Annotated in this window: 82 protein-coding genes, 1 tRNA gene, 1 pseudogene and 1 riboswitch; of the genes and pseudogenes, 47 read left to right on the top strand and 37 right to left on the bottom strand. The window is 38.9% G+C overall.

What is annotated here, in order from left to right; translation table 11 throughout:
* From AC1M9J_RS10925 to AC1M9J_RS10910, 4 genes are all read left to right on the top strand, one after another.
* Window positions 1-524: DUF2345 domain-containing protein (locus AC1M9J_RS10925; protein ID WP_481952308.1), on the top strand; the 524-nt coding region annotated here is incomplete at its 5' end.
* On the top strand, window positions 496-1,146 hold the full coding sequence (locus AC1M9J_RS10920) for a hypothetical protein (protein ID WP_481609042.1): 651 nt from the start codon (window positions 496-498) through the stop codon (window positions 1,144-1,146). The genes AC1M9J_RS10925 and AC1M9J_RS10920, both read left to right, overlap by 29 nt.
* Window positions 1,139-3,616, top strand: a complete 2,478-nt coding sequence (locus AC1M9J_RS10915; RefSeq protein ID WP_481614146.1) for a T6SS effector BTH_I2691 family protein — start codon at window positions 1,139-1,141, stop codon at window positions 3,614-3,616. The genes AC1M9J_RS10920 and AC1M9J_RS10915 overlap by 8 nt, the downstream gene beginning before the upstream one ends.
* A 7-nt stretch (window positions 3,617-3,623) precedes the next feature.
* Window positions 3,624-4,712: a hypothetical protein gene (locus tag AC1M9J_RS10910; RefSeq protein ID WP_481952307.1), complete on the top strand. Its 1,089-nt coding sequence runs from the start codon at window positions 3,624-3,626 to the stop codon at window positions 4,710-4,712.
* Window positions 4,713-4,737: 25 nt separating this feature from the next.
* Here the strand turns inward: AC1M9J_RS10910 and AC1M9J_RS10905 are convergent.
* The 9 genes and pseudogenes from AC1M9J_RS10905 to AC1M9J_RS10865 form a co-directional block, all read right to left on the bottom strand.
* A pseudogene (locus tag AC1M9J_RS10905) lies at window positions 4,738-4,833 on the bottom strand (hypothetical protein); the annotation flags it as partial.
* 135 nt (window positions 4,834-4,968) lie between these two features.
* Window positions 4,969-5,949, bottom strand: a complete 981-nt coding sequence (locus tag AC1M9J_RS10900; RefSeq protein ID WP_481952309.1) for a formylglycine-generating enzyme family protein — start codon at window positions 5,947-5,949, stop codon at window positions 4,969-4,971.
* A gap of 180 nt (window positions 5,950-6,129) precedes the next feature.
* Window positions 6,130-7,545 (bottom strand): efflux transporter outer membrane subunit, encoded by a 1,416-nt coding sequence (locus AC1M9J_RS10895; RefSeq protein WP_481952306.1) that lies wholly within the window; start codon window positions 7,543-7,545, stop codon window positions 6,130-6,132.
* A 12-nt stretch (window positions 7,546-7,557) separates the two neighbouring features.
* Window positions 7,558-9,534 carry a MacB family efflux pump subunit gene (locus tag AC1M9J_RS10890; protein WP_481591671.1) on the bottom strand — a complete coding sequence of 659 codons (1,977 nt, stop codon included), beginning with the start codon at window positions 9,532-9,534 and terminating at the stop codon, window positions 7,558-7,560.
* 2 nt (window positions 9,535-9,536) lie between these two features.
* Entirely contained in the window at window positions 9,537-10,889 is a 1,353-nt protein-coding gene (locus AC1M9J_RS10885) for a MacA family efflux pump subunit (protein WP_481596009.1), read from the bottom strand.
* Window positions 10,890-11,012: 123 nt separating this feature from the next.
* The gene (gene holA, locus AC1M9J_RS10880; protein WP_481952305.1) at window positions 11,013-11,999 is read right to left on the bottom strand and encodes a DNA polymerase III subunit delta; all 987 of its coding nucleotides are present in this window, start codon (window positions 11,997-11,999) and stop codon (window positions 11,013-11,015) included.
* Between the two features lie 6 nt (window positions 12,000-12,005).
* A complete protein-coding gene (locus AC1M9J_RS10875; protein ID WP_035270158.1) occupies window positions 12,006-12,569 on the bottom strand; it encodes an LPS-assembly lipoprotein LptE in 564 nt (187 codons plus the stop codon).
* A gap of 259 nt (window positions 12,570-12,828) precedes the next feature.
* Window positions 12,829-15,450: a leucine--tRNA ligase gene (gene leuS, locus AC1M9J_RS10870; protein ID WP_481596011.1), complete on the bottom strand. Its 2,622-nt coding sequence runs from the start codon at window positions 15,448-15,450 to the stop codon at window positions 12,829-12,831.
* A 122-nt stretch (window positions 15,451-15,572) separates the two neighbouring features.
* A complete protein-coding gene (locus AC1M9J_RS10865) occupies window positions 15,573-15,932 on the bottom strand; it encodes a DUF4124 domain-containing protein (RefSeq protein ID WP_481587145.1) in 360 nt (119 codons plus the stop codon).
* 554 nt (window positions 15,933-16,486) lie between these two features.
* On the opposite strand from AC1M9J_RS10865, the gene AC1M9J_RS10860 reads away from it, so the two are divergent.
* From AC1M9J_RS10860 to AC1M9J_RS10770, 19 genes are all read left to right on the top strand, one after another.
* Entirely contained in the window at window positions 16,487-18,214 is a 1,728-nt protein-coding gene (locus AC1M9J_RS10860; RefSeq protein WP_035265632.1) for an acetolactate synthase 3 large subunit, read from the top strand.
* Window positions 18,211-18,702 (top strand): acetolactate synthase small subunit, encoded by a 492-nt coding sequence (gene ilvN / locus AC1M9J_RS10855; protein ID WP_035265631.1) that lies wholly within the window; start codon window positions 18,211-18,213, stop codon window positions 18,700-18,702. Before AC1M9J_RS10860 ends, ilvN begins: the two co-directional genes overlap by 4 nt.
* Window positions 18,703-18,806: 104 nt before the next feature.
* A complete protein-coding gene (gene ilvC, locus AC1M9J_RS10850; RefSeq protein WP_035265630.1) occupies window positions 18,807-19,823 on the top strand; it encodes a ketol-acid reductoisomerase in 1,017 nt (338 codons plus the stop codon).
* 423 nt (window positions 19,824-20,246) lie between these two features.
* The gene (locus tag AC1M9J_RS10845) at window positions 20,247-20,456 is read left to right on the top strand and encodes a hypothetical protein (RefSeq protein ID WP_481596012.1); all 210 of its coding nucleotides are present in this window, start codon (window positions 20,247-20,249) and stop codon (window positions 20,454-20,456) included.
* A gap of 40 nt (window positions 20,457-20,496) precedes the next feature.
* A complete protein-coding gene (locus tag AC1M9J_RS10840; protein WP_481596013.1) occupies window positions 20,497-21,174 on the top strand; it encodes a hypothetical protein in 678 nt (225 codons plus the stop codon).
* Window positions 21,175-21,283: 109 nt separating this feature from the next.
* Window positions 21,284-22,561 (top strand): glycosyltransferase family 4 protein, encoded by a 1,278-nt coding sequence (locus AC1M9J_RS10835; RefSeq protein WP_481952304.1) that lies wholly within the window; start codon window positions 21,284-21,286, stop codon window positions 22,559-22,561.
* A 155-nt stretch (window positions 22,562-22,716) separates the two neighbouring features.
* Entirely contained in the window at window positions 22,717-23,988 is a 1,272-nt protein-coding gene (locus AC1M9J_RS10830; RefSeq protein ID WP_481610165.1) for a glycosyltransferase family 4 protein, read from the top strand.
* A 19-nt stretch (window positions 23,989-24,007) separates the two neighbouring features.
* Window positions 24,008-24,559: a phosphatase PAP2 family protein gene (locus AC1M9J_RS10825; RefSeq protein ID WP_035265627.1), complete on the top strand. Its 552-nt coding sequence runs from the start codon at window positions 24,008-24,010 to the stop codon at window positions 24,557-24,559.
* A 111-nt stretch (window positions 24,560-24,670) separates the two neighbouring features.
* Window positions 24,671-24,871, top strand: coding sequence for a Fe-S cluster assembly protein IscX (iscX, locus tag AC1M9J_RS10820; protein ID WP_035265625.1), 201 nt, complete (start codon window positions 24,671-24,673; stop codon window positions 24,869-24,871).
* Between the two features lie 109 nt (window positions 24,872-24,980).
* On the top strand, window positions 24,981-25,412 hold the full coding sequence (gene ndk / locus AC1M9J_RS10815) for a nucleoside-diphosphate kinase (RefSeq protein ID WP_035265623.1): 432 nt from the start codon (window positions 24,981-24,983) through the stop codon (window positions 25,410-25,412).
* Between the two features lie 122 nt (window positions 25,413-25,534).
* Window positions 25,535-26,770 (top strand): dual-specificity RNA methyltransferase RlmN, encoded by a 1,236-nt coding sequence (gene rlmN / locus AC1M9J_RS10810; RefSeq protein WP_035265621.1) that lies wholly within the window; start codon window positions 25,535-25,537, stop codon window positions 26,768-26,770.
* Between the two features lie 56 nt (window positions 26,771-26,826).
* Window positions 26,827-27,627 carry a type IV pilus biogenesis/stability protein PilW gene (gene pilW / locus AC1M9J_RS10805; protein WP_481952303.1) on the top strand — a complete coding sequence of 267 codons (801 nt, stop codon included), beginning with the start codon at window positions 26,827-26,829 and terminating at the stop codon, window positions 27,625-27,627.
* A complete protein-coding gene (locus tag AC1M9J_RS10800) occupies window positions 27,618-28,418 on the top strand; it encodes a RodZ domain-containing protein (RefSeq protein ID WP_481591682.1) in 801 nt (266 codons plus the stop codon). The genes pilW and AC1M9J_RS10800 overlap by 10 nt, the downstream gene beginning before the upstream one ends.
* A gap of 18 nt (window positions 28,419-28,436) precedes the next feature.
* Window positions 28,437-29,558: a flavodoxin-dependent (E)-4-hydroxy-3-methylbut-2-enyl-diphosphate synthase gene (gene ispG / locus AC1M9J_RS10795; protein WP_481591683.1), complete on the top strand. Its 1,122-nt coding sequence runs from the start codon at window positions 28,437-28,439 to the stop codon at window positions 29,556-29,558.
* Window positions 29,559-29,561: 3 nt separating this feature from the next.
* Window positions 29,562-30,857 (top strand): histidine--tRNA ligase, encoded by a 1,296-nt coding sequence (gene hisS, locus AC1M9J_RS10790; RefSeq protein WP_481952302.1) that lies wholly within the window; start codon window positions 29,562-29,564, stop codon window positions 30,855-30,857.
* A 29-nt stretch (window positions 30,858-30,886) separates the two neighbouring features.
* Window positions 30,887-31,588 carry a YfgM family protein gene (locus AC1M9J_RS10785; RefSeq protein WP_481952301.1) on the top strand — a complete coding sequence of 234 codons (702 nt, stop codon included), beginning with the start codon at window positions 30,887-30,889 and terminating at the stop codon, window positions 31,586-31,588.
* Entirely contained in the window at window positions 31,588-32,736 is a 1,149-nt protein-coding gene (gene bamB, locus AC1M9J_RS10780) for an outer membrane protein assembly factor BamB (protein WP_481952300.1), read from the top strand. The genes AC1M9J_RS10785 and bamB overlap by 1 nt, the downstream gene beginning before the upstream one ends.
* A 170-nt stretch (window positions 32,737-32,906) precedes the next feature.
* Window positions 32,907-34,319, top strand: a complete 1,413-nt coding sequence (der, locus tag AC1M9J_RS10775; RefSeq protein WP_035265604.1) for a ribosome biogenesis GTPase Der — start codon at window positions 32,907-32,909, stop codon at window positions 34,317-34,319.
* Between the two features lie 98 nt (window positions 34,320-34,417).
* Window positions 34,418-35,062 (top strand): 4'-phosphopantetheinyl transferase family protein, encoded by a 645-nt coding sequence (locus AC1M9J_RS10770; RefSeq protein WP_481596018.1) that lies wholly within the window; start codon window positions 34,418-34,420, stop codon window positions 35,060-35,062.
* Window positions 35,063-35,100: 38 nt separating this feature from the next.
* On the opposite strand, the gene secF is transcribed toward AC1M9J_RS10770, so the two are convergent.
* From secF to queA, 7 genes are all read right to left on the bottom strand, one after another.
* Window positions 35,101-36,078, bottom strand: a complete 978-nt coding sequence (secF, locus tag AC1M9J_RS10765) for a protein translocase subunit SecF (protein WP_481596076.1) — start codon at window positions 36,076-36,078, stop codon at window positions 35,101-35,103.
* 7 nt (window positions 36,079-36,085) lie between these two features.
* Window positions 36,086-37,987, bottom strand: a complete 1,902-nt coding sequence (secD, locus tag AC1M9J_RS10760) for a protein translocase subunit SecD (protein ID WP_035265600.1) — start codon at window positions 37,985-37,987, stop codon at window positions 36,086-36,088.
* Window positions 37,988-38,040: 53 nt separating this feature from the next.
* The gene (yajC, locus tag AC1M9J_RS10755; protein WP_035265599.1) at window positions 38,041-38,370 is read right to left on the bottom strand and encodes a preprotein translocase subunit YajC; all 330 of its coding nucleotides are present in this window, start codon (window positions 38,368-38,370) and stop codon (window positions 38,041-38,043) included.
* Window positions 38,371-38,467: 97 nt separating this feature from the next.
* The gene (gene tgt / locus AC1M9J_RS10750) at window positions 38,468-39,598 is read right to left on the bottom strand and encodes a tRNA guanosine(34) transglycosylase Tgt (RefSeq protein ID WP_035265598.1); all 1,131 of its coding nucleotides are present in this window, start codon (window positions 39,596-39,598) and stop codon (window positions 38,468-38,470) included.
* A 285-nt stretch (window positions 39,599-39,883) separates the two neighbouring features.
* The gene (locus AC1M9J_RS10745) at window positions 39,884-40,459 is read right to left on the bottom strand and encodes a LemA family protein (RefSeq protein WP_481591688.1); all 576 of its coding nucleotides are present in this window, start codon (window positions 40,457-40,459) and stop codon (window positions 39,884-39,886) included.
* An 18-nt stretch (window positions 40,460-40,477) separates the two neighbouring features.
* Complete coding sequence (locus tag AC1M9J_RS10740) at window positions 40,478-41,512, bottom strand: hypothetical protein (RefSeq protein WP_481596020.1); 1,035 nt, start codon at window positions 41,510-41,512, stop codon at window positions 40,478-40,480.
* A gap of 10 nt (window positions 41,513-41,522) precedes the next feature.
* Entirely contained in the window at window positions 41,523-42,560 is a 1,038-nt protein-coding gene (gene queA / locus AC1M9J_RS10735) for a tRNA preQ1(34) S-adenosylmethionine ribosyltransferase-isomerase QueA (protein ID WP_180028870.1), read from the bottom strand.
* A gap of 182 nt (window positions 42,561-42,742) precedes the next feature.
* Between queA and AC1M9J_RS10730 the strand changes: the two genes are divergently transcribed.
* From AC1M9J_RS10730 to AC1M9J_RS10715, 4 genes are all read left to right on the top strand, one after another.
* A tRNA-Leu gene (locus AC1M9J_RS10730) sits at window positions 42,743-42,829 on the top strand.
* Window positions 42,830-43,187: 358 nt separating this feature from the next.
* Window positions 43,188-44,468, top strand: a complete 1,281-nt coding sequence (locus tag AC1M9J_RS10725) for a sensor histidine kinase (RefSeq protein ID WP_180028869.1) — start codon at window positions 43,188-43,190, stop codon at window positions 44,466-44,468.
* Between the two features lie 65 nt (window positions 44,469-44,533).
* Complete coding sequence (gene glnE / locus AC1M9J_RS10720; RefSeq protein ID WP_180028868.1) at window positions 44,534-47,275, top strand: bifunctional [glutamate--ammonia ligase]-adenylyl-L-tyrosine phosphorylase/[glutamate--ammonia-ligase] adenylyltransferase; 2,742 nt, start codon at window positions 44,534-44,536, stop codon at window positions 47,273-47,275.
* A 34-nt stretch (window positions 47,276-47,309) separates the two neighbouring features.
* Entirely contained in the window at window positions 47,310-48,236 is a 927-nt protein-coding gene (locus AC1M9J_RS10715) for a branched-chain amino acid transaminase (protein WP_035265589.1), read from the top strand.
* A gap of 37 nt (window positions 48,237-48,273) precedes the next feature.
* Here the strand turns inward: AC1M9J_RS10715 and AC1M9J_RS10710 are convergent, their stop codons facing one another.
* The gene (locus tag AC1M9J_RS10710; protein ID WP_481952299.1) at window positions 48,274-49,443 is read right to left on the bottom strand and encodes a nucleotide sugar dehydrogenase; all 1,170 of its coding nucleotides are present in this window, start codon (window positions 49,441-49,443) and stop codon (window positions 48,274-48,276) included.
* 168 nt (window positions 49,444-49,611) lie between these two features.
* Here AC1M9J_RS10710 and AC1M9J_RS10705 point away from each other — a divergent pair, with 168 nt between their 5' ends.
* The 6 genes from AC1M9J_RS10705 (at window position 49,612) to AC1M9J_RS10680 (ending at window position 55,696) form a co-directional block, all read left to right on the top strand.
* Entirely contained in the window at window positions 49,612-50,382 is a 771-nt protein-coding gene (locus AC1M9J_RS10705) for a glycosyltransferase (RefSeq protein ID WP_092767589.1), read from the top strand.
* A gap of 11 nt (window positions 50,383-50,393) precedes the next feature.
* Entirely contained in the window at window positions 50,394-52,004 is a 1,611-nt protein-coding gene (locus AC1M9J_RS10700) for a glycosyltransferase family 2 protein (RefSeq protein ID WP_481613386.1), read from the top strand.
* Window positions 52,001-52,975 (top strand): glycosyltransferase, encoded by a 975-nt coding sequence (locus AC1M9J_RS10695; RefSeq protein ID WP_481587165.1) that lies wholly within the window; start codon window positions 52,001-52,003, stop codon window positions 52,973-52,975. Before AC1M9J_RS10700 ends, AC1M9J_RS10695 begins: the two co-directional genes overlap by 4 nt.
* A 234-nt stretch (window positions 52,976-53,209) precedes the next feature.
* Window positions 53,210-53,974, top strand: a complete 765-nt coding sequence (locus AC1M9J_RS10690; RefSeq protein WP_481613351.1) for a glycosyltransferase family 25 protein — start codon at window positions 53,210-53,212, stop codon at window positions 53,972-53,974.
* 7 nt (window positions 53,975-53,981) lie between these two features.
* Window positions 53,982-54,773: a glycosyltransferase family 25 protein gene (locus AC1M9J_RS10685; RefSeq protein WP_180028271.1), complete on the top strand. Its 792-nt coding sequence runs from the start codon at window positions 53,982-53,984 to the stop codon at window positions 54,771-54,773.
* Between the two features lie 11 nt (window positions 54,774-54,784).
* Window positions 54,785-55,696, top strand: a complete 912-nt coding sequence (locus AC1M9J_RS10680; protein WP_481952298.1) for a hypothetical protein — start codon at window positions 54,785-54,787, stop codon at window positions 55,694-55,696.
* 114 nt (window positions 55,697-55,810) lie between these two features.
* Here AC1M9J_RS10680 and AC1M9J_RS10675 read toward each other — a convergent pair whose 3' ends face one another.
* The 3 genes from AC1M9J_RS10675 to AC1M9J_RS10665 form a co-directional block, all read right to left on the bottom strand.
* The gene (locus AC1M9J_RS10675; protein WP_035265580.1) at window positions 55,811-56,026 is read right to left on the bottom strand and encodes a hypothetical protein; all 216 of its coding nucleotides are present in this window, start codon (window positions 56,024-56,026) and stop codon (window positions 55,811-55,813) included.
* 107 nt (window positions 56,027-56,133) lie between these two features.
* Window positions 56,134-57,918 (bottom strand): aspartate--tRNA ligase, encoded by a 1,785-nt coding sequence (gene aspS, locus AC1M9J_RS10670; protein WP_481612106.1) that lies wholly within the window; start codon window positions 57,916-57,918, stop codon window positions 56,134-56,136.
* A 147-nt stretch (window positions 57,919-58,065) separates the two neighbouring features.
* Window positions 58,066-58,836, bottom strand: a complete 771-nt coding sequence (locus AC1M9J_RS10665) for a DUF4184 family protein (protein ID WP_481952297.1) — start codon at window positions 58,834-58,836, stop codon at window positions 58,066-58,068.
* Window positions 58,837-59,016: 180 nt separating this feature from the next.
* Here AC1M9J_RS10665 and znuD point away from each other — a divergent pair, with 180 nt between their 5' ends.
* Window positions 59,017-61,164 (top strand): zinc piracy TonB-dependent receptor ZnuD, encoded by a 2,148-nt coding sequence (znuD, locus tag AC1M9J_RS10660; protein ID WP_481952296.1) that lies wholly within the window; start codon window positions 59,017-59,019, stop codon window positions 61,162-61,164.
* An 87-nt stretch (window positions 61,165-61,251) separates the two neighbouring features.
* A complete protein-coding gene (locus tag AC1M9J_RS10655) occupies window positions 61,252-62,715 on the top strand; it encodes a phospholipase D family protein (protein WP_481589246.1) in 1,464 nt (487 codons plus the stop codon).
* Between the two features lie 30 nt (window positions 62,716-62,745).
* Here the strand turns inward: AC1M9J_RS10655 and AC1M9J_RS10650 are convergent, their stop codons facing one another.
* Window positions 62,746-63,192: a hypothetical protein gene (locus AC1M9J_RS10650; protein ID WP_092767573.1), complete on the bottom strand. Its 447-nt coding sequence runs from the start codon at window positions 63,190-63,192 to the stop codon at window positions 62,746-62,748.
* A 199-nt stretch (window positions 63,193-63,391) separates the two neighbouring features.
* On the opposite strand from AC1M9J_RS10650, the gene AC1M9J_RS10645 reads away from it, so the two are divergent.
* Window positions 63,392-63,859, top strand: coding sequence for an RcnB family protein (locus AC1M9J_RS10645; protein ID WP_481589245.1), 468 nt, complete (start codon window positions 63,392-63,394; stop codon window positions 63,857-63,859).
* Window positions 63,860-63,892: 33 nt separating this feature from the next.
* On the opposite strand, the gene AC1M9J_RS10640 is transcribed toward AC1M9J_RS10645, so the two are convergent.
* The 4 genes from AC1M9J_RS10640 to AC1M9J_RS10625 all read right to left on the bottom strand — a co-directional run bounded on the left by AC1M9J_RS10640 (window position 63,893) and on the right by AC1M9J_RS10625 (window position 69,241).
* Window positions 63,893-64,390, bottom strand: a complete 498-nt coding sequence (locus AC1M9J_RS10640; protein WP_481952295.1) for a phosphate-starvation-inducible protein PsiE — start codon at window positions 64,388-64,390, stop codon at window positions 63,893-63,895.
* Between the two features lie 160 nt (window positions 64,391-64,550).
* Window positions 64,551-66,332 carry an acyl-CoA dehydrogenase C-terminal domain-containing protein gene (locus AC1M9J_RS10635; protein ID WP_092767569.1) on the bottom strand — a complete coding sequence of 594 codons (1,782 nt, stop codon included), beginning with the start codon at window positions 66,330-66,332 and terminating at the stop codon, window positions 64,551-64,553.
* A gap of 169 nt (window positions 66,333-66,501) precedes the next feature.
* A complete protein-coding gene (locus AC1M9J_RS10630) occupies window positions 66,502-68,304 on the bottom strand; it encodes an acyl-CoA dehydrogenase C-terminal domain-containing protein (RefSeq protein WP_481589243.1) in 1,803 nt (600 codons plus the stop codon).
* Between the two features lie 310 nt (window positions 68,305-68,614).
* Window positions 68,615-69,241 carry a hypothetical protein gene (locus AC1M9J_RS10625; RefSeq protein ID WP_481952294.1) on the bottom strand — a complete coding sequence of 209 codons (627 nt, stop codon included), beginning with the start codon at window positions 69,239-69,241 and terminating at the stop codon, window positions 68,615-68,617.
* Between the two features lie 133 nt (window positions 69,242-69,374).
* On the opposite strand from AC1M9J_RS10625, the gene baeS reads away from it, so the two are divergent.
* Both baeS and AC1M9J_RS10615 read left to right on the top strand, forming a co-directional pair.
* Window positions 69,375-71,036 carry a sensor histidine kinase efflux regulator BaeS gene (gene baeS, locus AC1M9J_RS10620; protein ID WP_481952293.1) on the top strand — a complete coding sequence of 554 codons (1,662 nt, stop codon included), beginning with the start codon at window positions 69,375-69,377 and terminating at the stop codon, window positions 71,034-71,036.
* An 18-nt stretch (window positions 71,037-71,054) separates the two neighbouring features.
* Window positions 71,055-71,741 carry a response regulator gene (locus AC1M9J_RS10615; RefSeq protein WP_092767563.1) on the top strand — a complete coding sequence of 229 codons (687 nt, stop codon included), beginning with the start codon at window positions 71,055-71,057 and terminating at the stop codon, window positions 71,739-71,741.
* 148 nt (window positions 71,742-71,889) lie between these two features.
* On the opposite strand, the gene AC1M9J_RS10610 is transcribed toward AC1M9J_RS10615, so the two are convergent.
* From AC1M9J_RS10610 to AC1M9J_RS10580, 7 genes are all read right to left on the bottom strand, one after another.
* Window positions 71,890-72,564 (bottom strand): DUF6988 family protein, encoded by a 675-nt coding sequence (locus tag AC1M9J_RS10610; protein ID WP_481952292.1) that lies wholly within the window; start codon window positions 72,562-72,564, stop codon window positions 71,890-71,892.
* Window positions 72,565-72,686: 122 nt separating this feature from the next.
* A complete protein-coding gene (locus AC1M9J_RS10605; protein ID WP_481591707.1) occupies window positions 72,687-73,055 on the bottom strand; it encodes an MmcQ/YjbR family DNA-binding protein in 369 nt (122 codons plus the stop codon).
* 69 nt (window positions 73,056-73,124) lie between these two features.
* Entirely contained in the window at window positions 73,125-74,570 is a 1,446-nt protein-coding gene (locus tag AC1M9J_RS10600; RefSeq protein ID WP_481591708.1) for a protein adenylyltransferase SelO, read from the bottom strand.
* A 148-nt stretch (window positions 74,571-74,718) separates the two neighbouring features.
* Window positions 74,719-75,885 carry an acyl-CoA desaturase gene (locus AC1M9J_RS10595; protein WP_035265557.1) on the bottom strand — a complete coding sequence of 389 codons (1,167 nt, stop codon included), beginning with the start codon at window positions 75,883-75,885 and terminating at the stop codon, window positions 74,719-74,721.
* Between the two features lie 231 nt (window positions 75,886-76,116).
* Window positions 76,117-76,830, bottom strand: coding sequence for a glycerophosphodiester phosphodiesterase (locus AC1M9J_RS10590; RefSeq protein WP_481596044.1), 714 nt, complete (start codon window positions 76,828-76,830; stop codon window positions 76,117-76,119).
* Window positions 76,831-76,969: 139 nt separating this feature from the next.
* Window positions 76,970-77,554: a cob(I)yrinic acid a,c-diamide adenosyltransferase gene (locus AC1M9J_RS10585; RefSeq protein ID WP_481952291.1), complete on the bottom strand. Its 585-nt coding sequence runs from the start codon at window positions 77,552-77,554 to the stop codon at window positions 76,970-76,972.
* 96 nt (window positions 77,555-77,650) lie between these two features.
* On the bottom strand, window positions 77,651-79,498 hold the full coding sequence (locus AC1M9J_RS10580; RefSeq protein WP_481952290.1) for a TonB-dependent receptor plug domain-containing protein: 1,848 nt from the start codon (window positions 79,496-79,498) through the stop codon (window positions 77,651-77,653).
* A 37-nt stretch (window positions 79,499-79,535) separates the two neighbouring features.
* Window positions 79,536-79,751: riboswitch (cobalamin riboswitch) on the bottom strand.
* A 142-nt stretch (window positions 79,752-79,893) separates the two neighbouring features.
* Between AC1M9J_RS10580 and AC1M9J_RS10575 the strand changes: the two genes are divergently transcribed.
* The 6 genes from AC1M9J_RS10575 to AC1M9J_RS10550 all read left to right on the top strand — a co-directional run bounded on the left by AC1M9J_RS10575 (window position 79,894) and on the right by AC1M9J_RS10550 (window position 86,569).
* Window positions 79,894-80,538: a phosphoribosylanthranilate isomerase gene (locus AC1M9J_RS10575; RefSeq protein ID WP_035265546.1), complete on the top strand. Its 645-nt coding sequence runs from the start codon at window positions 79,894-79,896 to the stop codon at window positions 80,536-80,538.
* Entirely contained in the window at window positions 80,519-81,763 is a 1,245-nt protein-coding gene (trpB, locus tag AC1M9J_RS10570) for a tryptophan synthase subunit beta (RefSeq protein ID WP_481952289.1), read from the top strand. Before AC1M9J_RS10575 ends, trpB begins: the two co-directional genes overlap by 20 nt.
* Window positions 81,764-82,316: 553 nt before the next feature.
* Window positions 82,317-82,829 (top strand): DUF1543 domain-containing protein, encoded by a 513-nt coding sequence (locus tag AC1M9J_RS10565; protein ID WP_481952288.1) that lies wholly within the window; start codon window positions 82,317-82,319, stop codon window positions 82,827-82,829.
* A 230-nt stretch (window positions 82,830-83,059) separates the two neighbouring features.
* Window positions 83,060-84,703 (top strand): nitrite/sulfite reductase, encoded by a 1,644-nt coding sequence (locus tag AC1M9J_RS10560; RefSeq protein ID WP_481613337.1) that lies wholly within the window; start codon window positions 83,060-83,062, stop codon window positions 84,701-84,703.
* Window positions 84,696-85,181 (top strand): DUF934 domain-containing protein, encoded by a 486-nt coding sequence (locus tag AC1M9J_RS10555; protein WP_179998966.1) that lies wholly within the window; start codon window positions 84,696-84,698, stop codon window positions 85,179-85,181. Before AC1M9J_RS10560 ends, AC1M9J_RS10555 begins: the two co-directional genes overlap by 8 nt.
* 401 nt (window positions 85,182-85,582) lie before the next feature.
* The gene (locus AC1M9J_RS10550; RefSeq protein ID WP_481952287.1) at window positions 85,583-86,569 is read left to right on the top strand and encodes a diaminopimelate dehydrogenase; all 987 of its coding nucleotides are present in this window, start codon (window positions 85,583-85,585) and stop codon (window positions 86,567-86,569) included.
* Window positions 86,570-86,733: 164 nt separating this feature from the next.
* On the opposite strand, the gene AC1M9J_RS10545 is transcribed toward AC1M9J_RS10550, so the two are convergent.
* Window positions 86,734-87,909 carry a thiolase family protein gene (locus tag AC1M9J_RS10545; protein ID WP_481952286.1) on the bottom strand — a complete coding sequence of 392 codons (1,176 nt, stop codon included), beginning with the start codon at window positions 87,907-87,909 and terminating at the stop codon, window positions 86,734-86,736.
* A gap of 101 nt (window positions 87,910-88,010) precedes the next feature.
* The gene (locus tag AC1M9J_RS10540; protein ID WP_481596049.1) at window positions 88,011-88,541 is read right to left on the bottom strand and encodes a GspH/FimT family pseudopilin; all 531 of its coding nucleotides are present in this window, start codon (window positions 88,539-88,541) and stop codon (window positions 88,011-88,013) included.
* 372 nt (window positions 88,542-88,913) lie between these two features.
* Between AC1M9J_RS10540 and omp38 the strand changes: the two genes are divergently transcribed.
* Both omp38 and AC1M9J_RS10530 read left to right on the top strand, forming a co-directional pair.
* Complete coding sequence (gene omp38 / locus AC1M9J_RS10535; RefSeq protein ID WP_481596050.1) at window positions 88,914-89,963, top strand: outer membrane protein Omp38; 1,050 nt, start codon at window positions 88,914-88,916, stop codon at window positions 89,961-89,963.
* A 109-nt stretch (window positions 89,964-90,072) separates the two neighbouring features.
* Complete coding sequence (locus AC1M9J_RS10530) at window positions 90,073-90,531, top strand: OmpA family protein (protein WP_481593554.1); 459 nt, start codon at window positions 90,073-90,075, stop codon at window positions 90,529-90,531.
* 54 nt (window positions 90,532-90,585) lie between these two features.
* Here the strand turns inward: AC1M9J_RS10530 and AC1M9J_RS10525 are convergent, their stop codons facing one another.
* The 3 genes from AC1M9J_RS10525 to AC1M9J_RS10515 form a co-directional block, all read right to left on the bottom strand.
* Window positions 90,586-92,040 (bottom strand): amino acid permease, encoded by a 1,455-nt coding sequence (locus AC1M9J_RS10525; RefSeq protein WP_481596051.1) that lies wholly within the window; start codon window positions 92,038-92,040, stop codon window positions 90,586-90,588.
* A gap of 10 nt (window positions 92,041-92,050) precedes the next feature.
* Complete coding sequence (locus AC1M9J_RS10520) at window positions 92,051-93,076, bottom strand: methyltransferase (RefSeq protein ID WP_481952285.1); 1,026 nt, start codon at window positions 93,074-93,076, stop codon at window positions 92,051-92,053.
* A gap of 61 nt (window positions 93,077-93,137) precedes the next feature.
* A complete protein-coding gene (locus AC1M9J_RS10515; protein ID WP_035270592.1) occupies window positions 93,138-94,502 on the bottom strand; it encodes a uracil-xanthine permease family protein in 1,365 nt (454 codons plus the stop codon).
* A gap of 178 nt (window positions 94,503-94,680) precedes the next feature.
* Here AC1M9J_RS10515 and typA point away from each other — a divergent pair, with 178 nt between their 5' ends.
* Entirely contained in the window at window positions 94,681-96,513 is a 1,833-nt protein-coding gene (gene typA / locus AC1M9J_RS10510; RefSeq protein WP_035270590.1) for a translational GTPase TypA, read from the top strand.
* Window positions 96,514-96,571 lie beyond the last annotated feature (58 nt).

Here is a 96,571-nt window from a genome sequence, read left to right as displayed (position 1 = left end):
AACAAGCGATCATGCTCTTGGCTTCACCAAGTTCAATTGCCGTAGAAAGTAACGAAGACATCCACCTCAGTGCAGATGGGCAGATCAACCAGATTGCACAAGGAAGCATTAACACCAGCACGCAAGACAGCATCATCGGACATGCCAGCAAAAAGATCAGCTTATTTGCCGCGCAAGAAGGAGCACGACTGTATGCAGGCAAAGGCAAGATTGAGATTCAAGCTCAAGGGGATGGTGCTGATCTGATTGCAAGAAAGGGTGTGCAGATTATTTCGACGGAGGATACGATTTATATCACTAGTCCGAATGAAATTAATCTAACCGCAGGCGGCTCACAAGTGAAACTAAATAGTTCTGGGATATTACCAACGACTGGCGGGAAGTTTGAGGCGAAAGCGGGGCAACATAAGTTCGTAGGACCTGTGGTAAGTAATAATATAAATTTAAGTTTACCAAGTCTTATGTGTGAGTATAAAGCATTAGATGCATCAGACAGTGGAAGTGCCGCAATTGAACTCGATTGATACAATAAGCCAAATTACTTTAGATTTTAATCAATTTACTGAGGCTAATTATGCAATCTTAGAGTCTGGTTTTTGGCCAGAACTGCATAAACTTTTTGATGAATTTGGTTTAACATATTATTTTGTGGGCTTAAATGTTTTTAAAAATAAAAATATTTGCCCTATATTAATTGATTTGAACAAAATTTCTTTTGATAAGAAAAAAATGATATGGGATGATTTAATTTCAATTACTACGCATTCCTATTTTTCTGAATTTGATAAAATTTATTTGTTGCAAAATTTAATAGAAACTAAATTGAATTTTGATGAGTTTTCTTTATTTCTTGATTCTATTATATCCTTTAATAAAAAAAATGTTTTTAGGGTTTACGATCCGAGAGTTGCTCTTCATTTAGCTGCTGTATTTCCGAATTTTTTGAATCTATCAAATAAAATTGAACGTTGGAGTATATCTATAAATGGTGGTTGGTACAGGTTAAATCTTTCGAAAAAAAATAATTTTAAAATAAATTTAAGTGATGTTGAAATAATCAATGAGAAACTTAGATATGAAGTAGATAATTCAGTATTAGATGTAAATTTAATATTGAGTAAAATATATGGTGAATATGATGTCTAAACTTCCAGACAATTCAAATTGTAAAACATGTAATAAAAAGGGATTGCCAATATATTTAACTAGAATTGGATATCACTCATCTACAAATAGAAAGTTAATTATAAATAAGCCTAATAATTATCCAGATCTTTCTGGCAAAGGTTCGTATGAATTAAAAAGTCTGAGAAATTTAGGGTATATATATGTTTATGATGAGTTAAAACCTAAAGAGATAACCTGTTATAGCAGACATGGTTTAACAAATACATTAAAAGTTAGTCAATTATCATCAACTAATAACACAATATGTAAAATTTGCTCCACTGATGGCAGTCGAGTACTAAATGGAATGTTAATTACCGTTCCTCAAGCTAACACTAAACGCAATGTCTGGATATGTTTTAGTGCACATAAATGGACAAAAAAAACTATCGATAATCATATCAAAGATTCAAAGTTTCGTAGTCATATGACTAAGATATCAATAGGGTCTACTACAGGTTTAGAATATGTTCCAATTAATAAAATAATGGAAATACATGATGAGGTAATAAGTAGATTCAAAAAAAACTTATTTAATACAGCAGAAAGATTGAATAAAGGAAAAGGATTATTGGTTGCATTACATGATCCAGTCATGTTAATGGCAGAAATTGAAACCGCTGTTGAGAAAAAATATGTAGCAGCTAATTCTATTAAAGGATACGAAAAGCAATCATTTACTCATCAAACTTTATTAGCTCTTGAAGAGGGTGTAAGAGAAGGGCTTGTATTAAATTATAAGTTTGGTGAGGTTAGAGATAAAGAGACTCAAAGATCTCGAGCTGCAGATTTAGTTTTAAAATCTGGTGATGTATGGAAAAAAAGTGACTATGATTTTGAAATTAGCAAACATCAGGATTTGAGAAAAAAGATCGAAGAAGAATGGAGAAAATATCATAGTAAAATTGATCATTCAGAAAGAAAGGATTGGCTGAAAAAATTTTCTGATGAAAAGAAGAGGCTACATGAAAATAATGTTTTACCCTTGTCGAAAATTTATGAAAAATGGTTGGATTGTAATAGAGTAGTAGCATACTTTTCTAATCAGTTTGATTCATCTGATATGAATAGTGGCATAGCTTACGGTAAAGAAATTATTTTGATGTTAGGTAGTATGGGGGTGCTTGATAATATTCAAAATAAATTGTTAAAGATGATGAGCTACAATGAATTCTCTTCAAAAAATTATATGCTAAATGTTTTTGTATTGAATCAAGATGTTTTAAAGGCGAAGGTGACAGATTCATTTAAAAAACTAAAACCAGATGTTGAAAATAAGTTTAGAGATATACCCTGGGATGGGCTTTGGGGAAGTTTCGCAGGTGCATTTCAAAATACTGTTGAGGGTCATGTTGATAAATTAGGTAGTGGTTTTGCAGTCGTTTTTGGTTCCTTATATATACTGTTAGCTCAAGGTATATTAAATGGATTAAATACAGGTTTAGCCGCAATCAGTTATGCTGGATTGTACAGAGTGAAATTCGAACCATTTATTACAAATAACATCAGAACAAGTAAATTGGCTTCAGTGTTAAGAAAAGAGATGATTCTAGCAGCAGCCAGAGAAAATCCTGCTTTAGCGCAGAGTATTAAAACAGATCCAAGAAATTTAAAATTCATGATTGATCAACATATTTTGGATTTAGCAACAAAAACGAATTTGAAAAAACATGTGGTGAAAAGAAACCTTGTAATTGTAAAAGGGGTTTTTAAGAATGTTGATAGTTTTGAACAAGCTTTAAAAGCGGTGACAGTAGATAATATAGATCTTAAAAATGCGGTTTCAAGTGATTTTGATCTGCAATGGCGTGATAGAGTAAAAACGTCAGTTCAAGAAACTCTAAATAGATCTGCCCCCAATGTAACTAAGATGTTTTTAGCTGGTAGTTCTTTAATTATTGGTGCATTCCAAACTTGGGTTTTTGTAAAGTTATGGGATGATGCCTATGGTGATGAAGTGATGGCGCATGATGCCCGGAATAATAGTTATAGAGCTTATGCAGGTGCGATGGCAGCAATTGCTTCGTTTGCACAGTTTGGTGATGTTCTTACAAAACAAGCTGGATTTATGAAAACTTCACTTAACCTAAGTGCTAGATTGCTAGGTGGGGGAGCTGCTCTTGCTGTTGGAGTCATGGATTTATTAGACGCTACCGATTCTCGTGTAGAAGGTAATTACAAATTAATGACTTTACAATTTATAAATGGAATTCTTGGCTTAGGTTTCAGTTATGCATTATTCAAAGGATTAAGCATTTTGGGAGTTTATGGATTAATTATCGCAGGTGTGATGATAGGATTGTCAATTATGATAGCTAAATATAAAGATAATGCACTACAAGATTGGGTCGAAAGGAGCTCGTTCGGGACTCTAAAAAATGATAGATACAAAACTTTAGATCAATTGAAATCCCAATTTGACATTTCACTAAAAGCAATCGCTCAATAGGAATATTATGCTCTATCATAAGCTATATGGTGTTACTACCAAATATCCGAAAGCTCAGAATATAGATCACTTACAGTCGTATTTAATTGAAGACTTACCTAAGGTAGAGCCTGTTGATTATGGTTATATTCGAGAATTAACCAATGATTGTATTGAATTTTATGATAAAAGTTTTTATGGAAGAGGCGGAATTGTAGGATTAGGCTTAATCGGCCTATTTTTTATTTTAATGCCACTAACTTATTTAATACCTGCTTTATTCACTAAATTTTTACAAGATCAGTATATTTTTATAGTATTATCAGTGTTTATACTTATTGGAGGATTTATATTCATAATATGGTTGATTGGAGTGAAAAATTTTATTTCATTTCGTCAATTTCCCATTAGATTCAATCGAACTTTAAAAAAAGTATATTTCCCTAAAATTGATGATAAAGAGTTTGTTGTTGATTGGGATGATTTAAATGTGACTGTAGAGAAAATAAATATAAAGTCAGATATCGAATATCATGAAATTAAATTTAAGTTTAAGGAAGATATTGAGCAACCTTTTTATTTGGTTAGAAAAGTCAGTGATGAAAAAGATCTATTGAAGTTTTCATCTTGTTGGCAATTTGTAGTGAATTACATGGAAGGTGAGGAATATAAACATATTAAGAAAAAAAATTATTATTCAAAAGTGTTTGGTATATTTAAAAAATCTTGGTATACATTCTTTGACAATGATTATGTTTTTAAAGAAAATAATATTAATTCGAAATATGAATATTTGGTTGATGAGGCTGGAAGTTTAAAACGAAACAAAATTATTAACTATGCTCGATCTTTCTTTTTCTTTTATTATCTTATTTCATTATTAGGTAATCTATTTATTCATGTGTTTAATAGAAATTATTCTTTTGAAGATGAAAATGATACTGGTAAGGTTGAAGGTGTTAGCTTGAATTCAACTAAATTTGGACTCACTCACTATTTAATATGTATTCTATGCGCTTATATAGGGTTATTGTGCTTTTCTTCGTTTATTGAATTTATTATGCAAACACGAGGTCGTGGGTTTGATAATTATTTGAAATTTTGGAATTTTCTATAATAAAAAGCCCTTACGGGCTTTTTATTTAAGGCAATTGCTGAATCGGACTACCACCCAAAGCTTGTAACAAGGTCACATAAGCATTGTACTGAGTCTGTTTGGTTTGAACCAAAATTAAATGAGTAAGACGCCTAATTAGTTGTCTACTAATTAAATTTCTATGTTTTACTGTGGTTTCAAAAGCCATAAAACTTGATGGATTCGAACCCATTTGAGGATCAAGAGTATAACGTTTAAGTTATACTCTTTTTCAAATTTATAAATTTGCAGCACAACGTACAGAGTTATTTTTATTTAAATCAATTGAGTCTTTGTATTTAGAGTTTTTATAGTATTCGAGATCTTTTGGATCTGCTGTGGGATATAAAGCATGACGACTAATTGTAAGCCCTCCTGACATTTTAATGTTTTGTCCATCATCTGGGTAAGTGCTTCGGACTACTTTTTTAGTGCCTGTTTGGGGACCTTGCGGATTATGTTCAGGAGATTTACTGTAATATTGAGGATCATACCAATCAAGCATCCACTCATAATTATCGGTAATCATGTCATAAAATCCCATTTTTGTTGGTGGGAATTGTTTTAGGAGAGGTACAACTTCTATAGTCTTATATTTGGATTTAATTTCACTTCTTTGGTCAAAGCTCCAAATATTTTTACCATTTTCTAATTTTCCATTGTTGGTTGGATACATAATCATTTGACCACGATTACGAGCTGCATATTCCCATTGCGCCTCTGTTGGTAAATCCATTTTTAAATTGAGTTGTTTTCCTAACCATTGGCAATAATCACGTGCCTGATACCAATTTACGCCAGCAGCAACTTTAGGAATTCGATCTACTTTTGAAAATTCATCAAAAATTCCAATAGGTTTTTGGTTGGTTGCAGCAGTATATATATCAAAATCAGCATAAGTCGCTTTGGTTGCACTCAACTTATAATCTGATAAGGTCACTTTGTGTAATGGTGTTGCATCTCCATCTCCTTCGTAGGGAAGCCCATCTTGACTATGTTGAGGACCAAAGTCGCCCATCATAAAACTTCCACCTTTTACTAAAATAAGTTCTCGTTTAGTTTTTTCTAAAAGCTCATTGATTTTCTTTTGTAAATTAGGATCTTGAGAAGTAGGTTGACTTGGTTTATTTAATGGTTCTTTACTAGGTTCAGTGGTTGTTTTTGCACAAGCAGTAAGTGCAAGAGTAGAACATAAAAGAGCAACTAAATTTTGTTTCATCATTTTATTATTCAGCAAATTACAGAGGTTATGAGTATTATCATATTAAAAGTATAGATATGGATAAGTTTGGTTTTGTAATATTATGATGATCAAATTTATAGTATTTATATTGTTAGAGTTTGAAATACAACTTGAAAATAGATGAGTTTAAAAAAAGCCCTGACGGGCTTTTTTTATTTAAGGCAATTGCTGAATCGGACTACCGCCCAAAGCCTGCAATAACGTCACATAAGCATTGTACTGCGTCTGTTTAGCCTGAACCAAACTCAAATGTGCTTCACGTGTCGTGCGCTGGGCATCGATCAAATTCTTAAGTGCAATTGCACCATTTTTATAACGGACTTGGGTCAGTTGTTCTGTTTTCTCAGCCAGTTGCACATTACGTTCTTGTAGTGCCACTTGTTTGTCTATTTCATTACGTGCGGATAACGCATTTTCAACATCGGCAAATGCTTTATATAGCGTCTGACGGTATTGAATAATAGACTTTTCATATTCAAGTTCATTGACACGCAAATCACGCTTCATGTCATTCCATTGCAGGAAAGGGAGCGTAAGACCCGCACCCAATATCGCAGCAGGATTCGACAGCACGTTGCTGAGTGACGTGCTTGCGCCTCCTGTGCTAATGCTGCCAGTTAAATTAATCGAAGGATAATAGCTGGCCTTATTGGCATCTTTGTTCGCCAATGCTTTACGTAAACGTAACTCAGCTGCCTGCAAGTCAGGACGACGGGATAAAAGTTCAGCAGGTAAGCCCGATTGAATTTGAGGTAGGGCAGAACGTGGTAAGCGCTGTGGCTCCGCAATATTCAACTGTTGAACAGGTTGATTCAGTAAAACTGCAAGAGCAGTCCGTGTTTCAACTTTTTGCTGTTCGATCTGGCTTAACGTAGCTTTTTGACTTTGAACTGCTTGTTCGGCTGAAGTCAAATCAAGTCCAGAGACAGCCCCAGCACGATATTGGGTACGCACCAATTCATAAGTTTTTTGGGTGCTTGCTAAATTTTGCTGAGCCACAGACAGACGTTCATTGAGATATCCCAATTGCCAATACAATTGTGCAGTTGTCGCAATCAGGCTTTGTGCAGTGGCTTGTAAATCTTGCTCAGTCGCAAGTGCTTCCCATCGAGATGCTTCAGTTTGATTGGCCAATTTACCGAACAAGTCTAGCTCATAGCTTAAGCCGGGATAGTTCAGTGAAATACCATTTGAAGAATCGCCATCACCATCTAAACTAAAGCGATGACCGACCGATGCACCTGCATTGCCAATACGCACACCTTGCTGACTTTCAGACTGCTTGGCTTGAATGCGTGCTTGTTGCAAATTAATCCCAGCAACAGCTAAATCAGTATTACGGGCAATCACTTGTTCAACCAATTGGTTGAGCTGTGCATCACCAAATAATGTCCACCATTGATCATGAAAAGCCTGTTGGTGGATATTTTGGCTGAGTTGTTGGCTGTTTTGAAAGCCCTGTGGAATATCGACTGCAGGAGCTTGATAAGGCGTTTTCACTACAGCCGCACAACCGACTAAAGAGCCTGTTAATGCTAAGGTCATGAACAGTTTATGAAGTTGATTACGCATAGTTGTACCCTATTATTCTCTTGACAGTGCATCGACAGGATTTAAGCGAGCAGCATTTCGTGCTGGGATAAAACCGAATACGATCCCGATTAAACTTGAACAAACGAATGCGGCTATTATTGATGTGGTTGAATACGCCATTTGGAACGTGCCACCAGCAAAGTGTGTAATCAGCTGACCAATACCTAGTGATAACAACACCCCAAGGATACCGCCTAAAATACAGACCAATACGGCTTCAATCAGGAATTGTTGCAAAATATCGCTTTGTCGAGCACCCACGGCCATTCGCACACCAATTTCTTGCGTTCGTTCAGTGACAGACACCAACATAATGTTCATGACACCGATACCACCAACGACTAAAGAAATCACAGCAATCGCAGAAATAAGTAAAGTCATTGTAGCGGTAGTTTGCTGGATGGTTTCACGAATACTGTCCGCATTTTGTGTGAAGACATCTTGAGCCCCATGACGTTGAACGAGTAAATTCAAGATTGCATTTTCAGCAGCTGTGCTTGAATATTCATCTTTTACACGAACGATGATGCTTCTCACATTCGACTGTCCAAGCATTCGACTCATGACAGTTGAGTAAGGGAGATAGACATTGAGACTATCTGAATTACCCATTGCACCTTGTTGAGCATCTACGATACCAATAATACGACTAGGTACACTGCCCAATAGAATTACTTGACCAATAGGATCCGTACCATCGCTAAAGAATGTCTTTTGGGTATTGGTATCAATCACAACATCTTGGGCTTGTTCAGTAACACTATGTTTGTCAAATGGTTGACCTGATTTAAACGTTAAACCACGCACATAGAAAAAGTCTTCGCTGACACCATTGACCGTTGTGGATGCCTCTACATCTTTATATCTTCCTGTGACAGAACTATTGACTGAAGGACTGACTCCATCGACATAAGGCTGTTCCGCTAATGCATCAGCATCAGCAGGGATTAAGGTCTTGGCCTGAGAAGATCGGGAGTTATCACCAAAACCACGTCCTTGGTAGACCGTAATGGTATTGGTCCCCAAACTACTAATATTTTCTAAAATTTGTTTTTGTGATCCATTACCAAGTGCGACAACCGAAACGACAGATGCGATCCCGATAATGATTCCGAGCATAGTCAAAAAAGTACGCATTCGATGAGCATTCATGGCCAGAAGCGCCATGCGGAAAGCTTCACCTAAACGGTCTAAAGCTGAACGCCAAGACGATGTTTTCTTTTGCTCAGCACGAATCAATTCTTCACGTTCAAAGCCATCATCAATCTCAGGAACATTGGGTTCATCTGAAATAATATTACCGTCTGAAATCTCAATAATACGAGTCGCATTTTTGGCAACATTGTGATCATGAGTAACGAGAATGATGGTATGACCTTTGGCATTCAGCTCGCGTAAAATACGCATCACTTCAATACCGCTGTTTTTATCTAATGCCCCAGTAGGCTCATCGGCGAGAATAACATCACCGCCATTCATCAACGCGCGAGCAATCGAAACACGCTGTTGCTGACCACCTGAAAGTTGACTTGGGCGGTTTTGGGTTTTTTCACCTAAACCTAAATCAGACAAAAGTTGAACCGCACGATCATGGCGTTCAGAAGCATCAGCGCCGGCATAGATCGCAGGGACTTCGACATTACCAGCTGCATTTAAGTCACCAAGTAAATGGTAGCGCTGGAAGATAAATCCGAAATATTCACGGCGTAATTGAGCAAGTTCGTCTGGTTCTAGCTCACGTGTTTCGCGTCCCTTAACCTTGTAGCTACCATTGGTCGGTTTATCTAAACATCCTAAGATGTTCATCAGTGTTGATTTTCCTGAGCCTGATTGACCTACAATGGCAACCAATTCTCCAGGATAAATCTCAAGATTTACCCCTTTTAGAATTTGCACAGTAGATTCACCAGCAGGGAATTCACGGGTCAGGTTTTTGACCTCGAGTAGAGGCATTCTCGTCTGACTCATAATTACATTCTCATTGGGCCAGCGCCACCACGTGCGCCACGTTTAGCTGAGTCATTTGATGAATCAGAGCCATCAGCAATTACAACTTTATCGCCTAATTTTAAACCGCGTAAAACTTGTGCTGTTGCACGGTTATTTAGACCGATAAGAACAGGGGTCGGTTTGACTGTGCCATCTGCTTGAAGTACGCGTACCATAGCCATGGAAGCTTTACCTTGATCGACTAATGTCTTTTCCTCAGCGGTTAATTCTAAACGCTTAGGACGATCAGCTGATGAACGTTCGGCACGCCCTTCACCACGAGCTTTTTCATTAGGTTCTTGTGCATTTGAACCCGCATTTGCACCACGCTGGCGAGCAGGACGATTTGAGCTTTGAACAGCAGAAGATGGAATAGTCAGTGCATTCTTTACTTCATCTAACACGATATAAACTTGTGCAGTCATATCAATACGCAATTTTCCATCTTCATTAGGAACATCGAATAGAGCGTTGTAATACACAGCTGTACTTGATGAAGATGAATTTGAGTTGTTGGTTTCTGTATTGATTGAGTTAGGTGCAGGTTCAACTTGACGCAGTGTTGCGTAATGCTTTTTCTCGCTATTACCTAAAGTAGTGAAATAAACAGTTTGACCTTCCTCAACACGCATAACATCTGCTTCAGAAATTTCAGCCTTAACCGTCATGGTGTCAAGTTTTGCTAATTTCACGATGGTTGGCGCGCTTTGATTCGCGTTCACTGTTTGACCTTCTTCAGTCACAATTGCCACAATTGTGCCATCCATCGGAGCAACGATACGGGTATAGCCTAAATCTTCTTTAGTCGTAGCCAGTGATAAACGAGATTGCTCGATTTGAGCATTCATCGCGACGATATCGGCTTGAGCAGTTTTATAACTTGCTAATGCGGACTCATATTCGGCACGAGAAGTTGCATCTTGGGCATACATGGCTTTTTGGCGATTATATTCCGCCTCAACTTTAGTCAGATTTGCTTGTTTGACTGCCAATTGAGCCAACTGATTTTTAATGCTGGCTTCAGCTGTTTTTAGATCATTTTCCTGACGAACGGAATCGATTTGAGCAATCAGTTGACCTTGTTTGACTTGATCACCCAGTTGTACATACATTTTTTTTACCTGACCTGAAACCTGTGCACCAACGCTAACCATTTTGGTCGCTTCTAATACACCTGTTGCAAGGACAGAGTTTTCAATATCACCACGTGTCACTTCAGCGGTAATAAACTGAGGTTGCTCATCTTTAGGTTTAAAGAAATACCAAGCTAAAGCGATAGCTGCAATCGTAATGATCGCGATGATAATCAATTTCGTTGGTTTTATTTTTTGCATGGCGATATTGAAAAATGACGGAAATTGAGAGAATTATAATGATGAAATAAGGATAAAAAGTGTATTTTTCTTAAATAAAATCAATAATCATTTTTATAGTTATAAATAGACCTTGCTCGTTAACTAAGCAAACAAGGTTTTTCCACATAATTCAGCAATGGCTTGTTGTATGAGGTGTTCTGGATTTTCATTATTTTTGCCTTTGATGGCAGCATCGATTCTTAATAGCAATTGTGGCCATGTGAGAAATTGCTTGGGATTAAGACGTCTCAAGGCTTGTTGATAAAGACTGACTTTGGTTTTCCAGATGCCGAGTTGTAATGCATTTTGTGGTTGCTCAAAAAGTTGCATCAGTAAGCGCATTTCTTTGCTTACCGTCCATAAGACCACACTATGTGGTTCGCCAGCTTCGACTAAATATTGGTATATTTTGATCGCTTGGCTTAGGTTGCCTGAAATTAATGCATCGCTTAAGTCAAAAGTGGTATAGCGTGATTGATCTTGTAAGCATTCGAGCAAATGTTGCATTTCAAGATGCTGTACATCGGGGAACGTGTCTGCCAGACGCATTAAGCTGTTTTTAGCAGCCAATAAATTATGTTCGTGGTGGACTTCGAGCCATTGCCATGCATCTTGGCTCAGTTGAATCCCAATTTTATCAGCTTCTATGCTGAGTATACGCTGACGATCTTGCGCATAAGTTGCTGTAAGAGGAACCAAGACGCCATTGGCTTCAATCGTTTGAAAAAACGCCGACTTTAAGCTACTGCTATCTTGCTTAGGCATAATGATCAACAACAAGTTGTGTTCATTATGCTGGATATAATGCTTGAGTAACTTTAACGCATTGGCATCTGGCTTAATGTTGCCATGGACCTCTACTGCGAGATTTTGTGAAAAAAGAGAAAGGCTGTTGAGTGCATTAAATACATTTTTCCAATCAGCAACGCTTTGGATGTCATAGCGTTCTCTTTCCACGTGATTGATGATCCAACTTTGACGGAAAGCATCTAAAAGATTTTGCTCAAGTAAAGGTTCTTGACCATGTAATACCCATGCACCACGTGCTTCGTTTGCACGTTTTAATGCTTGTAGATAATCTAACTTCATTCTGAGTTACGGATTTTCAGAGGCAGTAGGTTCAAAAGTTTGTTGCACAGGTAACAGTACATTTGCTTCTGCTTTTGGCAGACGGTTTGCAGCAATTTGACGAGAGATCTGTTGAGCGACATCGTCAATTAAGATTTCACTGAGATATTTATTTTGTTGATCATCTGTGTTCACGGTTGCAACATTATATTGATATGTACGTGTCGCAGTTAAAGTTCGAGGTTTTGTCACCAAGTTACCTTGACGATCTTCGATTTGGAAAGTCACAGAAAGTCTGAGTAGAACTTCAATGAGTTTGCCGTTGAGCTCATGGCGAATTGGCTTATAGTCGATGATACGTAATACATATGCATCGTTGGAATTACTCAGTTGCACACCTGCAGCAGTGAGATAAACACTGAGTTTACGCTCTAAATCAGAAGTATTGGCAGGGAGTGCTAATTCAAGCTTTGTATAAGCCAGTGGCGTTGAAGTTGGATTGGTCCCTTTTAGATGAAATCCACAGCCGACCATAGTTGCGCTTAAGCCTAAAGTTAGAACAGCAATAGCTAAACGTTTGCTCAAATGCATTGTAGATCCTCTGTGTATTTCCTGAGACTCAGGATAAATTTTGAATATTCTGATTGTATGTGCAAAGCCCGTTGACTGGCAACGGGCTTTGTTTGGGAATTGTGAAATCCTTATATTCCCCTCTTATTTAAAAGAGGTGAGAAGCAATGCTTCGCAAGGGAAATTAAATCCCTCCTGAGTAGCATCGCTACGCAAGTCCTTTTCTTGCGCTTTGATCTAAAGCTGTGCTTTATATCTTACTCAGGGAGGCTTAAAGGCCTTAAACCACCAAGTTTACTAATTTATTTGGTACCACAATTTCTTTCTTAGTTGGGCCAGTTAAGAACTGTTGAACTTCAGGTAATGCTTTTGCCATTGCCAAGATATCATCTTTAGATGCATCTACAGACACTTCTAACTTACCACGAAGTTTACCATTCACCTGAACCACGATTGTTTGCGAATTACGTGTTAATGCAGATTCATCCACGATTGGGAATAATGTTGCATTTAACTCGATACCAAACTGCGCCAATAATGTTTCACTTAAATGCGGTGCAAATGGTGCAAGCAAAGTTAAAAGCGTTGTAATAGATTCACGTGCAACAGCAACATCGTTGTCATCTTTCGCTTCAAACTTATTGTTTGCATTCAGAAGTTCCATCATCGCTGCAATCGCAGTGTTAAATGCATGACGACGTTCGATGTCATCACCCACTTTTTGGATGGTTTCGTGAGTCTTACGACGTAAGTCTTGAGCCGCAGTTGAAAGCGCAGCTTTATCAATCGCTGATGCAGTATTACCTTGTTCAAGGAAACCAGTTGCCAAGCGCCATACACGTTTTAAGAAGCGGTTTGCACCTTCCACACCTGCATCTGACCATTCAAGTGATTGATCAGGTGGTGCAGCGAACATCATAAATACACGTGCCGTATCTGCGCCGTATTGGTCAATAATAGATTGTGGGTCGATACCGTTATTTTTCGATTTCGACATTTTTTCTTGACCACCAACGATAACGTCTTGACCATCACCTTTGTATTTTGCAGATGTGATACGACCTTTTTCATCACGCTCAAGTTCGATGTCAGCAGGGTTGAACCACGTTTTTTTACCTGATTCAGATTCGCGGTAATAGGTATCAGCAAGTACCATACCTTGCGTTAACAAGTTGGTGAATGGTTCGTTACCTTGTACTACACCTTCATCACGCATCAATTTGTGGAAGAAACGTGCATATAACAAATGCAGAATCGCGTGTTCAACACCACCGATGTATTGGTTTACAGGAAGCCAAGTTTGTCCCGCTTCAGGTTTAACCATACCACCAGTAAAGTCTGGAGATGCATAACGTGCATAGTACCAAGATGATTCTACAAATGTATCCAGCGTATCTGTTTCACGACGTGCATCACCGTTACAGCTTGGACATTTCGTTTCATAGAACTCAGGCATCTTGTTGAGAGGGTTACCTGAACCATCAGGTACAACGTCAGTTGGAAGTACAACAGGAAGTTGATCTTCAGGAACTGGCACTTGACCACAGGTTGGGCAGTTAATCATTGGAATCGGACAACCCCAATAACGCTGACGAGATACACCCCAGTCACGTAAACGGAATTGAACTTTTACATTCGCGAGACCTTGTGGTTCTAATTTTGCAAGGAAAGCATCAAATGCACCTTGGAAGTCTAAACCGTCAAATTCGCCTGAATTGACCAATTTACCTTCTTTTGAACCGTACCATTCTTGCCACTCTTTCGCATCAAAATCATTATCATCAGCGCCTTTCGCATCAATGACTTGCTTGATTTTTAAGCTATATTTATTGGCAAATTCGAAGTCACGTTCATCGTGTGAAGGCACTGCCATCACCGCACCTGAACCGTAAGACATCAATACATAGTTTGCGATCCAAACAGGAACTTCTTCACCTGTGACAGGGTGCTTCACAGAAAGACCTGTCGCCATGCCTTTCTTCTCAGCAGTGGCAAGATCTGCTTCTGCCACAGAACCCATACGGCATTCTTCAATAAATGCAGCCAATTCAGGGTTAGTTTCAGCAGCTTTAAGCGCCATAGGGTGTTCTGCTGCAACAGCAACATACGTCACGCCCATTAAGGTATCGGCACGCGTGGTAAAGACTGTTAAGCCATCTGCATAAATTTCAGGATTTGCTGAAGGGAAGGTAATTTCCATACCCTGTGAGCGACCAATCCAGTTACGTTGCATCGTAAGGACTTGTTGTGGCCAACCGTCTTTGAGTGTGTCTAAATCGTCAAGTAATTCTTGCGCATAGTCAGTGATGCGGAAGTAGTACATTGGAATATCACGTTTTTCAACCAAGGCACCTGAACGCCAACCACGACCATTTTCTACTTGTTCATTTGCAAGTACAGTTTGGTCTACAGGGTCCCAATTTACCGTTGAAAGCTTACGGTAGATTAAGCCTTTTTTATAAAGCTGAACGAATAACCATTGTTCCCAGCGATAATATTCTGGTGTACACGTTGCAAATTCACGATCCCAATCAACCGCAAGACCTAATTTTTTAAGCTGATTACGCATGTAATCGATATTTTCAAAGGTCCATTTTGCAGGTGCAACTTGGTGTGCAATCGCAGCATTTTCAGCAGGTAAACCAAACGCATCCCAACCCATAGGTTGTAATACAGTTTCACCTTTTAAACGGTGGAAGCGGCTGATCACATCACCAATCGTGTAGTTACGTACATGACCCATATGCAGTTTGCCACTTGGGTAAGGGAACATCGAGAGGATATATCGACGTGGACCTTCTACAGTGTCGGCAACTTTAAAGGCTTTGCGAGATTCCCAGTCCTGTTGAACTTGGGGCTCAATCGCACTGGCTTGGTATTCAGAGTCAATGTGAGTAGTCATATACGTAATACAAGAGAACGGTTAAAAAATTTAGCGCACAGCATAGCGCAAAACGCACCTAAAAGTGAATTTTACAGACTGAAAATGGATGCAAAACTTAAATTAAGATCAAAAAGACAATTTCACTCATTTGAAACTTGAGTTTCGCTTAATGGAGCAGCATTTGTGTTTTGTGACTCAGTATTTGAAGCACCGTTTGTTTGCTGTTGCGTTGGTATCGTTTGAGTCTGTGAGGTTTGAGGAGCTTCGCTCGGGTTCGTATTGGTATTGACTGAGGTTGTTGGTGCTTTCCAACCATATGTTTCAACTTTACCTTTCTTTTTTGCTGATTTTGGTGGCGGGGTAGTGGTGTAGTGGGTTGAACCATTTTGATCGACCCATTTGTAATATTCTTTTGCCTGCACCATAGATGAATAAATAGAAACGAAAACAACCGTTGATGCTAAACAAGAAAGTTTTAAAGATGATGCTAGTGAATTCATGACTTCACCTATAAAGAAATATGAGGGGAGTGAGTTCTTTTACACGTTTATATCGCAGCATTTTGCAGGATACTGATGAAGATTAATTGGTTTTATTTTAATCAAAAAAATCATTTTGCGTATAAATTGTTTTATATAAATATTAAAAATAAGTGTTTGAAATTTTTTTTATAAATCATCCAACCAAAAGTTATCGTTTGAAAAATAATCGGTTGGTAAATAAACAATAAAAAGGTTTCGGCAAACCTTGACTTTGGTCGTGAAAAAACTAAAAATGCTGCTCTAGTTTTATATGTTTTGTTCGATCACCCTTCGAATAAATATCATAGCTTGCAATAACGTTGTCTCTAAGCCGAGACAATGAAATAGCAGAAATATGTTTATCCCAACATGTTGAATATGCAGTCGCAACTCAAACGGTTGTGATCGAAAAATTTTATTATTGCAGCAAAAACGATGAAATATGTGTGCTATAACAGTGCATACAAACGAATGAATGAAACACGACTTATGTCTCCCATAACCGTCGTGGAAATAAGATTAGGGTGAATACGTTGGAACTTTTATCTGGTGGTGAAATGCTTGTTCGCGCATTGGCGGACGAAGGCGTTGAACATGTTTTTGGATATCCAGGCGGCGCAGTTTTACACATTTACGACGCGCTATTCAAACAAGACAAAATTAATCATTACCTCGTGCGTCATGAGCAAGCTGCTGGTCATATGGCAGATGCATACTCGCGCGTAACAGGTAAGACAGGTGTTGTACTGGTGACTTCGGGTCCAGGTGCGACTAACACTGTGACACCAATTGCGACAGCTTACATGGACTCAATCCCAATGGTGATTTTGTCTGGTCAGGTTGCAAGCCATTTGATTGGTGAAGATGCATTCCAAGAAACGGATATGGTTGGTATTTCTCGTCCAATCGTGAAACACAGTTTCCAAGTGCGTCATGCGAGTGAAATTCCAGCGGTTATTAAAAAAGCTTTCTATATCGCGTCATCAGGTCGTCCAGGTCCTGTGGTTGTTGATATTCCAAAAGATGCAACAAACCCTGCTGAAAAATTTGCATACGAATACCCTGAAAAAGTAAAAATGCGCTCTTACCAGCCGCCACATCGTGGTCATACTGGTCAGATCCGCAAAGCTATTGATGAATTGATCAATGCTAAACGTCCTATTATTTATACGGGCGGTGGTGTTGTTCAAGGCAATGCATCACATTTATTGACTGAATTAGCACATCTATTGGGTTATCCAGTAACCAATACATTGATGGGGCTAGGTGCATTCCCTGGTAATGATCCTCAATTTATTGGTATGTTGGGTATGCATGGGACATATGAAGCGAACATGACCATGGGTCACGCTGATGTGATTCTATGTGTTGGCGCACGTTTCGATGACCGTGTAACCAATAATCCTGCAAAATTCTGTCCAAATGCGAAAGTGATTCACATTGATATCGATCCTGCTACGATTTCAAAAACAATCATGGCGCATATCCCAATCGTGGGTGCGGTAGAGCCAGTTCTTCAAGAAATGTTAGCGCAATTAAAACAGCTGAATATTTCTAAGCCGAACCCTGAAGCTATTGCGGATTGGTGGAAACAAATCAATGAGTGGCGTCAGGTTCATGGTTTGAAATATGAAAAACCAACTGACGGTACGATGAAACCTCAACAAGTTGTTCAAGCTTTAGATAAAGTAACGAACAGCCAAGCAATCATCACTTCTGACGTTGGTCAACATCAGATGTTTGGTGCGTTGTATTACAAATACACACGTCCACGTCAATGGATTAACTCAGGTGGCTTAGGCACGATGGGTGTTGGTCTTCCATATGCGATGGCGGCTAAGCTTGCATTCCCTGACCAACAAGTTGTTTGTATTACAGGTGAAGCATCCATTCAGATGTGTATCCAAGAGCTCTCAACATGTAAGCAATATGGCCTAAATGTTAAAATCTTGTGCTTAAACAACCGTGCTTTAGGTATGGTGAAGCAATGGCAAGATATGAATTATGAAGGTCGTCACTCAAGTTCATATGTTGAGTCATTGCCTGACTTTGCGAAGTTGATGGAAGCTTACGGACATGTAGGTATTCAAATTGATCATGCGGATGAGCTTGAATCGAAGCTTGCAGAAGCAATGGCGATTAATGATAAATGTGTATTCATCAACGTGATGGTTGACCGTACTGAGCATGTTTATCCGATGTTAATCGCGGGTCAATCTATGACAGATATGTGGTTATCTAAAGGGGAGCGCACAGCATGAGACATATCATCTCTGTTCTCATTGAGAACGAATCTGGCGCGCTTTCACGTTTAGTGGGTTTGTTCTCACAACGTGGTTATAACATTGAAACTTTGAACGTTGCGCCAACAGAAGACCCAACAATGTCTCGTTTGACATTGACGACTTATGGTGATGATCACAAGATTGAGCAAATCACAAAACAACTCAACAAACTTGTTGAAGTGGTTAAAGTGGTTGACCTTTCTGAAGGTTCACACATTGAACGTGAATTGATGTTAATCAAAGTAAAAGCTTTGGGTTCTGCGCGTGCTGAAATTAAACGCACAGCAGATATCTTCCGCGGACAAATCGTGGATGTAACACCAACGACTTACACGATTCAAATCGCGGGTACAACTGAGAAAATTGATGGTTTTATTGATGCTTTGGCAGAGAATACCATTCTTGAAGTTGTACGTTCAGGTGTGTCTGGTATCGCACGTGGCGAAAAAGTTTTAACAATCTAATTTTTTATTAACAAATTCTTCCCTCCTCCGAGAGGAGGGGGTTGGCGAACCACATTAACATTCGCTAATCAAACGGAAGCCAAAGCATTTTAGCGGAGACAGCAATGCAAATTTTTTATGATAAAGACTGCGACTTATCTATCATCCAATCTAAGAAAGTAGCAATCATTGGTTACGGTTCACAAGGTCACGCTCACGCGCTTAACCTTAAAGATTCTGGCGTTGACGTAACTGTTGGTTTACGTGCTGGTTCTGCTTCTTGGAAAAAAGCTGAAAATTCTGGTCTTAAAGTTGCTGAAGTTCCTGCTGCTGTAGCTCAAGCTGACGTAGTAATGATCTTGACTCCAGATGAATTCCAAGCTCAACTTTACCGTGATGTAATTGAGCCAAACATCAAGCAAGGTGCTACTCTTGCATTTGCTCATGGTTTCTCTGTTCTTTATAACCAAGTTGTTCCACGTGCTGACTTAGACGTAATCATGGTTGCTCCAAAAGCACCTGGTCACACTGTACGTTCTGAATATCAACGTGGTTCAGGTGTTCCTGATCTTATCGCGATTCACCAAGATGCTTCTGGTAATGCACGTAATCTTGCGCTTTCTTACGCTTCAGGTGTTGGTGGCGGTCGTACAGGTATTATCGAAACTTCATTCCGTGAAGAAACTGAAACTGACCTTTTCGGTGAGCAAGCAGTTCTTTGTGGTGGTGCTGTTGAATTGGTTAAAATGGGCTTCGAAACTCTTGTTGAAGCGGGTTACGCACCAGAAATGGCTTACTTCGAATGTCTACACGAACTTAAATTGATCGTTGACTTAATGTTCGAAGGCGGTATCGCGGACATGAACTACTCTGTATCTAACAATGCTGAGTACGGTGAATACGTTACTGGTGTTGAAGTAATCAACGAACAGTCTCGTGAAGCGATGCGCAATGCGCTTAAACGTATTCAATCTGGTGAATATGCGAAGATGTTCATCCAAGAAGGTGCGTTAAACTACCCATCTATGACTGCTCGTCGTCGTCAAAATGCTGCTCACGGTATCGAAGTAACTGGTGCTAAATTGCGTGCGATGATGCCTTGGATTCAAGCAAACAAAATCGTTGATAAAGAAAAGAACTAAGTTCTCGAATCATCTGATTTGAATGCGAAAGCCCACTCAAAATGAGTGGGCTTTTTTTGTCTTAAAAAATGGATCAGATTATTAATTAAAATTGTGTGCCTCAAGGTAAGGCAGTGTTTTTCATTTCTTGTATTTTATTCAAAGTATGGCACTGCTTCCTTGCACTTCGTAAAAAAAACAGTGTTTTGTACTCGTTCATACCTTGGATTATTGATAATAGGTTACCACTATTTTAGAAACTTTGAATTCTGAGACTTGCCTTTTCGTAATGCATTGAAAAAAAAGACGACAGGCATGATAAAAATAGTCATTAAAAAGTAACTCAATGACAGGTAGATTAAGTTGCAGTCGACAGAGGCTTAGCTAAACAGAATAATCAGTATCTAACAAGAACACTTAATAACTCAAGGATTGAGGTTGGGAATGAAATTAACGTTTGTATGTTACTTATTGGCGATCTTGCCAATCTGTGGATGGGCGCAACAAACAACTGATATTGAGCAAAAAACGCCAAATAGTGATGCTGAGCTTGTCTTAGATAATGTTCGCATATCAATGCAACGCTTACTTCCCTCAAAGACAACGTCACTATCCAATTTAAAGGGGAGCAAAAAGGCGATCAAGTTTTTTTAAAGCAGAACAACCGAGTGATGATTCAAATGCAATTCAAGAGTTGAAAGGACAGCTTAACTATAAAACGAATGTATTTAAATCTACATTGGTCAATCATGCAGGTGTGATTCGAACAAAGAAATTCGAGCCTGCTTTTAAAGTAAAAAATACGTCTGATGTGAGTTTTAATTTCTATGGCATATCTAAAGCTGACCATCCTTTCAAACGATTAATGACACGTATCGAGGTGTTTGACAAAGTCAATCAAAAAAGATTGCAAATACTTGAAGGCTTTCAAGCGTTTCCCAATAGTATTGGTTATATGGGTGTGAATTTTGATGGTTACTATGATGTAGTGCTCTCTGATCTGTCAGAGGATAAAACGCTTCAAGATCGTCGTTTTATTTACTGGATTTATGATTCTGTTCAACAAAAATTTAACCGTGCAGAGCATTATGAGCAAATCGTTGGATTTCCACTATTACATGGTGATAAACAGCACATCGATTTTTCTAATGGACAGGTTTATACAATTGTTGAAGTCATTTTGAAACCAGTTTCAGTAAATGCTGAACAAGAAACTAAACAATTAGCAGATCGGACATCATTAGAATCCTCTGTAGCACTTCAAGGAGAAAACTTGGAAAAACGGATTGAAGAACCACCAGTTAACTTTGGTCAAGAGCAAGAGAATGAGCTAGGCAGCGATGTAGATCGTGTGCAAGAGCAAGAGCCTTAAAAATGTGAAAATCTGAATGAGCCTTATGACAAGGCTGTCATGAAACCATCATCATATTGAAATTATGTTCTTTTAAATTTTAGGGATAACATTAATAAAAGGTGTGATGATGGCACTCCTAAACATGCAAGTCATAAAACAAAAAAAACTCTTTGAATTATTGGATATCAAAAAAAATACGTCATTTGAGGATTTTATTCTTCTTCCTGATGCTGATCAGCATAAACGACATCCTCAATTAAAAATTGCCATTGTGACTGAGACATGGTCACCAGAGATTAATGGTGTTGCAAACTCACTGATGAATTTATGTCTGGGTTTGCAGAAGCGAGGTCATCAAATTTTGTTGATACGTCCCCAACCCAAAGTGAAATCTAAACGGTTTAAACCTGATGCAGAGTGTTGGGTGCATGCTCAAGCGATTCCGAAATATCCCACCTTACAGTTCGGTTGGCCACAGTTTTCTAAAATCTCAAAAGCGGTTGAGGTATTTAAGCCAGATGTTGTGCATATTGTGACAGAGGGACCATTGGGATTTGCGAGTCTAATGGTAGCTAAATCTCAGAATATTCCTGTTTCAAGTGGTTTTCACTCTGCCTTTCAAGAGTTTAGTCGATACTTTGAGTTTCCTTTTCTCGTTAAACCTATCTCAAAATATTTAACATGGTTTCACAATAAGACAGACGTGACTTGTGTGCCAAGTTTAGATACACAGCATGCTTTAAAACAAATGGGAGTAAGCGGTGAGTTAAGGGTGGTGGGGAGAGGTGTTGATACCCAATTATTTAATCCGAATAAAAGATCGGAGTTGCTCAGAGAGCAATGGAATGCAAATGAGCATACACGAGTTCTGATTTCCGTTGGTCGGTTGTCACCTGAAAAAGAAGTAGACCAGATTATTCGGACTTTTTTGAAAAAGAAAGGTGAAGTTGATCATTATACTAAATTGGTAATTATCGGAGATGGGCCAGATCGAGTAAGGCTTGAAGACCTTGCGAATCATCACCCTGATATTATTTTTATGGGAAGTTTGACTGGTGATGATTTGGCATGTGCATATGCCAGTGCAGATGTGTTTATTTTTCCAAGTCAAGTTGAAACCTTTGGAAATGTCGCGCTTGAAGCATTGGCAAGTGGCTTGCCTGTGGTGGCTTATGATTATGCATGTGCCAAACTGCATGTTGTGCACAATGAAACGGGATGGCTGATCCCTCTCGGTGATCTAGATATGTTCGAACGAGCAATGACAGCAACATTGAATCAACCCGATTTAAAAATAATGGGTGAGAAAGCGCATCTTGCAGTTGCTGCAACAGGATGGTTGAAACCTGTTATTGATTTTGAGCAAGCGTTATTTTTTGCTGTGCATCGTACTTTATTTCACTAAGTTATCTTGAATTTGTAGATTCTTGTCGCGTGTTTGAGGGTGGTCGGTGAATCAGTCATCTATTCTAATTATGACAAGTATTTAATGAAATCATCATCATAATGAAATGATCCATCTCTAAAGTAAAAGTATGAAAAAAATACAAAAGAGGTGTGATGATGGGAATCATGGACACTGTATTGCCTAGATCGACAACGCAATATGATCACCAGAGGCTAAAATTTAAAAATCAAAACTCCGATCGTGATGTATCGGTGCTTGAGCAATTGGGGCGATCTAGATTAAAAATAGCTGTCGTTACGGAGACATGGCCGCCAGAACTGAATGGTGTTTCATTGTCTTTACTACAGATTTGCAAAGGTCTACAGAAACTTGGTCACAAAATTCTATTGGTGCGACCTTCACAAAAACAAATATGTTCGGAATTTTCACCGAATCGTGAGTGTTTGGTGAATGGTCAAACCATTCCGAAGTATGCCCATATGCAATTTGGCTGGCCACAGTATGGCAAAGTGGCTAAAGCTTTTGATGAATTTCAACCAGATTTGGTGCATATCGTGACGGAAGGACCATTAGGTTTAGCGGTACTTCAGCTCTCAAAAAACAAAAAGATTCCTGTGAGTAGTGGTTTTCATTCTGCTTTTCATGACTTTAGTCGTTTTTATGATCTTGCATTTATGGTCAAGCCGATTCAGCACTATCTCAAATGGTTTCATAACAATACGCAATTGACCTGTGTACCAAGTCAGGACTCGGCTGATGCGATACGTAACTTTGGTGTTACATGTCAAGTTGAAGTGATTAAGACTGGGGTGGATGTTGAAAAGTTTTCACCTACTTTTCGAAGTGTGCAACTCAGACGACAATGGGATGCTTGTGAGAATACAACTGTCCTGCTTTATGTTGGTCGTGTTTCACCTGAAAAAGAAATTCAGGTGTTAATTGATGCCTATTTAAAACTTAAAACACAAACAACGCGCAGATTTAAGTTGGTCATCGTGGGGGATGGGCCCGATTATTCGCGTTTGGTTCGTCAAAGCAAACATACCGATATCATCTTTACTGGAAGCTTAAGTGGTACAAATCTTGCTGAATCATTTGCAAGCGCAGATGTATTTGTTTTTGCCAGTCAAGTAGAGACTTTTGGCAATGTCGTGCTTGAAGCGATGGCGAGTGCATTGCCTGTCGTTGCTTATGATTATGCTTGTGCTAAGCAGTATTTAGATGCGGAAACAGCATGGTTAGCACCTTTGGGTGAGCCTGCAACCTTGGTTCAATATATTATTAATCTGCCCCAGAACAAACGCTTGCATGCAATGGGGATGCAAGCAATGAAAAAAGTACAACAAGTCGGATGGCAACATCCAGTTCAACAACTCGAACATGCATTTTATCGTGTCGTGCAGCAGAAAACGCTCATGGCTTGAACGATAGGAGTAGAGTGAAATGAATTTTAAAAATACCAAAATAAAAATACTCGATCTTGATCTAAGAGGATGTCTCTATTTCAATAATCTATCGCATACACAAAGTATTGCACTCATATTTAAAATTATTAGTCGGCTCGGAGATGGAGTTTTTTGGTACATGATGGTGGCGTTGGTGTGGCTACTGCAAGGACCGCAATACACTATTCAAATTTTATATATTGTTGTTGCTGCTTCGTTAGGTACGCTGATTTATAAAATTTTAAAAACAAAAACAGTACGTCCACGACCATACCAAGTTCACCAAGTTATTCATATTGGCGAAAGACCACTAGATCATTTTAGTTTTCCTTCTGGTCATACATTGCATGCAGTAATGGCAACAATCGTATTGGGTTATGTAGAGCCTGTCTTGCTGGTGATGATGATGCCATTTACCATTTTGGTTGCGTTGTCGCGCATGGTATTGGGATTGCATTACCCAACTGATGTTTTAGTTGGAGCCTTAATTGGGGCGACGGTTGCGAGTGGTATTATCTTAGCTGCTCCAGCATTGAATATCATATTGTGAGGGTAAGTTGATTGCATGATAAGGCGTACAAAAGCAATATAATTGTACGTCTTGATTTGCTTTTTGCTAAAATTAAGCCATGAATTCACCAAAGATGATTTAGGAATAAGTATGGGTTTACGTTGGACAGACACCCTTGATATCGCAATTGAACTGTATGAAGCCCATCCAGATGTAGATCCACAATGGATCCGTTTTACTGATCTTCATGCATGGGTTTGTGCGCTTCCAGAGTTCGAAGATGATCCAAACAAATCAACAGAAGGATTGTTAGAAGCAATTCAAATGGCTTGGATTGACGAAGCTCGATAATTCATCGATCGAAAAAAACCATTTTTTTACACGCGAAAAGCAGATAATCGCGCATTATTCGGTATAATGCGCCAAAATTTTCATGTCAATTTGACTAAAGGAGCCAATCATGGCTATTGAACGTACTTTATCTATCGTTAAACCAGATGCAGTTGCTAAAAACCACATCGGTGACATTTTTGCTCGTTTCGAAAAAGCTGGTCTTAAAATCGTTGCGACTAAAATGAAACATTTAACTCAAGCTGAAGCTGAAGGCTTCTATGCTGAGCACAAAGAACGTGGTTTCTTTGCTGACCTCGTTGCGTTCATGACTTCTGGTCCAGTTGTTGTATCAGTTCTTGAAGGTGAAAACGCAGTTCTTGCTCACCGTGACATCCTTGGCGCTACTAACCCTAAAGAAGCTGCTCCAGGTACAATCCGCGCTGACTTCGCTGTAAGCATCGACGAAAATGCTGCTCACGGTTCTGACTCTGTAGCATCTGCTGATCGTGAAGTTAACTACTTCTTCGCTCAAACTGAGATCGCTCCACGTACTCGTTAATTCGCAGTATTCAAACCAGATAAGTGCTATACTGCTTATCTGGTTTTTTTATTTCTGAAAGATTTTATTGCTTGAAAATTGAGCATGTTCTTTTATCCCACATTATGGTTTAGGTAATACTCATGAATTCTGAAGTTGTCGCTTCATCCGTCAATTTAGATGAACAACAGCCCACTACTGTTCAAGTACAGCAGGCTGATACTGTACAGAAAGTGAATTTACTTGGCCTGTCACGTCCGCAAATGGAAAAATTCTTTGAGGATATGGGGGAGAAAAAGTTCCGTGCGGGTCAGGTGATGAAATGGATTCATCAGTTCTTCGTTACTGATTTTGCTGAAATGACTAATATTTCAGGGAAATTACGTGAAAAACTTGAAAAGATTTGTGAAATTAAAGCACCAGAAGTCGTGCATAAAAACTATTCTAAAGATGGAACACGTAAGTGGGTATTCCGTGTAGGTGATGGTGCGGGTTCTTTGGTTGAAACAGTACTGATTCCTGCTGAGGATAAAACGGGTTCGCGTAAAACGTTATGTATTTCATCACAAGTCGGTTGTGCTTTGGACTGTTCGTTCTGTTCAACAGGAAAACAAGGTTTCCAACGCGATTTAACACAGGCTGAAATTATTGGTCAGTTGTGGATGGCGAACTATTCCTATATGGAAGATGTGCCAGTTGCTGAGCGTGAGCGCTCTGTGACCAACGTGGTAATGATGGGTATGGGCGAACCATTATTGAACTATGACGCTGTGCTTAATTCAATGCGTATCATGCTTGATGATTTCGCCTATGGAATGTCTAAACGCCGTGTCACATTGTCAACGTCAGGGGTTGTGCCGAAGATAGATCAATTGGCTCAAGACATCGATGTTGCGCTTGCAATTTCATTGCATGCAACCAATGATGAGTTACGTAACGAATTAGTACCAATTAATAAAAAATATCCCTTAGAGCAACTCATTGCAGCGTGTCAGCGTTACATCACTAAAGATGGTAATGAAAGTGCACGTAAGCATGTCACAATTGAATATGTCATGTTAGACGGGGTCAACGATCATCCTGAACATGCACAGCAGATGATTAAGTTGTTAAAAAATTTACCAAGTAAAATTAACTTGATTCCATTTAATCCATTCCCACATGCACCATACGGGCGTTCGAGCCGAAATCGCATCATTTCTTTCCAAAAAACTTTGTCTGATGCTGGTTTTGTGTGTACGATTCGTCAGACACGTGGGGATGATATTGACGCAGCTTGTGGTCAATTGGTTGGTCAAGTGGCTGACCGTACTCGTCGTGCAGAACAATGGAAGAAAAAAGTGCTAGAACGTAATGAAATTATGCGTTCACAAGGCTAGTTGTATCATTTAGATGTGAATGATTAAAAAGAGGGAGGCATCATTTGAGCAAGCCGATGTATAAAAAAATAGTCATGACGATGACAGTCGCTTTATCTGGATTGCTTTTCTTTGGATGCCAAACTACCAGTGGCGATACGAGCAAAAAGGATCCTGAGAAATCAGTGAAAGTTCGTACCCAAATGGCGGCTGAATATATTCGGAATGGGAATTTAGATGCTGCCAAACGTGTGCTTGATCAGGCATTAGAGGTTAATTCGCGCGATTCAACTGCAAATATGATGATGGGGGTGTTGCTTCAGCAAGAAGGAAGTGACATCAACATGCAACGTGCAGATCATTATTTTTCTCGTGCTATTTCAATTGATCCTAAAAATGCGCAAGCACGTAACAACTATGGTACGTATTTGTATCAAGTGAAGCGATATAATGATGCTGTTAAACAGCTTTCAATTGCAGGCGCAACGCTTGGATATGACCAACGTCATCGTGCATTAGAAAACCTTGGGCGGATTTATCTCATTCTAGGGGATATACCGAATGCTGAAAAAACGTTCAAACAAGCACTGCTAGTCAATCGTGACTCGACTGTTTCAATGATAGAGTTAGCAGAGATATTTTATCTGCAAAAGAATAATATTGCCGCGCGTCAGCTATATGAGCAATTTGTACTCAAAGTTGGCCAGCAAAATCAAGGTGCGCGAGCACTCTGGATTGGTTTACGTATCGCACGTGCCAATGGTGATAGAACGGGAATGTATGTGCTGGTGAATCAGTTGCGTACTTTATTTCCAAATAGTCAAGAATTTCAACGTTATTTGCAATTACAGTTCAATACTGAGGCCGTATGGAAGTAAATCCTAATTCACAGCAACCTACTGGTTCAAACGTAGCACCTAATGCTTTAGGAAATATTCAACGCCCTGGCGAGTATTTGCGTCAAATCCGTATTTCTCAACAACGTGATCTGGTCAAAGTTGCTGGTGATTTGAAAATGCCAGTAAAAACGCTTGAAGCGTTAGAGCAAGACGAATACAAATCGTTGCCAGAAGCGACTTTCATTAAGGGATATTATCGTTCGTATGCGAAGTATCTCAAAGTTGATGCCTCTGCTTTGATTCAACGTTTTGATGAAATCTATCAAAATGATACAGGTTTACTGCCAAATCATGCTTTGAACAATTCTCCAATTAAAATTATGGGGAAACTTCCTGGCTCGAAAAGCGTACGTAATCGCAAGTGGATTAAACGCATCGTGATTGCGTTAATTATTTTGGGCGTGGCTTGGCTATTAATCTCCGCAATCCAAAAATGGGCTGCTAAAGGCGATTCGTCAAACTCTGATACGAATCAATCCAACAATGTCCAAATTCTGACCTTAAACAATGGTACAGGCACGACTGAAGCAGTATCAGGCGATACGATGAATCTCAGTTTTAGCCGCCCTACATCAGTACACATTGTGGACAGTACGGGTAAAGTTTTAGCAACTGGACGCCAATCAACTGCGATTAGTTTGAATGGACAGTCTCCATTCCAAATTCGATTAGATGATGCTCAAGCCGTTTCATTGAGTTTAAATAATGAAAATATTTCATTGTCACCATATACCGTAAACGGAAAAGCTGAATTCCGTTTATCACGTTAATGGATTAAAGGTAAAACGATGATCGAGAATCCGATTCGACGCAAACCAACGCGTAAAATTCGCGTAGGTTCTGTGTATGTGGGTGGCGATGCGCCAATCAGTATTCAAAGCATGACCAATACTGAAACTTGTGATGTAGCTGCAACAGTTGCACAAATTCAACGTTGTGTGGATGCTGGTGCGGATATTATGCGTGTGTCTGTACCGAGTATGGAAGCCGCTACTGCTTTTGGAGAAATCCGTAAACAAGTGCAAGTTCCACTCGTTGCCGATATCCATTTTGACTATAAAATTGCTTTAGCTGTTGCAGATTTGGGTGCAGATTGTCTGCGTATTAACCCAGGGAATATCGGTTCAGAAGCAAAGATTCGTGAAGTGGTTGCTGCGGCTCGTCACAACGATATTTCAATGCGAATTGGAGTCAATGCAGGCTCTCTCGAAAAAGATATTCAAAAGAAATATGGTGAGCCAACAGGTCAAGCTTTGCTTGAGTCAGCAATGCGTCATATTGATATTTTAGATCGTTTGGATTTCCAAGAGTTTAAAGTGTCAGTGAAAGCATCGAATGTCTTTTTGACGATGGATGCTTATCGTTTGTTGTCACAACAAATTGACAATCCTTTACATTTAGGGGTGACTGAAGCTGGAATTTACCGTACTGGTTCGGTGAAGTCGGCAATTGCACTGGGCGGATTGTTAATGGAAGGCATTGGCGACACCATGCGAATTTCATTAGCAGCGGAACCTGAGGAAGAAATCAAAATTGGTTTTGATATTCTTAAATCTTTGGGCTTACGTTCAAATGGTATTAACTTTATTGCTTGCCCAAGTTGTTCACGTCAAGAATTTAATGTCATCAAAGTGATGCAAATGCTTGAAGAGCGTTTGGAAGATGTACGTACTCCAATGGATGTTTCTGTCATCGGGTGTAAAGTCAACGGTCCTGGTGAAGCTAAAGAAGCTGATATTGGTGTAGTGGGCGCAAGTCCACGTTCACTGGTGTATCGTAATGGTGAAAAGAGTCATTTAATTGACACAAATCAATTGGTTGACGAAATCGAAAATATGGTTCGTCAACGTGTTAACGAGCTTGAAAAAGCTAAATCAAAAGAGATTATTCGCACAGGTTTTTCTGAGTAGATCATGAGTTCAATCGTCGCAATCAAAGGTTTTAATGACATTCTCCCAACGCAAACCCCAGCTTGGAGACGTCTTGAACAGCATCTGTCTGGTTTGATGGATGTCTATGGCTATCAACAAATTCGTTTGCCGATGGTTGAACAGACAAACTTGTTCAAGCGTTCTATTGGTGATGCAACGGATATCGTTGAAAAAGAGATGTATACGTTTTTAGATAAAGGTAATCCTCCTGAGTCTTTGACTTTACGTCCTGAAGGTACTGCGGGTTGTGTACGTGCTATGCTCGAACATAATTTGCTTCGTGGTGCGACACCGCGTGTTTGGTATATTGGACCGATGTTCCGTTATGAAAAACCGCAAAAAGGTCGTTACCGTCAATTCCATCAATTTGGTGTGGAAACGTTTGGTGTTGCAACTCCTGATCAAGATGCTGAACTGATTTTGATGACTGCGCGTCTGTGGAAACGGATGGGTGTTGCGGACAAAGTTCAATTAGAGCTTAATACTTTAGGTGAGTCAGATGAGCGTGCAGCTTATCGTGCAGCCTTGGTTGAGTTTTTAGAATCACATAAGTCAGATTTAGATGAAGATTCGCAGCGTCGTTTAACGACGAATCCACTGCGTATTTTGGACTCTAAAGATGCAAAAACTCAAAGCATTTTAGAAAATGCGCCTAAACTTCATGACTTTATGGGTGAGGAGACGCTGGCACATTTCCAACAATTACAGCAATATCTAACTGATGCAGGTATTTCATTTGTCATTAACCAAAAGTTGGTTCGTGGCTTGGATTACTATAATAAAACTGTATTTGAATGGACGACGACACATCTCGGTTCACAGGGTACGGTTTGTGCTGGTGGTCGTTATGATGGTTTAGTGGGTCAGTTAAAAGGTAAACCAGATCAATCGGTTCCTGCGGTTGGTTTTGCAATGGGTATTGAGCGTTTATTGCTTCTTTTAGAACAAGTAGAAGACAATACACCAGTACGTGATTGTGAAGTATTTTTACTTGCAGATCCTGCGACGCAAGGCAAAGCTTTAGTTCTAGCTGAACAAATCCGAGATCAATTTGAAGCTGCAAGCAGTTCAGTGCGTCTGAAAGTTGGCTCTCAAGGCTCGATGAAAAGTCAAATGAAAAAAGCGGATCAGTCTGGTGCAATTTATGCCTTAATCTTTGGTGAGCGTGAAGCTGAGGCGCAACAACTTTCAGTCAAAGCGTTGGCTACAGCAGAGCAGACACAAGTAGCTGTCAATGACATTGTGCCGTTCATCATTGATAAACTATCTTCAAAATAAATTTAAGAACATAAGGAAAGGGCGATCATATGAGCGCAATGACTGACGAAGAACAACTGCATACAGCGAAGTCGTTTTTTAAGAAATATGGATCGGCGTTGATTATGCTGATTCTTCTTGCCCTGATCGCCTTTTTCGGATGGGAATATTGGAAAAAGAAAAACGCAGCAGAAGATCAAATACAGACTGCTAAAGTACAGCTCTTGGTTGATGAAGCGAAAGCTGCAACAACTGATCCTAAAGTAGCGACTGCTTTGGATGGAACTGCTGAAAAAATTGTAAAAGAAAATCCTGATTCGATTCATGCGGTTCAAACGCAATTTGTAATGGCAAAATTGGCTTATGACCAAGAGAATTATGCCAAAGCTGAACGTGAATTGAAAAAAATTGAAAATGCTCAAATCAAAGATGAAGGTTTACAACACATCATTAAGCTTCGTTTAGCAGATGCTCAACTGGCACAAAAAAAATATGATGAAGCTTTAAAAACATTGTCTGGGTTAAATTTGCCCGCTTTCAAAACAACTGTAGATGAAGCACGTGGCGATATTTATATTGCTAAGAATGATATTGAAAATGCGAAAAAAGCTTATCAGAGCGCGTGGGATAACTTAATTGCAACTAAACAAGAACGCCAAATCTTACAAATTAAACTCGAAAGTGTTGGCATATTAGTAGATGATCCTGAAATTGAGCGCCCAATTTTAGATATACAAACGGATGAGTCTTAATGGATAGAAAGTATAAAATTTCTTTTGTTCTAGCGACATTGTCGTGTGCACTAATGGCGTGTACAAGCAATACGGTGAAAGAAGAAAAGGTGAAACCTAATCCGTTGCCTAAAATTCAGCAATCGGTGAGCTTAGCACCTATTTTTTCACATAATGTTTCAGCGACGGATACTGCTGATCCATTGCGTTTGAGAATGGCGAATGATCAAGGTGTTTTATACTTTTTAGATCCTAAGGGACAGGTTTCTGCATATCAAGGTAAGCAGCGTGTCTGGGAAAAACAAGTTACCAAGCTTGGTTTAAGTTCAGGTGTTGAAGCGGCCAATGGGTTAGTGATCGTCGGCAACAAGAAAGGTCAACTGTTTGCTCTCGATCAAAAAACGGGTGATATCCGTTGGACTGCGCAATTAAGTGGTGCAATTTTGAGTGCGGCGCTTATTCAGACTGGTCGAGTGATCGTTGTTGCAAATGACGGTACGGTGTTTGGTCTGGATGAAAAAACAGGTCAACAAGTGTGGACTTATCGTATGCCAAACGAACAATTGAGCTTACGCGGTCAAGCTTCACCTGTGCGCTTAGACCCACGAACAGTGTTAGTGGCCTCGTCAAATGCATACGTGTACGCAATTGATAGTCTCACTGGAACTTTGCGTATGCAAAGACGTGTGGCAGTCAGCGATGGTCGTTCTGATATACAGCGTTTAGTTGATGTGGATGCAGATCCAATCGTTGCAGGACAATTGGTTGTAACCACTAGCTATCAAGGCCAAGTCACTGTACTAGATCTAGTTTCGCAACGTGTGATTTGGAGTGAAGATGCAAGCAGTATTAACCGTGCTGAAGTTGCAGGTCGCCAAGTCTTCGTCACGCAAACAGATGGTAAAATTGTATCGTTTGATCTGGTGACGGGTCAGCCGTTATGGACTAATGATCAATTGCTTAACCGTCAATTAAGCAACCCCGTAATGTTGGGTCAGTATTTAGTGGTAGGTGATTATGAGGGGGTACTCCACCTTGTAGATCCTAAAAATGGTCAACTTGTTGGTCGCGAAAAAACGCGTGGTGAAGTACGTTCGTTGCGTGTAGTGAACAATCAGCTTTACTCAGTGACACGTACAGGCACACTTACAATTTGGCAGAATCGTTAATTTTTTCTCTGCTTATGGTAAACTAGTCGCTGAATACATATTTTAAGTTCGGGGTGTTGAATTTTCAGACCCCGACATTTTTATTTTTAAGTAGATGATTCGTCTAACTTCTTCCACAGTTTCTGATGCTCAGGCCAATTGAGTTGGCTGATCTTGTTAAAGGTTAATCTATGAAACCCGTTATTGCGCTCATTGGTCGTCCGAACGTCGGAAAATCAACGCTGTTTAACCAGATTACCAAAAGTCGTGACGCGCTTGTTGCAGACTTTGCCGGTCTTACTCGTGACCGTAAATATGGTGATGCAGTTTATCAAAATAAATCATTTATCGTTGTAGATACTGGCGGTATCGGTGAAAACGAAGGTGGGATCGACTCTTACATGGCAGAGCAGTCTAAAACTGCGATTCATGAAGCAGATATGATTATCTTTGTTGTCGATGCGCGTGCAGGTCTTCTAGCTTCTGATGAACAGATTGCGCGTGAGTTACGTACACTCGGTAAAAAAGTATTTTTAGTTGCCAACAAAGTCGATGGTGTCCATGCAGAGGCAGCATTGGTTGAGTTTTTTAAGTTGGGTATGGGTGAACCGATGCAAGTGGCTGCAAGCCATGGGCGTGGTGTTCAACAAATGCTCGAAGAAGTGCTTGAAGATGTGCCAGAAGATGACCTAAGTGAACAGCGTGATGAAGATACTGGGCTTCGTCTAGCGATTATCGGTCGTCCGAACGTAGGTAAGTCAACATTAGTTAATCGCCTGTTAGGTGAAGAACGTGTCGTTGCTTTTGACCAGCCTGGTACTACACGTGACTCAATTTACATCCCATTTGAGCGTGATGGTCGAAAATATACGCTCATTGACACTGCCGGTGTTCGTCGTAAAGGTAAAGTGGATGAAATGATTGAGAAATTCTCAATCGTAAAGACTTTACAAGCAATGAAAGATGCCAACGTTGTCGTTGTTGTTGTTGATGCGCGTGAAGGTATTGTTGAGCAAGACTTGCATTTGATTGGATATGCGATTGAAGCTGGTCGTGCGATGGTGATTGCGATCAATAAATGGGACAATATGTCAGAATATGATCGCAAACAATGTAAATTGGATGTTGAGCGTCGTTTTGACTTTATTCCATGGGCAAAAATCCATTTAATTTCTGCTTTGCATGGTACAGGTGTGGGTGAGCTTTATCCTTCAATCCACCGTGCATATGAATCTTCACGTTTGAAAGTATCTCCAGCGAAAATCACTGAGATCTTAAAAGATGCAACAGACGCGCATCATCCACCTAAAGTTCAAGGCCGTGCAATTAAAATGCGTTATGCGCATATCGGTGGTCAAAACCCGCCTACGATTGTGATTCACGGTAATAAAGTTGATAAAACCCCAGCTGACTATCGTCGTTACTTGGAAAACGTGTTCCGTAAAGTGTATAAACTAGAGGGTACACCTGTAAAAATTGAATTTAAAACTTCAGAGAACCCATTTGAAGGTCGTAAATCTCAAATTGACGAGCGTACTGCGGCACGTAAACGTCGTTATGTACAGAAGTTTAAGAAAGCCGAGAAGAAGTTCAAACGCGGTTAATCAATTGTAAATTTAGTCCAGAAAGCCCAAATGTGAAGTTTGGGCTTTTTTTATCATGCGAATAAATTAAGATAAATGGAATCACTGAGAACGTTATTATGACCCGTCATATTCAAATTGATATTTCAAAAATTTCTTCTTTTTTTCAAGTTCCTGAAAATCTCACACGCACAGAAGAAATTAGTCTTAGAAAAAAAATGATTTACCAATATCGCAACAGCTTACTAGGAAGTAAATTAAACAGAACAATAAAAAATGAGGATATTGACCAAACGAAAGATGGAAAACCTTTTTTGAAAAAAATCTCAAACTTTGAGTTTAACCATAGTCATAGTCAACATTATTATGCTTTAGTTACATCACATCATATTCGAGATTTGGGTGTGGATATTGAGGAGCTGAATCGATCAATTCGATTCGAAGCTTTAGCCAAACATGCATTTCATCCACTGGAATATGCGATATGGGCAGAATTGGATTTTGATTCTCGCTATTGGTTTAAAGTCTGGACCATTAAGGAAGCAATTTTGAAGGCACATGGGATGGGAATCCGTATGAGCTTAAATGAGTTGAATACCAATGCCCATACCACACACATGGGTGGGGTTTGTGAGCATCCAGTCTTAGGGGTATTTGCTTATCAGAATTTTGAAATCATGGATTGTATGCTGACAGTCGCATGGCGAAGTGAATACTCTTGCCGTGGTTTTGCAATTCCTCAAATTCAAATCACTCAACATTAAAAAAGCCCATCATTTGATGGGCTTTTTGTATTGAATGTTTATTGAGGAATTTCTTCTTCCTCTTCAAATTCAGGTTTTACTTGAACAATAAAGTCTTGGCGGTTCAGACCACGCCACAATGCAAATGCAGTACCGATATAAATCGAAGAATATGTTCCGACAAAAACACCGACAAACATTGCAATCGAGAACCATTTCAAACCATCGCCGCCCATGATCATCATAGCAACGACCACAAGCAATAGCGTCATCGAAGTGTGGATGGTACGACGTAAGGTTTCAGTCAATGCAATATTGATGATCTCAAGAGGTTCTGCCCCACGAATTTTACGGAAGTTCTCACGAATACGATCCGAGACAACAATATTATCGTTTAATGAGAAACCAATAATCGCTAGAAGAGCAGCTAAAACGGTTAGGTCAAATGGCCACTGCATCAATGCAAAAATACCAAGAGTCACGATAATATCGTGAAATAGCGATAGAACTGCACCCATTGCCAACTTGAATTCGAAGCGAATCGTCACATAAATCAGCATGATAATCAGAGCCAAAGCCACAGCACCTGCTGATTTAATGTAAAGTTCGTTTCCGACTTGACCACCAACAACATCTACCTTAGGTACAGTCACGGTATTATTGTCTAATTGAACTGCGGTGGTAATTGATTTGGTTAGATCTTCCGCTTCAATATCTTCTTGTACGGGCATACGAACCATTAAATCTCGTTCAGAACCTAAGGTTTGAACAACAGCATCATTAAAACCCGCATCACTTAATGCTTGCGTCACTTCAGAGGGTTTTACAGGATTGGCATAATTCAGTTCAGCTGCAACACCGCCAGTAAAGTCTAATCCTAAATTCAGACCTTTAGTCGCGATAAAGAAGATACTTGCAATAGTCAGGATGATTGAAAGCCAAGCTGCTGGCTTTGCAATCTTCATGAAAGGAATTACGCGTTCGTTGTCTGGACGGCCGTATTGTTTTGATTCGAGTTGAGTATTTTCAGTCATGATAGATCTCCTAAATGCTCAACTTTTTCAAGTTACGTTTTTTACCGTAAATGATCTGTACAATTGCACGGGTTACTGTAATCGCAGTAAACATCGAGCAAACAATACCAATCATGAGTGTCACGGCAAATCCTTTGATCGGACCAGTACCAATGGCAAAGAGGATAAATGCAACAAGGAATGTGGTTAAGTTCGAGTCAAAGATGGTGTTATAAGCTCGATCATAACCTGCAACAATCGCCTGTTTAGGCGATGCTCCCCATTTGATTTCCTCGCGTATTCGCTCGCAAATTAGAACGTTTGCATCCACCGCCATACCGATGGTAATAACGATACCTGCAATACCTGGCAGCGTTAATGAAGCACCGATCCAAGACATAACCGTCAAGATCATTGCTAAGTTGAATACTAGAGCGAAGTTCGCAATAACACCGAATAAGCGGAAGAATACCACCATCCAAATTGCGACCAAGATGAATCCAATTTGAGTGGATAGTACACCCTTATCGATGTTTTCTTGACCTAAGCTTGGACCGATAACACGCTCTTCAACAAAGTACATTGGCGCAGCGAGCGCACCTGCACGAAGCATTAAAGCTAGCTCAGCTGCTTCTTGGGGTGAATCTAAACCAGTAATACGGAACTGTGAACCCAGTACTGCTTGAATATTTGCTGCATTAATGACGACAGATTCAGTATATGGTGTGCGTACTTCAGTTTGTGCACCTGTTTCAGGATCTTCAACGTAACTGATACGTTGTTTATTCTCAATGAACAGTACCGCCATACGCTTACCAACAGCGCTACGAGTCGCATCTGACATTAACTTACCACCTGCATTATCAAGGGTAATGTTAACTTCTGCTGTACCACTATCTTGTCCAAAGCCTGAAGAAGCATTTTGTACACGCTCACCCGTCAGAATACGATTACGGTTAAGTAAAAGTTCACGACCACTGTCTAAAGATTCATAGGCGAATACTTCTGTCCCTGGAGGTAAGGGTTGACCATTATATTTCCCTGAATAAGGATCAATATATTGATCATTTAGATCAGACACCAAACGGAATTCTAAGTTTGCTGTACGACCTAAGATACGTTTTGCTTCAGCTGTGTCTTGGACACCTGGTAATTCAACCACAATACGGTTGCTACCTTGGGTTTGAACCAATGCTTCTGCAACACCAAGTTCATTAATACGATTACGAAGTGTTGTTAAGTTTTGATCTAACGCATACGACTGAATTTCTTGCTTTGTGGTATCTGTATAGGTTAAACGAAGACTGGCACCATTTTCAGTTGCAAGTGCTTGTTGAGTATATTTATTGCCGTTACGACGAAGTTGATCCATCGCTGCTGCACGATCTTCATTGTTAGCAAATTGAACAGTGATCGCATTGTTATTCAATGAAAGACTATTGAATTTGATCTTGTTCTCACGGAATTCGCGTCGCAAATCAGCAGCCGATGTTTCCATGCGCTGCGCAATCGCTTTGTCCATATCCACCTCAAGGAGGAAGTGGACACCACCACGCAAATCAAGACCAAGTTTCATTGGTCGTGCACCGATTTTCTGTAACCATTCAGGTGTTGTTGGCGCGAGGTTTAATGCAACAACATAGTTTTCACCCAGACCTTCACGTAGGATATCTTTTGCTTTTAATTGGGCTTCAGAACTGTCTAAACGTAGAAGGGCAGCATTTTGAGTAAAGCTGTTATTGTGGGATTGGATATTGTTGCTTTTTAATAGTTGCTCTGCTTTTTGAATCACTGTGTCATCAATGACAGAACCAGCTTTTGCACCAGAAATTTGGACAGCTGGTTCATCAGGATACAAACTTGGCAGGGCATATAATGTACTCACGACTAGTACAACTAGAATGAGTAAATATTTCCATGCTGGGTAACGCATTCGCTTTCTTCTTAAAATGAAAAAAGTCGTGCAGCTGCACGACTATTTTATAATTAAAGGTTATTTAGAGTGCCTTCAGGTAATACTGAAATTACACTTGCACGCTGAATTTTAACTTCGTTGCCACGGTTTAATTCAACCACAGCGAAATCACCTTCGAGTTTAGTAATACGGCCCATTAAACCGCCTGCAAAAACGATTTCGCTGCCAACGCCTAAGCTCTCAACCAAAGTGCGATGTTCTTTCGCACGTTTTGCTTGAGGGCGCCAAATTAAGAAGTAGAAAATTGCAATGAATACTGCAATCATCAATAAGTTAGCAACTAAGCTTGGTTGTTGTGCAGCTTCACCAGCTGCGTGTGCAGTCGAAATAAAAAGGCTCATTTCATTTTCCTAAACTAAAAATATCAAAAAAGATGATAAAAAATCGGCTTGTTCAGCAATTTACATTGTCTTTTTGCTCAGCGCAAATACTGATGTATTAATCTTGCGGACAAGGAGGTACTTCAAGCCCACGGCGTGCATAAAAATCGTGAACAAAATCATCAAATGTTCCGTTATCTAATGCATCACGCATCATTTCTGCTAAACGCAAGTAATAACGAAGGTTATGGATTGTGCCAAGCATTGATGCAAGCATCTCACCACATTTTTCTAAATGGTATAGATACGAACGGGTAAAGTTGGTACAGGTGTAACAATCGCAATGCGGATCAAGTGGGCTTTGATCATGGCGGTATTTCGCATTTCGTATACGCACTAAACCGTCCGTAACAAAATAATGTCCATTACGTGCGTTACGAGTTGGCATTACACAATCAAACATGTCTACACCACGACGAACAGCTTCAACGATGTCTTCTGGTTTGCCAACACCCATTAAATAACGTGGTTTATCCGCAGGCATTTGCTCTGGAAGATAATCAAGGACCTTGATCATCTCTTCTTTTGGCTCGCCTACAGAAAGACCGCCAATCGCATAACCATCAAAACCGATTTCTTTTAATCCATTTAGTGATTCTTGGCGGAGGTCTTCATACATGCCGCCTTGAATAATACCAAACAGAGCATTGCGGTTTTTTAACACATCATGATGTTGAGTCTTACAACGCTTTGCCCAACGCAATGAAAGTTGTAGAGATTTCTGAGCTTCTTCGTGAGTCGCTGGATAGGGTGTACATTCATCAAAAATCATCACGATATCTGAATTCAATGTATGTTGAATATCCATCGAAATTTCAGGAGAAAGAAAGACTTTAGAGCCATCAATTGGAGAGCGGAATGTTACGCCGTCTTCTTTGATACTACGCATTGCGCCTAAGCTAAATACTTGGAAGCCACCAGAGTCAGTCAAAATTGGTTTATTCCATTTCATAAAACCATGTAGACCACCGTGCTCACGAATGACATCTAGACCAGGGCGTAGATATAAATGAAAGGTATTTCCTAAAATGACCTGTGATTTAATTTCTTCAATATCACGTGGGAGCATGCCTTTAACAGTACCGTAAGTTCCGACAGGCATAAACATCGGTGTTTCAACGACACCATGTTCCAAGGTTAAGCGTCCGCGTCGAGCGCGACCAGACTGACCTAATTTTTCAAACTTCATAAATTGTCCAAATCGAGGCGAAAAAACAGTTCGCTGATTGATAGCGATAAAGCGCTCTATTTTCCTAGATTCGCGCAGTTTATGCTAGAAAAATTACATTATTCTTAACGACTTGGATTTTTGTTTATGAAAAATTACAAGAGATTCATGATCTTGCTAAACAATGAAGATATCTGCTTATTTTTCGCCCAGCTATACAGTTTTTAGCATATCTTAATATGAATAAATCGTAATGGATAAACAACGTGATTCTCTAAGATATTGCCACTTTTTAAGGTGGAATCCTTATTTGAAATTAGGGCGATAATCAAAATTTTGTTGAGCTTGATGATCTGTAAATGGGCGAATAGGTTTCTTTGCGAGGCTGATACTGTTGATTAAGTTATTTGGAAAAATTTGAATCAAGTTATTAAACTCTTCGACATTTCGATTGAATATTGAAATTGCAGCACTGACATTTTCATTTTGCTCTTGAATGTCATGCATCATTTGGTTGTAAAGCTGATCAGCTTTGAGATCTGGATAATTCTCAACAACCACATTTAAACTTTTCATTAACGACTGACTTAGCGCTTCAATATGCTGAAGCTGAGCTACATCAGTTGATTGTGTATTGAGATTTAGGATTTGTTGGCGTAAGGCTGTGATATTTTCTAATGTTGATTTTTCAAACTCAGTGTATTGAGATAAATTTTGCTCAAGATGCTCTAATGTTTTAATTTTCTGACGTTCAAAATTTGCGACATCTGACCAAGCACGCTGAGAAGCATTCAAATATCTAACGATATTATTTCGAACCCATATTCCCCAAACAATAATCAAAACAAAGATGGAAAGAAAAATGAATAAGCCCACACGCATTACCTAATATGATCGTTATTATGCAACTAAGTTTAGCATGCTCTGTTTGAGTTGTTGATAATTTGGCATGGTTAATGTTCTTAAGTAACCGCGCAAAGCGGATATATTTTTAATGTCTTTGATTTCAAGCTTGTGCGTGACTTCAAATAAATCGCGCTCTCCCAAATAGCACATGATTTGGTCATGAGGGTGGAAAATTAAGTCGCCCTGGTGAAGTCGATAAAATTCAATTAGTTTGAGTGTGGTTGATGGCGTCATGATCTTTGCGAGTTGTAAGCGGTCTGTACCGTAAATCTGAACTTTTTTACGTAGCTCTAAATCGCTGCTCTCCCAGTGCTCTGTATATGGTGCTGTGAACTCTTTCTTTCTACTGGTTGTCGCTAATCCTAGTGGTGATATATCAAATACAAATACGCCCCAATGATGACGTTCAATTTTTTTTAATTTTTGTGGTGTTTTGTTTTGCTCAGGCAGATTGATTTCATCAATAAATCGGTAATGAAAAAGCATAACAGGAAAATCTTGATTTTGCGCGTTTTTCCACGTGGTGGAGGCAAACTTTAAAATATCATTGGCATGGTTACCTTGGTTAAACAAAGGAAATTTTTGCCTTAGCTGACTTATGATCAAGGTGTTATGTCTATTTGTTCCAAGGTGTGATGGCGTTGAATAAGCTTCTATACCGAATTTAAAACCAATCATTCGTTCTTCAAGAAATGAAATCACTTCATGAATAGGTTTATTCGGTTCATAAATTATATATGCAATCAGGATAAGTATCGCCGATGCGCTATATGCCATCCATTTTAATGTGTCAAAAATAGGAAAGAGCGAAAAAACACTGAATATGATGGCAAGCGTAACTAAAAATTTAGGTATGCCATTGTGAAAAAAGAGTTGGGTATTCGAACCCCATGGATGTAATCCTTGCAGGATGTCATCAGAATGTTGAGCAGAACGTCCAAGAGCCCAAAGCCGATCAACACTGGCCATAATTTGCTTGTTCTTTCGGGTGCGAAGGTGAAGCAGTTGCTGAACAGAATCAATCGGCATAGATCAGATCCTAATCTTTTGCTTGGTCAATCAACATTGCGTCACCATAACTAAAGAAACGATAGCGTTCTTTTACAGCATGTTGATACGCATTCAAAATATAATCACGATTGGACAGGGCTGAGACAAGCATTAATAATGTTGATTCTGGAAGGTGGAAGTTAGTAATTAAGCGATCTACTACTTTAAATTCATAACCAGGATAAATAAAAATCTGAGTATCACCAGTCCAGCCCTTCAGTTGGCCATCATTGGCTTGAGCCGCACTTTCAGTTGCCCGTGTTGCAGTCGTTCCGACGGCAATCACTTTATTGCCTCGATCTTTAGTCGCCTTAATCAACGCCATAGCTTCATCGCTGACTTGGCACCATTCACTGTGCATGATGTGATTTTCGATATCAGTGGTGCGTACTGGTAAGAAGGTACCTGCACCCACATGTAAGGTGACAAATGTCTTGTTTACACCTTTATCTTCAAGTTTTTTTAATAGTTGTTCATCAAAATGTAGAGACGCCGTTGGAGCAGCAACGCTAGCAATTTTTGTAGGATCATTAAATACGGTTTGATAACGAACAGTATCAATATCTTCTGCTTCTCGGTTGAAGTAAGGTGGAATAGGCAATGCACCATACTGATCCAATACATCTAAGATTGGTTTGGAAAATTCCACCACATAGAGATTTTCATGGCGCCCTTGAACCGTAACTTTAACCTCATCTGATCCGACAAAAAGCTCAGCACCTGGTTTTGGTGAGTTACTTGCTTTGATATGGCAATGAGCAATAAATTGATCAAGCATTCTTTCAACCAGAACCTCAATCGCACCACCCGAAGCACGCTTACCTTTCAAGCGAGCTTTCATTACCTTAGTATCATTGAGAACTAATAAATCACCTTCATTAAACAGGTCTAAAATATCGGTAAATTGGTGATCGTCATATTGACCATCGGCTTTAAGATGAAGTAAGCGAGAAGCGCTTCGCTCTTCAAGAGGGTAACGGGCAATAAGTTCGTCAGGGAGTTCAAAGTTAAAATCAGAAAGTTGCATAAGAATATAAAAATGGAATCAGCAAAAATTTTGGCATTAGTATATGCTTTTTTTGCCTAGTTCGAGTTGAGTTTGGTGGTTAAAAAAGCATAATGCATGCTATTGATTTAAAAATAGGCGCTTGAGTCAGGTTTTGCATTGACAAAGAAAAGAAAAACGATATTATACCGAACACAACCTTTCCCGAGGTGGTGAAATTGGTAGACGCGGCGGACTCAAAATCCGCTGTCAGAGATGACGTGTCGGTTCGAGTCCGACCCTCGGGACCAAATACTTAAAGGCCTTCAAGCATATTCAGACTTGAGGGCCTTTTTATTTGTTTTAAATAAATAAAGGAATTTTAAAATTTCAAATGAAGATTTGATGAATAATATAAGATAAGGATTGAGTAAATTTTATTTTAATAATAAATAGTTATGGTTTATTCAATCGATCTTCACTAGACGCTTACGTTTTATAAAGTACGACTCATGCTTTAGCTAGATATTCAGTCCTCAAAAATGCACTTTCTTAATATTTGAGAATGTATTAGTCTTGATGAAATAAGGTTTCATTTCTTTACTGTGAAATGAAAAAATAAAATGTAATCGATCATTATTCCCCTTTACTCCATGGCAGGATGTAGACATGAAAATAGAATTTATAGATGTCGATCAAGCTGATCAGCTCAGTGCCTGCAAAATGTCTCTTTTACTCGGTGTATCAACGCCAAAAAATCAACTTGAGAGTTTTTTAAGATTTGCGCGTGGCATTTTAAATGCGGAGTCAGCAATCTTAGCTTTTCATGATGAACCATATGTGTGGCATTCTTCTCCAAATGGATTTAAAGCTTTTAATGCCAATAAAAAAGCAAAATTATTACCATATTTCGCGGGTCAAACTTCGATCAGTCGTGATCATCCTAATTATTCATCTTTTTCAGCACATATTCATCAACTCGGAGTTGATCACGAGCGAATTATAGCCATTGATTTAAAAGTGAATGATGATTTTTCAATTGGTCAAGTGATTTTATTTGATAATCAGCACCAACCTTTTGATGATCAAAATTTAGAACTGGTTTATGATTTTTCAATGAGCTTAATTCGTATATTAGAGCTTCATTCGGATTATGCGGAACTCAAAGAATTATATGAACAACAATCGGCGCTTAATTTCAGTAAAACAAAATTCTTTCAAATCATTGCACACGATTTACGCGCACCATTTCATGGCTTATTAGGTTTTTCTGATGTATTGGCCAATGAACGTGAAAGTTTGGATGAGGACAGTGTACAGAATATCGCTGAGTATCTACATGATACCGCTCAATCGACTTATAACTTATTGGAAAGCCTATTAAATTGGGCAATGGCTGAAGGCGGGAGATTTGTCTATCACCCTATTCAGTTTGAGCTTAAACAGGTGACAAAAATCGTTTTTGATGTTTTAAACACGTTGGCTGTGAAAAAAAATATTCAATTAATTGAAAGTGTGCCGCAAGAGTTAAAAGTCTTTGCCGACATTAATATGATCACATCAGTGATTCAAAACTTGGTATCCAATGCTTTGAAGTTTACTCATGTGGATGGAACTGGAAAAGTTTATATCGAAGCATCAAAATGCGATCAAGGTGTCGAAATTGCCATTCGCGATACAGGTTTAGGTATGACATCACAGCAAATTGAGAAGCTTTTTCAACCGGATTTGAAGGTATCTATTCGTGGTACATCTGGTGAAAAAGGTGCTGGTTTAGGTTTGGTGTTATGTAAAAGATTTGTTGATTTGAATCATGGTGAAATTTGTGTCAGTTCTCAACAAGGTCAAGGTACGACTTTTAAAGTCATATTACCTGAAGCAGACACTCATGCAGCGTTACCTGCCACCCCAAATACGAGTAATCAAACATCTTTGGAAAAAGTGAACTAAATAGTCCACAAAATGCGTAAGGACTGATATAAAAGAGTTTTAGATTTATTCAGGCTTTTTTTCAAATGAATGCTGATCAGTTGCAAAAAACTCTTAGAGCCAGTCAATACGCGGAACAAGTTTATAATTTACATCAAACATTATTAGAACAAGATTATTCATCTGATCAATTTAATAAATTTTTAAGTACTGAACAAATCTATCACATTGTACAAAAAGAACTTGCTGACATTCAGGATGAAAAAGAATGGATGCAAAAAATTCGAATTTTGCGAGCACGTTTAATGTTTCGGTGGATTTGGCAGGATGCGAACCGCCTCATTTCAGTTATTACATTGACTCGTGAGCTTTCAGACTTTGCCGATGCCAGTATTGATGCAGCCAAAAGCTTCGCTTATCGTCCATTGCAAGCCAAACATGGAGAGCCGATCGGCTATAACGGTAAGCTTCAAGACCTTATCGTGATTGCAATGGGTAAATTGGGGGCTCAGGAACTTAATTTATCCAGTGATATTGATCTTATATTTGCCTTCGATGAGCAAGGTGAAACCAATGGTCGTAAATGTATTGATGTTCAGCAATTTTGCATCCTTTGGGGGCAAAAAATTATTTATTTGTTGGAACATATCACCGCAGATGGATTTGTATTCCGAGTGGATATGCGATTACGACCATGGGGTGATGGTTCAGCACTTGCAATCAGTCATGCGGCACTCGAAAAGTATCTCAGTCAACATGGGCGTGAGTGGGAGCGTTATGCATGGATAAAGGCGCGTATTGTTACAGGAGGAAAGGAAGGGGATGAGCTTCTGGAAATGACTCGACCTTTTGTATTCCGCCGTTATGTGGACTACACTGCTTTTGCAGCGATGCGTGAAATGAAAGCGATGATTGAGCGTGAAGTTCAACGTAGAAATATTGAAGATGATATTAAACTTGGTGCAGGTGGTATTCGTGAAGTCGAGTTTATCGTTCAAGTTTTCCAGTTGATTTATGGTGGTTCAAAACTTGAGCTACAAGACCGTCAATGTTTAGTGAGTCTACATCATTTGGGGGTTGTTGGATTACTTGAACCTGAAGTGGTAGATGAGCTTGAAAATGCTTATTTATTTTTGCGTCGTGTGGAACATGCTATTCAAGCCTTAAATGACCAACAAACACAATCACTGCCTACTGAGGTTGACCAAAGAAATCGCATCGTAGAGACACTTGGTTTTGAGAGTTGGGATGCGTTCTTAGATGTTCTCAATGAGAAGCGCGCTATAGTAACTTATCAGTTTGAGCATTTGATTAAAGAAAAAGAAGTAGATCCATTGGTTGAAAGCTTTAGCCAAATAGAGCAGCAATTGAATGAAGTTTTAGATGAGTCTGCTAAAAATTTGGTTCGTGAATTTTGGTATGGACATGCCATCAAAAAATTACCCGCTAAAGCAGTTAATCGTTTAAAAGAGTTTTGGCCTCATCTGATTCAAGCTGTTCTCGAATCGGATAATCCACAAGTCGCTTTGGTAAGGCTGATGCCACTGGTTGAATCTGTGATGCGGCGAACAGTCTATCTAGTGATGTTAATTGAAAGCAAAGGAGCATTACAGCGACTCGTTAAAATGGCGACTGTAAGCCCATGGATTTGTGAAGAGTTAACCCATTATCCAGTTTTACTCGATGAGTTTTTATCAATGGATTTTGAGCTACCTAAACGCCAAGATTTGGAGGATTCACTTAGACAGCAGCTGCTGCGCATTGAAATTGATCAAGTGGAAGATCAAATGCGCGTATTGCGCTTATTTAAAAAATCGAATGTTTTGACTGTAGCAGCAAGTGATGTATTGGCTGAAAGTCCACTGATGCGTGTGTCTGATGCGCTCACCGATATTGCTGAGGTTTCAGTTCAAGCAACTTTGAATTTAGCATATCAAATTACAGCAAAAAAACATGGTTACCCAGTAGATGCAGATGGTCAACGTTGTTCAAAAAATCATATGGCATTCAGTGTCATTGGGTATGGGAAATTAGGCGGTATTGAACTTGGGTATGGTTCAGACCTTGATTTAGTCTTTATCCACTATATGGATGAGCAGGCAGATACAGATGGCTTGAAACCAATTAGTGGTTTTGAATTTGCGATGCGTGTTGGGCAAAAGCTCATGTCGCTGATGACAACCCAAACTTTAGATGGTCGTGTGTATGAGATTGATACACGATTGCGTCCTTCAGGAGAAGCTGGGCTTCTCGTCACAAGCCTTAAGGCTTTTGAGCAATACCAACTTAAAAATGCATGGCTTTGGGAGCATCAAGCGATTGTTCGTGCGCGTAGTATAGCGGGTGAGCAAAGCTTAAGAGAAAAGTTTGAGGAATTACGCTGTCGTATTTTAACTTTGCCTCGAAATGAAGAAACGGTGAGAGCAGAAGTGCTAAAAATGCGTCAAAAAATGAAAGACCATTTAGGCTCATCAAATGAGCAAAAAAAAGATGGAATTTTTCATTTAAAACAGGATGCAGGTGGTATCGTTGATATCGAATTTATGGCACAGTATGCAGTATTAGCATGGAGTGGGACGAATCCTGATCTCGCCCATTACTCCGACAATGTACGAATCCTTGAGGATGCCGCAAAAACTGGCTGCTTATCCAGCGCCGATGCGACAGCATTGATTCAAGCTTATCTCCGTGAACGTGCCGAGAGTCATCGTTTAGCCCTTGCAAATCAATCCATGCAAGTGAGTGCTGCGAATTGGCTCGATACCCGTAAGGTCGTTTGCAAGCTATGGCAAAGATTAATAGATCCAACTGCATCAGTAGTTGGATAGAAATGACTGTGTATAAAAATTTGGAGTTTAGGTCATGAATTTGGCTGATCGTGATGGTTTTATTTGGCAAGATGGACAATTAGTTGATTGGCGTGAAGCAAAAACTCACGTCTTAACACACACTTTACACTACAGTATGGGTGTGTTTGAGGGTGTCCGTGCCTACGAAACTCCGAATGGAACGGCAATTTTCCGTTTAAAAGAACACACTAAACGTCTTTTAAACTCTGCCAAAATTTATCAAATGAAAGTTCCGTTTGATCAGGCGGCATTAGAACAAGCTCAAATTGATGTGGTGCGTGAAAATAAATTAGCTTCTTGCTATTTACGTCCAATTATCTTTATTGGTTCGGAAAAGCTAGGTATTGCAGCGACGGATAATACAATTCATGCAGTGGTTGCTGCGTGGAGCTGGGGCGCTTACCTTGGTGAAGAAGCAATGGCGAAGGGTATTCGTGTAAAAACTTCTTCTTTTACACACCATCACCCTAACGTGACGATGTGTAAGGCGAAAGCATCAGGAAACTATACGCTGTCTATTTTGGCACACCAAGAAGTTGCGCACTCAGGTTATGACGAAGCAATGTTACTTGATCCACAAGGTTATGTGTGTCAAGGTTCAGGTGAAAACGTATTCTTAGTGCGTGATGGCGTGATTCATACCCCTGATATCGCTGGTGGTGCTCTTGATGGTATTACTCGTCAAACCATTATTACGATTGCGAAAGACCTTGGATATGATGTTGTAGAGCGCCGTATCACACGTGATGAATTCTATATCGCTGATGAGGCATTTTTTACAGGTACAGCGGCAGAAGTAACGCCAATCCGTGAATATGATGATCGTCAAATCGGTGAAGGTGTTCGTGGTCCAATCACAACACAAATCCAAAAAGCATACTTCGATGCCGTACAAGGTAAAGACCCTAAATATGCTCACTGGTTAACATATGTGAAGTAATTAATGCTTTGAAAAAAGGACTCAATTGAGTCCTTTTTTAATCATCTTTACCAAAAATATCTCTGGTATACACTTTATCTGCAACATCATTTAGTTTATCGCAATGACGATTACTAATAATTAAATCTGCCTTTTTTTTAAATTCTTCCAGTGTTTTGATGATTTTTGAGTTTTGAAATTTTTTCTCTGAAAGTGTGGGTTCGTAAATAATGATCTTGATTCCTTGTGCTTTGAGACGACACATAACACCTTGTATTGCTGACGATCGAAAATTGTCTGAACCACTTTTCATGACCAAACGATATATCCCAACAACGCTAGGGTATCTCTCCAAAATAGACTGTGCAATAAAATCTTTGCGAGTAATATTCGCGTCTACAATGGCTTGAATTAAATTGCTTGGAACTTGGTCGTAGTTGGCGAGTAATTGTTTAGTATCTTTAGGAAGACAATATCCGCCGTATCCGAATGATGGATTGTTATAAAATTTACCAATTCGAGGATCTAAACAAACACCCTCGATCATTTGGCGAGTGTCCAATCGGTATATTTGAGCGTAAGTATCTAGTTCATTGAAGAATGCAACGCGCATAGCTAAATAGGTGTTTGCAAAAAGTTTGATTGCTTCTGCCTCGGTGGAGTCAGTGAACAAGACTGGACAATCTTTTTTATAAGCACCCTCTATGAGCATGTTTGCAAATTGATGTGCTCGTTCAGAATTTTCACCCATTATAATTCTTGAGGGATATAAGTTATCCAGCAATGCTTTTCCTTCTCTGAGAAACTCAGGTGAAAATATAATATTCTGTGTTTCAAATTTACTTTTTAGTTGTTGGGTGTAACCTACAGGAACTGTCGACTTGATAATGATCGTCGCTAATGGATTGATACTTAAAATCTCAGTGATCACGGATTCGACACTTGAAGTGTCAAAATAATTGGTTGTAGGGTCATAATCAGTTGGTGTCGCAATAAGAATATAGTCTGCCTGAAAATATGCATCCACAGCATTAGTTGTTGCTTTAAAGTTTAATGGTTTATTACTTAGAAAATCAGAGATTTCTGTGTCTTGTATAGGTGAGATTTTCTTGTTCAATAAATTTACTTTATTTTGATCAATGTCTAAGGCGGTGACTTCATGATGTTGCGCTAAAATCATCGCATTTGAGAGACCGACGTACCCAGTGCCGACAATAGTAATTTTCATTATTTTAGTTCAAGCCAGATTAAATTTAATTTGACAAAATAGGGTTTCTAAGACGTGACAATTTAATGAAGATTTGATTTCAATTTTGACGAGTTTGAATTCTTATCGTTCAAGAATATTTTAACTCTGTGGTATGATGCAGCTATTGATTAGGTGGAATAAAACGGCATGTCAATACATGAAAACAATGTCTTATTAGAAGAAGAGATTGCACAAGAACAGAACATTGTTTTGTGTATGAAGTGGGGAACCAAATATGGTTCTGAGTATGTGAATCGTCTTTACAATATGGTGAAACGACACACGACTGTTGATTTCCAGATGGTTTGTCTCACTGACCGTACAGAAGGAATTGATCCAAATGTTAAATGCTTTCCTATTCCACCGTTAGCATTGCCTGAAGGCGCGCCTGAGCGTGGTTGGAACAAACTTTCAACTTTTGAGCCTGACTTATATGGCTTAAAGGGAAACGCGCTATTTTTAGATTTGGATGTTGTTATCGTTGATAACATGGATGATTTTTTCACTTATCCAGGTGATTTTTTAATTATTCACGACTGGAAACGACCATGGCGAATCACAGGTAATAGCTCAGTATATCGTTTTAAATTGGGCGCTTTCCCTGGATTATTACCATATTTTCGTGAGAACTTTGATGAGATCCGAAAAAAATTCCGTAATGAACAAGCCTATTTGTCATGGTATGTAGATAAACATGCGAAGCAAACCTATTGGCCAGATAGCTGGTGTAAAAGTTATAAATATCACTGTTTACAAAAAATCCCAATGGCGTTTTTTAAGCCACCAGTAAAACCTGAAGGTGCTAAAATTATTATTTTCCATGGTGAGATTAATCCACCTGATGCTGTGAATGGTGGCGGTGGTAAATGGTACCGCTATGTGTTGCCAAGTCAATGGATTAAGGATGCTTGGCGCTAAACATGGAAATGTTGAATAGACAAGAAAGAGCATACCGTTTATCTGTTGTGATGATGGTAAAAAATGAGGCTGAGAATTTAGCAGTTAGTTTACCTGCATTGCGTGGTTGGGTAGATGAAATCATTGTGCTTGATTCTGGAAGTACTGATCACGGACGTGAACTGGTCGAAGCTGCTGGCGGTCAATGGTTTGTGAATACAGATTGGCCTGGTTTTGGTAAACAGCGTCAATTGGCGCAAAGCTATGCGACTGGTCATTGGATTCTAGCATTGGATGCTGATGAAGAAATTACTGAAGAATTAAAGCAAAGCATTTTAAAAGTTATCCAAAACCAACCTGCAAATATCGTTTATGGAATTAAACGCGTTGATTGTGTTTTTGGACATGAGATTGACAATCGTTATTGGTCAATAAAAGCGCATTGGCGTTTATATCCTAAATCATTTCAATATAACGATAATTTAGTGCATGAATCTATTGTTTTGAATCAAGCTAGAACAGAAACATTGAATGGATTCATGTTGCATCATACTGCACCTACACCAGAATTTTTACTCAGCAAAAGACTCCAATACGCGAAAGCGTGGGCAGTTGATCGTTTTAATCGTGGAAAATCAACTTCATCATTTGCAATTTTACTGCATGCATTCTGGGCATTTATAAAACAATATATTGTAGATGGTCGTTTTTTGAAAGGCCGCTATGGTTTTTTATACTCGTTAATATTTGCGCAATATACTTTTAATAAATATGCAATTTTGTATGATCTACATCATAACAATGCCGAAGGAAAGTTTGTTGCTGAACATCAAGCATTGCAGAATCTAACTTCAATCGAGCTTGGGACAGAAAAAAGATCCACTTTATCATTGGTGATTATTTTAAAAAATGAGTCAAGACATTTGGCAGATTGCTTAGATAGTGTGGTTGATCTCGTGGATGAAATCGTCATTCTAGATTCAGGAAGCACGGACAATACTCGAGAAATTGCTGATCGTTACGGTGCAAAATGGTTTGTGAATACTGATTGGAAAGGTTTTGGTAAGCAACGTCAATTGGCTCAAAGTTATGCCACTCAAGATTATGTGTTGGTTCTAGATCCAGATGAGCGATTGGATCAACCTTTACGTGATTCGATTGCAGAAATTCTAAAGCAGCCAGTACAGTATGATCGAGTGTTTAGTTTGGCGCGAGTGAATTTATTCTGTGGTGTTGAAGTTCAAAAACGAGGCTGGTACACCGACAAACTTGCAAGACTTTATTCACGTGAGCATTTTAAGTATTCAGATTTAGAAGTGCATGAATCTTTAGACCAAAAAGGGGTTTCAGCACAATGTTTGCCAGGTTATTTGGCTCATTTGACCAACGATGATTTACATCATTTCTTGCTCAAAAATGTTCGATATAGTCATGATTGGGCAAAAGATAAGTTTAAAAATGGAAAAAAAGTCAGTTTAATTGCCTTAATATTTCGATCAATATTTTCATTTATTCGAGAATATATTATCCGAGGTGATTTTGTTGGTGGAGCATATGGATTATTTTTGGCAATCGCTTCGATGGGATACACCTTTAATAAATACGTGATGCTTTGGCAAATGAATCAAGAGAAGAATAAATGAATATTGTAATCGCAAATATGTCGACGATTCCAGTTTTTGCTTACGGTGGAACGGAGCGAGTTATTTGGGATTTAGCAAAAAAATTAGTCGAGTTCGGTCATAAAGTCACATTTATCGTCCCGAAGGGCTCAACTTGTGATTTCGCAGAGGTTATTGAAATTGATCCTTTTAAATCTTGGAATCAATTAATTCCTGAAAATACAGATATCGTTCATTTTCAATTCCAACCTAAAAACCTTGAAATTGATATACCTTATGTTGTGACAGAACATGGTAATGCTCAAGTGGGTGATTTGTTAGATAGAAATACTATTTTTGTTTCAAAAAATCATGCAGAGAGACATCAGTCGAACAGTTTTGTTTATAACGGCCTCGATTGGTCAAATTATGGTAATGTGAATTGGAAAGCCAAGCGTGATTATTATCATTTCTTAGGTAAAGCGGCTTGGCGTTTAAAGAATGTCAAAGGTGCGATCAATGTTGCTTTAAAAGCGAAGCAAAAATTAGATGTATTGGGTGGTGACCGCTTTAATTTTAAACGAGGCATACGCTTAACATTTTCTCCAAATATTCGTTTTCATGGTATGGTGGGCGGTCAAGAAAAACTCGCACTATTAAATGGTTCAAAAGGTTTGATTTTTCCAGTGCGTTGGCATGAACCATTTGGTTTAGCGATTATCGAAAGTATGTATTTCGGGTGTCCAGTTTTTTCAACGCCTTATGGGGCTATTCCAGAATTAGTTCCTCATTTTTGTGGAAAACTTTCACCTCAAACCGATGAGTTAGTCGATGCTATTTTGAATCAGAAATATGATCCTTTACAGTGCCACGAACATGTTAAAGAATATTTTAATGCTGAAAAAATGATGTATGGATATTTAGAAAAATATCAAATGGCTGTTGAGGGTAAAGCATTTAATTATCAAGCTCCATCATTATTGAAAGATAGCACTCATTTAGATTGGCATTAAAAATGCTAAACTCTCATGTAGTTTTTAAATGTATTGCAAAGGTTCTAATGTGTAATTAGACAAACTAGAAAAACTCAATTTTATGGATAGATATTTTTTAATTAATCTAAATTAAAGTATAATGTATATGTTTTTTTCATACTAGAACTGTTGAATGTGAAATTTATTAACAACCATAATGTATTAACTTTTTTTATTTTATAAGCTTAGTAAAAAGTAGATCCCCAATTTTATATGAAGAGTTTTGTTATAAGTTTACCTTCTGCTCATGAGCGAAGGAGTCATATCACTGAGGAATTTCATGCAAAAAAAATTGATTTTGAGTTTTTTGATGCTCTAACTCCCGATTTAGCCTACGAAATTATAAAATCCGATTTTGATTTTTTTGACCTGACTAAAATTAGTGAAGGTGAATTGGCGTGTGCATTGAGCCATATTACTGTTTGGAAGAAAGCGCTGAATGATGGTTTGGATTATGTTGCGATCTTTGAAGATGACATTTTTTTAACTGAAAATGCATCTTTATTTTTAAAGGATAGTAGTTGGTTAGAACAAAATATAGATATTTTAAAGATTGAAACTTTCTTCGAGAGAGTAATTTTAAAAAAATCAAAATTAAGTAAAGAAAAACATGTAATAAGTGAGCTAAAAACAGATCACTTTGGGGCTGCGGGATATATACTTTCGAAAAAAGCCATAAAGAATATTCTAAACTATATTCAGCATCAAACAACGTTGAAACCATTGGATCACATACTATTCTCTGATTTGCTTAAACACAATGATTATATTGTTTATCAGTTGGAACCTGCCATTTGTATACAAGAGAAAGTTCTCAAGCAAGAAATTACGCTCGTTAGTTCGCTAGACGCTTTCCGCAACAATTTTAAAGTACCAAAACAAATGTTGAGCATTGATCAAAAAATCAAACGAGAATTTCTTCGTTTGATTCATAAGTTGAGGCTATGTTTGTTTGCTAGAAAAGTAGAGTTTAAGTAGCTGAATTATGAGAAATTTTGTTATTAGCTTAGAGACTGCTAAGAGCCGACGTGAACACATAAGCATTGAATTCAATCGTCAAAATATTGGTTTTGAGTTTTTTAATGCGATTACACCTGATTCTTGTCAGAAATCGATTAACTTATTAGATCTAAATTTTCAAAAGACAGAGCTTACAGAAGGTGAAATAGCTTGCTTATTGAGTCACCTCACTTTGTGGAAAAAAGCAGTTGATGAGCAATTTGATTTTATTACTATATTTGAAGATGATGTTTACCTGGGTCAAGAGAGTCATCTACTTTTAGAGAATTATAATTGGATACCAAAAGATACACATATAATCAAACTTGAAGTTTTCTCAAAAAAAATAAAAATGGCTTATCAAAAGCAAGCTATAGTACCTGGTAAACGAGCGTTGTATCAGCTGAATGGTATACACTTAGGTTGTGCTGGCTATATTTTATCTAGAAAGGCTTGTGAACAATTATTGCAATATGCTCGAAGTCTTGATGAAATGGTGGCTGTTGATCATATAGTTTTTGAATTATTTGATCAGTCAACTCAGTATACTCCATATCAATTAAGTCCTGGGTTGTGTATTCAAAGCGATATATTAAAGCCTACACAAAAAGAAATTTTTGAAAGTAGTTTAGAGCAGAATCGTCGTAAGCGTTTTGATATTCAAGTACAGCATATCAAGCAGAAATTGACGTTTAAACAAAAGGTTGTACGGGAGTGGTTTAGACTCATTCAGCAACTGTTGGATGTATATCAGCACCGAACAATTAAGTTTAAATAGGAAAAATATCGATGGGTGATGAGAAGGTTATTCTAGCTGCTGCTACAGGTTACAGTGTTTCTCAAATTTTAGCGTTCATAAACTCTTTAGATCATACTGGATTTGATGGTGAACTTGTTTTAATCATTTATCGTAAACAATTAGAAGAATATAGAAAACACTTAAAGCATATTCAACACTACACTATTAATTACCAATTTAGTTCTATGGGTAAGCTACACTATCGTAATGATTATGTTGGATTACTCAAACATAAGTTGGCACGACGTTGCGCCACTCTGTTTTTTCAATTTGTAGCTAAAATTCCAATGCAAGGTTGGAAAGAAATCGCTTTGAACTATGCGAGTTATCCTCATGTAGGTCGTTTCTTTGAGTATCAAAAAGCGATTCGACTTCGTCCAAATGCTCAAAAAATTCTTTTATCTGATATTCGGGATGTAATTTTCCAAGCTCCACCACTTGATGGCATCGTACATGGATTGTATGTCGGGATGGAAAAACAAAAGGTTAAATTAAAGGATGAGGCTTATAACGCTGACTGGATTAAAGATGCATACGGTGTAGAAGTCTTAGAGCAAATGGGAATGCAGCAGATTTCATGCTCAGGAGTAAGCTATGGTGATCGAGAGTCAATGCTGGCTTATATTCAGTTAATGATAAGTGAGTTTTGTAATATTCCATATAAAATCATGTCGAATCGAATTTATGATCAAGCCATGCATAATAAGTTGATATTCGATGGTCGTATACCCAATATTCAATTCTGCCAACCTAATGATTCCAATATAATAACTTTAGGGTTATTTTCGCAAGAAGAGATATCTTTGTTAGATGGCAAAATAGTCAATAAAGATCAATCTGTGATTCCTATAGTGCACCAATATGATCGACATAAGTTTTTATTAAAAATTTTAAACCCTTAAGTATTTAATTTATATTTAAAAATTAATAATTTATTGATAATAGGTGAATCTTGTCAGATGAATACTGACTTAATTTAAGCAAGAGAAGAATGAAGAGGGAAGTAAGCTCAATGCTTATTTATCCGCATTTCCTTTAATCACCATATAAATAAGTGCGGCGATTGAACCAAACGCGGCAATGAAACTACTCGTACTAAAGAACACGATACGCTGATAAGTAGTGAGGTTAAATAGTTGTTCATTCAAGATATAACGCATAAATGCCCATTGCACGATGCAAAATACAATAATAATGATTGTATGACGACGAACATCAGGACGCATAGCCATATGAATGAACTCTTAAATATTTTCTGAGATTATGCCATTTTTGAGCGTTTATCTCAATGAAATAAAAACCCTGCAGTTGCAGGGTTTTTATTTAGATCAACAAAACGTTATTCTTGTGATTCAGCTTTTGGTTTTTCACGTAAGCGAATACCAAGATCACGAAGTTGAGTTGATTCAACTGGTGCAGGTGCTTGTGTTAAAGGACATTCCGCAGTTTTCGTTTTCGGGAATGCAATCACATCACGAATAGAAGAACCACCTGTCATTAACATCACAAGACGGTCTAAACCGAATGCTAAACCACCGTGTGGAGGTGCACCATAACGTAAAGCGTTTAATAAGAAGCTGAATTTCTCTTCTGCTTCTTCTTCACCAATACCTAAAGCTTCAAAAATTGCTTTTTGCATTTCTAGGTTATGAATACGAAGCGAACCACCACCGATTTCAGTACCGTTAAGCACCATATCGTAAGCTACAGATAATGCTGCACCTGGGTTGTTCTTCACTTCTTCTACGCTAGATTTAGGCAGCGTGAATGGGTGGTGAACAGAGGTCCATTTGCCATCATCAGTTTCTTCAAACATTGGGAAATCAACAACCCAAAGTGGTGCCCACTCGCAAGTTGCCATCTTCATGTCATGACCGATTTTGATACGTAAAGCACCCATTGCATCGTTTACAACTTTCGCTTTATCTGCACCGAAGAATACGATATCGCCATTTTCAGCACCCACACGTTTTAATAGATCAAGCACGATTGGCTCGATGAATTTCACGATAGGAGATTGTAAGCCTTCAATGCCTTTTTCCAGCTCATTGACTTTAATATAAGCTAAACCTTTTGCACCGTAGATGCCGACGAATTTAGTGTATTCATCAATTGCAGAACGTGGAAGTGAACCTGCACCCGGAACACGTAACGCAACAATACGACCTTTAGGATCTTTAGCAGGACCTGCGAATACTTTGAACTCTACATCTTGCATTAAATCTGCAACGTCAACGAGTTTAAGTGGAATACGTAAGTCAGGCTTGTCAGACGCATAGTCGCGCATTGCATCTGCATAGGTCATACGTGGGAACTTATCAAATTGAACATTAAGAAGTTCTTTAAACATCTTAACTGTTAAACGTTCCATTAAATCCATGATGTCATCGTCACTCATGAACGATGTTTCAACGTCGATTTGTGTGAATTCAGGCTGACGGTCAGCACGTAAGTCTTCGTCACGGAAACATTTAGCAATTTGGTAATAACGATCAATACCACCCACCATTAACAATTGTTTAAATAACTGTGGTGATTGCGGAAGAGCGTAGAAACTACCATTTGATACACGGCTTGGTACTAAATAGTCACGCGCACCCTCAGGAGTCGCACGTGTCAAAATAGGTGTTTCAACGTCTAAGAATCCGTTTTCTTCGAAATAGTTACGAATAAGGTTTGTTAATTTAGAACGGAAACGTAAACGCTCTAACATTTCTGGACGACGAATGTCCAAGAAACGATATTTCAAACGAATTTCTTCTGAAATATTAGTATTATCATCATTTAATGGGAATGGTGGAGTTTCAGACGCTGCTAGAACTTCAATTTCTTTACCTAATACTTCGATTTGACCACTCACCATGTTGGCATTTTCAGTACCAGCATAACGACGGCGAACGCGACCAGTTATTTTTAATACAAATTCAGAACGAGCTTTATCAGCTGTTTCGAAAGCTTCTGGTGTATCAGGATCAATAACCACTTGAACTAGACCATCACGGTCACGCATATCAAGGAAAATTACACCACCGTGGTCACGGCGACGGTGTACCCATCCGCAAAGTGTAACGGTTTGATCAATTTGAGCTTCGGTTAATGAACCGCAGTAATGAGTTCGCATCATAGCGTTAAAAATCCAACTATATGGGTTAATGAAAGCGTATACGTAAACAGCGTAACGCCTTTATACAAAGGGTGAATTATGCCTCTTTGAGACTACAGTCACAAGGAGAAGATTATGAAAGCCCTATTATTTAATGCAAATTTAAAATTAAGACGATCCTTCGAATAATTCCAATTGATCTAGGATTTGAAAAACAAGCGCACAAATCGTAAACGTCAATAGAAAGCCTCTAAAGAAATAATTAATTGAGAAGCCAATGTAACCATATAGGTCATTTAAAATGGCTGTATTGTAATTAGAGTTGAAATGAATAAATCCAAATAATCCACCTAATATTGAAATTAGCACGGATACCACAGCAAAAATAGTGATAGAACGAGTTACTCTGAATGGTTGACGGTAAGTACAAAAATATTGTTTTGCAAACCATAAAATAAAGGGCAAAACGATAATAGAGGTACCAACCTGTAAAATGCGATGGAGGGGATAGTATTGCCCCAAAAGATTGATTTGCTTAGCTAATAGATCATGAAAAGCAAAGGTTCTGTAATCAACATGAGTTAAACCATCCCAAAGGATATGACTGCTGATACCCAAGATTAATGAAATATTGATCAGCACCAAGAATTGAAAGACAGATCTAAAGTTCGAGAGTTTTAAGGGATTGTAAATACCAATCCATCTAAAAAAAGTAGGTCGTAATAGTGCATACCACAATAGACAGAATGCCATTCCCACCAATAAATTGGGATATAGCAATGCGCTCCATTGATGTGAGATTTGGATATGTTCGTCTGTAAAAAGACGAAATAAGTCAGGGACCATGCAACCAATTGCTAGAGCAGAAATAGGAAGTGTTCCTTTCGATGCTTTATGCAAAATTGGTGCGAGTACAGCATGTGAAATTGTAAAGGGCATTGCTGAAATATATCAAAAAAATGCTATCCGAATTTTATAGATTAACATTGATATGTAACCCATTGGTTTAATTATATGAAGGTAATTAATTTGGAGTAAATGAATGAAATATGATTGAAGTTTGGTTGAAATGTTATATTATAACAACAATTGTAAATTCTCGAATTTTGAGCTTGTCGTATGAACTTTCATAAAAATATCATTACTGCCTCCGTCTTGGCAGTGATAGCATCCGCAGCACATGCTGATCAAAAACAAAAAAATGTTCAATTAGATACAATTTCTTCTACCGCACATCCATTGGTTCAAACAGCTGCTGACTTCGCTGTAGCAGATCATGTGATTGATCAAAAAAAATTATCTGAAAGACCAACAACCATAGGTGATGCGTTAGCCGATGAGTTGGGTGTTTATTCTAATCAGTATGGAACAGGTGCAAGTCGTCCTGTGATTCGTGGCCAAGATGGACCGCGTGTAAAAGTTTTACAGCATGCTTCTGAAACTGCTGATGTATCAACACTTTCTCCTGACCATGCCATAACGGTTGATCCTATTTTGGCGAAGCAAGTGGAAGTTATCCGAGGACCTTCAACATTACTGTACGCAGCTGGAACTGTGGGTGGTTTAGTCAACGTGACTGATCAAAAAATACCGACACAAATGCCAGCTAATGGTCTAGAGGGGCAAGTGGGCGTCCGCTACAACTCTGGGAGTGATGAAAAACTTGCGAGTGCAGGTGTAACAGCAGCTATAGGTGAAAATTTTGCACTTCGTGTTGAAGGCACGAAGCATAAAGCCAATGATTATATCCCTTTTAAAGGTTACTTCACTGAACATCATCATGAGGGTGAGACAGAGCCTCATCGTGAAAGTGCAAAACGTGTAGAAAATACCTTCTCAGAAGGTCAAACAGTTAATGTCGGCGGCTCATGGATCCATGATCGAGGTTTTGTGGGGCTGTCATATAGTAATCGACAAGATAAATATGGATTACCAGGTCATAGTCATGAATATCATGGATGTGAATTGCATGGAGATCATTTCCATTGTCCACCACCTAATTCAGCGCACGACCATGAACACGAAAATGCTGCAGGTCCATGGGTTGACTTAAAATCTGAACGCTATGATTTGCGAACTGAATTAAATGATCCATTAAAAGGATTTGAAAAGCTGCGAGCTCATTTAAGTTTTACAGATTACGAGCATGATGAACTAGAAGAAAATGAAGTTATTAGTAACTTTAAAAGTAAGGGTTATGATGGTCGTTTAGAGTTGGTTCATATACCGTTGTTAGGTTGGGAGGGTGTTGTAGGTGTACAAGCATCTCAGCAAAAAATAAAACTTAATGCGCCTGAGGGACATGACCATGATGAAGTTGATCATGGTGACCATGATCATAGTGATCACGATCATGAACATCATGGTCATAGTCATGATGTTCTGATGGCGGATACAAAAACCAATAAGTACAGTTTATTTGCACTAGAACATAAACAGCTTGGTCCTGTGCATGTCGAATTGGGCGCTCGTGTAGACCATCAAAAAATTGATGTCGATTCCAATCAAAAGAACTACTCAGGGACTGCTGTTTCAGGATCAGCTGCAGCTAATTGGGAGTTCGCGCCAAATTATAAGTTGTCTCTAGTGGGGTCTCATCAACAACGTTTACCGCTAGCTCAAGAGTTATATGCAGATGGTCTTCATTTTGCAACAAACACATATGAGCTAGGTAATCCAGATATTGATAAGGAAACATCAAATAATCTAGAGTTAGGTCTCCATTATGAAGGTGATCAGCTCGATTATCATGTTCATGTTTATCACAATTGGTTTGATGACTATATTTATGGTGCAACTGTAGCTCAACAAGGCAATTTACGTGGACTTAAATATACGCAGGATAAGGCACGTTTTTATGGAACTGAGGCTCAGCTAGGCTATCAAATTAATGATACTTACAAGGTGAGTGTGTTTGGTGATTATGTAAGAGGCAAGATAGAGGGGGAAAATGCTCCACGTGTTCCTGCTGGACGACTTGGTACAAAGGTGGAAACCAATTTTGCTGATGGTTGGTCTGGTTTAGCTGAGTATTATCATGTATTCACGCAAGATAAATTTGCTGACTTTGAAAAAGAAACCCAAGGTTATAACATGGTCAATGTTGGTGTGTCTTATGCTGGGCAGTTAAACAATCGCAACGATTATCGGGTTTATTTAAAAGCAAATAACTTGTTGGATGATCAGGTTTATTCGCACAATTCATTTTTATCGAATATTCCACAAATTGGACGTAATTTCACCGTTGGTGTTGAATACGGATTCTAATTTACTCCAACGTGTTAAAAACAGTTTAATGCTTGAAAAAAGGTAAATTAAAACCTAGTCTGAAAGTATCGGACTAGGTTTTTTGTTATGCGTCTATTTAAACGAATTCACCAAAAATTAAATTGGTCAAACCGACGTTATGTTGGTCTGATTCTTGGTATGCTGACCATTGGCTATTTAGCTTCAGCGCTTTATCATATTTATAAACCATTACCAGAAGGGCTTAATTATTCCGGTAAATTACGGCATGCAAATGTGAAATTCCTAGCAGACCAAACTTATATAGATACGGCGGGTCAGCGACAGCAGCATCAGATTTTTGATGAAATTCTCAATCTTATTGAGCAAGCGCAAACCACAATTGTGTTAGATATGTTTCTGTTCAATCCTGAAACTGGTCAGTCTCAAAATCAACATCGCGCATTAACACAAGAACTGACTCAAGCACTCATTCAAAAAAAGCGTCTAACACCGAATATTGAAATTAAATTAATCACTGATCCTATAAATTCAGTTTATGGTGGAATAATCCCAGAGCACTATCGACAACTCAGACAAGCAGGAATTGATGTCATAGAAACAGATTTATCACCATTACGCGCATCGAATCCACTGTGGTCGGGCATTTGGTATTTTTGTTGTCAGAGTTTAGGAAATAATGCTGAGAAAGGTTGGTTAAGTAATCCTTTCGGGGAAGAAAAAATTACCATTCGAAGTTATTTAAATCTTTTTAATTTTAAAGCGAACCATCGTAAAACCATCATAGTGGATACATCCGAGGGATGGAAAACACTAGTGACTTCGATGAATCTGCATGATGGAAGCTCAAGCCATTCTAATGTAGCACTTGTGGTCGAAGGGCATACAGCTGTCGATATTTTAAAAACTGAACAATCAGTGGCTTTATTTTCTAAAGCAAATATTCCAATGGTTATTGTGGGAGATGTACCAGAAGATAAACAGTTGCCACAAGTGCAAGTACTGACAGAAAAAGCAATATATGATGAAGTGCTGAAACTGATTGAATCTGCTCAAGGTGCTGATGCAAAAATAGATTTGGCAATGTTCTATTTATCAGAGCGAGAAATTATTGAAGCCTTAATTAAAGCTCACCAACGCGGTGTTAAAGTTCGTGTATTACTAGACCCGAACAAAGATGCATTTGGACGTACTAAAAATGGTATTCCAAATCGTCCTGTCGCGACAGAGCTCTATAAAGCTGGAATAGACGTACGCTGGTGTAATACACAAGGTGAGCAGTGCCATTCAAAAATGATTACTAAGCGTAGTTCAAATCAGGTTGAACTGATTTTGGGGTCGGCTAATTTTACTGCTCGTAATTTGAAAAATTATAATTTAGAAACTGATTTACGTGTTATTGGCTCTTCAAATCAGCAAGTTTTTAAAGATGCAGTACAGTATTTTGATACTGCTTGGATGAATTTAGAGGGTAAGCAAATGAGTGTTGATTACTCAGAATATGCAGAAGATTCAAAAATGAAATATGCCATTTATCGATTCATGGAATGGAGTGGTCTCTCAACCTTCTAAAAAAATCCCTCGAAAGAGGGATTTTTTCATTTATGGATTCGGTGGAACTAATTTATCGAGTTCCTTATCATCAATCTGATCGAGCTCTTTAATATCGGTTTTAATTTTCCACTTAGACTCATCCTCAACAGGTTGAGGTAAACGTGCTTCTAACCAATCACAAACCACATCTGGCGTAAAATCAGGATGATTACACTGAATCACCCAAGATAAGAATTGTTTCGCCTCACCATTCATATAGGGTGGAGGAGACACAGGTAAAAACTGAGTGGGTAGGCGTTCATTTTTAGAAATGTAATTCAATACATGACCAAGTTCTTGAACCGTTTGCCAAGCTAAGGCATGGTCGATATTGATTTGAAATTTAAACCACCATGCATGTTCACCATCAGTGCCATAAGAATCGATATAGTTTTCTTGGACACTCGGAACTTTACAAAAAAATTGGTGCAGGCGATCAAAACTCATTTCAGGCACGGTGGATAATCTCGCAAAGTTAAAAATGGTTAGTCTAGCAGATTTACAAACAGACTCATGCAGATAAATACAAGGTCTAAAGTATTAAATTTAAAATTTTAAATAATGTTCAAGATTTCTACATGATTGATCTATATTTAAGCTTTAGAATGAATTTTGAAAATAAAAGTAATCTTAAATTTGGAATGAGGTAATAGAGATGAACAATACATTATTGGTTAAGACTCTATTGGGTTCAGTGATTCTTTTAATAACGAGTCATACTTTTGCAGATAGTTGGGGTAATTACCAAGGTTCTAAGGTTCGACCTGTAAAACCAACACAGACTCCAATATATACTGGTAATGCAGATCGTCTAAGTAAGCCAGTCCCATTGCAACAACCACGTTTTGCTCAGAATAGACCTCAATTACAGCGACCATATCCTCCTTATCCAGCGTATCCGCAGCAGAATGGGATTACAGTGATCTATCAACAGTCTTTACCGACCACGACGACATATTCTAGCAAGCAGTCAAGTTTCGTAAATGGGCAGGGTGGTACTATTGAAATGAGTCAGTATATGCTGATTTCAGATTGGCGTCGTTATGGTCTTCCTGCACCACAAGTTGGAATGCATTGGATATACCAAAATGGTCGATATATCCAGATGCCAAATGATCGTTAGATGCTTGTTCCAACTTGCCTAAACCATCTCTATCTAAGCCAACTCATCATCTTCAGGGCGTGGTGTTTTTCCAAATGGTAAAGGTTTATCTTGGTGTTTATCTCTGATCACTGATGGAAAATTCCAAGAAGCAAAACGCACGACCAATATAGCGAATGCTAGGATTAAAATTGATCCTGTAATAATGACTAAATCAATATCAGCTTTATGGTCATGTTGAATATCTGAAATTAACAGACGTGTCAGGGCAGTGATGGCGATATAGATCAGAAATCTGACGGGCATATGATTGGTCTTAAAATAAATACCTACCATCGCACCTAGCTCTAAATAGATAAATAACAACAGAATGTCATCAATCGTTGCATATTGTTTTACCGTAAGAATATCAATCACGGTATGTCCTGCAGACCAAATTACCATGCAGCCAATAATAAAGAGCGCAATATAGTGGAAGCTCTCTACTGCTAGATTTCCAAAACGATCTAATAAGGATTCGATTTTTTCTACGCTAATATCTTTTTTACTCATGACATCTCCTCCTCTGAAAAAACCTGATGGTTTCATTGGAGTGATGCAAAATTCATGCTCATCTTACGCCTAAGCAGGGAAGACTATTATGAGTTGCTTTGAAAATAAGCAAATTTCAGATAAAAAAAGCCTGAAGAATCAGGCTTTTTTAAGATAAAACTTATGATTGATTTGTGAAGTAATCTTCGCTAAATCCCATCACGATTTCAGAGCTAGCTTTGATGCGAGCTAAACGTGTATTTAATTCAGGTAAAACGCGTTGGATGTAGTAGTTCACCAAAGATAATTTGTTCTCATAGAACTCACCTGATTTTTCACTCGCAGCTTTAGCAATTTTAGCAAACATATAGGTAAAGCTGAGTAAGCCTACCGCATGTAAATAATCCACCGCAGCAGCATTCGCATAATCAGGATTTTCAGCAGCACGTTCAAGAACAACTTGTGTAATCGATTCAAGTTCAGTTGCAGCATCAAGAGTGGCATCTTTGATGTAATTTAAGTCCGCATCTAATGCATTTGCAAAGTCACGAATTTCTTCGATATATTCTGCGATGAATTGACCATTACATTTAATCGTTTTACGACCAATCAAATCTTGTGATTGAACGCCGTTCGTGCCTTCATAAATTTGTGAGATACGAAGATCACGGATACATTGTTCCATACCCCATTCACGAATATAGCCGTGACCACCAAAGACCATTTGGGCATCTAGTGTCGCATTGAAAGCAGTGTCTGTTAAATATGCTTTTGCGATTGGTGTGAGCAAAGCAACACGATTATTTGCTTTTGCAACTGCTTCTGGATCTGTCGAGAACTTTGTAATGTCAAGTTGTTGACCTACATATACTGCAAATGCACGTGAAGCTTCATTGTTCGCACGAGCATTTAAGAGCATACGACGTACATCACCGTGTACAAGAATACTATCAGCAGGTTTATTCGGAGATTTCACACCTGTTGCACTACGACCTTGTAAACGATCAGTGGCGTATTGAGCAGCATTTTGATAAGCAAATTCAGAAGCGCCTAAACCTTGGATACCCATGGACAAACGTTCATAGTTCATCATCACGAACATTGCAGCAAGACCTTCGTTTTCTTTACCGACTAAATAGCCTTTTGCACCGTCAAAGTTCATCACACATGTTGCAGAGGCTTTGATCCCCATTTTGTGTTCAATAGAACCAGGGCCTACAGGGTTACGATCACCCAAGGTACCATCTTCATTCACTAAGAATTTAGGTACAATGAACAGAGAAATACCGCGTGAACCAGCAGGAGCATCAGGCGTTTTTGCTAATACAAGGTGAATAATATTTTCAGCTAAATCATGGTCACCACCGGTAATAAAGATTTTCGTACCCGTGATGTTGTAAGTACCATCTTCATTACGTTCGGCCTTAGTTTTAATAATGCCTAAATCAGTACCTGCGTGAGGCTCTGTGAGACACATCGTACCTGACCATTCACCTGAATAGATTTTAGGAAGATAGGTTTCTTTTTGTTCTTGAGAAGCATAGCTATTTAATGCCATACCCGCACCCACAGAAAGAAGTGGGTAAAGCATAAATGATGGGTTGGTTGCAAAAAGCATTTCATCTGCAAGCACAGTCAGCATTTTTGGCATGCCTTGACCGCCCCATTCTTCGTCAGCACCTAAGCCAATCCAACCACCTTCTGCATATTGTTGGAACGCTTCTTTAAAGCCCGCTGGTGTGGTAACAGATCCATTATTATAAGTTGCGCCTTCTTCATCACCTGTGCGATTTAGGGGAAGGGTTACGTTTTGAGCGAATTTAGCCATCTCTTCTAAAATAGCTTCAGCTGTCGCAGCATCAATATGAGCTAAATTCTCATTTGATTGCCAAAATTGTTCAGCTTGAAATACATCATTCAAAATGAACTTCATATCTGTAAGAGGCGCATTATAGATTGGCATTTTCGTTCACCTTTTTTTGTTTAAATATCTTTAGTTCTTAGCAGTCTATCGAAGCATATTAGGACTTGTTAGACGACTAAAGGTTAATATCTCGAATTTATTTATAAAGAAAAAGGACGGCCAAATCTATGACTGTCCTTTTTCTTTTACACATATTTAATATGGATCATTAGAATGCAAAATGTTCAGCATCCAAAGTCATTAATGGTTCTAATCCACCTGCAATTACGTCAACATGTGAGCGAACGCGTGGAAGGATCTTCTTGAAGTAGAAGCGAGCTGTTGTGATTTTCGCATTGTAGAATTCAACTTCAGTTGAACCTGCTGCAAGTTGTTGTTGAGCAACTTGAGCCATGCGAGCCCATAAGAATGCTAGCGTTACATAACCAGAGAAGTATAGGTAATCTACTGCAGCAGCACCGACTTCATCAGGGTTTTGCATCGCGCGCATACCGATCTGCATAGTTAAATCGCCCCATTCTTTGTTGAGTGCAGCCAAAGGTTCAACAAACTCTTTCAAGTCTGCATTATCTTTGTTTGCTTCAGCGAATTTGTGAATGATTTTAGTGAAATCTTTCAACATCGCACCTTGAGTTTGCAGTACTTTACGACCTAACAAATCAAGTGCCTGAATTTCAGTGGTACCTTCATATAAGCAAGCAATACGTGTATCACGAACGATTTGCTCCATACCATGCTCTGAAATGAAGCCGTGACCACCAAATACTTGTACGCCTTTGTTTGCAGCTTCATAACCAACTTCAGTTAAGAATGCTTTAGCAATTGGCGTTAATAATGACAGAATATTATCTGCAAATTTACGTTCTTCTTCAGTCGCGCCTTTCTCAACGATATCAGCATAGTGAGCAAGGTAGTACACTAGAGCTCGACCACCTTCAGCAAATGCTTTTTGCGTTAAGATTAAGTTGCGAACTGCTGGATGCACAATAATTGGATCTGCTTCTTTTTCAGGTGCTTTAGGACCAGAAAGTGAACGCATTGCTAAACGATCTTTCGCATATGCCAAAGCACCTTGGAAAGATGATTCAGCAGCAGACAAACCTTGTACAGCTGTACCAATACGTGCAGTGTTCATGAAGGTGAACATTGCATTCAGACCGCGGTTTTCAGGGCCAATCAAGTAACCTGTTGCACGATCAAAATTGATCACACATGTTGCGTTACCATGGATACCCATTTTATGTTCAATCGAACCACAACGAACAGCGTTGCGCTCGCCAACTTCACCATCAGCAGTTAAGTTAAACTTAGGTACGATGAATAATGAGATCCCTTTTGTTCCCTTAGGAGCACCTGGTAAACGCGCAAGAACGATGTGAACAATGTTGTCCGCCATGTCATGCTCACCAGCGGAAATAAAGATTTTCTCACCTGAAATTGCAAAACTACCATCTGCATTAGGTTCAGCTTTTGTGCGGATAATACCAAGGTCAGAACCTGCATGAGATTCTGTTAAACACATGGTACCTGTCCACTCACCTGAAATCAGTTTTGGTAAGTAAGTATTTTTTTGCTCTTCCGTACCATGGTGCTCAATTGTACGAACTGCACCATGAGATAGACCTGGGTACATACCCCATGCCCAGTTCGAAGAGCCGATCATTTCAGAAATGATAATGCCTAAAGAGTTTGGTAAACCTTGACCACCATATTGTTCTTCAGCAGCTAAAGATGGGAATCCTAATTCTACATATTTTTTATATGCTTCTTTGAAGCCTGTTGGAGTAGTAACTACACCATCATTCCAAGTACAACCTTCGCGGTCACCTACTTGGTTGAGTGGAGATAATTCGTTTTCACAGAAATCTGCAGCAGCTTCTAAATATTGATCAACCAACTCACGGCTTACGTTTTCTTGGAATGCAGGGAGTTTTGAAAAGTGTTCTTCAGCATTTAATAATTCATGCAAAACGAATTGCATATCACGTAAGGGCGCTTTGTATTGTGGCATATCGGGTTCCTCAATACTGGTTAAACCAGATTTATAATCCTAATAAAAAATGTCGTGTCATCTACGACACCTATTTTGTTCTATTACATCGTGCAATAAGTTATTGCTTGGTACAAGTTTTATAGCCATATTCTGTGTGACTGTAAAGTCAAAGAAAAAATATTAATTTTGGCTAAGTGTTTAGAGTATAAAGTTTTTTCGTGAATTATATGTGAACAGAATAGTCAAAAACGTAATAAGTTATGACATAAAAAAAGGCGCAACATGCGCCTTTTTAATATTCAATCACTTAGTAGTGCGTTGAATTGAATTATGCGGATTTTTTTAAGTCTGGTTTAACGAGTGGTTGATTTGGTTTGAAATAAACTTTACATACACCGTTGATAGTCTGTTCACCCACTTTGATTTGAACTTTTTTACCGTCAGTTTGTCCATTGCATGCTTGAAGTTTTGCATTTTGACTAACTTGCTGTTGTATCAAACGTTGATCAAATTTTTGAACAAGCTCAGCACGTTTGGCATCTGTGAGCGGTTCACCTTTTTGTGAACGGTTAGCTTGGGCCGAAGTTGGCTTTTCAGCTTTAAATTGGGCACGTGCTTGCTCATGCATTTTTTTCATATCAGCACGATCCGCTATGAAACGGATATGACAAGTACCATCAATATTTTGTTTATCAGTTTTGATTTGAACAGTTTGACCTACAACTTTGCCGTCGCATGCTTGACGAATTTGCTGCATCATCGCTTTACGGTCAGCACGCGCTTGTTTGAATTGCTCGCGTTGTTCAGGTGTTAAACGTTCTTTATGATGATGTTTTTTATCAAAGTGACCCTTTTTAACTTCTTGAGGTGCTTGAGTTGTTGTTTGACATGCAGTAAGTGCGCCCATACTGATTAAACCAGTGGTCACCAATACAATTTTGTTCATCGCTTTCATTATGTTTATCCCCAAAGTTGTTTGGATTCGGTATAGGTAAAGATTAAATAATAAAGATGAAGAAACAATGGAGAGTTTTTTGAATCAGTGTTAGATACAATACTGAAAAACGAAGAAATAATGTGAGTTAAATTTGAATATACGTCGCGTACCAATCGCACTACGCTTATTTTTTACAGTACTGTTAACGACATTGCTCATTACGACGGTTAGCTTAAGTGTGCTGCATTGGACGATGCAAAAAAACTTCACCAAATATGTAGCTGATGTAGAAATGCAAAAGCTTGATCATCTGATCGATAATTTAGCGGGCGTATTCTCTGTTTATCAGGATTGGGGAAATGCCGTTCAAGCTCAGATTTTACAAATTGAAGGTGAAGCTGCACCCGATGATTATGATCGACTATCACGTTGGTGGTTACGTCGCCAATATGATATTGCATTGCAACAGCGTTATTTCAAAGAGCATACATTAATTAGTGAAATTGAGTCACAAAGAACGCAAACTATTAGCCCTGAAGAGCTGAAAGTCTTAGAAGAAAATTTACCTTCTGCATTTCAGCCATTTGAAGGATTGCGTTTCCCATTAAGTTCAAATCAGAATCAGACAAGAACCACGAACAGTTCTGATAAATCACATGAAAATAAGCTTTCTAGTTTGAGAACTTCTGAATACCAGCAGGGCAAGAAACTATTTATATCTATGTCTGATCACTTGGGTTTAAGTTCTAGACTTTCCTTATATGATGCAAAACAACAGTTTATCTTGGGGGAACCATCAGAGAATATGGTGTCGTATCGACCGATCACAGTTGATGGCAATATTGTGGGGTATCTCGGGCTAAGACCTGTTTTAGATCAAGATGATGCTTTAAGTATTAATTTCTTTAGCAATCAAAAGCGTTATTTATTTTTAATATATATTCTGACATTTATTTCGAGTTTGGTTGCTGCCTTATTATTAGCAACTTATTTTAGAAAGCCAATTCAACGCTTATTAAATGCAACACGAGAATTAACCAAAGGAAATTTTCAGCATCAGGTGAAAGTAAATCGTAACGATGAGCTTGGCGATCTTTCGACTGAAATTAATCAGTTAGCTGTGATTCTAGATCAGCATGAAAACTCTAGAAAGCAGTGGGTTGCAGACACTTCGCATGAGTTAAAAACGCCGCTGGCTGTTTTGCAAGCACAAATTGAAGCAATGCAAGATGGAATACGTAAACCAACGCCTGAACATTTTGCTTCAATGTTGGCACAAGTTTCGAGTCTGAAAAAATTAACACAAGATTTGGCTGCGTTAGCACAAGCTGAAGCACAACAACTCAATTTTGATTTCAATGAAATTGACCCTTGGAGTGTCGTGTTAAATGAGATTGAAAATTTCAAACCTAAATTTGAACAAGCCGATCTCACGATTAGCGCAGAGGGGCATGGAACGAAATTACAATTAGATGTAGATCGTTTTAAACAAATTATGGTCAACTTACTCGGTAATACTATTCGCTATACGGAAGCCGGTGGAAGAATTAATGTGCATACGATCGAAAACGATAAGACTTGGTCGGTGATTGTTGACGATAGCCCATTAGGTCTTACTGATGAGCAATTGGCTCATTTAGGTGAGCGTTTCTATCGAGCGGATGATTCTAGAACACGTAGTACTGGCGGAACTGGATTAGGTCTAGCATTATCGTGCAAAATTGCACAAGGCATGAAGGGCTCCTTGAAGTTTGACCACTCACCATTGGGTGGATTGCGCTGCATCCTCACATTTCCAAAGAAATCGTTTTAAATTGAAGAAGGGTGACATATGAAACATGTGATGCTGGTTGAAGATGAAGTAGAACTTGCTCAATTGGTGCGAGATTATCTTGAAGCAGCTGGCTTTGAAGTCAGTATGTTTCACGATGGTCAAGAGGCTTATGATAGCTTTTTACAACGTAAACCAAGTCTAATGGTTTTAGATTTGATGGTACCTCGTATGGATGGTCTCACGATCACCCGTAAAGTCCGTGAGCAGTCTGATTTGCCTATTATCATGGTGACAGCACGAACGGAAGAGATTGATCGTGTACTTGGTTTGAATATGGGGGCGGATGATTATGTTTGTAAACCATTTAGCCCTAAAGAGTTAGTTGCTCGTGTTCAAGCAGTGTTGCGACGTTTAGATCGTAAAGCAGAACCTGAAGAAAATAATTTATTCCGTATGGACAAAGGTCAACAACGAATTTGGTATCAAAACAAATCTTTAAATTTGACACCTACAGAATTTCGACTTCTTGAATTATTTTTAGAACACGTAGGTCAGGTGTACTCTCGTGCGCAATTATTGGATCATATCAACCCAGACAGTTTTGAAGTGGCAGATCGTGTGATTGATAGCCATATCAAAAACTTGCGCCGTAAAATCTCGGATGCCGCGGAAACAGGTAATCGCCATGAATGGGTTCAAGCTGTTTATGGGGTGGGATATCGTTTCGAATATCCTGAAGATTGATTCTTTGTGATAAAAAAAAGCGAATCTAGAAGTTCGCTTTTTTTTGGTGCGTTGGTTTTGGTTAGGGTCTCTACAATTGGCCATTTCATATGCAACTTTCATGTAACTTTGTTAGGATATGAGCTTATTAGAGGTGGCTATCGTATTTTTATTGAAAGTAAGCTTCGACTCTAGCTTTTACTATAGGATCAACATCATCAACCATATAAAAGCAATATCTATATTTTTCGATCAAAACACTAATATATTTTTGTTTATCAGGAACTGTGTGCTTTAACATTATCTGTGCAGCTACGGTTATTAAGTTATTTGATTGGCGCATCAAGGTGATCAGCATCTCATCTTCATATCCCATAACATCTCTAGTAAATGACTGTTTTCCAGTATGTACTATGGAGTTAAGTTGCTTCAAATGATATTTTTTGAAATCACAAAGGGTCTGAATTATTGGCTGAGCAGGTAAGTTTGCAGCACCAAGCTTATCAAGCATTTCAGAAATCATTGGACATGTGTCGAATTCAAATTGCTCTTCAAATGTGTAACTAAATTGCAATTTTGATATTTGATGATTACTTGCAAGAAATAATAACCAATATGCTCTGACTACAGCTTCAAATTGTGATCTAAGTAGAATCATAGCTTGTGTTGGTAGATTTGAAGATAATAAACCACTTACTCCAAGCCCATGCTCAAATGAGATGTAAATACATTGTTTAACTAAGTCCAAACGCGGCCCACAATTGATAATGTCACTATTAATAATTTCTTGTTTTAGCTCTAAGATCATCTGAGTTGATAATCCAAAAAGTTGTTCTATATCCATAATGAATATCGTACTCATAGAGTTGTAATGATATAACCCAAATATAGAATAAGTTTTTCGTATTACTACTATTTATTAATTTAGCGTAATTATTGTTATAGAAAAGCAATTTTTAACTTTATTCAAATGACTCTGAGTAAAGCGATATGCTTTTGTTCGGCTTTTTTAAGGTTCGATACCACAAGATTATAGGAGTTGGAGATCAAATCTTTGATAAGCTCTTCATCCAATTCAGATTCATCATAGATTGAAACCCAGTGTCGTTTATTCATGTGCCATCCAGATCGAATATAAGGATAAATATCTTTTAACATATGTCCACGATCTGGTTCGACTTTTAAATTAATCGCAGCTTTGCCTTGTAAATGAAATGCGAGCAAAAAGACTTTATCCATAATTTTATAAACATCACATCCCTCACCAAACGGTTGACTGACAGTGACTTCAGGAAGTTTTAAAGCTTGTGATGCTGCCAATTGATGTAAATGCATAGTAAAAACGAATGGGTATTGTGGATAATGATTAAATTATCCACAGAATGAGAGAGGTTTGTGAATAACTTATGATGAACAACTGACTTGAATTTCAGGGACGTCGCTAGCTAAAGGGCCTAAGTCTTCTGGTTGTTCAAGATGTTCTTGTTTGGTGTATGGTGTTTGAAGAAGTTTGAACAAGCGATCAACTTCAGAGAAATCATCACGTTCAGCAAGTTCAATTGCTTTCTGTGCCATATGGTTTCGTAGAACGTAGTGTGGATTGGCTGTTAACATCGCTTGATCGAGATCGTCAGTGTCTTGATTTTCCCGTATTGAGAGATATTGGTGAAGAAACCGCTCAAATGCGATACGATCAAGGCAATCATCTTTGATTTGTTCATACGCTTTATTCTGTAAACGAATAAAACTTTGGGTGTAATCAAGTTGTTCTGTTTGTAAAATATGTAGAAAAGCCATACCACAATCAAAGCTATCTTTATGAAAACTTGGTAATCCCATTTTTTGACTTAAACCAAGTTTATAGTGTTCCAGGAACGTTGGTTCATAGTGCTCTAAACAGTAAGACAAGTCTTGTTTCCATTGCTCTCGATCATAATTTTCTGGACAAAGATGAATGAGACTATTTAACCAAGTCCATAAATTCCAGTGCCCGATACTCGGTTGGTTCTGATACGTATAGCGTCCTTGGTAATCAGAATGATTGTTGATCCAATTAGGACGGAAACGCTCCATAAAACCATAAGGTCCGAAATCTAAAGTTGAGCCGGTAATATTCAGGTTGTCAGTATTCATGACCCCGTGCGCAAAACCAATCAGTTGCCACTTGGCGATCATGATCGCAGTACGTTGAATGACTTGAGTTGCAAAAGAAAGAACAGGTTGTTCTGTCTCCAAACATTCAGGGTAGTGCCATTCAATGCACTTTTGTGTAAATTCTTGCAGTAGATCTGGCTGAAATTGATTAATCCACTCAAAGTGACCTAAGCGAATATGTGTATCACACGTACGCAACATCATCGCGCCACGTTCAAGTTTTTCTCGTTGTACACCTTGATCTGATGATACAAAACCAATCGCATTACTGGATTGAACACCTAGGGCATTGAGGGCGTGTCCAGCCAAATATTCACGAATAACGGAACGTAACACTGCACGACCATCGCCTCTCCGAGAATAGGGGGTAGAGCCAGCACCTTTAAGATGTAAATCGACCGTGTTGTTATTTTGATCCAGGATTTGAGCAATGAGTAAACCGCGACCGTCACCAAGCTGTCCAGCCCATTGTCCAAATTGGTGACCCGCGTATACCATCGCCAAAGGTTCAAACTCAGCAAAAGTTTTTTGCCCGCTACAGATTTCTACCCAGTTCATCTTATCTTCTTGAGTCCACAGTAACTCATCTGCAAGTGCTTCATTAAAATGACCAGGTTTAGCCCCTTTTAGAGGAAGAGGTTGTTGATGATGATACAGTCGAGCAGGTAGTGTGTTATAGCGAGAATTGAACTGCATATAATTTTTCAAAATGTGATGAACAACTTTGACTATAGCAAAATTCGATACATAAAACTGTGACTGCTACATTGGAAATGGTATCGAAAAAATAAAAAAAGCCCCGATCAACGGAGCTTTGGAGTAACTGAAGAGTCTCTTGAATGAGTTATTCAGATACTGGTGATTTCTTTAAATTACGAACCAATAAGTTCAATGTCTCTCTATGATGAGATAAACGTTGTTCAACCAATTGGAATTCAACTTTCAGTTTGCTATCCATTAAGTGAATTTTTTCAGCAACAGCTGCTTTTTTGGCATTAATTTCTTGCTCTTTAAGCTTCGCCCAATCATTTAAAGTTTGCGTAAATGCTTCATATTCTTGAGCAATTTTTGTTTTAACTGTCACGATATCATCATTCACGTTATGGCCGTAAACAGCGAGATCTTGTTGCGCATATTTAAACTTCATTGCAAGCTCAGCTTTTTTAATATTAAAGCTTGGAATACGTCGTAAGTTTTTTGCTAGCCCTAGTTTTGAACACGTCCAGATCAACCATTTAGTTGGGTCGTATTGCCACCATTTTACGCCATTGCGATAGTCGTATTGGAAGATATGATGGTAGTTATGATAACCCTCACCCCAAGTCGCAATAGCAAGAACAAAGTTGTCACGTGCAGTATTTTCATCTGTGTACGGACGTTTGCCCCACATATGGCATAGCGAGTTGATAAAGAAAGTCACATGATGGCTTAAAATTAAGCGCATTAAACCACCCAACAATAACACTCCCCAGACATCACCAACTGCCCATCCAATAGGAAGAAGAATAGCGGCATGAACGACAATCACGAGAGGGATGTAATATTTATCTTGGAACATGACAATTTTGTCAGCCAATAAATCAGGGGCGTTTTTGTAATTTGCTTCAGCTGCTGGATAGTTGCGTAGCATCCAACCGATGTGCGCGTACCAGAAGCCATTGTTAATTGAGTAGGGATCTTTTTCTACATCATCAACATGACGATGATGGGTACGGTGACCTGAGGCCCAATACAAAATGCTGTTTTGTACAGCAAAGGTTCCCATAATCATTAAAATGATTTTGAGTGGTACAGTCGCTTCATAAGCACGATGTGCCCATAAGCGGTGATAACCTGCGGTAATGCCAAGACTGCTCAGACCCAACAGCGCAAACATGCTGATCCACGCAGCAAGCGAGAAATCATGATGATAAGCATAAAGTGGAATCGCAATAACGGCGACAATAGGTAAAAACACCAATGCAAATACTGCAATCCAGTTGATTGGGGCTTTGGGTAGGGGAGCATTCATCTCCAACAGCACTCCTAGAACCTTTAATAGGTTAAAACTAAATCCACTCACAAATTTGTGAGGTTAGACTCGTTAATACTAACATGGGCGAACATGTGTTCACTAGCATTATTGTACAGTTGTATTGTTTAAACCGTAACAGAATACATAATTGTATAAATTCGACTTTGGACGAATTTCAAAAAATAAATTAGAGAAAAATAATCACTTAAAGCTATGAATTTAAATATATTATAGGTGAGACATCATTAACTTGGGATAATCAGTAATTAAGCCTTGGACTCCTAAATCCTTAAGCTGTTTCGCACGATCTATATGATTGACTGTCCAAATACTAATATTTAAATTTGCGGAAAGTGTGGATGCAATGATCTCATTTGTAGCAAGTTCGTTCATCCAACCAATTTGACAACATTCAAATTTCAAAGCTTGATCAATGGCTGCATGCTTTATATCGGTTTCAACCAGTAATCCACGCTTAAACCTTGATTTTTGCTTTTGAAGGGCTTGATGAATTTTAGGATCGAAACTGGTGATAATGGCTGAATCTTCAAAGCCAATTAATTGTTGATCTAAGGCATCGACAATTTTTTCTGCGGCCTTTATCGATTCAACAGCTTTGACCTCAACTTCAATATGATTAAAATTATGAATAATTTTGAGGGTTTGGTCGAGTAGCGGTGTAGTTTCGACTTTATTCCATTCAGACCACGTTACGGCATGATTATACTGCGCTAAATCTTGCTCATCACATTCGTATAAATGTTTAGCTTGGCCCGTAGTACGAATAAAGTCATCATCATGCATCACGATCAGAGCATTATCTTTGAGTTGACGAACGTCAAATTCTACAGCGCGGATACCAATATCTTGAATATATTGAAATCCACCGAGGGTGTTTTCAGGTGCTTCCCCACGCGCACCACGATGACCAATTATTTTCATAAAACACCCTGAAATTTCAGGGTGATTTTAGTGCTAAATCATGAATGAAATATGACGATTTTAAATCAAAATTTTGATCAAAAAAGCATTTTAAGTGGATGGGTCAATCAACATGAAGACCTTTTTTACACTTTTAAGGTCAGGGCTCAATTGTCTCATTGATATTCTTTTGCCAAAGCACTTCTGAGCCACCTTCAGCACGTTGTAAGGTACGAGATGCGACGAATAACCAATCAGATAAGCGGTTCAAAAGTTGTAATGATGTGGCTTGGATATTTTGATCACGTTGATGGACAGACATCACGCTACGTTCAGCTCTACGGCAGACAGCACGTGCTTGATGTGCAAAGCTACAGACCAAAGTTCCTGCAGGAAGGATAAAATCCTTGAGCATAGGTAATACTTCATTCATGCGATCAATATCTTTTTCTAAGAACTCAATTGATACTTGTTGAACCAAGTTAAAGCCCGGGATACATACTTCACCGCCTAAATCGAATAACCAGTGTTGTATCAGGCCAAGCGTATTGTCCCAAACGGATTTATCTGTAATGGTACTGATCGCTATATGCGAGCGAAGGACGCCGATCACTGCATTGAGCTCATCGACATCTCCCAAAGCATCAATACGTAAATCATCTTTAGGTACACGTGAACCATCGCCTAGTCCGGTAGTGCCCGTATCTCCCGTGCGGGTATAAATTTTACTTAAACGGTGACCCATGTTATTTCCTTAATATTCAGATATCGCAATTTAAAAAGGATAATGCCACAGCTGTGACATTATCCTCAAAAAGTATTTAGCTATAGGTTGATGAAATTAGTACTTGAACGTAACACCAACGGAAGCTTGGCGACCACCATTGATGTAATAAATACCATTCCCACTAGAGTATTCAGTTTCATATTGAACATCACCAATGTTTTCAATATTAGTGAATAGTTTAATATTGGGGTTTATATTCCAGTAAGCATTTACATCGATGGTTGCATAACCAGGATTATTGTATTGAGTGCTGTAACTTTTAGACTTAGAGCTACCAACTATAGAAGTGCTAATTCCGTAAACCTCATTTTGTAAGCCTGCTGATAGTGTTGCTTTTTTACGAGGGCGCTTTTGCAAATCTTCATCTGTTTCTACATTTTTTGCTTGCACATAAGCGTATGAAGCATTTAAGAATAAATCATCTGTATTCCATTTATAAGAAACTTCACCACCTGTAAATTTAGACTTATTTACATTTATGAGGGTGCTATTTTTTGAAGTAATCAGATTGTCTACTTCATTACGATATACAGATAAAGAAATTAAGGAGTTTTCTGTAACTTTATGATCTAAACCAACTTCATATGAAAAGCCTTCTTCAGGTTTTAGGTTTGGGTTGCCACCCCAATTTTTTGCATATAAATCATTCATACTTGGTGCTCTAAATGAGCTACCAATATTGGTATAGATACTTATAGATGGGCTAAAGTGATATCTTACAGCCCCTTGACCAACGGTATGTGAGCCGAAACGTTCATCATCTTCTAAGCGAATGCCAAATTGCGCATCGATATTATTTGCTTGGTATTGATGTTGAGCAAAATAGCCTGTGCTGTTTTTTTTACGACTATATTCAACATCGTACATAGGATCCCAATCACTTTTAGATAAAATATCTGCTTCAATATTTTTATGAGTTACCCCCATTAGAATATTTTGAGAAGGTGTGAATTGCCATTTTCCATAAACTTCAGCTTCTTTAGAGGTATTGTGAACAAAGTCAGGCTTGTCCATTTGGTCTAAATCATCTTTAAACTGTGATAAACGGGCATTTAATTCAAGATCTGATGTGATTTTAACCTTACCCTTTAAGTTCACAATTTCATTTTGAAAATCTTGGGAAACTAAATTGCCGTTTAAGTTGTAAGCACCATTTCCTTCATTTTGGGTGTAATCTAAAGATGCAGAAAAAGCTTCTTTGTCGACACCAAATTTTGCGCTGTATCCTTTTTGATCATATGCATATTTTTGATTACTGTTGCTTAATACTTCAGTGCCATCAGATTCTAAACGTTGACCGCGAATTTGTGCATACAAACCATTTTCAGCAAAGTCGGCACCTACAATTGATTTATAAGTTTTGTTTTCACCAATTTCGCCTGTAACAAATGCACCTGTTTTTACCGGTGTTTTAGATACAAGTTGTATGACACCACCAATAGCATCAGTACCATAAAGTACAGATGCCGGTCCTTTAAGAACTTCAATTTGCTTCAGGTCTGTTGTGTCAATAAATTGAATTGATGCTGAACCCTGAGAGGGTGTATTTAAACGAACACCATCACGCATGACTAAAGTATGGTCAGACTCAGTTCCACGTAAAAAAATAGAAGCTTGCTGTCCATATCCGCCAGTCTGAACCATATTGATTGATGCATCATTAATTAATAAGTGAGGTAAAGATACAATAGGGGATTGATCTAAAACTTTAGGCTCAATAATTGAAATCCGCGCAGGCACATTTTCAATATTTTGTTCACTACGAGAAGCTGTAACCACAATCGTGCTTAAAGAAGATTTTGCAGAAGTTTGAGCTTCAGTCGTTGCTGTTACAGACGTTGAAAAACCCATCGCAATAGCGATTGCACCAACCAAAGCTGTTGGTTGACATTGAATAGACATAACGTGCTCCATACATTCACTTCCCCGTGAATGATTGAGTGGAAGAACACAACAAGCAGGTATCCGGACTCAAATGTAGTAACTGGATTACTTACATTTCCACCTTCCCACATATGACATGCAGTGGTGTAAATCTCTAAAAATCAGAAATCTATTGAGAAATGCTTTTCATTTTTTACCGTTGCGGGGGCAGTGTTGGATTTTCACCAACTTCCCTAAAGCGATTGCTTTGACTTGTTGCAATTTGAGCGCAGTATAAAGAGCGCTTCTCATTTAAACAATCTTCACACCGAATATTCTGAGTGAACTTTACGCAAGATGAAAAAATTGCTTTACAATGAAGCGCCCAAAAATGATAGATCGGCTATGATGAGGGTGGATTAGAGCTAGAATAGATGCGAACTCGTGCAAAAATATGTGGGATTACCCGATTAGAAGATGTCCAAGCTGTTGTGCAAGCTGGTGCGGATGCCATAGGATTTGTGTTTTTTCCACCAAGTCCAAGACACGTAGATGTTGAGCAAGCATCACTGTTGGTTCAAGCGATTCCTGCTTATGTGCAATCAGTTGGGTTATTTGTTAATAGTTCAGCCGAAGAGATCCAAAACATACTTAAAAAAGTCCCTTTAGATATTTTGCAGTTTCATGGCGATGAAAGTCCAGAACAGTGCAAACAAATTGCTCAGGCAGTGGGTCGCCGCTGGTATAAAGCAATTCAAGTAAAACCAGAACTAGATATCGTTGAAGAAATCAATAAATATCAAAAGTTTGGTGCGAGTGCTGTGTTGTTGGATGCATGGCATCCAGATTTAAAGGGCGGAACAGGCCACAGCTTTGATTGGACAACATTTCCAAAATTAAATATTCCATTGATCTTGGCAGGAGGACTAAACCCTGACAATATCGAGCAAGCAATTCTTACAACACAAGCATATGCTGTGGATGTGAGCGGCGGTGTAGAGTCCGCAAAAGGTATAAAAGACCAACAACTCGTAGAACGCTTTATGCAAGGAGTCCATCGTGGATCAGCAAACCGTTAATCAACAAGATCAAGTGATTGACTATACCCAATACCCTGATGCAAAAGGGCATTTCGGTATCCATGGCGGACGTTTTGTGTCAGAAACTCTAATGGCTGCACTAGAAGATCTAGAGCAACTGTATTTCCGAATGAAAAATGACGAACAGTTTTTGGCAGAATTCGACCGTGACCTCGCTTTTTATGTAGGTCGTCCAAGTCCGCTTTATTATGCTGAGCGATGGTCAAAGGAGTTGGGGGGTGCACAAATCTATTTAAAACGAGAAGACTTGAACCATACTGGCTCCCATAAAGTAAATAATACGATTGGTCAGGCTTTACTGGCGAAGTTATCAGGCAAAAAACGTATTATTGCTGAGACTGGTGCAGGTCAACATGGTGTGGCAACAGCGACCATCGCAGCGCGTTTAGGGCTTGAATGTGTTGTATACATGGGTGCAGATGATGTGAAACGCCAAGCGATGAATGTATATCGTATGCGTTTATTGGGCGCGACTGTTGTTCCTGTCGAAAGTGGTTCTAAAACATTAAAAGATGCCATGAATGAAGCCATGCGTGATTGGGTAACAAATGTCGATTCTACCTATTACGTGATTGGTACAGTTGCAGGTCCACATCCATATCCTCAATTGGTACGTGATTTCCAATCGATCATTGGTCGTGAAGCACGCCGTCAAATTCAAGAGCAAGCAGGTCGTCTACCAGATGCATTGGTTGCTTGTGTCGGCGGTGGTTCAAATGCGATGGGCTTGTTCTATCCATTCCTGAATGATCAAGAGGTGAAAATGTACGGTGTTGAAGCTGCTGGTTACGGTATTGAAACTGGCAAACACTCTGCTCCATTAAATGCTGGTCATGTTGGTGTGCTGCATGGTAACCGTACTTATCTGATGTCAGATGCGCAAGGTCAGATTATTGAAACACACTCAATTTCAGCAGGTTTGGATTATCCTGGTGTAGGCCCAGAGCATAGCTTCTTAAAAGATATGAAGCGTGTTGAGTATGTTCCAATTAATGACAATGAAGCATTACAAGGCTTCCGCGACTTAACTAAGATTGAAGGTATTATTCCTGCGCTTGAAAGTTCACATGCCATGGCATATGTTACAAAACTTGCTCAAACCATGGATAAAGACCAAATCATTATTGCGACGGTTTCAGGTCGTGGTGATAAAGACTTGATGACTGTTGCACGTATTGATGGCGTGGAAATGGTGGATATGTAATTCACCCTTTAAGTCTCTCCCTTTGGAATGAGAAGCACTGCTTCGTAAGGGGAGAGGTGCTATTTAGAAAATCGCATTTAAGCCATTGGATGCGATTTTTTTTATGCGCTCTAGAAAAGCTAAAACATTTTCCTAAAATTTGATTTTTGGATCGGCGACATGGATGTCGTCTGTATTTCTGTGATACAGGGAAGTATCATCAGAAATACAAAATGATTTTGTTAGTTTTACCGAAAAAAAAGTAAGGCAGTTTGGAGTGTGAATCTATTTGAGATTCAGATTTGAAGAGCTATTTCATGGACTTACTTTTACGTTACTTTGGAAAAGCCCAAGTAACCGAAGGCTTTCTGTTGAGCAGATATTACATTCTTGTAATACTGCTCAACGGGGGACATCCATGTCGCCACCACGTATCCAATATCGTTGAATTGGTCAGGTTAATCTTTAAACCCTGTATAAAAATCAGTAACACAGCCAATCCATTCTTTTCAGTAGTGGCAAATCCAAATTCAGGTATGATTAATGGTCTTGTCAAAGCCAAAGGAAATCAACCATGCCAAGCCTATTTCTTGTAATGCTCGGTGGTCGTCATGCACGTGCCAATACTGAAGTGCATGATGTGGTTTTGGCTGTTGGGGATTCACTAGAAGAAGTCTATCCTCAACTCAAAAATGCTTGGTTTGGTGAGCAGAAAGGCTTACATATTGATGCTTGGGCGAAGGTAAATGGAGTGGAGTATAATGAGCAGCAATTCCAAATCCATTTTACAGATGCAGCTCCTAATGAAAACGAAATGAAACTCTGGTTGATTAATTTAGGTGGGTACCACGTTAATGAGTTCGGAGAGTTACATCGTTATGTATTAGTACCCGCTTTAAATAGTGCATCGGCTAAAGAACGTGGTAAATCATTCTTTGGAAAAGATTGGCAAAAACAGCATACAGATCGGGTTTTGGACATTGATGATTGTATTGCCATTGATCAAGTTCATGGTCGATATATTCAATTGATCGAGGGTCAATTTAAAGAAGGGTATTGGGAAAATACATACATCACGATCGGATAAGTTTTCATAAAGAACAAATTTACTATCTATATGAATTTATGTGCTAAAAAAAGCCAAATAAAATCTTTATGTGGAATAAGTGCTAGAATCCAGAGCTTGTCAATATATCAGTGATTTGAGTGATTACATATCAATAAAACCGCTATTAAATATGTAAAAAACGCATTTTATTGATAGATGAATAAAAGCTATGCTGTGCTTCGTTAAAATTAAACTACTAGCTGTACGCCATGTATTTATATACTGATTTCGATCAGCAACTGATCAATGAACGTGTTGCACAATTCCGTGATCAAACGGAACGTTATTTAGCTGGAAAGCTTACTGAAGATGAATATCGTCCATTACGTTTACAAAATGGATTATATGTTCAGCGTTATGCGCCGATGCTTCGCGTCGCTGTACCTTATGGTTTGATGAACTCTAAACAGCTTCGTAAAATTGCTGAACTCGCTAAAGCGTATGACCGTGGTTATGCACACGTTTCTACTCGTCAAAACTTTCAATTTAACTGGCCAGCATTAGAAAATGTGCCAGACATGTTGCAAGAGTTGGCATCAGTTCAAATGCATGCGATTCAAACATCTGGTAACTGTATTCGTAATACAACAACAGACCAATATGCAGGTGTCGTTGCTGGTGAAATTGAAGATCCAAGACCGACATGTGAGTTGATTCGTCAGTGGTCAACTTTCCATCCAGAATTTGCATTCTTGCCACGTAAGTTCAAGATCGCAGTTTCTGCACTTGCTGAAATCGACCGTGCTGCAACAGCATTTCATGATATCGGAGTGTATATCGTTCGCAATGAAGCGGGTGAAATGGGCTACAAAATCATGGTTGGCGGTGGTTTAGGTCGTACACCGATCATTGGTGCTGTGATCAAAGAGTGGTTACCACGTGAAGACCTTATTGCTTACTTAGAAGCAGTACTTCGTGTGTATAACTTACACGGTCGTCGTGATAACAAATATAAAGCTCGTATCAAAATCTTGGTTAAAGCTTTAACACCTGAAGTTTTTGCTGAAAAAGTTGAAGCTGAATTTGCACATACGATTAAAACTTTAAAAGTTGATGCAGACACTCTGGCGAAAATGGACCAGAACTTCACACCATTTGCGTACCAAGATTATGCAGATGAAGACTTCTCAGAACTGTTTGCTACACATCCGAAATTCAAACAATGGTTTAACATCAATACCAATGCACACAAAGTGAAAGGTTACCGCATCGTAACAATTTCATTGAAACGTGCAGGCGTTGCACCGGGTGACGTGACCACTGAAGAAATGAACTTGATTGCTGATCTTGCGGATAAGTACACTTTTGGTGAATTGCGTACCACGCATGAGCAAAATATTGCCCTTGTTGATGTACCGCAAAAAGATTTATTTGAGCTTTGGACGATTCTTGAAAAGAATAACCTGGCTCGCGCGCACATTGGTTTCTTAACCGATATTATCTGCTGTCCAGGTGGTGATTTCTGTTCTTTGGCAAATGCGAAATCTATTCCAATTTCTGAAGCAATTTCACGCCGCTTTGATGATTTAGATACGATTTACAACTTAGGTAAATTGGACTTGAATATCTCAGGTTGTATGAATGCCTGTGGTCATCACCATGTGGGTAATATTGGTATTTTAGGTGTCGATAAGAAAGGCGCAGAATTTTACCAAATTACATTGGGTGGTAATGCAGACCATGATGCCTCAATCGGTGACATCTTAGGACCATCATTTGCTGCTGAAAAAGTACCAGATGTGGTGGAAGAAATTTTGAACACTTATCTTGATTTACGTCAAGAAGGTGAAGAGTTCATTGATACTTATCGCCGTGTCGGCATCCAACCATTTAAGGAGCGTGCATATGCTTAATACCGCACTACAAGTGCTCTCTAAAGATGGCACGATTGCAGACAACACCTATCAATTGATCGGTGAAGATGGCGTTTTACCACAAGGTGATGTAGTTCTAAGCGTTGAACAGTTGGATCAAATTGAAAATGTTTCAGGCAAAAAAGCGCTCTACTTAACGGTTGATGCCTCTCCTGAAACCAATGAGTTCCCGCTTGATCAGTTAGATGCAATTTTTATTGAGTTTGCAGGTTTTAACGATGGTCGTGGGTATTCATTTGCCGCATTGTTACGTCGCCAAGGCTTCCAAGGCGAACTTCGTGCAACAGGTGATATATTCAAAGACGTGTTGAACTACATGAAGCGTGCTGGTTTCGATACTTTCGTGATTAAAGAAGGTAAAGACATTGCAGAAGCAGCGGCGGGTTTAAACGACTTTACTCAACCTTACCAAGCGTCGACTGCTGTACCAAAACCAAATTATCAAACGGGTGCTTAATTTTATTAAGTGATAAAAAAGCTGAACTTAGGTTCAGCTTTTTTTATTTGATGGAAACAAGATTTAGGTATTCATAGTTCAGCCTAAGCGCTATTCAAAATGACACATAGAAGGTCAAAGTTTAATCATAAGTCTATTTAGAGCAGAATTTTTTAATTCATTCAGAAATATATAGCGACAAAGCCTTTAGTACAGCGGTTTTTTATATGATTCAATTGATCGATTAACACTGATTTAAATGATAAATTTGCTCCAAAAAAGTGCAGTTTATTGTAGTATGTTAGTATTCATTTGATCATTTTTGGTGCGGGTTTTTCTCCATTCAATCAGACTGTTTTGCGGTATATGTTTAGTACTCAGTCTAGTGATCTTGCCATCATTTAAATAGTGAAGCAGTTGTTATGCAAAATTTGATTCGTATTGGTATTGTTGGTTATGGCAACCTCGGTCGTGGCGTTGAAACGTCAATTCAAAAGAACCCAGATTTAGAGCTTGTGGGAATTTTTACACGCCGTGCACCTGAATCAGTGTCTCCTTGCTTTAGTGACACGAAAGTTTTTCATATGGATGACTTAAATGACCTTCAAGACAAAATTGATGTGTTGATCTTATGTGGTGGATCTAAAGATGATCTTCCAAAACAAACACCAGAATTGGCAAGTAAATTCAACACAGTAGATAGTTTTGATACGCATGCACGTATTCCTGAGTTTTTTGAAGCAGTGAATGAGCCTGCACTTGCTAACAAAAAAACGGCAATGATTTCGATTGGATGGGATCCAGGCATGTTCTCAATTAATCGTCTATTTGGTGAGGCATTATTACCAGATGGTGAAACCTATACTTTCTGGGGTAAGGGTTTGAGTCAAGGTCACTCAGATGCGATTCGCCGTGTGGCGGGTGTTAAAGCAGGTGTTCAATATACTATTCCATCACAAGATGCGATTGATAAAGTTCGTAGTGGTTCACGTCCTGTATTAACCACTAAAGAAAAGCATACTCGTGAATGTTATGTTGTGCTTGAAAATGGTGCTGACGCTGAAGCCGTAAAGCAGGCGATTGTGACCATGCCAGACTATTTTGTAGAGTACAACACGACTGTGAACTTCATTGATGAAGAAACGCTTCGTAACGAGCATAATCGTATGCCCCACGGTGGATTTGTCATTCGCAGTGGTAATAGTAGTGCAGAGCAGACTCAAGTAATGGAGTTTTCGTTGAAATTAGATAGCAATCCTGAGTTTACTGCAAGTGTACTTGTGGCTTATGCACGTGCATGCTACCGCATTAATCAAATGGGTCAATATGGCGCGAAAACTGCATTTGACGTTGCACCAGGCTTATTGTCAATGAAATCTCCAGAGCAACTACGTAAAGAAATTCTTTAAGTCTAATAATTCAAAGCTATGCTTTGAATTGAGATTATAAAAAAGCCTCTAGCTAAGTAGAGGCTTTTTTATTTACCCTCCTTTAGTCAAGAAGGGTTTAGGGGAGGATTGATCATTTAAATCTCCCTCAAGCCCCTCTTTGAAAAATAGGGGCTTTAGACGCTTTAGATTAACTCAATCGCCACTGCAGTTGCTTCGCCACCACCGATACAAAGCGCAGCAATACCACGTTGACCACCTGTGCGTTTAAGTGCATGGATTAACGTTAAAATAATCCGTGAACCTGTAGATCCTACTGGATGTCCTAGAGCACATGCTCCGCCGTTGATATTTACTTTTTCAGGGTCGAGTTTGAACTCATCAATAGGACACATTGTGACCATTGCAAAAGCTTCGTTGATTTCCCAAAGGTCGACTTCTGCGACATTCCAACCTGTTTTATCGAGAACCTTTTGGATTGCACCGACTGGTGCAATCGTAAACTCAGAGGGATGTTGTGAATTAGAGGCATATGCCACAATTTTGGCTAAAGGATTTAAACCCTTTGTATGTGCTTGTTCAGATGAACTGATAACCAAGGCTGAAGCACCATCAGAGATCGAGCTGGCATTGGCAGCAGTGATCGTACCATCTTTAGCAAAAGCTGGGCGAAGTGTTGGTATTTTATCGATGTTTGCGTTAAAAGGTTGCTCATCTTTATCTACAACGACATCTCCTTTACGATTTGACACAGTAACAGGGACGATTTCATCGTTGAAGTAGCCTTCAGTAATCGCAGTTTGAGCACGCTTTAATGAACGTATTGCAAAGTCATCCATTTGCTCACGGGTATAGCCTTTAGTGTTGGCCATATCTTGAGCAAATGAGCCCATCAAACGACCAGTTTCAGCATCTTCTAAACCATCGAAGAACATATGATCTTTAATTTCACCATGACCCATGCGGTAACCACCACGTGCTTTAGGTAAGACGTAAGGAGCGTTGGTCATAGACTCCATACCGCCTGCAACCACAAAATTTGCTGAACCAGCTTTAATCATATCAGCTGCTTGCATCACAGCTTTCATGCCTGACCCACATAATTTATTGATTGTCACTGCACCTGTCGAGTCAGGTAGTCCAGCTTTGCGCATGGCTTGGCGAGCAGGGCCTTGTTTTAAACCTGCAGGCAAAACGCAACCCATAATGACTTCTTCAATGTCTGCTGGCTGCAAACCCGAGCGTGAGATAGCCTCTTTAATGGTCACTGCACCCAGTTCTGGTGCAGTCACACTTGATAAACTTCCCTGAAAGCCGCCCATTGCCGTACGTGCACCATTAAGGATGACGATATCAGTCATTATTCTCTCCAATTTATTTAGCTTTGTTTTACAGCTTGAGTATATGTAATATCAGGCCAATTAATATTGGCTATAGTGTGTAAAATGTGACTGATAAGTTGTCATTCACATGTCTTAGTTTCTTCAAGACGAGTCTGTCCCATCATTGAAAGTCTAACGATTAGATTTGATTTATTTGAATGTGCACAGTATTTAAAATGTCCCATTGATCCACGTGGTAAACCAGAGTCTGGTTGGAAGGTGATCGTATTCTTGCTGGTAACACCACCTTTCCAACTGAAATCACCATATTGGTAATCTGTCGAAGTTGCTTGAATAAGCTTTTCGTGAGGATCGAATTGTTGATTGTGATTCTGATCTAGAAAGATGATAAACCCTTTATGCCATTGACTGTTCTTACACGATTTTAAATCTTGAGAAGCACAGATAATCACAGGGCTTCGGTAACTTACAGCATTGGCTTTAGCTTGGCTGATGGCTTGCCGTACCGTGCTAAGAATTTGCGCCCTTTCTTGATTTTCACGAAATTCATGATAATGAGGGAGTGCTATCATCACAAGAATACTAATAATGACGATCGTGAAAATGAGTTCTAAAAGGGTAAAAGCAAGAGATTTACAATAGGAATACATTTTAAAGCTTCTAGTATTTGTTAATTATTTGAATTTATAGATAATCTTGGTGAAGTTATATTATAAGCTGAAGTGCTAAAAAATGATTACTATCACCTTTGAATGCTGTTAATATACCAAAAATGAAAAGATAAGTTATTCATGCGGATAAATTGAGTAAAAAATTACCGAATTACAACGGAAATTGTAAGTAATTTTGTCAATAATTTACTTGATTAAAGTAATCAAACACTTGGAATTCACTTTAAGTGTTTGTATGATTCAACATGAGTAGCTTAAAAAAAATACTGGGGTATAAAAAAGCCTATCTCAGGAAGCCATAATTATTTTAGGCTGAGCTTGAAAAACAATTGTTATCTCTGGAGGATATCCATGAAATTGAGTCGTATCGCACTTGCTATGCTTGTTGCTGCTCCATTCGCTGCTGCTAATGCTGGTGTAACTGTTACTCCACTATTAGTGGGTTACACATTCCAAGACACTCAACACAACAACGGTGCTGCTGATCACTTATCTGACAGCATTATCGAATTACAAGACGATTTATTCGTTGGTGCTGCGTTAGGTATTGAACTTACTCCATGGTTGGGTTTTGAAGCTGAATATAACCAAGTAAAAGGTGATATCGAAGGCACAATTACTGGTAATGATGTTGGCGAGTACAAGCAAACTCAAATCAATGGTAACTTCTATGTTACTTCTGATTTAATCACTAAGAACTATGACAGCAAAATTAAGCCATACGTTCTTTTGGGTGCTGGTCACTACAAATATGAATACGATGGTGTAAATCTTAAAGATGACGAAGGTACTTTAGGTAATGCAGGTGTAGGTGCTTTCTGGCGCTTAAATGATGCTCTATCTCTTCGTACAGAAGCTCGTGCAACTTATAACATCGACGAAGATTTCTGGAACTACACAGCACTTGCTGGTCTTAACGTAGTTTTAGGCGGTCACTTGAAGCCTGCTGCTGAAGTAGTAGAAGTTGCTCCAGTTCAACCAGCTCCAGCTCCAGTTCAACCAGCTCCACAAGAGTTGACTGAAGATCTTAACATGGAACTTCGCGTATTCTTCGATACGAACAAGTCTAACATCAAAGATCAGTACAAGCCTGAAATTGCTAAAGTAGCTGAAAAATTAAACGAATATCCAAATGCAACTGCTCGTATTGAAGGTCACACTGATAATACTGGTCCACGTGCGTTGAACGAACGTTTATCTTTAGCTCGTGCTAACTCTGTGAAATCTGCTCTTGTAAGCGAATACAACATTGACGCTTCTCGTTTAGCGACTCAAGGTTTCGCTTGGGATCAACCAATTGCTGACAACGCAACTAAAGAAGGTCGTGCGATGAACCGTCGTGTATTCGCTACGATTTCTGGTAGCCGTACAGTAGTTGCTCAACCTCAAGCAGCACAATAATCTTTAATTGATTATTAAGAACAGCTCTTCGGAGCTGTTTTTTTTAACTCTTTTTTAAATAATGTGATATATTTCACAAAATATAATGAACAACACAATGAGAATAAAGATGAAATATAGTTTAATAGCAAGCTTATGCATTGCTTTAACTTTGACGGCTTGCACAACGACAAAGATGCAATCAACTACTGGTGTACAAGACTTGGATCAAAAGATATTAAATGAATTAAAACAAGGTTTACCGCTCTACTTTAATCACAATTCCCGTCAAATTGATGTTCGATATCAACCTTATTTAACAGTAGCTTCAAAAGTATTGGCGCAGAATAAAAGTTTTATACTTCAAGTGGATGGACATACAGATAATCGAGGGTCAGTATCAGCGAATCAAAAAGTATCTCTTGAGCGAGCAAATGCTGTGCGTAATGAATTGGTGATGCAATATAATGTTGATCCTAAACAGATTTCGACACAAGGCTATGGCCCAAATCAGCCAATTGCGGATAACACGACAGAAGAGGGTCGAGCATTGAATCGTCGAGTGAATTTAACCTTAAAAATACAATAAGATCATAATCTAACAATAAAAAAACAGCTCAATTTGAGCTGTTTTTTTATTTTATTAGTCTTGATCGACTTGAATTGGTTTTACATCCATATCTTGATATTGAATCAACTTGGTTTTGTACTTGAACTTATAAACTAGCCATATTGCTAAGAATAAGAAGATCCCAATATATGTGGAGACTACTGCGATCCACTCCCCATCAAGTACGGCTTGATAATTTTGACCTAACACAACGATTGCACACAAAATAAAAGCGAACCACGGTGCAAAAGGGAAAAATTTTGCACGATATGCTAAATCTTCTAACTTATATCCTTGAGCCAAATAGCCTTTCCTGAATCGGTAATGAGAGATTGCGATACCGAGCCATACGATAAAGCCACACATACCAGACATATTCAGAAGCCAATTAAATACTTCCTCTTCACCAATAAATGTCGTCAAGAAGCATAGTGCTGCGATTGCTGTCGTAGCATAAAGTGCATTCATTGGTACACCGCGACCATCAAGTTTGGAGAAAACTTTGGGTGCACTTCCATTTTTTGCCATATCAAACAGCATTCGTGTGGAAGAGTACATTCCTGAATTTCCGGCAGAAAGGATAGCCGTAAGAATGACCGCATTCATGACACTTGCAGCGAAAGCAAAGCCTGCTTGTTCATAGAGTAAAGTAAAAGGTGATAATGCAATATTCTCATCTGAAGCAGCTTGCATTAGACGAGGATCATCATACGCAATCAATGTACCGATAATAAAAATACATACGATATAGAATAAGAGAATACGCCAGAAGATCTGTTTAATCGCAATAGGAATGGTTTTCTTCGGATCTTTCGACTCACCAGCGGCAACACCAACCATTTCAGTACCTTGAAATGAGAATCCTGCGATCATCGCAACACCAATTAATGCCGACAAACCACCTACAAATGGCGCTTCTCCCTTTGACCAATTTGCGAAAGTTGTAACATTGGGTGTCATCATGATTTTGGCAATCATGAAAATTCCAATGATGATAAATGCAATGATGGCAAGAACTTTAATGAGTGAGAAAAAGAACTCAGACTCACCAAAACCTTTGACTGTTAAGGCATTAATACCAAAAACGATAGCAAGGAAAATGGCACTCCAATAGAAACCTGGGATATCAGGAAACCAAAATTTCATGATGAATTGAACTGCAACAAGTTCAAATGCGACGGTTATCGCCCAGTTGTACCAATAGTTCCAGCCTAGTGCGAATCCAAATCCACCTTCGACATATTTGGTGCCATAGGTGAAGAAAGCACCTGATGTTGGATTATGTGTTGCGAGTTCGCCTAAGCTGGTCATGAGGAAGTAAATCATTACGCCAATTAAACAATAGGCAAGTAATGCACCACCAGGGCCAGCATTGGCAATTGTTGCACCCGAAGCTAGGAATAGTCCTGTACCGATAGAACCACCAATGGCGATCATATTAAGATGGCGTGCTCCAAGCTTTCGCTTAAGTTGACCGGTTTCGCTCATCGAAAGTTCCTTATGATTTCTTTTGAGTACTTGCAAACAGTACTTTAAAGCCTTGTTGATCAGTCAAAGTTTCACATTGACCAAAATTTTGCTCAATGAGAGTTGGGTAGTTTAAAAAACGATTTGCCACGATCCAAAGTTCACCACCAGATTTTAGATGGCGACGTGATGTCTTACAAAGATTCTCACTCGCATTGTAATCAGTGTATATACCCTGATGGAAAGGAGGGTTACTGACGATGGCATGTAAAAATAGTGGCGCATCTTCAATGCCAGTCACAGCTTTGATTTCGAGCTGTTCTGGTGACAAATTATTTTTTTCAAATGTTAGGCGGGTGGAGGCGAGCGCAAAAGCATCCACATCAAGCGCAAAAATACGATTTTTGGGATTCAATTTGGCTAAATATGCACTGATAATGCCAGCACCACAACCGAAGTCAGCGATTTTACCTGAACTCACTCGATTGAGGTAGGGGAGAAATACAGCTGTACCAATATCAAGTTTATTTTGACTAAATACACCAGGTAAAGCATAAATCTGTAATTCGCCATTCGGTGTTTGAATTGTATATTGTTGAGCCCAATTTTCTAAAGCTCGAGGCGTAGGAGTCTGATCGATAATTAATTGCCACATTTGACAATGACGAGCGCTGTCTAGTTTGACACATTTGCCAAATGGAGCGAGTTGTTTTGCTGCTCGTTCAACGCCACCTTTCTTTTCACCTACAAGAAAAATTGATGCACCAAGACCGAGTTTTAGTACCACACTGTGTAGTAAGTAATTCAAAAGTTCTTTGGCTTTAGGTACAAAAATAATGACTTGATCATATTCTGCTTCAGGGATATCCGTCCCAAAATTAACAGGAATATTTTGATTTTGGAAAAATAGAAAGTCGTTATAGTTCCATGTCCATACTGAAGCCTGAATGTTTTTATCGAGCTGAGTAGTTAAGTCATCAGTTGGTGCATTGACTAATAATATTCGACCTTTCAGAAAGTTATGTTGACGAATAACAACTTCACTTTGAGGAACCATATATTTCTCCACAGAATAAAAGAGCCCAGACAATGCTGGGCAGTCTTTGATTCAATCTAAATTATTTCTTTGCTTCAGGTAGAACGAAGTTCAAGATCAAGGCTGCAATGCCGCCAGTTGCTACACCAGAGCTAAATATATTACGAATGAGTTCAGGCATATGTTCAAGAATCTGTGGAACTTGAGCAACACCTAAACCAAGAGCAAGTGAAATTGCAATAATAAGCAATGCACGGCGGTCAAGCTGAATACCAGAAAGGATATTAATCCCTGATGCTGCAACAGCCCCAAACATCACCATGACAGCGCCCCCCAGTACAGCTTGAGGAACAGCTTGGATGATGGCAGCCACTGCTGGTAGTAAACCCAAAATAACTAATAGAGCGGCGATCCATATACCCACATGGCGACTAGCAACACCAGTTAATTGGATTACTCCGTTGTTTTGAGCAAAAACAGAACTCGGGAAAGTATTAAATAAGCCTGCGAGTAAGGAGTTTGCACCGTTGACGAGTACACCACCTTTAATACGCTCCATCCATTTCGGACCATCAACAGGCTGATTAGACAATTTAGAGGTCGCGGTGATATCACCAATCGCTTCTAATGAAGTAACCAGATAAATAAATGCCATTGGTATAAATAAACTCCAAGAGAAGTCTAAGCCAAAGTGCATTGGTGTAGGGATTTGAACCAAAGGTGCATTTTCTAAGCCAGAAAAATCTAAATGGCCCATGAAGCCTGCTAACGCATAACCTACGATCAGTGCAATTAATATCGCACTACTCTTGACCCATGTAACATTTAAGCGGTTTAAGAGAATGATTAATGCCAAAACAGTACAAGACATAATGAGATTGTCTGTATTGGCAAAAGTATTATTCCCCATCGCTTGGTAACCACCACCCATTGAGATTAAACCTTCTTTAATCAAGGTTAAGCCAATGAGAAGTACAACAATACCAGTCACAAGTGGAGTAATGAGTTTTTTCACCCATGGTAATATGCGTGAAACGCCCATTTCAATGAATGAGCCTGCAATCACGACACCAAAAATTGAACCCATAACAGTTTCAACTGGAGTTCCTGCGGCAACCATTGCTGAGCCAATCCCAATAATAGGACCGATAAAGTTAAAACTTGTACCTTGAACAATCAGTAAGCCTGCACCGAAAGGACCAACCTTTTTACTTTGTAAGAATGTCGCAATACCTGAAATCACCAATGACATGGAGAGGATCATGTTTGTATCTTCTTTAGAAACACCTAAAGCCAAACAGATCAATAGACCAGGAGTAACAATCGGAACAATAATGGCAAGTAAATGCTGAATGGCAGCAAGAAAAGCGATGAACGGTTTTGGTTTATCGTCTAAACCATAAACAAGATCGAGTTTCGGTTCTTGAGATTGGTCGGGAGCAGACATGGTCTATACCATCTAGATTAAGCGAAAGTGCCGACATTCTAATCGAGTTACATGGGTTTACAAAACCGAAACATAACCATTCGTCAAAAAAAAATGAAATTGTAAAGAAACAGTCACTATAAAAGTTTAGGATTTTTCTGTATAATTTGCCCTCAAATTTAAAGCGTATCGAATTTACATGTCAGATATTAAAACTCTCCGTAATATTGCCATCATCGCACACGTCGACCATGGTAAAACGACTCTTGTCGACAAACTTTTACAACAATCAGGTGCTTTGGGTGAACGCGCGGGTGAGATCGAGCGTGTCATGGATTCAGGCGCTATTGAAAGTGAACGTGGTATTACCATTCTTGCAAAAAATACTGCAATCAAATGGTTAGATAAACGTACTGATACTGAATACCGTATCAACATCGTGGATACCCCGGGACACGCCGACTTCGGTGGTGAAGTTGAACGTGTAATGTCGATGGTTGACTGTGTACTTCTTTTGGTAGACTCACAAGAAGGTCCAATGCCACAAACTCGTTTCGTAACGCAAAAAGCGTTCGCACGTGGTTTGAAACCAATCGTAATTATCAACAAAGTTGACAAGCCTAATGCGCGTCCTGACTGGGTAATCGATCAAGTATTCGATTTATTCGATAACCTTGGTGGTACTGACGAACAGTTAGACTTCCCTGTGGTTTATGCTTCTGGTCTTCGTGGTGTAGCAGGTCCTTCACCAGAAGAACTGGCTGAAGACATGACTCCGTTGTTCCAAACAATCGTAGACATCGTTGAGCCGCCAGCAGTGGATGTTGATGGTCCATTCCAAATGCAAGTGTCTTCACTTGACTATAACAGCTTCGTTGGTGTTATTGGTGTTGGTCGTATCCAACGTGGTTCAGTGAAATTGAACACACCTGTAACGGTAATCGACAAAGATGGTAAAACACGTAACGGTCGTATCTTAAAAATCATGGGTTACCATGGTTTAGAGCGTATCGACGTTGAATCTGCTTCTGCAGGTGACATCGTATGTGTAACAGGTATGGACGAACTTCATATCTCTGACACGATTTGTGATCCTAAACATGTTGAAGCATTGCCACCGCTTTCTGTAGATGAGCCTACAGTATCGATGACATTCCAAGTTAACAACTCACCATTCGCCGGTAAAGAAGGTAAGTTTGTGACCTCACGTAACATCCGTGAACGTCTTGACCGCGAATTGATTCACAACGTAGCACTTCGTGTAGAAGATACTGACAGTCCTGACCGTTTTAAAGTGTCGGGCCGTGGTGAACTTCACCTTTCGGTATTGATCGAAAACATGCGTCGTGAAGGCTTCGAGATGGGTGTATCTCGTCCGCAAGTAATCTTGAAAGAGATTGACGGCGAAATGCAAGAGCCATACGAAAACGTAACATTTGACGTAGAAGAACAGCATCAAGGTGCTGTGATGGAACAAATGGGTAACCGTAAAGGTGAAATGACCAATATGGAAGTCGACGGTAAAGGTCGTATTCGTATTGAAGCAACTGTACCTTCACGTGGCTTGATTGGTTTCCGTTCAGAATTCATGACCATGACTTCAGGTACTGGTATCATGACCTCAAGTTTCTCGCACTATGGACCAATGAAACAAGGTTCTGTTGCAAAACGTCAAAACGGTGTGTTGATTTCTATGGTTCAAGGTACATGCTTGGGCTATGCATTGTTCAGTTTACAAGACCGTGGTCGTCTATTCGCTAAACCTCAGTTAGAAGTTTACGAAGGTATGATCATTGGTATTAACTCTCGTTCTGACGATATGGTTGTAAACCCAACTAAAGCGAAACAATTAACAAACGTTCGTGCATCAGGTACTGATGATGCATTAACACTTGTTCCTGCGATTGAGTATACGTTAGAACAAGCACTTGAATTTATTCAAGATGATGAGCTTGTTGAAGTTACACCTAAATCAATTCGTATTCGTAAGCGTTGGTTGACTGAAAACGAACGTAAACGTAATAAATCTTAATTGATTTAAATAAAAAACCGCTCAAAAGAGCGGTTTTTTTATATCTTGATTACAGCAT

The organism is Acinetobacter sp. ANC_7588 (assembly GCF_056783995.1).
This window is presented reverse-complemented; position numbering and strand designations above follow the sequence as displayed.

What these genes read in the sequence shown, in the direction of transcription:
- AC1M9J_RS10835 (WP_481952304.1), top strand. Translation starts at nt 21,284, where the DNA reads ATGGCACTCCTAAACATGCAAGTCATAAAACAAAAAAAACTCTTTGAA.
- ndk (WP_035265623.1), top strand. Translation starts at nt 24,981, where the DNA reads ATGGCTATTGAACGTACTTTATCTATCGTTAAACCAGATGCAGTTGCT.
- AC1M9J_RS10555 (WP_179998966.1), top strand. Translation starts at nt 84,696, where the DNA reads ATGCTTAATACCGCACTACAAGTGCTCTCTAAAGATGGCACGATTGCA.
- aspS (WP_481612106.1), bottom strand. Translation starts at nt 57,918, where the DNA reads ATGATGCGAACTCATTACTGCGGTTCATTAACCGAAGCTCAAATTGAT.
- tgt (WP_035265598.1), bottom strand. Translation starts at nt 39,598, where the DNA reads ATGAAGTTTGAAAAATTAGGTCAGTCTGGTCGCGCTCGACGCGGACGC.
- AC1M9J_RS10605 (WP_481591707.1), bottom strand. Translation starts at nt 73,055, where the DNA reads ATGCATTTACATCAATTGGCAGCATCACAAGCTTTAAAACTTCCTGAA.
- AC1M9J_RS10875 (WP_035270158.1), bottom strand. Translation starts at nt 12,569, where the DNA reads ATGCATTTGAGCAAACGTTTAGCTATTGCTGTTCTAACTTTAGGCTTA.
- AC1M9J_RS10615 (WP_092767563.1), top strand. Translation starts at nt 71,055, where the DNA reads ATGAAACATGTGATGCTGGTTGAAGATGAAGTAGAACTTGCTCAATTG.
- AC1M9J_RS10610 (WP_481952292.1), bottom strand. Translation starts at nt 72,564, where the DNA reads ATGGATATAGAACAACTTTTTGGATTATCAACTCAGATGATCTTAGAG.
- secD (WP_035265600.1), bottom strand. Translation starts at nt 37,987, where the DNA reads ATGCGTTACCCAGCATGGAAATATTTACTCATTCTAGTTGTACTAGTC.
- pilW (WP_481952303.1), top strand. Translation starts at nt 26,827, where the DNA reads ATGTATAAAAAAATAGTCATGACGATGACAGTCGCTTTATCTGGATTG.
- AC1M9J_RS10560 (WP_481613337.1), top strand. Translation starts at nt 83,060, where the DNA reads ATGTATTTATATACTGATTTCGATCAGCAACTGATCAATGAACGTGTT.
- AC1M9J_RS10745 (WP_481591688.1), bottom strand. Translation starts at nt 40,459, where the DNA reads ATGCGTGTGGGCTTATTCATTTTTCTTTCCATCTTTGTTTTGATTATT.
- AC1M9J_RS10895 (WP_481952306.1), bottom strand. Translation starts at nt 7,545, where the DNA reads ATGCGTAATCAACTTCATAAACTGTTCATGACCTTAGCATTAACAGGC.
- AC1M9J_RS10740 (WP_481596020.1), bottom strand. Translation starts at nt 41,512, where the DNA reads ATGCCGATTGATTCTGTTCAGCAACTGCTTCACCTTCGCACCCGAAAG.
- glnE (WP_180028868.1), top strand. Translation starts at nt 44,534, where the DNA reads ATGAATGCTGATCAGTTGCAAAAAACTCTTAGAGCCAGTCAATACGCG.
- AC1M9J_RS10915 (WP_481614146.1), top strand. Translation starts at nt 1,139, where the DNA reads ATGTCTAAACTTCCAGACAATTCAAATTGTAAAACATGTAATAAAAAG.
- AC1M9J_RS10530 (WP_481593554.1), top strand. Translation starts at nt 90,073, where the DNA reads ATGAAATATAGTTTAATAGCAAGCTTATGCATTGCTTTAACTTTGACG.
- AC1M9J_RS10640 (WP_481952295.1), bottom strand. Translation starts at nt 64,390, where the DNA reads ATGAGTAAAAAAGATATTAGCGTAGAAAAAATCGAATCCTTATTAGAT.
- AC1M9J_RS10685 (WP_180028271.1), top strand. Translation starts at nt 53,982, where the DNA reads ATGAGAAATTTTGTTATTAGCTTAGAGACTGCTAAGAGCCGACGTGAA.
- AC1M9J_RS10690 (WP_481613351.1), top strand. Translation starts at nt 53,210, where the DNA reads ATGAAGAGTTTTGTTATAAGTTTACCTTCTGCTCATGAGCGAAGGAGT.
- AC1M9J_RS10900 (WP_481952309.1), bottom strand. Translation starts at nt 5,949, where the DNA reads ATGAAACAAAATTTAGTTGCTCTTTTATGTTCTACTCTTGCACTTACT.
- ilvC (WP_035265630.1), top strand. Translation starts at nt 18,807, where the DNA reads ATGCAAATTTTTTATGATAAAGACTGCGACTTATCTATCATCCAATCT.
- AC1M9J_RS10575 (WP_035265546.1), top strand. Translation starts at nt 79,894, where the DNA reads ATGCGAACTCGTGCAAAAATATGTGGGATTACCCGATTAGAAGATGTC.
- hisS (WP_481952302.1), top strand. Translation starts at nt 29,562, where the DNA reads ATGAGTTCAATCGTCGCAATCAAAGGTTTTAATGACATTCTCCCAACG.
- AC1M9J_RS10725 (WP_180028869.1), top strand. Translation starts at nt 43,188, where the DNA reads ATGAAAATAGAATTTATAGATGTCGATCAAGCTGATCAGCTCAGTGCC.
- AC1M9J_RS10770 (WP_481596018.1), top strand. Translation starts at nt 34,418, where the DNA reads ATGACCCGTCATATTCAAATTGATATTTCAAAAATTTCTTCTTTTTTT.
- AC1M9J_RS10630 (WP_481589243.1), bottom strand. Translation starts at nt 68,304, where the DNA reads ATGCCACAATACAAAGCGCCCTTACGTGATATGCAATTCGTTTTGCAT.
- queA (WP_180028870.1), bottom strand. Translation starts at nt 42,560, where the DNA reads ATGCAACTTTCTGATTTTAACTTTGAACTCCCTGACGAACTTATTGCC.
- AC1M9J_RS10680 (WP_481952298.1), top strand. Translation starts at nt 54,785, where the DNA reads ATGGGTGATGAGAAGGTTATTCTAGCTGCTGCTACAGGTTACAGTGTT.
- AC1M9J_RS10705 (WP_092767589.1), top strand. Translation starts at nt 49,612, where the DNA reads ATGTCAATACATGAAAACAATGTCTTATTAGAAGAAGAGATTGCACAA.
- omp38 (WP_481596050.1), top strand. Translation starts at nt 88,914, where the DNA reads ATGAAATTGAGTCGTATCGCACTTGCTATGCTTGTTGCTGCTCCATTC.
- AC1M9J_RS10800 (WP_481591682.1), top strand. Translation starts at nt 27,618, where the DNA reads ATGGAAGTAAATCCTAATTCACAGCAACCTACTGGTTCAAACGTAGCA.
- ispG (WP_481591683.1), top strand. Translation starts at nt 28,437, where the DNA reads ATGATCGAGAATCCGATTCGACGCAAACCAACGCGTAAAATTCGCGTA.
- yajC (WP_035265599.1), bottom strand. Translation starts at nt 38,370, where the DNA reads ATGAGCCTTTTTATTTCGACTGCACACGCAGCTGGTGAAGCTGCACAA.
- AC1M9J_RS10655 (WP_481589246.1), top strand. Translation starts at nt 61,252, where the DNA reads ATGCGTCTATTTAAACGAATTCACCAAAAATTAAATTGGTCAAACCGA.
- AC1M9J_RS10825 (WP_035265627.1), top strand. Translation starts at nt 24,008, where the DNA reads ATGAATTTTAAAAATACCAAAATAAAAATACTCGATCTTGATCTAAGA.
- AC1M9J_RS10675 (WP_035265580.1), bottom strand. Translation starts at nt 56,026, where the DNA reads ATGGCTATGCGTCCTGATGTTCGTCGTCATACAATCATTATTATTGTA.
- AC1M9J_RS10625 (WP_481952294.1), bottom strand. Translation starts at nt 69,241, where the DNA reads ATGAAAGCGATGAACAAAATTGTATTGGTGACCACTGGTTTAATCAGT.
- znuD (WP_481952296.1), top strand. Translation starts at nt 59,017, where the DNA reads ATGAACTTTCATAAAAATATCATTACTGCCTCCGTCTTGGCAGTGATA.
- ilvN (WP_035265631.1), top strand. Translation starts at nt 18,211, where the DNA reads ATGAGACATATCATCTCTGTTCTCATTGAGAACGAATCTGGCGCGCTT.
- AC1M9J_RS10710 (WP_481952299.1), bottom strand. Translation starts at nt 49,443, where the DNA reads ATGAAAATTACTATTGTCGGCACTGGGTACGTCGGTCTCTCAAATGCG.
- AC1M9J_RS10785 (WP_481952301.1), top strand. Translation starts at nt 30,887, where the DNA reads ATGAGCGCAATGACTGACGAAGAACAACTGCATACAGCGAAGTCGTTT.
- AC1M9J_RS10580 (WP_481952290.1), bottom strand. Translation starts at nt 79,498, where the DNA reads ATGTCTATTCAATGTCAACCAACAGCTTTGGTTGGTGCAATCGCTATT.
- AC1M9J_RS10910 (WP_481952307.1), top strand. Translation starts at nt 3,624, where the DNA reads ATGCTCTATCATAAGCTATATGGTGTTACTACCAAATATCCGAAAGCT.
- AC1M9J_RS10545 (WP_481952286.1), bottom strand. Translation starts at nt 87,909, where the DNA reads ATGACTGATATCGTCATCCTTAATGGTGCACGTACGGCAATGGGCGGC.
- AC1M9J_RS10600 (WP_481591708.1), bottom strand. Translation starts at nt 74,570, where the DNA reads ATGCAGTTCAATTCTCGCTATAACACACTACCTGCTCGACTGTATCAT.
- AC1M9J_RS10520 (WP_481952285.1), bottom strand. Translation starts at nt 93,076, where the DNA reads ATGGTTCCTCAAAGTGAAGTTGTTATTCGTCAACATAACTTTCTGAAA.
- AC1M9J_RS10585 (WP_481952291.1), bottom strand. Translation starts at nt 77,554, where the DNA reads ATGGGTCACCGTTTAAGTAAAATTTATACCCGCACGGGAGATACGGGC.
- AC1M9J_RS10890 (WP_481591671.1), bottom strand. Translation starts at nt 9,534, where the DNA reads ATGAGTCAGACGAGAATGCCTCTACTCGAGGTCAAAAACCTGACCCGT.
- typA (WP_035270590.1), top strand. Translation starts at nt 94,681, where the DNA reads ATGTCAGATATTAAAACTCTCCGTAATATTGCCATCATCGCACACGTC.
- AC1M9J_RS10590 (WP_481596044.1), bottom strand. Translation starts at nt 76,830, where the DNA reads ATGAAAATAATTGGTCATCGTGGTGCGCGTGGGGAAGCACCTGAAAAC.
- leuS (WP_481596011.1), bottom strand. Translation starts at nt 15,450, where the DNA reads ATGACTACTCACATTGACTCTGAATACCAAGCCAGTGCGATTGAGCCC.
- rlmN (WP_035265621.1), top strand. Translation starts at nt 25,535, where the DNA reads ATGAATTCTGAAGTTGTCGCTTCATCCGTCAATTTAGATGAACAACAG.
- holA (WP_481952305.1), bottom strand. Translation starts at nt 11,999, where the DNA reads ATGAAGTTAGATTATCTACAAGCATTAAAACGTGCAAACGAAGCACGT.
- iscX (WP_035265625.1), top strand. Translation starts at nt 24,671, where the DNA reads ATGGGTTTACGTTGGACAGACACCCTTGATATCGCAATTGAACTGTAT.
- AC1M9J_RS10695 (WP_481587165.1), top strand. Translation starts at nt 52,001, where the DNA reads ATGAATATTGTAATCGCAAATATGTCGACGATTCCAGTTTTTGCTTAC.
- der (WP_035265604.1), top strand. Translation starts at nt 32,907, where the DNA reads ATGAAACCCGTTATTGCGCTCATTGGTCGTCCGAACGTCGGAAAATCA.
- AC1M9J_RS10635 (WP_092767569.1), bottom strand. Translation starts at nt 66,332, where the DNA reads ATGCCAATCTATAATGCGCCTCTTACAGATATGAAGTTCATTTTGAAT.
- AC1M9J_RS10540 (WP_481596049.1), bottom strand. Translation starts at nt 88,541, where the DNA reads ATGTATTCCTATTGTAAATCTCTTGCTTTTACCCTTTTAGAACTCATT.
- AC1M9J_RS10865 (WP_481587145.1), bottom strand. Translation starts at nt 15,932, where the DNA reads ATGAATTCACTAGCATCATCTTTAAAACTTTCTTGTTTAGCATCAACG.
- AC1M9J_RS10515 (WP_035270592.1), bottom strand. Translation starts at nt 94,502, where the DNA reads ATGTCTGCTCCCGACCAATCTCAAGAACCGAAACTCGATCTTGTTTAT.
- AC1M9J_RS10550 (WP_481952287.1), top strand. Translation starts at nt 85,583, where the DNA reads ATGCAAAATTTGATTCGTATTGGTATTGTTGGTTATGGCAACCTCGGT.
- AC1M9J_RS10565 (WP_481952288.1), top strand. Translation starts at nt 82,317, where the DNA reads ATGCCAAGCCTATTTCTTGTAATGCTCGGTGGTCGTCATGCACGTGCC.
- bamB (WP_481952300.1), top strand. Translation starts at nt 31,588, where the DNA reads ATGGATAGAAAGTATAAAATTTCTTTTGTTCTAGCGACATTGTCGTGT.
- AC1M9J_RS10595 (WP_035265557.1), bottom strand. Translation starts at nt 75,885, where the DNA reads ATGAATGCTCCCCTACCCAAAGCCCCAATCAACTGGATTGCAGTATTT.
- AC1M9J_RS10845 (WP_481596012.1), top strand. Translation starts at nt 20,247, where the DNA reads ATGAAATTAACGTTTGTATGTTACTTATTGGCGATCTTGCCAATCTGT.
- AC1M9J_RS10645 (WP_481589245.1), top strand. Translation starts at nt 63,392, where the DNA reads ATGAACAATACATTATTGGTTAAGACTCTATTGGGTTCAGTGATTCTT.
- AC1M9J_RS10525 (WP_481596051.1), bottom strand. Translation starts at nt 92,040, where the DNA reads ATGAGCGAAACCGGTCAACTTAAGCGAAAGCTTGGAGCACGCCATCTT.
- AC1M9J_RS10830 (WP_481610165.1), top strand. Translation starts at nt 22,717, where the DNA reads ATGATGGGAATCATGGACACTGTATTGCCTAGATCGACAACGCAATAT.
- AC1M9J_RS10715 (WP_035265589.1), top strand. Translation starts at nt 47,310, where the DNA reads ATGAATTTGGCTGATCGTGATGGTTTTATTTGGCAAGATGGACAATTA.
- AC1M9J_RS10665 (WP_481952297.1), bottom strand. Translation starts at nt 58,836, where the DNA reads ATGCCCTTTACAATTTCACATGCTGTACTCGCACCAATTTTGCATAAA.
- AC1M9J_RS10885 (WP_481596009.1), bottom strand. Translation starts at nt 10,889, where the DNA reads ATGCAAAAAATAAAACCAACGAAATTGATTATCATCGCGATCATTACG.